109 protein-coding genes and 3 pseudogenes (2 of these 112 cut by a window edge) are annotated in these 110,495 nt (G+C 62.5%); 57 read left to right on the top strand and 55 right to left on the bottom strand.

Translation table 11 applies throughout. The features are described from left to right. The 3 genes in view from AB4Y85_RS09030 to AB4Y85_RS09020 are tightly spaced (at most 29 nt apart) and all read left to right on the top strand, a layout consistent with a single transcriptional unit that may run on beyond the window. Positions 1–716, top strand: partial view of an amidohydrolase gene (locus AB4Y85_RS09030; RefSeq protein ID WP_441984544.1) — the end only. 964 nt of this gene lie to the left of the window's left edge; only the last 716 of its 1,680 coding nucleotides appear in the window; its start codon lies off the left edge, out of view; it ends in the stop codon at positions 714–716. An 11-nt stretch (positions 717–727) separates the two neighbouring features. Further along, complete coding sequence (locus AB4Y85_RS09025; protein WP_441984543.1) at positions 728–1,645, top strand: DMT family transporter; 918 nt, start codon at positions 728–730, stop codon at positions 1,643–1,645. Positions 1,646–1,674: 29 nt separating this feature from the next. Continuing rightward, a complete protein-coding gene (locus AB4Y85_RS09020; protein WP_441984542.1) occupies positions 1,675–2,340 on the top strand; it encodes a DsbA family oxidoreductase in 666 nt (221 codons plus the stop codon). Between the two features lie 530 nt (positions 2,341–2,870). On the opposite strand, the gene AB4Y85_RS09015 is transcribed toward AB4Y85_RS09020, so the two are convergent. From AB4Y85_RS09015 to AB4Y85_RS09005, 3 genes are all read right to left on the bottom strand, one after another. Then, complete coding sequence (locus AB4Y85_RS09015) at positions 2,871–3,188, bottom strand: cupredoxin domain-containing protein (protein ID WP_441984541.1); 318 nt, start codon at positions 3,186–3,188, stop codon at positions 2,871–2,873. Between the two features lie 15 nt (positions 3,189–3,203). Further along, the gene (locus AB4Y85_RS09010) at positions 3,204–3,755 is read right to left on the bottom strand and encodes a DUF4142 domain-containing protein (protein ID WP_441984540.1); all 552 of its coding nucleotides are present in this window, start codon (positions 3,753–3,755) and stop codon (positions 3,204–3,206) included. A 102-nt stretch (positions 3,756–3,857) separates the two neighbouring features. Next, positions 3,858–4,547, bottom strand: coding sequence for an RNA polymerase sigma factor (locus AB4Y85_RS09005; protein WP_441984539.1), 690 nt, complete (start codon positions 4,545–4,547; stop codon positions 3,858–3,860). Between the two features lie 168 nt (positions 4,548–4,715). On the opposite strand from AB4Y85_RS09005, the gene AB4Y85_RS09000 reads away from it, so the two are divergent. From AB4Y85_RS09000 to AB4Y85_RS08990, 3 genes are all read left to right on the top strand, one after another. Next, positions 4,716–5,189, top strand: coding sequence for a VOC family protein (locus AB4Y85_RS09000; RefSeq protein WP_441984538.1), 474 nt, complete (start codon positions 4,716–4,718; stop codon positions 5,187–5,189). 189 nt (positions 5,190–5,378) lie between these two features. Beyond that, a complete protein-coding gene (locus AB4Y85_RS08995; protein WP_441984537.1) occupies positions 5,379–8,207 on the top strand; it encodes a PAS domain S-box protein in 2,829 nt (942 codons plus the stop codon). Continuing rightward, positions 8,204–8,569: a response regulator gene (locus AB4Y85_RS08990; protein WP_441984536.1), complete on the top strand. Its 366-nt coding sequence runs from the start codon at positions 8,204–8,206 to the stop codon at positions 8,567–8,569. Before AB4Y85_RS08995 ends, AB4Y85_RS08990 begins: the two co-directional genes overlap by 4 nt. A gap of 40 nt (positions 8,570–8,609) precedes the next feature. On the opposite strand, the gene AB4Y85_RS08985 is transcribed toward AB4Y85_RS08990, so the two are convergent. Further along, the gene (locus tag AB4Y85_RS08985) at positions 8,610–9,293 is read right to left on the bottom strand and encodes an HWE histidine kinase domain-containing protein (RefSeq protein ID WP_441984535.1); all 684 of its coding nucleotides are present in this window, start codon (positions 9,291–9,293) and stop codon (positions 8,610–8,612) included. Between the two features lie 11 nt (positions 9,294–9,304). Continuing rightward, complete coding sequence (locus AB4Y85_RS08980) at positions 9,305–10,063, bottom strand: Crp/Fnr family transcriptional regulator (RefSeq protein ID WP_441984534.1); 759 nt, start codon at positions 10,061–10,063, stop codon at positions 9,305–9,307. Positions 10,064–10,377: 314 nt separating this feature from the next. Between AB4Y85_RS08980 and AB4Y85_RS08975 the strand changes: the two genes are divergently transcribed. After that, complete coding sequence (locus tag AB4Y85_RS08975; protein WP_441984533.1) at positions 10,378–10,881, top strand: CopG family transcriptional regulator; 504 nt, start codon at positions 10,378–10,380, stop codon at positions 10,879–10,881. Positions 10,882–10,899: 18 nt separating this feature from the next. Here AB4Y85_RS08975 and AB4Y85_RS08970 read toward each other — a convergent pair whose 3' ends face one another. After that, entirely contained in the window at positions 10,900–11,307 is a 408-nt protein-coding gene (locus AB4Y85_RS08970; RefSeq protein ID WP_441984532.1) for a hypothetical protein, read from the bottom strand. Between the two features lie 95 nt (positions 11,308–11,402). Then, positions 11,403–12,683: an adenylate/guanylate cyclase domain-containing protein gene (locus AB4Y85_RS08965; protein ID WP_441984531.1), complete on the bottom strand. Its 1,281-nt coding sequence runs from the start codon at positions 12,681–12,683 to the stop codon at positions 11,403–11,405. Between the two features lie 411 nt (positions 12,684–13,094). On the opposite strand from AB4Y85_RS08965, the pseudogene AB4Y85_RS08960 reads away from it, so the two are divergent. Together AB4Y85_RS08960 and AB4Y85_RS08955 are read left to right on the top strand one after the other, a co-directional pair. Beyond that, positions 13,095–14,099 (top strand): annotated as a pseudogene (locus AB4Y85_RS08960) (efflux RND transporter periplasmic adaptor subunit); the annotation flags it as partial. Between the two features lie 48 nt (positions 14,100–14,147). Next, a pseudogene (locus tag AB4Y85_RS08955) lies at positions 14,148–14,792 on the top strand (efflux RND transporter permease subunit); the annotation flags it as partial. A gap of 43 nt (positions 14,793–14,835) precedes the next feature. Here the strand turns inward: AB4Y85_RS08955 and AB4Y85_RS08950 are convergent. Continuing rightward, positions 14,836–15,402: a TIGR00645 family protein gene (locus tag AB4Y85_RS08950; RefSeq protein WP_441984530.1), complete on the bottom strand. Its 567-nt coding sequence runs from the start codon at positions 15,400–15,402 to the stop codon at positions 14,836–14,838. A 305-nt stretch (positions 15,403–15,707) separates the two neighbouring features. Between AB4Y85_RS08950 and AB4Y85_RS08945 the strand changes: the two genes are divergently transcribed. From AB4Y85_RS08945 to AB4Y85_RS08920, 6 genes are all read left to right on the top strand, one after another. After that, positions 15,708–16,787, top strand: a complete 1,080-nt coding sequence (locus tag AB4Y85_RS08945; protein WP_441984529.1) for an ABC transporter ATP-binding protein — start codon at positions 15,708–15,710, stop codon at positions 16,785–16,787. A 70-nt stretch (positions 16,788–16,857) separates the two neighbouring features. Continuing rightward, positions 16,858–17,997 carry an ABC transporter substrate-binding protein gene (locus AB4Y85_RS08940; protein ID WP_441984528.1) on the top strand — a complete coding sequence of 380 codons (1,140 nt, stop codon included), beginning with the start codon at positions 16,858–16,860 and terminating at the stop codon, positions 17,995–17,997. A 105-nt stretch (positions 17,998–18,102) separates the two neighbouring features. Further along, complete coding sequence (locus tag AB4Y85_RS08935) at positions 18,103–18,927, top strand: ABC transporter permease (protein WP_441984527.1); 825 nt, start codon at positions 18,103–18,105, stop codon at positions 18,925–18,927. After that, positions 18,924–19,736, top strand: coding sequence for an ABC transporter permease (locus tag AB4Y85_RS08930; RefSeq protein ID WP_441984526.1), 813 nt, complete (start codon positions 18,924–18,926; stop codon positions 19,734–19,736). The genes AB4Y85_RS08935 and AB4Y85_RS08930 overlap by 4 nt, the downstream gene beginning before the upstream one ends. 7 nt (positions 19,737–19,743) lie before the next feature. After that, positions 19,744–20,775 carry a LacI family DNA-binding transcriptional regulator gene (locus tag AB4Y85_RS08925; protein WP_441984525.1) on the top strand — a complete coding sequence of 344 codons (1,032 nt, stop codon included), beginning with the start codon at positions 19,744–19,746 and terminating at the stop codon, positions 20,773–20,775. A gap of 30 nt (positions 20,776–20,805) precedes the next feature. Next, the gene (locus AB4Y85_RS08920; RefSeq protein ID WP_441984524.1) at positions 20,806–21,330 is read left to right on the top strand and encodes a 2'-5' RNA ligase family protein; all 525 of its coding nucleotides are present in this window, start codon (positions 20,806–20,808) and stop codon (positions 21,328–21,330) included. Positions 21,331–21,530: 200 nt separating this feature from the next. On the opposite strand, the gene AB4Y85_RS08915 is transcribed toward AB4Y85_RS08920, so the two are convergent. The 3 genes from AB4Y85_RS08915 to AB4Y85_RS08905 form a co-directional block, all read right to left on the bottom strand. Next, positions 21,531–21,794, bottom strand: coding sequence for a hypothetical protein (locus AB4Y85_RS08915; RefSeq protein ID WP_441984523.1), 264 nt, complete (start codon positions 21,792–21,794; stop codon positions 21,531–21,533). A 43-nt stretch (positions 21,795–21,837) separates the two neighbouring features. Next, complete coding sequence (gene infA / locus AB4Y85_RS08910; protein ID WP_091134704.1) at positions 21,838–22,116, bottom strand: translation initiation factor IF-1; 279 nt, start codon at positions 22,114–22,116, stop codon at positions 21,838–21,840. A 97-nt stretch (positions 22,117–22,213) separates the two neighbouring features. Continuing rightward, a complete protein-coding gene (locus AB4Y85_RS08905) occupies positions 22,214–22,423 on the bottom strand; it encodes a cold-shock protein (RefSeq protein WP_441984522.1) in 210 nt (69 codons plus the stop codon). A gap of 555 nt (positions 22,424–22,978) precedes the next feature. Here AB4Y85_RS08905 and AB4Y85_RS08900 point away from each other — a divergent pair. Continuing rightward, complete coding sequence (locus AB4Y85_RS08900; protein WP_441984521.1) at positions 22,979–23,125, top strand: hypothetical protein; 147 nt, start codon at positions 22,979–22,981, stop codon at positions 23,123–23,125. A gap of 11 nt (positions 23,126–23,136) precedes the next feature. On the opposite strand, the gene AB4Y85_RS08895 is transcribed toward AB4Y85_RS08900, so the two are convergent. The 3 genes and pseudogenes from AB4Y85_RS08895 to acnA all read right to left on the bottom strand — a co-directional run bounded on the left by AB4Y85_RS08895 (position 23,137) and on the right by acnA (position 28,054). After that, entirely contained in the window at positions 23,137–24,060 is a 924-nt protein-coding gene (locus tag AB4Y85_RS08895) for a GntR family transcriptional regulator (RefSeq protein WP_441984520.1), read from the bottom strand. 280 nt (positions 24,061–24,340) lie between these two features. After that, a complete protein-coding gene (locus AB4Y85_RS08890; RefSeq protein WP_441984519.1) occupies positions 24,341–25,306 on the bottom strand; it encodes a Bug family tripartite tricarboxylate transporter substrate binding protein in 966 nt (321 codons plus the stop codon). A 56-nt stretch (positions 25,307–25,362) separates the two neighbouring features. After that, positions 25,363–28,054: pseudogene (gene acnA / locus AB4Y85_RS08885) on the bottom strand (aconitate hydratase AcnA). Positions 28,055–28,417: 363 nt separating this feature from the next. Here acnA and AB4Y85_RS08880 point away from each other — a divergent pair. The 3 genes from AB4Y85_RS08880 (at position 28,418) to AB4Y85_RS08870 (ending at position 31,490) form a co-directional block, all read left to right on the top strand. Beyond that, positions 28,418–29,425 (top strand): NAD-dependent epimerase, encoded by a 1,008-nt coding sequence (locus AB4Y85_RS08880; RefSeq protein ID WP_441984518.1) that lies wholly within the window; start codon positions 28,418–28,420, stop codon positions 29,423–29,425. A gap of 104 nt (positions 29,426–29,529) precedes the next feature. Further along, complete coding sequence (locus tag AB4Y85_RS08875) at positions 29,530–30,552, top strand: MraY family glycosyltransferase (protein ID WP_441984656.1); 1,023 nt, start codon at positions 29,530–29,532, stop codon at positions 30,550–30,552. Continuing rightward, positions 30,549–31,490 (top strand): NAD-dependent epimerase/dehydratase family protein, encoded by a 942-nt coding sequence (locus AB4Y85_RS08870; protein ID WP_441984517.1) that lies wholly within the window; start codon positions 30,549–30,551, stop codon positions 31,488–31,490. Before AB4Y85_RS08875 ends, AB4Y85_RS08870 begins: the two co-directional genes overlap by 4 nt. Here the strand turns inward: AB4Y85_RS08870 and AB4Y85_RS08865 are convergent. From AB4Y85_RS08865 to AB4Y85_RS08855, 3 genes are all read right to left on the bottom strand, one after another. Further along, positions 31,423–33,387 (bottom strand): SDR family NAD(P)-dependent oxidoreductase, encoded by a 1,965-nt coding sequence (locus tag AB4Y85_RS08865; protein WP_441984516.1) that lies wholly within the window; start codon positions 33,385–33,387, stop codon positions 31,423–31,425. The two genes, AB4Y85_RS08870 and AB4Y85_RS08865, sit on opposite strands and share 68 nt — an antisense overlap. 338 nt (positions 33,388–33,725) lie before the next feature. Further along, positions 33,726–34,496: an ABC transporter ATP-binding protein gene (locus tag AB4Y85_RS08860; protein ID WP_441984515.1), complete on the bottom strand. Its 771-nt coding sequence runs from the start codon at positions 34,494–34,496 to the stop codon at positions 33,726–33,728. Further along, on the bottom strand, positions 34,493–35,497 hold the full coding sequence (locus tag AB4Y85_RS08855; protein ID WP_441984514.1) for a FecCD family ABC transporter permease: 1,005 nt from the start codon (positions 35,495–35,497) through the stop codon (positions 34,493–34,495). Before AB4Y85_RS08855 ends, AB4Y85_RS08860 begins: the two co-directional genes overlap by 4 nt. A gap of 493 nt (positions 35,498–35,990) precedes the next feature. Between AB4Y85_RS08855 and AB4Y85_RS08850 the strand changes: the two genes are divergently transcribed. From AB4Y85_RS08850 to AB4Y85_RS08840, 3 genes are all read left to right on the top strand, one after another. After that, positions 35,991–37,145 carry an aminotransferase gene (locus AB4Y85_RS08850; protein WP_441984513.1) on the top strand — a complete coding sequence of 385 codons (1,155 nt, stop codon included), beginning with the start codon at positions 35,991–35,993 and terminating at the stop codon, positions 37,143–37,145. 111 nt (positions 37,146–37,256) lie between these two features. Further along, a complete protein-coding gene (locus tag AB4Y85_RS08845) occupies positions 37,257–38,342 on the top strand; it encodes a polyamine ABC transporter substrate-binding protein (RefSeq protein ID WP_441984512.1) in 1,086 nt (361 codons plus the stop codon). Between the two features lie 90 nt (positions 38,343–38,432). Then, the gene (locus AB4Y85_RS08840) at positions 38,433–39,167 is read left to right on the top strand and encodes an SIMPL domain-containing protein (protein ID WP_441984511.1); all 735 of its coding nucleotides are present in this window, start codon (positions 38,433–38,435) and stop codon (positions 39,165–39,167) included. A gap of 89 nt (positions 39,168–39,256) precedes the next feature. On the opposite strand, the gene ptsN is transcribed toward AB4Y85_RS08840, so the two are convergent. The 9 genes from ptsN to AB4Y85_RS08795 all read right to left on the bottom strand — a co-directional run bounded on the left by ptsN (position 39,257) and on the right by AB4Y85_RS08795 (position 46,596). Then, a complete protein-coding gene (gene ptsN / locus AB4Y85_RS08835) occupies positions 39,257–39,715 on the bottom strand; it encodes a PTS IIA-like nitrogen regulatory protein PtsN (RefSeq protein WP_441984510.1) in 459 nt (152 codons plus the stop codon). A gap of 97 nt (positions 39,716–39,812) precedes the next feature. Then, a complete protein-coding gene (gene hpf / locus AB4Y85_RS08830) occupies positions 39,813–40,388 on the bottom strand; it encodes a ribosome hibernation-promoting factor, HPF/YfiA family (RefSeq protein ID WP_441984509.1) in 576 nt (191 codons plus the stop codon). 108 nt (positions 40,389–40,496) lie between these two features. Further along, complete coding sequence (gene rpoN / locus AB4Y85_RS08825) at positions 40,497–41,921, bottom strand: RNA polymerase factor sigma-54 (RefSeq protein ID WP_441984508.1); 1,425 nt, start codon at positions 41,919–41,921, stop codon at positions 40,497–40,499. 359 nt (positions 41,922–42,280) lie between these two features. Further along, complete coding sequence (lptB, locus tag AB4Y85_RS08820) at positions 42,281–43,072, bottom strand: LPS export ABC transporter ATP-binding protein (RefSeq protein WP_441984655.1); 792 nt, start codon at positions 43,070–43,072, stop codon at positions 42,281–42,283. A gap of 102 nt (positions 43,073–43,174) precedes the next feature. Beyond that, a complete protein-coding gene (locus tag AB4Y85_RS08815; RefSeq protein WP_441984507.1) occupies positions 43,175–43,792 on the bottom strand; it encodes an LptA/OstA family protein in 618 nt (205 codons plus the stop codon). Then, positions 43,789–44,478, bottom strand: a complete 690-nt coding sequence (gene lptC, locus AB4Y85_RS08810) for an LPS export ABC transporter periplasmic protein LptC (protein ID WP_441984506.1) — start codon at positions 44,476–44,478, stop codon at positions 43,789–43,791. The genes AB4Y85_RS08815 and lptC overlap by 4 nt, the downstream gene beginning before the upstream one ends. A 158-nt stretch (positions 44,479–44,636) precedes the next feature. Further along, positions 44,637–45,251: a ribonuclease D gene (locus tag AB4Y85_RS08805; protein WP_441984505.1), complete on the bottom strand. Its 615-nt coding sequence runs from the start codon at positions 45,249–45,251 to the stop codon at positions 44,637–44,639. Between the two features lie 224 nt (positions 45,252–45,475). Continuing rightward, positions 45,476–45,964 carry a hypothetical protein gene (locus AB4Y85_RS08800; protein ID WP_441984504.1) on the bottom strand — a complete coding sequence of 163 codons (489 nt, stop codon included), beginning with the start codon at positions 45,962–45,964 and terminating at the stop codon, positions 45,476–45,478. Positions 45,965–46,062: 98 nt separating this feature from the next. Then, on the bottom strand, positions 46,063–46,596 hold the full coding sequence (locus AB4Y85_RS08795; protein ID WP_441984503.1) for a response regulator: 534 nt from the start codon (positions 46,594–46,596) through the stop codon (positions 46,063–46,065). A 207-nt stretch (positions 46,597–46,803) separates the two neighbouring features. On the opposite strand from AB4Y85_RS08795, the gene AB4Y85_RS08790 reads away from it, so the two are divergent. After that, the gene (locus tag AB4Y85_RS08790) at positions 46,804–47,355 is read left to right on the top strand and encodes a sigma-70 family RNA polymerase sigma factor (RefSeq protein ID WP_441984502.1); all 552 of its coding nucleotides are present in this window, start codon (positions 46,804–46,806) and stop codon (positions 47,353–47,355) included. Between the two features lie 127 nt (positions 47,356–47,482). Here AB4Y85_RS08790 and AB4Y85_RS08785 read toward each other — a convergent pair whose 3' ends face one another. Both AB4Y85_RS08785 and AB4Y85_RS08780 read right to left on the bottom strand, forming a co-directional pair. Further along, positions 47,483–48,376 (bottom strand): YihY/virulence factor BrkB family protein, encoded by an 894-nt coding sequence (locus AB4Y85_RS08785; protein WP_441984501.1) that lies wholly within the window; start codon positions 48,374–48,376, stop codon positions 47,483–47,485. A gap of 182 nt (positions 48,377–48,558) precedes the next feature. After that, complete coding sequence (locus AB4Y85_RS08780) at positions 48,559–49,917, bottom strand: NAD(P)/FAD-dependent oxidoreductase (RefSeq protein WP_441984500.1); 1,359 nt, start codon at positions 49,915–49,917, stop codon at positions 48,559–48,561. A 353-nt stretch (positions 49,918–50,270) separates the two neighbouring features. Between AB4Y85_RS08780 and AB4Y85_RS08775 the strand changes: the two genes are divergently transcribed. Next, a complete protein-coding gene (locus tag AB4Y85_RS08775) occupies positions 50,271–50,735 on the top strand; it encodes a carboxymuconolactone decarboxylase family protein (RefSeq protein WP_441984499.1) in 465 nt (154 codons plus the stop codon). Next, positions 50,725–51,624 carry a sigma-70 family RNA polymerase sigma factor gene (locus AB4Y85_RS08770; protein ID WP_441984498.1) on the top strand — a complete coding sequence of 300 codons (900 nt, stop codon included), beginning with the start codon at positions 50,725–50,727 and terminating at the stop codon, positions 51,622–51,624. The genes AB4Y85_RS08775 and AB4Y85_RS08770 overlap by 11 nt, the downstream gene beginning before the upstream one ends. A gap of 20 nt (positions 51,625–51,644) precedes the next feature. Here AB4Y85_RS08770 and AB4Y85_RS08765 read toward each other — a convergent pair whose 3' ends face one another. After that, positions 51,645–52,073, bottom strand: a complete 429-nt coding sequence (locus AB4Y85_RS08765) for a translation initiation factor 2 (protein ID WP_441984497.1) — start codon at positions 52,071–52,073, stop codon at positions 51,645–51,647. 357 nt (positions 52,074–52,430) lie between these two features. Here AB4Y85_RS08765 and AB4Y85_RS08760 point away from each other — a divergent pair, with 357 nt between their 5' ends. Then, positions 52,431–54,182 carry a histidine kinase famiy protein gene (locus tag AB4Y85_RS08760; protein ID WP_441984496.1) on the top strand — a complete coding sequence of 584 codons (1,752 nt, stop codon included), beginning with the start codon at positions 52,431–52,433 and terminating at the stop codon, positions 54,180–54,182. Between the two features lie 2 nt (positions 54,183–54,184). After that, positions 54,185–54,436 (top strand): DUF6894 family protein, encoded by a 252-nt coding sequence (locus tag AB4Y85_RS08755; RefSeq protein ID WP_441984495.1) that lies wholly within the window; start codon positions 54,185–54,187, stop codon positions 54,434–54,436. Here AB4Y85_RS08755 and AB4Y85_RS08750 read toward each other — a convergent pair. From AB4Y85_RS08750 to AB4Y85_RS08735, 4 genes are all read right to left on the bottom strand, one after another. Further along, entirely contained in the window at positions 54,430–54,951 is a 522-nt protein-coding gene (locus AB4Y85_RS08750) for a hypothetical protein (protein ID WP_441984494.1), read from the bottom strand. The two genes, AB4Y85_RS08755 and AB4Y85_RS08750, sit on opposite strands and share 7 nt — an antisense overlap. Before the next feature lie 142 nt (positions 54,952–55,093). Continuing rightward, entirely contained in the window at positions 55,094–55,888 is a 795-nt protein-coding gene (locus AB4Y85_RS08745) for a heme ABC transporter ATP-binding protein (RefSeq protein WP_441984493.1), read from the bottom strand. Continuing rightward, positions 55,885–56,958 carry a FecCD family ABC transporter permease gene (locus AB4Y85_RS08740; RefSeq protein WP_441984492.1) on the bottom strand — a complete coding sequence of 358 codons (1,074 nt, stop codon included), beginning with the start codon at positions 56,956–56,958 and terminating at the stop codon, positions 55,885–55,887. Before AB4Y85_RS08740 ends, AB4Y85_RS08745 begins: the two co-directional genes overlap by 4 nt. After that, positions 56,955–57,806: a heme/hemin ABC transporter substrate-binding protein gene (locus AB4Y85_RS08735; protein ID WP_441984491.1), complete on the bottom strand. Its 852-nt coding sequence runs from the start codon at positions 57,804–57,806 to the stop codon at positions 56,955–56,957. The genes AB4Y85_RS08740 and AB4Y85_RS08735 overlap by 4 nt, the downstream gene beginning before the upstream one ends. 336 nt (positions 57,807–58,142) lie before the next feature. Between AB4Y85_RS08735 and AB4Y85_RS08730 the strand changes: the two genes are divergently transcribed. Continuing rightward, the gene (locus tag AB4Y85_RS08730; RefSeq protein WP_441984490.1) at positions 58,143–58,487 is read left to right on the top strand and encodes an antibiotic biosynthesis monooxygenase family protein; all 345 of its coding nucleotides are present in this window, start codon (positions 58,143–58,145) and stop codon (positions 58,485–58,487) included. A gap of 272 nt (positions 58,488–58,759) precedes the next feature. Further along, the gene (locus AB4Y85_RS08725; RefSeq protein WP_441984489.1) at positions 58,760–59,524 is read left to right on the top strand and encodes a HugZ family pyridoxamine 5'-phosphate oxidase; all 765 of its coding nucleotides are present in this window, start codon (positions 58,760–58,762) and stop codon (positions 59,522–59,524) included. Between the two features lie 160 nt (positions 59,525–59,684). Here the strand turns inward: AB4Y85_RS08725 and AB4Y85_RS08720 are convergent, their stop codons facing one another. Together AB4Y85_RS08720 and AB4Y85_RS08715 are read right to left on the bottom strand one after the other, a co-directional pair. Then, positions 59,685–60,617 carry an MBL fold metallo-hydrolase gene (locus AB4Y85_RS08720; protein ID WP_441984488.1) on the bottom strand — a complete coding sequence of 311 codons (933 nt, stop codon included), beginning with the start codon at positions 60,615–60,617 and terminating at the stop codon, positions 59,685–59,687. Between the two features lie 108 nt (positions 60,618–60,725). Then, entirely contained in the window at positions 60,726–63,236 is a 2,511-nt protein-coding gene (locus AB4Y85_RS08715; RefSeq protein ID WP_441984487.1) for an ABC transporter transmembrane domain-containing protein, read from the bottom strand. Between the two features lie 169 nt (positions 63,237–63,405). Between AB4Y85_RS08715 and AB4Y85_RS08710 the strand changes: the two genes are divergently transcribed. Together AB4Y85_RS08710 and AB4Y85_RS08705 are read left to right on the top strand one after the other, a co-directional pair. Continuing rightward, a complete protein-coding gene (locus AB4Y85_RS08710) occupies positions 63,406–63,960 on the top strand; it encodes a hypothetical protein (protein ID WP_441984486.1) in 555 nt (184 codons plus the stop codon). Positions 63,961–64,180: 220 nt separating this feature from the next. Continuing rightward, positions 64,181–64,678 carry an MmcB family DNA repair protein gene (locus AB4Y85_RS08705; protein ID WP_441984485.1) on the top strand — a complete coding sequence of 166 codons (498 nt, stop codon included), beginning with the start codon at positions 64,181–64,183 and terminating at the stop codon, positions 64,676–64,678. 7 nt (positions 64,679–64,685) lie between these two features. Here the strand turns inward: AB4Y85_RS08705 and AB4Y85_RS08700 are convergent, their stop codons facing one another. Together AB4Y85_RS08700 and AB4Y85_RS08695 are read right to left on the bottom strand one after the other, a co-directional pair. Further along, positions 64,686–65,243: an ActR/PrrA/RegA family redox response regulator transcription factor gene (locus AB4Y85_RS08700; RefSeq protein WP_441984484.1), complete on the bottom strand. Its 558-nt coding sequence runs from the start codon at positions 65,241–65,243 to the stop codon at positions 64,686–64,688. A 45-nt stretch (positions 65,244–65,288) separates the two neighbouring features. After that, complete coding sequence (locus tag AB4Y85_RS08695; RefSeq protein ID WP_441984483.1) at positions 65,289–66,683, bottom strand: ActS/PrrB/RegB family redox-sensitive histidine kinase; 1,395 nt, start codon at positions 66,681–66,683, stop codon at positions 65,289–65,291. A gap of 231 nt (positions 66,684–66,914) precedes the next feature. Between AB4Y85_RS08695 and AB4Y85_RS08690 the strand changes: the two genes are divergently transcribed. The 3 genes from AB4Y85_RS08690 to AB4Y85_RS08680 all read left to right on the top strand — a co-directional run bounded on the left by AB4Y85_RS08690 (position 66,915) and on the right by AB4Y85_RS08680 (position 70,284). Beyond that, positions 66,915–68,189 (top strand): polyhydroxyalkanoate depolymerase, encoded by a 1,275-nt coding sequence (locus AB4Y85_RS08690; protein WP_441984482.1) that lies wholly within the window; start codon positions 66,915–66,917, stop codon positions 68,187–68,189. 64 nt (positions 68,190–68,253) lie between these two features. Next, the gene (locus AB4Y85_RS08685) at positions 68,254–68,997 is read left to right on the top strand and encodes a M48 family metallopeptidase (RefSeq protein ID WP_441984481.1); all 744 of its coding nucleotides are present in this window, start codon (positions 68,254–68,256) and stop codon (positions 68,995–68,997) included. Between the two features lie 93 nt (positions 68,998–69,090). Continuing rightward, complete coding sequence (locus tag AB4Y85_RS08680; RefSeq protein ID WP_441984480.1) at positions 69,091–70,284, top strand: multidrug effflux MFS transporter; 1,194 nt, start codon at positions 69,091–69,093, stop codon at positions 70,282–70,284. A gap of 5 nt (positions 70,285–70,289) precedes the next feature. Here the strand turns inward: AB4Y85_RS08680 and AB4Y85_RS08675 are convergent, their stop codons facing one another. The 7 genes from AB4Y85_RS08675 to AB4Y85_RS08645 form a co-directional block, all read right to left on the bottom strand. Further along, a complete protein-coding gene (locus AB4Y85_RS08675; protein WP_441984479.1) occupies positions 70,290–70,610 on the bottom strand; it encodes a DUF1330 domain-containing protein in 321 nt (106 codons plus the stop codon). Between the two features lie 79 nt (positions 70,611–70,689). Beyond that, the gene (locus AB4Y85_RS08670) at positions 70,690–72,822 is read right to left on the bottom strand and encodes a transglycosylase domain-containing protein (protein ID WP_441984478.1); all 2,133 of its coding nucleotides are present in this window, start codon (positions 72,820–72,822) and stop codon (positions 70,690–70,692) included. 318 nt (positions 72,823–73,140) lie between these two features. Continuing rightward, positions 73,141–73,413 carry a DUF4242 domain-containing protein gene (locus tag AB4Y85_RS08665; RefSeq protein ID WP_441984477.1) on the bottom strand — a complete coding sequence of 91 codons (273 nt, stop codon included), beginning with the start codon at positions 73,411–73,413 and terminating at the stop codon, positions 73,141–73,143. A gap of 146 nt (positions 73,414–73,559) precedes the next feature. Further along, complete coding sequence (locus AB4Y85_RS08660) at positions 73,560–74,999, bottom strand: UdgX family uracil-DNA binding protein (RefSeq protein ID WP_441984476.1); 1,440 nt, start codon at positions 74,997–74,999, stop codon at positions 73,560–73,562. After that, a complete protein-coding gene (locus AB4Y85_RS08655) occupies positions 74,996–76,210 on the bottom strand; it encodes a putative DNA modification/repair radical SAM protein (RefSeq protein ID WP_441984475.1) in 1,215 nt (404 codons plus the stop codon). The genes AB4Y85_RS08660 and AB4Y85_RS08655 overlap by 4 nt, the downstream gene beginning before the upstream one ends. 327 nt (positions 76,211–76,537) lie before the next feature. Next, positions 76,538–78,085 carry a helicase HerA domain-containing protein gene (locus AB4Y85_RS08650; RefSeq protein ID WP_441984474.1) on the bottom strand — a complete coding sequence of 516 codons (1,548 nt, stop codon included), beginning with the start codon at positions 78,083–78,085 and terminating at the stop codon, positions 76,538–76,540. Positions 78,086–78,318: 233 nt separating this feature from the next. Then, the gene (locus AB4Y85_RS08645) at positions 78,319–79,815 is read right to left on the bottom strand and encodes an MDR family MFS transporter (RefSeq protein WP_441984473.1); all 1,497 of its coding nucleotides are present in this window, start codon (positions 79,813–79,815) and stop codon (positions 78,319–78,321) included. 1,166 nt (positions 79,816–80,981) lie between these two features. Between AB4Y85_RS08645 and AB4Y85_RS08640 the strand changes: the two genes are divergently transcribed. The 4 genes from AB4Y85_RS08640 to AB4Y85_RS08625 all read left to right on the top strand — a co-directional run bounded on the left by AB4Y85_RS08640 (position 80,982) and on the right by AB4Y85_RS08625 (position 84,170). Beyond that, on the top strand, positions 80,982–82,175 hold the full coding sequence (locus AB4Y85_RS08640) for a winged helix-turn-helix domain-containing protein (RefSeq protein ID WP_441984472.1): 1,194 nt from the start codon (positions 80,982–80,984) through the stop codon (positions 82,173–82,175). A 47-nt stretch (positions 82,176–82,222) separates the two neighbouring features. Continuing rightward, positions 82,223–82,978, top strand: coding sequence for a phosphatase PAP2 family protein (locus tag AB4Y85_RS08635; RefSeq protein WP_441984654.1), 756 nt, complete (start codon positions 82,223–82,225; stop codon positions 82,976–82,978). Continuing rightward, positions 82,975–83,517: a regulatory protein RecX gene (locus AB4Y85_RS08630; RefSeq protein WP_441984471.1), complete on the top strand. Its 543-nt coding sequence runs from the start codon at positions 82,975–82,977 to the stop codon at positions 83,515–83,517. Before AB4Y85_RS08635 ends, AB4Y85_RS08630 begins: the two co-directional genes overlap by 4 nt. A 68-nt stretch (positions 83,518–83,585) precedes the next feature. Further along, a complete protein-coding gene (locus AB4Y85_RS08625; RefSeq protein ID WP_441984470.1) occupies positions 83,586–84,170 on the top strand; it encodes a DUF2239 family protein in 585 nt (194 codons plus the stop codon). A gap of 7 nt (positions 84,171–84,177) precedes the next feature. On the opposite strand, the gene AB4Y85_RS08620 is transcribed toward AB4Y85_RS08625, so the two are convergent. Together AB4Y85_RS08620 and AB4Y85_RS08615 are read right to left on the bottom strand one after the other, a co-directional pair. Further along, entirely contained in the window at positions 84,178–84,705 is a 528-nt protein-coding gene (locus AB4Y85_RS08620; protein ID WP_441984469.1) for a GNAT family N-acetyltransferase, read from the bottom strand. 17 nt (positions 84,706–84,722) lie between these two features. Then, the gene (locus tag AB4Y85_RS08615; RefSeq protein ID WP_441984468.1) at positions 84,723–85,364 is read right to left on the bottom strand and encodes a DUF1345 domain-containing protein; all 642 of its coding nucleotides are present in this window, start codon (positions 85,362–85,364) and stop codon (positions 84,723–84,725) included. A 131-nt stretch (positions 85,365–85,495) separates the two neighbouring features. On the opposite strand from AB4Y85_RS08615, the gene AB4Y85_RS08610 reads away from it, so the two are divergent. Then, positions 85,496–85,918 carry an OsmC family protein gene (locus AB4Y85_RS08610; RefSeq protein WP_441984653.1) on the top strand — a complete coding sequence of 141 codons (423 nt, stop codon included), beginning with the start codon at positions 85,496–85,498 and terminating at the stop codon, positions 85,916–85,918. A gap of 190 nt (positions 85,919–86,108) precedes the next feature. Beyond that, positions 86,109–86,672, top strand: coding sequence for a PRC-barrel domain-containing protein (locus AB4Y85_RS08605; RefSeq protein ID WP_441984467.1), 564 nt, complete (start codon positions 86,109–86,111; stop codon positions 86,670–86,672). Between the two features lie 48 nt (positions 86,673–86,720). Here AB4Y85_RS08605 and AB4Y85_RS08600 read toward each other — a convergent pair whose 3' ends face one another. From AB4Y85_RS08600 to AB4Y85_RS08585, 4 genes are all read right to left on the bottom strand, one after another. Beyond that, positions 86,721–87,086: a ComEA family DNA-binding protein gene (locus AB4Y85_RS08600; protein WP_441984466.1), complete on the bottom strand. Its 366-nt coding sequence runs from the start codon at positions 87,084–87,086 to the stop codon at positions 86,721–86,723. 195 nt (positions 87,087–87,281) lie between these two features. Then, positions 87,282–88,265 carry a TRAP transporter substrate-binding protein gene (locus AB4Y85_RS08595; protein ID WP_441984465.1) on the bottom strand — a complete coding sequence of 328 codons (984 nt, stop codon included), beginning with the start codon at positions 88,263–88,265 and terminating at the stop codon, positions 87,282–87,284. Between the two features lie 26 nt (positions 88,266–88,291). Further along, entirely contained in the window at positions 88,292–89,602 is a 1,311-nt protein-coding gene (locus AB4Y85_RS08590) for a TRAP transporter large permease (protein ID WP_441984464.1), read from the bottom strand. 5 nt (positions 89,603–89,607) lie between these two features. Further along, a complete protein-coding gene (locus tag AB4Y85_RS08585) occupies positions 89,608–90,153 on the bottom strand; it encodes a TRAP transporter small permease (RefSeq protein WP_441984463.1) in 546 nt (181 codons plus the stop codon). A gap of 360 nt (positions 90,154–90,513) precedes the next feature. Between AB4Y85_RS08585 and AB4Y85_RS08580 the strand changes: the two genes are divergently transcribed. From AB4Y85_RS08580 to AB4Y85_RS08570, 3 genes are all read left to right on the top strand, one after another. After that, positions 90,514–92,367 (top strand): ABC transporter ATP-binding protein, encoded by a 1,854-nt coding sequence (locus AB4Y85_RS08580; RefSeq protein ID WP_441984462.1) that lies wholly within the window; start codon positions 90,514–90,516, stop codon positions 92,365–92,367. A 76-nt stretch (positions 92,368–92,443) separates the two neighbouring features. Beyond that, positions 92,444–93,880, top strand: coding sequence for a M20 family metallopeptidase (locus AB4Y85_RS08575; RefSeq protein WP_441984461.1), 1,437 nt, complete (start codon positions 92,444–92,446; stop codon positions 93,878–93,880). 233 nt (positions 93,881–94,113) lie between these two features. Further along, the gene (locus tag AB4Y85_RS08570; RefSeq protein WP_441984460.1) at positions 94,114–95,052 is read left to right on the top strand and encodes a ring-cleaving dioxygenase; all 939 of its coding nucleotides are present in this window, start codon (positions 94,114–94,116) and stop codon (positions 95,050–95,052) included. 67 nt (positions 95,053–95,119) lie between these two features. Here AB4Y85_RS08570 and AB4Y85_RS08565 read toward each other — a convergent pair whose 3' ends face one another. Further along, the gene (locus AB4Y85_RS08565) at positions 95,120–95,917 is read right to left on the bottom strand and encodes a TylF/MycF/NovP-related O-methyltransferase (RefSeq protein WP_441984459.1); all 798 of its coding nucleotides are present in this window, start codon (positions 95,915–95,917) and stop codon (positions 95,120–95,122) included. A gap of 412 nt (positions 95,918–96,329) precedes the next feature. Here AB4Y85_RS08565 and AB4Y85_RS08560 point away from each other — a divergent pair, with 412 nt between their 5' ends. From AB4Y85_RS08560 to AB4Y85_RS08550, 3 genes are read left to right on the top strand one after another with little or no spacing between them, the layout of a single operon-like run. Beyond that, positions 96,330–96,839: a molybdopterin-dependent oxidoreductase gene (locus tag AB4Y85_RS08560; RefSeq protein WP_441984458.1), complete on the top strand. Its 510-nt coding sequence runs from the start codon at positions 96,330–96,332 to the stop codon at positions 96,837–96,839. Positions 96,840–96,868: 29 nt separating this feature from the next. Beyond that, positions 96,869–99,289 (top strand): putative bifunctional diguanylate cyclase/phosphodiesterase, encoded by a 2,421-nt coding sequence (locus tag AB4Y85_RS08555; protein ID WP_441984457.1) that lies wholly within the window; start codon positions 96,869–96,871, stop codon positions 99,287–99,289. Positions 99,290–99,338: 49 nt separating this feature from the next. Beyond that, a complete protein-coding gene (locus tag AB4Y85_RS08550) occupies positions 99,339–99,725 on the top strand; it encodes a 6-carboxytetrahydropterin synthase (RefSeq protein WP_441984456.1) in 387 nt (128 codons plus the stop codon). Positions 99,726–99,803: 78 nt separating this feature from the next. Here AB4Y85_RS08550 and AB4Y85_RS08545 read toward each other — a convergent pair whose 3' ends face one another. After that, positions 99,804–100,646: a MipA/OmpV family protein gene (locus AB4Y85_RS08545; RefSeq protein WP_441984455.1), complete on the bottom strand. Its 843-nt coding sequence runs from the start codon at positions 100,644–100,646 to the stop codon at positions 99,804–99,806. Positions 100,647–100,826: 180 nt separating this feature from the next. Between AB4Y85_RS08545 and AB4Y85_RS08540 the strand changes: the two genes are divergently transcribed. After that, positions 100,827–101,030: a hypothetical protein gene (locus tag AB4Y85_RS08540; RefSeq protein WP_441984454.1), complete on the top strand. Its 204-nt coding sequence runs from the start codon at positions 100,827–100,829 to the stop codon at positions 101,028–101,030. Here AB4Y85_RS08540 and AB4Y85_RS08535 read toward each other — a convergent pair. Further along, entirely contained in the window at positions 101,027–101,875 is an 849-nt protein-coding gene (locus AB4Y85_RS08535; protein ID WP_441984453.1) for a sulfite exporter TauE/SafE family protein, read from the bottom strand. The two genes, AB4Y85_RS08540 and AB4Y85_RS08535, sit on opposite strands and share 4 nt — an antisense overlap. A gap of 124 nt (positions 101,876–101,999) precedes the next feature. Further along, on the bottom strand, positions 102,000–102,551 hold the full coding sequence (locus AB4Y85_RS08530) for a BON domain-containing protein (protein WP_441984452.1): 552 nt from the start codon (positions 102,549–102,551) through the stop codon (positions 102,000–102,002). 113 nt (positions 102,552–102,664) lie between these two features. Here AB4Y85_RS08530 and AB4Y85_RS08525 point away from each other — a divergent pair, with 113 nt between their 5' ends. Continuing rightward, on the top strand, positions 102,665–102,931 hold the full coding sequence (locus tag AB4Y85_RS08525; protein ID WP_441984451.1) for an HNH endonuclease: 267 nt from the start codon (positions 102,665–102,667) through the stop codon (positions 102,929–102,931). 29 nt (positions 102,932–102,960) lie between these two features. Here AB4Y85_RS08525 and AB4Y85_RS08520 read toward each other — a convergent pair whose 3' ends face one another. Further along, positions 102,961–103,671 carry a winged helix-turn-helix transcriptional regulator gene (locus tag AB4Y85_RS08520; RefSeq protein ID WP_441984450.1) on the bottom strand — a complete coding sequence of 237 codons (711 nt, stop codon included), beginning with the start codon at positions 103,669–103,671 and terminating at the stop codon, positions 102,961–102,963. Between the two features lie 57 nt (positions 103,672–103,728). Here AB4Y85_RS08520 and AB4Y85_RS08515 point away from each other — a divergent pair, with 57 nt between their 5' ends. From AB4Y85_RS08515 to AB4Y85_RS08475, 9 genes are all read left to right on the top strand, one after another. Continuing rightward, the gene (locus AB4Y85_RS08515) at positions 103,729–104,160 is read left to right on the top strand and encodes a VOC family protein (protein ID WP_441984449.1); all 432 of its coding nucleotides are present in this window, start codon (positions 103,729–103,731) and stop codon (positions 104,158–104,160) included. A 14-nt stretch (positions 104,161–104,174) separates the two neighbouring features. After that, positions 104,175–104,597, top strand: a complete 423-nt coding sequence (locus AB4Y85_RS08510; protein WP_441984448.1) for a YciI family protein — start codon at positions 104,175–104,177, stop codon at positions 104,595–104,597. A gap of 51 nt (positions 104,598–104,648) precedes the next feature. After that, complete coding sequence (locus AB4Y85_RS08505) at positions 104,649–105,011, top strand: DUF1428 domain-containing protein (protein ID WP_441984447.1); 363 nt, start codon at positions 104,649–104,651, stop codon at positions 105,009–105,011. A 56-nt stretch (positions 105,012–105,067) separates the two neighbouring features. Beyond that, complete coding sequence (locus AB4Y85_RS08500) at positions 105,068–105,838, top strand: VOC family protein (protein ID WP_441984446.1); 771 nt, start codon at positions 105,068–105,070, stop codon at positions 105,836–105,838. 124 nt (positions 105,839–105,962) lie between these two features. After that, positions 105,963–106,427, top strand: a complete 465-nt coding sequence (locus AB4Y85_RS08495; protein ID WP_441984445.1) for a DUF4126 domain-containing protein — start codon at positions 105,963–105,965, stop codon at positions 106,425–106,427. Next, complete coding sequence (locus tag AB4Y85_RS08490) at positions 106,424–107,803, top strand: FAD-containing oxidoreductase (protein ID WP_441984444.1); 1,380 nt, start codon at positions 106,424–106,426, stop codon at positions 107,801–107,803. The genes AB4Y85_RS08495 and AB4Y85_RS08490 overlap by 4 nt, the downstream gene beginning before the upstream one ends. Next, on the top strand, positions 107,728–108,840 hold the full coding sequence (locus AB4Y85_RS08485) for a LysR family transcriptional regulator (protein WP_441984443.1): 1,113 nt from the start codon (positions 107,728–107,730) through the stop codon (positions 108,838–108,840). Before AB4Y85_RS08490 ends, AB4Y85_RS08485 begins: the two co-directional genes overlap by 76 nt. Positions 108,841–109,050: 210 nt before the next feature. Continuing rightward, complete coding sequence (locus AB4Y85_RS08480; RefSeq protein WP_441984442.1) at positions 109,051–110,103, top strand: FAS1-like dehydratase domain-containing protein; 1,053 nt, start codon at positions 109,051–109,053, stop codon at positions 110,101–110,103. Between the two features lie 10 nt (positions 110,104–110,113). Continuing rightward, positions 110,114–110,495: the 5' portion of an adenosine deaminase gene (locus AB4Y85_RS08475; RefSeq protein ID WP_441984441.1), read on the top strand. Its footprint extends 656 nt past the window's final position; the window shows 382 of its 1,038 coding nt (coding positions 1–382); it begins with the start codon at positions 110,114–110,116; its stop codon lies beyond the right edge, outside the window.

Raw genomic sequence — 110,495 nt, 5'->3', positions numbered from 1 at the left:
TGCCGGTCTTCGATTCCATCGGTCAGCCGGGCTCTCCTCTTCCGGTCCATCTCGACGAATTCGAGAAAATTCTGCGCGCCCTGGCCAAAGCCGGATGGCCGATGCGCATCCATGCGGAAAGCGACGTCACGATCTCCCAGCACCTCGACCTCATCGAGAAGATCGCAAAGGACACCCCCGTTGCGCATCTGCGCTGGACCATCGAGCACGGCGATACGATTTCGGAAGCATCGCTCAAGCGCATGAAGCCGTTGGGCATGATGGTGGCGCTGCACAGCCGCCCTGTCGTTTTCGGGCTCCGCCGCCTTCGCGCCCTCGGCGAGGAATCGCTCGGCATGCCGCCTCTCGGCCTCGTTAACAAAAGTGGGATCCCATGGGGAATTGGTTCCGATTCCGTCATGGCGAATGTCTACAATCCGTTTGTGACGCTCTGGTGGGCTGTCACCGGAAAAGCTCTCGATGGTGCTCTCGTCACCCGGCCACCCCTGTCGCGCAAAGACGCATTGATCGCCCATACCCGTTCGAATGCTTACCTGCTCTTCTCCGAGAACGATCTCGGAACGCTTGAGAAAGGCAAGCTCGCCGATTTCGTGGTGCTGTCCGAGGATTACATGAGCGTGCCCGAAGACCGCATTCGTCACATCAAGCCAGTGATGACGGTGGTTGGGGGAAAGGTCGTTCATGACGCCCGTGTCCCTCAACAGGCCCAGCAGTGAAGGAACGCGCAATGACTGCCGTCGCCGCTCCCTTGTCGCCTTCCGCTTCTCGCAATTCCGGCGCCATTGCCCTGCTGATCGCCACGGGCTGTGTGTTCGGCGCGATGTTCCCACTCGGCCGGATGGCTGGGCAGGCAGGTGTCGCCCCGTTGGCGTGGACGCTTTCCATGATGCTGGGCGGAGGGCTGATTCTGTTTGTGACGACTCTGCTGCGTAGACAGATCGTCCCCCTGTCGCGGTCGCACCTCAGCTACTATGCCGGTGCGGGCCTGCTCTCGATGGGCCTTCCCAACTTTGTTCTCTTCAGTGTCATGCCGCATCTCGGCGTCGGTTTGTCATCGGTGGTCTATACCCTGCCGCCGATCCTCACATTGACCTTCGCGGCTGTTCTGGGAATAGAAAAACCGGGATTCCGTCGCAGCATCGGCATCGCGCTTGGCTTTGCCGGTGCTGTCATGATCGTCAGCCAGCGCAGCAGCCTGCCGTCGCCCGATCTTTACGGCTGGATGCTGTTGGCTCTCACCATTCCGGCATCGGTTGCGGCAGGCAATATCTTTCGCACGCGCTTCTGGCCCGTGGGCTCGTCGCCGCTTGCTCTGTCGGCGGGAACGATGCTGGCGGGCAGCGGGTGGGTTCTGCTCATTGTCATCTTTAAGGGCCGCGCGGAAGAAATCCTGAGTCTTGCTGCAACCCCGGTGTTGGCTCTTGTCCAGGCGGCGCTGAATGCGCTTCAGTTCCTCATGTTCATGCGCCTGCAGAAAGCTGCGGGGCCGGTCTATGTCAGCCAGATCGGCTATGTGGCGACGGCGGTCGGCCTTGCCTCCGGCGCACTCGTTTTTCGCGAAACCTATTCGATCTGGATCTGGGTCGCGAGCGCCACCATCGCGGCAGGCGTCATCATCGTCAATTCAGCGCAGAAACGCGCCTAATCATTCTCTCGACAATTCGGAGTTCGACCATGTCCAATCCCGTCATCAGAATCGATTTCTATCACGATGTCGTCTGCGGCTGGTGCTTCGTCATCGCACCGCGCCTGCGCAAGCTCAGCCAGGAACTGCCGCTCGAAATCCGCCACCGCAGCTTCGTGCTGCAGGATTCCCGCGAGGAAATGGTGCGCGCCTGGGGTTCGCTGGAGCGCGCGAAGCGGGAGATCCTTGGTCACTGGGAGCGTTGCCGAGAGGCGGATGACGACAAGAGCCGCATCAATGTCGAAGGCATGTGGAAGCAGACCTTCGAGTATCCGTCCGGCATGATCGGAACGCTCGGTTGCAAGGCTGCCGAGATCCAAGGCGGGCAGGCCGCGCATTGGGACATGTTCGATGCTGTGCAGCGGGCTCACCTGACCGAGAACCGCAATATCGGCGATGCAGGCGTGATCACCGACGTGGCCCGGGAGATCGGCCTCGACATGCCGCGCTTCGAATGCGATCTCCACAGCGCCTATACCCGCCAGAAGGTCGAGGAAGACAGAGCCAAGGCACGCAGCCTCGGCATTCGCTCCATTCCGTCCGTGGTGGTCGAGGAGGCGGGCGTCGTCCTGGGTACTGCGCCGACGGAGGTTCTGCGAAGCCAACTCCTGTCCATCCAGGAGCGTCTTCGTGCGGGCGGCTCCGCTTCGGCTTAGATATTCAGGAGGATCCGCTGATGATTCTGGCAAAAACACTTGCGCTAGGCACATTGCTGTTCCTGACAGCTTGTTCGGCTCCGCGCGAACGTCTTCAATATGATAGACCGGCGGGCCCTCGGATCGATCCGCCTGCGGCCATGCCGCCAGCCCAAACGCCTCGACGCTGGCCAGCTTATAGTGTCGATGAATATGGAAAGGTTCTTTGCTGATCCATGGAGGGGGGAGACCTTACCGACCATTGCCGCTTCCCATGACACAGCGGCGGTCCAAGGGAGTGTCGCAAACACTTCCAGTCGGGAGCTCGTAAGCTTTTTGATTTTACTTGTTAAAGGAGGGGATTGTATCAATCCGCTCCTGGTACCATCCCTTCTCTAAGGGATTGATGCACGAAGAATTCCAACAAAAAACAGCGACTTCAGGTTGCCCGAGCGGTGCGCACGGGGTCCGGATCGACTTTTCGATGTCGGTCCTTGGTTACTCTTGAGGCATTATCGTTCGATCTTGGTCCGGGGATCCGTCGATACCTATCAGGGTTCCACAATGATGGTGCCTGTCATGTTAGGGTGATAGCGGCAGATGTAGTCGATGCGCCCGATCGCGTTCATGGCCATTCGCCCGTTTTTCCCCGGCCGGATGTCGACCTCCCAACTCCTGTCCTTGGCGGTTGCAGTATGCGCCACGATATCCTGGTTGTCCCATTCCACGGTATCGCCGACATGCACCGTGACTTGCTTCGGCTCATAGGCGATTCCCTTCATGAGGATCGGCTGCGTGGTGCCGACCGGAAATGCCGGGCTGCCTGGCATTCCCAACGCAACCGCAACCAGAATGGCAAGTTTGCGCATCGGTCGTTCTCTTTTTTATTCAGTCAAAGCACCGGTCCGGGCGGGCAGGCTCTTGACGAGGTGTTCGGCGTGCTGCTCGTGGCCCTGGAAGATCTTGAGCCCGGTCGAAAGCAGGTCCTTCAAATCGCCATTGCTTGCGCCTGGAATCAGGGTGTTCTGAAGGGCGCCGTTGACCTGCTGATGGTAGGCAACCTCGTTCTGGGCATAGGCTTTGTCGAAGGCCGCTCCCTTCAGTGCGTTGAGCTCTTTGCGCTTCGCCTCGGCCTGCTGCATGAGCGAGCGGCTGGTGTCGTTGTCCTCCGGCTTGACGTTCAGCTTCTTCACCAGGGCGAGCGCTTTTTCATTCACCGCCTTGTGGTCGCGGACCATGTCGTTGGCGAAGGCCCGAACTTCCTTGTTCTTGGATTGCTTGAGAGCGAGTTCGGCCGCTTGGATGTCGATCTGTCCGGCCGTGTAGGCGATATGGGCGATCTGAGGGTCCGTGAGCTTGGCGGCTCCTTGAGCCATCGCGCCGTAAGGGACGAGGCAAAGGCAGGCACCCAACAGTGTCATGCGAAGCTTAGTCATCGTGATCTCCCTTGGTTGGTGACGGACATGCCGGTGCATTGGATGCAGCAACCCTCAGAAGGTTCCCGCTGCGCAGCAACAAAGATCCGGCGCGTGAATTTTTTAAAGCTCCAGCCTTTGCATGACGTGCTGCGTAACCCGGTTGCAGCGAAGTCCATCGAAGGGGAAGGCATCCTTCACCGTTGCCACGAAGCGGGCCTGAAGCGCCTTCTGCAACAGCCGCCGGGCGCGGTGGAGCCGTGTCTTCACCGTCTCAGGGCGGATGCCGAGATGCGAGGCGGTTTCCTCGACGCTCATGTCCTCGAGCTCGCGCATGATGAACACCGACCTGAAAGTTTCCGGCAATTCGTCGACCGCCTGCTCCACGATCCGGCGCAATTGTGCCCGGCCTGCCTCGGCTTCCGGGTCCTGCGAGGCGTGAGTCTGCGCGAACGGCAGGATCTGCGCTTGAGTGCCTTCCATCCGCTCCCACTGGCTCAGCTCGACGATATCCTTGCGGCGCCGCAACCGCCCCAAGGCTTCATTGAGAGCGATGCGCGTCAACCATGTCGACAGGCGGGCCTCGCCTCGAAAGGCATCGAGATGCGCGAATGCCTGCAGATAGCTCTCCTGGACCACATCTTCGGCTTCGATGTCATTGCCCGTGACCCCGCGGGCCACGCGATAGAGGCGGCGGTTATGGCGCTGCATGATGATCCTGAAGGCATCGGGATTGCCTCCCCTGGCCTGCGAGACGAGACCTTCGTCATCCAGAGCTGAGAGATCGGAAAGCGTTGCTGTTGTGCTCGGCATCGGGCACCTGCCATGTCCATTTTTGGATGCAGGGAGGCGCCGAAAGGTTCCCGACCTCACCGGATGAGCAGCATCCTGATCTTGACTATCGATGATATCAATCGAGGTCAGAGGCTGTATGGTGGGAAAGGAGTCCGCCTGCAGGTATCAAAGCAAAAGGGATGCACAATGGCAAAGAATACGATCTGCCTCTGGTACGACAAGGATGCCGAGGCTGCCGCACGGTTCTATTCCGAGACCTTTCCCGACAGCGCGGTTCTTGCCGTGCATCGTGCCCCCGGTGATTATCCGTCCGGCAAGCAAGGTGACGTCCTGACGGTCGAATTCACGGTTGCCGGAATTCCCTGTCTCGGCCTCAACGGAGGTCCCGCGTTCAAGCATGACGAAGCCTTCTCGTTCCAGATCGCCACCGACGATCAGGAGGAGACCGATCGCTACTGGAATGCCATCGTCGGCAATGGAGGCCAGGAAAGCGCGTGCGGCTGGTGCAAGGACAAGTGGGGTATATCTTGGCAAATCACGCCACGAGTCCTGACGGAGGCATTGGCAGCCGGCGGCGATCAAGCCAAGCGGGCCTTCGAGGCGATGATGGACATGAGGAAGATCGATGTCGCCGTGATCGAGGCAGCGCGGCGCGGTTGATGCTTTCGTGACCACGGGAGCGAAATCGCCTGCGGCACGACATTGCCGCGGCCCCGCAAGACAGGACACCCGATTGCAAGCACCTTAAGAGCGATCGGGCGTTATCTCCAAGGTCGAACGCTTGAGCGCGGTCTCATGAGGGATGAAGCGGTACCACAAGGGAGAGTATGGCCTGAGGGCGATGGCGAGATGGCCCGGCGCATCCGTGCGCATGACTGGACCGCGACGCCTCTCGGGCCAGTTGAGGCGTGGCCGCAATCGCTGCGGACGGCGATCGACATTCTCCTCTCGTCGGGCTTTCCCACCATCGCGCTCTGGGGGGAGGATCTCGTCCAGATCTACAATGACCGCTACCGCGACCTGATGGGCTTCAAGCATCCGGCGGGCCTGGGTCAACCGACGCGGGAATGTTGGCCGGAAGTCTGGCACATCAACAAGCCGATCTATGAGCGGGTCTGGGCCGGCGAGACGCTGACCTTCGAGGATGCACTCTTTCCCATCATCCGTTCCGGCCGGCTGGAGGATGCCTGGTTCACGCTGACCTACGGTGCTCTTCGGGATGATGGGGACCGGGTCGCCGGCGTGCTGGTCAGCGTATTCGAGACTACCGAGCGTGTCCGAACCGCTCTCCGGCTCCGCGAGAACGAGGAGCGGCAGGCCTTCCTGCTCAAGCTCTCGGATGCGCTGCGCGCAATCGCCGACCCGGTGCAGATCCAGGAAGAAGCCCTGCGGCTTCTCGGCGAAAACCTCGAAGCCGGCTGGGTGTATTACGGCGAATTCGACGCCGACGTTGCGCACATGATCGTGCGCGCGGATTACCGGCGTGGGGACGAACCAAGTCTGGTGGGCTCCTGTCCGGTTGCATCGTTCGGCATTCTCCAGGAGTTAAGCGCAGGGCGCACGACGGTCATTCACGACACCCTGAATTCCCCGATCTTCAGCGAGGCATCGCGCGCGCAGTGGGGTTCTCGCGGCATGCGCTCGGTCATCGCCGTCCCGATCATGAAAGACGGGACGTTGATTTCCGCGCTGGCCGTGGCCGACACAGAGCCGCGGGATTGGACCCGGGACATAGCCTCCATCGAGGAGACGGCTCAGCGCACCTGGGCCGCTGTCGAGCGCGCCCGGGCCGAGATGGCGCGGCGCGAGAGCGAGAGCCGGTTTCGTGCCCTCGCCACGGCCGGTGCCTACATGATGTATCGCATGAGCGCAGACTGGAGGCACATGCACCAGCTCGAAGGCCGTGATTTTCTGGCCGATACGACCAGTCCGGTCGAGAACTGGGCAGACACCTATCTCCTGCCGGAAGACCAGCCCGAGATCTTTGCCGCCATCGATCGGGCCATCCGAACCAAATCGCTGTTCGAACTGGAGCATCGCGTCCGGCTCGCCGATGGCGGGGTCGGTTGGGTTCTATCTCGCGCGGTGCCGATCCTCGGACCGGACGGAGAGATCGCCGAATGGTTCGGCGCCGGCAGCGATGTCACGGCGAAGCGAGAGGTCGAGGCCAAATTGCGCGAGGCGGAGGAACGGCATCGTGGCGAACTCGAGCGGCAGGTTAGGGAACGCACGGCGGAGCTGAAGGCGAACCGCGACCTGCTTCAGGCGACCATGGACGCCTCGACCGACATGATCCAGGTGTTCGAGGCGATCCGTAACGGTTCAGGCGAGATCGTCGATTTTCGCTGGGTTCTGAATAACCACACATCCGAAAGCAGGTACGGCAAAGTCGAGGGGGAAAGCCTGCTCACACGCAACCCTGGTGTCGTTCAGGAAGAAATATTCGATACGTTCAAGCGAGTGACTGAGACTGGCGAGCCGGGGCAGGCCGAGCGGTACTACATTCACGAGCAGTTCGACGGATGGTTCTATCAATCCGTCGTGAAGCTTGGCGATGGAGTGGCCACCACCACGAAGGACATCACCGAATGGAAGCAGGCACAGGACGAGGTCCTGCGATTGCAGGAGGAGATCGCCCAGGCCAAGCTGCGTGAGAGCGAGGAGCGGTTCCGTCTGATCGTCGAAAGCGCGCGCGACTACGCGATCTTCACCACGGACCTGAACGGCATCATCACGGAATGGCCGCCCGGCGCCCAGGCGGTGCTCGGCGGTACGCCCGACGAGATGGTGGGCCGCAGCATGGACATGACCTTTCTGCCTGAATACATCTCGAAAGGCGATCCGGAACATGAGCGGAGGGAGGCGCGCGAGAAAGGTCACGCCCCGAATGTGCGCTGGCATCGCCGGATCGACGGTGCGCGCGTCTTTATATCCGGTTCGACGCGGCTTCTGCGCGACGCCAAGGGCCTGCCGGTCGGATATCTGAAGATCGGTCAGGACATCACGGAGCGCAAGCGTTCCGAGGAGGCCTTGCGGGAGAGCGAGGAGCGGCTGAAGGTTATGGTGGCGGAGCTCCAGCACCGCACCCGCAACCTGATCGCGGTGGTCCGCTCCATCGCACAGCAGACGATGGCGATGACCGGTCCGAGCGAGGAATTCCGGGAGCAGTTCTATGATCGCCTAGCGGCCCTCGCCCGCGTGCAGGGATTGTTCTCACACTCCGACGAGGGGCCGATCACGATCGAGACGCTGGTGCGCATGGAACTCGACGCCCTCGGTGTCTTGCAAGAGGCCGGGGACCGGATCGAGATTGTCGGACCGCCGGTACCCATCCGCCCTTCGGTCGTTCAAACCCTGGCCCTGGCGCTGCACGAGCTTGCCACGAATGCACGCAAGCACGGCGCACTGGCGACCAAGCGCGGGCGGCTTCGGGTTGCCTGGCTGGTCGAGGATGGAAACGGTGAAGGTTGCCGCCTCCGGCTGGAATGGGTGGAAAGCGGCACCGCATTGACGAGCGAAGCCGATTCTGCCCGGCGTGGATATGGCCGTGAGCTGATAGAGCGGGCGCTGCCCCACACGCTCGGCGCCAGGACCTCGTATGAACTGAATGCGGATGGGGTGCGTTGCTCGATTGATATGCCTTTGGATAAGCGTGAACGGCAACACAGGAGACAGTGATGACCGGATCCGAGATCCTGGCGAGACGAAAGGTTCTTATTGTCGAGGACGAGTATTTCATTGCGGACGATCTGGTTCGGGCTTTCGAGGCACAGGATGCGCAGGTCGTAGGGCCGGCGGCGAGCATCGACGATGCCCTCGGCCTGATCGGTGAGACCGAAGATCTCGATGGGGCGATTCTCGACGTGAATCTGCAGGGCGAGATGGCCTATCCCGTGGCGGATGCGCTGCTGGCCCGAGGCGTCCCTTTCGTCTTCGCGACAGGCTACGACAGAGCTTCGGTTCCGGAGCGATACAGGCACATCACGCGCTGCGAAAAGCCGGTCGATCCGTGCAAGGTTGCACGGACACTTTTCGCCTGAGGCGAAAGACCATTGCAGGAAGGCCTAGGATGAAAAAAGCCTAGGATTCTGCAGCTGTCCCGATCCGCTCCGAAAGGGGGAAGCGGATCGTGCAGCGCAGCCCATCGGTCTCGAATGTCAGCGACGTGTCGGCCTTGAGTTCGTAAAGAAGCGTCCGCGTGAGCACTTCCGTCCCGAACCCATGGCGGGATGGCTCGGCAATGGCCGCCACGTCCCATTCCTTCCAGACAAGCGACAGTGAAGCATTGGGGGCTTCGCCTGAAATGCTCCAGCTGATTTCGATCCGTCCGGTGCTGCTGCCGAGAGCCCCGTGCTCGATCGCATTCACGGCAAGCTCATGCACCGCCAGCGCAAGAATCTGCCCCGCCTTGGGCTGCAGATTCACGTCGGGTCCGGAGAGCAGCACGCGGTCCCCTTCCGATGCCCCATAGTGGAAGAGTTCGTCGGAGAGAAGCGTGTGAAGCTCGACAAACCCGCGCGCGTCTGCGGTGGCCTGGATGCGCACGAGGGTATCGAGGCGGTCCTCCAGATGGCCCACATAGGCATCGAGATCGCGGTTGGTCGCGGCGGACCTGCGGATGATCGTGCGCAGCATCGCCACCGTGTTGCGCAGCCGATGCCGGAGTTCCCCCGGTGCGTCCCGCTGGTCAAGGAGATGACGCAGACGCCGGTTGTCTGCTTCAAGCTCGGCGATGCGGGCCACCGCAGTGATGTCTTCTGCCATAAGTTGCCTCGTCACTCGCGCGGATCAACGATCCGCCCTGCCATCGGTTCAGAATGAAACAGAATACTCGTGTGAAGGTAGTCCGCGTCGAAGAACGAGAGTTCCCGCAATCCCTCTAGGTTCTGAAGAGTTAAGCTGCGGCCTCGCAGCGAGATCAAGCCCGTCAATCTCAGCTCCTGAAGGGAGCGGTTGACATGCACCGTCGACAGCCCGAGCACATCGCCGAGATCGGCCTGCGTGACGGGCATATCGAAGCTGAGCCCGTTGACGAGGCCAACCATTTCCAGGCGAAGATGCAGCTCGCAGAACAGGTATCCCAATCGCTCGGTCGCCGTCCGCCGTCCCAGGCTGACCACATGTTCGCGCTCGATTGTCGATGCAACCAGCAAGTCCCACCAGAAGGCCTCGTTGATGCGCGGGTTGTGCCGCACGAGGCTGCCGATAGCGCTCAGGGGCACAAGGGCAGCAGTGACGGGTGTGAGTGCCGCAAGCGGTTGGTCCATGAAGCGCGGCAGCACGCCGAAGGGCTCGCAAAGATCGCCTGGAATGAAGAGCGAGATGATCTGCCGTTTGCCGTTCGGCAGAAGCCTGTAGCGGCAGGCCCAGCCTTCGACGATCAATGGCAGGAAGCGCGACGAGCTGCCCTCCGGAATGATGTCTCCCCGTGCACTGACGGTGCGAACCGGCTGGGCCAGACGCGTCAGGATCACCTCGTCCTCACGGGTCAGCCGCGCGCCATGGCGGAGTTTGCGCACGAAGGGATGATCCATACTCTCCGTCCTCCTCCCTACAGAACTCGGAAGGACGATGGTTTGCTCCGGATGGCGTTTGCCGATGCATGGAATCTGATCGGTCCGGCAAAGCTGCGACCCGGCCCAAAATCGGGCTTGGCAGTTGAAAGGAGCCGCTATCGTCCAAGGCCGGCCCTGTTCAAGCCAGCCTGTCTTGACGATGGAGGAGACACCGCTCACCCGGCGTACCTCTCCGGTTCCTGAGCAGGCGCTTTTGAAGAGCAAAAGCTCTTAGGGTTTGACCCATCTCGGCTTTCCTGTGAACGTTCTGCCGTACGCTGTCGGAGGGTATGATGACCATCAGACAGGCCTTGCTCTTCGCCTTGATCTGCGGAACCGGAGGCGCGTTCATGCCGCCCGCTCATGCCGCAGCCTTCACCTGTCCAGATACATCTACGGTGACCACGACTGGCAAGACTCAGGCGATCGACGGCCTTTATGCCGGCGCTACGGATGCCGATGCGGGCAAGCGGCTTGGAGAGCTCATGACGGACCTGCGCAAGAGCGGCCTGAAGCCTTCCATGATCGTCGATCATCTGGTCGGCGCTTATTGCCCGCTTGTCGCAGCCGATACTTCACTCTCGGATGCGCAGAAGACGAACCGGGTCCGACGATTCGCGCAGCAGGTGACAGGCTTGGCCTATATGCCGTCGGAAACGGATGAGGTGGACGTTCTCGTGCAGACCACCCTGGCGCCGGAACTGCTGACCCAGATCGATCAGGCCGCAAAGCGGGGCGGCGTTTCCCGCGATGAATGGATTACGCAGGCGATCAAGCGGCAACTGACGGCGCCATGACAGGGCGAGGTCGCCGCCTTATTCGGCGCCGGGATCCATCGGCTGACCATGAATACGAACCCGGCCGTGAGGAATCTCATCGGCTCGGTCGACGCCGGCCATCTTGGCCCCCTCCCATCCTTCCGCGCGCCACAAGCCCTGCTGCTCGTTGAGATCGAGCACGCCCTCCTGGTCCAGGATGCTTACGACCTCATCGATATGCGGTGCGCCGCACTTTACGATGACAACGGTGCCGCCACGGATCACGCCCTCGGTGTAGGCGTAGGCATCGGCCCGCGACAGACCATCGTCCTCCAGGAGAGGAGCCAGATTGTGCGGCGTTGACCAGATGTCGATTTGAGCTCTCGGGATGCCGGCCTGTTCCAGGCGCTGCGCGGCGGTTATGGCATGGAGCTCGCTACGGAAGAGGGAAGTGACAGTCTTCATTGAGCCGATCTCCTGCAAAGCTGGGCGGTGTCGAACTCGTGGCGAAAACAAGCCTGAAGTTTATCACGGTGGACATTGCTCCACCATAGCGCCGGTCAGGGCTCGATCCTCTCAACCGCGAGGGAAGCCGTAGGGGCGAAGATCGCGATCGGTTCCTTGCGTCCGGCCAGAGGCTCGCGCCCGATCTCCCGCCATGCTGCGCGCTCCAGTGAGCCCTCGACCACGGGGCCGGAGGCCAGGATCACCTCGCCATAGCGCTTCGTGGCCTGTTCGAGCCGCGAGGCGACATTGACCGCGTCGCCAAGCACCGTGAATTCCATGCGCTCCTCGTCGCCAACGATGCCGCAGAAGACATCGCCGACATGGATGCCGATTCCGATCCGCACGGTATGAGGCAGCTCCCGTGTGGCATTCCAGGCCTCGACGATCCGCACGAGGTCATGGGCGAATGCGAGGGCGCGTCCTGAATCATCGCTTCCCTCGTCCGGCACCCCGAACAGAATCAGCGCACCGTCGCCGATGAACTTGTCGACGAAGCCGTGATGCGCCCGCACGCAAGCCAGGATGCGGGTTCGGAAAGCGGTGAAGAATTGCGACAGGCGTTCGGGGTCCATACCCTCGGCCATGCCGGTCGAGTCGCGGATATCGACGAAGACGATGACGGCTCTCTGGCGGCGTCCCCGGCGCAGATCCGCGTCGCCCGCCGCCACGCGAGGCGCGATCTCGGCGGGGAGGAAGCGTGCAAGGCTGGCGCGGCCGACCGCATCCTTGACCGCGGACGACAGGAGCCGCCGCGAGCGGACGATGCCGAAGGCCGTGGCGGCACCGGCCAGGATCAGCAGTTCGAACCGCATCACGTTGATCGGCATCGAGAAGAGCCTGTGCCACTCGGGAAATTCCCCGGTGTCATCCATGACAAGGCGGTGGCCGAGATCGACGGCGATCCCGATCAAACCGAATGCCAGGAGGCCGATGGCGCAGAGCTGCACCTTGACGTCATAGCGCAGTGCACCGACGGCCAGGATCAGCGGAATGGCCCAGGCAATCGGAGCGGAGGGCAGGGCATTGCCCGGCAATCCGCGCTCGCTGGTGGCGAGATATGCGATGACGAGCACGAGCCCGACATCCAGGACCATGAAGAGATAAGCGAAACCATGGCGCCAGCGTTGAGGATCGGCGAGCACGATGCTGGCCGCGCCGACAATCAGGAAGCCGAGCGAGGCGATCCAGGCATTATGCTCGAACAGGCCGAGCGACACATCGGTCAGGTAAAGCAGAATGCGGTCGGCCGCGATGACCGTCACAAAGACACAGAGGCCGATGGCCACGCGCAGCCATCCGATCAGCCGCTCCGCAGCAACTTCGTGACGGCGCATCAATGCGGCGACAAGGTCGCCTTCCAGAAGGCGGCTGGGGATGTTGATGAGGGGCTCCGTCTCTCGGAACGGGTTATCCGCGCGCAGGTTCGACCGAATGACGGCCTCCTGTCAGCTCGGCTCGGCAGAATGGGCCACGCGCGGATTAGAACACAGCGGCGTCCTATCGGCTAGGGCATGCGAGTAGAATATCTTCCTCGCTTGCCTGACCGACAGGGCTAGTGACGGGCCGTGCATTGCTCACTATGATGACCCGAACGGAATGAAGAACCGGCGCGCGGTTAGTGTTTCATCGAAAGATTCGGCCAAGGCATCTGGCTTCGTCGAAGCGTACGGACCTGTGTCGTTTCCTGACCTTTTCGACAGCCGTCCAGAACATCACAACAATGCGGACAAAACTCGCAGAGGGGCATGAGTAGAAACCGGTCGTTCCCGACCGATCCTGCCGATTGGGAGTTTCGCATGCGCCTTCTCCTGTTCGCGTTCGCCCTCAGCGCCATTCTGTGGCCGGCCGCTATTCCTGCGAGCCTTGCGCAGGGCGGTCCTCCGCAGGGGCCTCCGCCGGTGACCGTCGCGAAGCCCGTGGTCAAGGACATCATCGAGCGCACCGACTTCATCGGGCGCTTCGAGGCGATCAACCAGGTCGATATCCGATCCCGCGTCTCTGGCTATCTCGACAAGGTCCATTTCCAGGATGGCGCCTTCGTCAAGGCAGGCGATCTGCTCTTTACCATCGACCCGCGTCCCTACAAGAATGCACTCGAACAGGCGCAGGCCGCCGTCACATCCTCACAGGTGGCGCTGGAATTCGCGCAGAGCGATCTGGGCCGCGCCGAGCAATTGCGCCGCACGGGCAACATCACCGATCAGCTCTTCGACCAGCGGCGCCAATCGTTCCTGACGGCGAAGGCCGAGCTGGACCGGGCCCAGGCCGCGCTGCGGCAGGCGCAGCTCGATGTGGAATTTACCGAGATCAGGTCACCCCTGGCGGGCAAGATTTCCCGCAAGCTCGTCTCGGAGGGCAATCTGGTCAACGCGAACCAGACCATCCTCACGAATGTGCTCTCCCTCGATCCGATCCAGTTCTATTTCGACGTGGATGAGCGCTCCTTCCTGGCCTTCTCGCGCCAGTCGCAGGGCGGAACGAGAACCACGGTCGAAGGCGAATCCAACGAGGTCACGCTTACCTTGACGGAAGAGCGCCTCGGGCAGCGGAAGGGACAGCTCGATTTCGTGGACAACAGGCTCGATGCGGCAAGCGGCACCATCCGCCTGCGCGCCGTGTTCGACAACAAGGACCTTTTTCTCACGCCCGGCCTGTTCGGCCGCGTCACGGTCGGCGCATCCGATTCCTACAAGGGCATTCTTCTCCCTAACGAGGCAATCGGCAGCGATCAGGACCGGCGTGTGGTCTACGTGGTCGATGAGAAGAACATAGTTCATTTCAAGCCCGTGCGAATCGGGCCATTGCAGGGGAGTGCAGCTCCCGGCGTGTCGTTGGGCACAGCTCTCGACACGATGGAGCAGCTGATCCGGGAGGCCCAGTCTCCCGGCGTCGGATTCGAATGAACGGAAATCGCTTTTCAGGAGCGGCAGACCGGCAACACGGCGGTGTTCATCTTCGCGCTGTCCGTGCTCTTCGTGTTTCTCGTGCTCGCGGCACAATATGAGAGCTGGTCCCTGCCCATCGCCATCATTCTCATCGTGCCCATGGGTGTACTGTCCGCCCTGATCGGCGTGATGCTGCGCGGGCAGGACAACAACATCCTGACCCAGATCGGCCTTGTGGTCCTTGTCGGCTTGGCGGCGAAGAACGCCATTCTCATTGTCGAGTTCGCCAAGCAGGCGGAGATGGAGGGCAAGACGCCCATCGAGGCCGTGGTGGAGGCGTGTCGCTTACGTCTGGTGATCGCGACCGGCCCCGGCGCGGAGATGAGGCAGGCCCTGGGCAAGGCGGTCTTCGCCGGCATGATCGGCGTGACCTTTTTCGGATTGTTCCTGACGCCTGTCTTCTACGTGACGCTGAGAGCCATCGTCCTGCGGTTCTCGCGGAAGCGGACCATGAAGCAGCACGGCCCGGTTGAGGCTCGGTCCTCGGCTGCCGAATAGAGGCTGGCAGGATGAGAGCCGATCTCATCCTGCTTATTGATGATCAATGGTGATGTTCGGCCTGTGAAGACATGCGATCCACATAGGCGATGCCAATCGCCGATAGGATAAAGACCGAGTGGATCACCGTCTGGAGAATGATTCCCGTCTCCGTGTAGGTGCTTCTCGCGGTGCCAACGTAACCGGCTTCGATGAATGTCCGCAGCAGATGGATCGACGAGATGCCGATGATCGCCATTGCCAGCTTCACCTTGAGAATGCCGGCATTGACGTGGCTCAGCCATTCCGGCTGGTCCGGGTGGCCTTGCAGGTTGAGGCGCGACACGAAGGTCTCGTAGCCGCCGACGATGACCATGACGAGCAGGTTTGAGATCATCACCACGTCGATGAGGCCGAGGACCACCAGCATGATCTGCATCTCGCTGAACTCACCGGCATGCATGACGAGATGCACCAGCTCCTTCAGGAACAGGAAGACATAGACGCACTGGGCAACGATCAGTCCGAGATAGAGCGGCAGCTGCAGCCAGCGGGAGCTGAAGATGAGGGCCGGTAGCGGCCTGAGGACGGCCGACCGGGCCGCCGAGGGCTTTTCAGGATTGTGGTCCATTGATGATCTGGAAGCTTCGTAAGGGAAGGAATCGGGTGGCAAGCGGGGCAATAACCCGCCGTCCCTAGATGGGATGACCCCTGTCGGCACACAAGGCTGTCTGTCGTTGGGGACGGAACTCGCCCTCAAATCTGTTTCTCAGACTTGAGGCCTTGCGGTGCTCTCCGCATCGGCACTTTCACAAAACCTACGTCATCAGACCTTAGTCTAGCCCCGCTTGCGTGGCGCATTGGAAGCTGATCATAATCTTTGCACGCCTGTGCAACCACGCCCCGAAGAGGGTCCAGGCTGAGGAGCAGGAAACATTGAGCGCCTTTCTCGAAGTGGCAGATGCCCGTGTTCGCTATGGACAGCAAGAAGTCCTTAAAGGGGTGAACCTCGCCGTCAAGAAAGGTGAGTTCGTCGCTCTTCTCGGCTCTTCGGGCTGCGGGAAGACGACTCTTTTGCGCAGCATTGCAGGGTTCAACATTCCGACCTCCGGTGCGATTCGCGTCGATGGGCGGGACGTGACCCGGCTGCCGCCGGACAAGCGCGGCATGGCCCTGGTGTTCCAGTCCTACGCGCTCTGGCCGCATATGAATGTCGACCAGAATATCGGCTATGGCCTCAAGCTGAGGAAGTTCCCCAAGGCGGAGATCGAAACGCGCGTCACGGAGATCAAGAAGCTTCTGGGCCTCGATGCGTTCGGCGCGCGCAAGCCCGCCAATCTCTCCGGTGGACAGCGTCAGCGCGTGGCGCTGGGAAGAGCTCTGGCGATCCAGCCCGACATCCTTCTTCTCGACGAGCCTCTATCCAATCTCGATGCGCGCATCCGTCTGACAGTGCGGCACGAAATCAGCGCACTGCAGCGGCGTCTCGGCATCACGGCGGTTCATGTCACGCACGACCGTGAAGAGGCCATGGTGATGGCCGACCGGATCGTCATTCTCAACAACGGCTCCATCGAGCAGGTCGGTACGCCCGAGGAGGCCTATAACCGGCCCGGCTCCGATTTCGTGGCCGCCTTCATGGGTGCCGAAAATCTGCTCGAACTTTCCGGATCGACGAGTGGCGAGCGCATCGAGATCGCGGCAAGTCTGTTCAATTCCGCAGCGATCGTGTCCGCGCAAGGGCACAAGCTCTCCGGCACTATCAATGCCCGCTTCCGGGGAGAATCGGTTGAGCTGAGTGAGGCGAAGGACAACGCTCCCTTCCTGCGCGACGAAGGCGGGCTGACCCTGGTCGGCACCGTCGAGCAGACGAGTTATCCGGGCGGTCTCTGGCGTCATGTAATCGTCGTGGGCACGTCGCATATCATCGTCGACGCGCCGCGCAATTTCGAGATTGGCAAGCGCGTTACGATCCGCATTCCCGAGGCGGCTTTGTTCCTGTTCCCAAAACAATAGACCGGTGGGCAAAACCACCGGCGATCATTGTCTGGGCGCAGCCAGCAAGGCGCGCCCCAAGGAGGAAAACATGAAGGCTAAATTCATCGCAGCCACGCTCGCAACGGGCCTGCTCTGCACGCCGCTCACTGCGGCGGAACTCACCGTCCTTACGGCGGGCGACCAGAACATGGTCGACTACGTGAATGAATATCTCGGACCTCTCTTCGAGAAGGAAAATCCGGGCACGAAGGTGCGCGTAGTCGGCACGGGCCCTGGCGATGCGGGCTCGCAGAAAATCCTCGAGCGCTTCGAGGCACAGAGCAAAGCCGGTGTCGCCAAGTGGGACGCGGACGTTGCCGTGGTGCACGAGAAGTTCGCCGGACCCATGGTCGAGCAGAAATTCCTCGAATCCTATCGCAGCAAGATCCCGAGCGGCTCCATGGTCACGCGCGAGAACGCCAAGATGGCTCTCGGCACGAACGTGGACGGTTTCGTCATGCCCATGTTCAACAGCCAGACGGCTTTGGCCTACAACCCGGCTCTCGTTCCCAATCCGCCCAAGAGCTATGACGAGCTCGTCGCGTTCGCGAAGAAGAACCCGAAGCAATTCGGCTATAACGGCATCAAGGGCGGCGCTTCCGGCGTCAGCTTCGTCATGGGCTGGATTTATGCCTATGGCGGCGGCGATGCGCAGAAGCTCATGAACGGCCCCTTCGAAGAGGGCCAGGAAAAGAACTGGGACAAGGCTTTCGCTTCGCTGAAGGAATTCAGCCGCAACGCCACGATGACCCCGGGCAATGCCGGTACGCTCGACATGCTCAGCCGCGGCGAGATCGCCATCGGGCCGGTCTGGGTGGACATGTTCTATTCCTGGAAGGCCAAGGGCCAGCTGCCGCCCGAGATGAAGCTCGTTCTTCCCTCGCCCGGCATGCCCGGCCAGCCGATGCATTACGTGATCCCGGCCAAGAGCGCGAACACGGATCTAGCCCAGAAGTTCGTGGCGCTCGCCACAAGCCCGAAGGTGCAGGCCGAAGGCATCGTCAAGCGCTTCAACTGGTATCCCGGCATCGATGCGCAGCACGTCCAGGCCAATCTCGACAAGGATACCTGGCAGCAGCTCTTCACCGACATTTCGCCTGAAGAACTCGCCAAGTACGGCAAGCCTTTTCCGATCGCTCCCTACAACAAGGCGATTCTCGAGGCTTACGAGCGCCAAGTCAGCAACTAAGCAATTGCACCATGGCCTGGAGGGAATGCTCTCCCGGCCAACCTTGCCTGTCAGGATCAAGCGTCACCGGCCTAAAGCCGCCGGTTTCATGGAAGTTCTTCCGCCATGCCGATTCCGTTGATTGGATTCTTGCTCGTCGCTCCGGCGCTGGCGATCGTCCTTCTTCTCTTCATCGTTCCGCTCATCAGCTCCATCACCGGCGCTTTCGATGTCGGCGGCACATTCGGCTTCGGCAATTTCATCAAGTCGTTCGAGCTCTACAGCAGCGACATGGTGTTCACGCTCGTCATCGTGCTGCTGTCGTCTGCGCTCATCGGCCTGTTCTCGATCATGATCGGCGGCTATCTCACGCTCGGATCGAACCCGAAGGCCGTCGCGATCCTGCGCTGGATCTATCGCTGGCCGCTTTTCATTCCGTTCATCGTCGTCGGCCAGGTTCTGCGCACGTTCCTCGCCAAGAACGGGTTGATGAACAACATCTTCATCGAAGCCGGCATCATGACGCCGTTGGCCGCCGTGAGCTTTCTCGATTGGCGCGGCATCGTCACCGCCTTCGTGTGGAAGCAGACGCCGTTCGTGACGCTGCTGCTCGCCGGCGCCATGGCCTCCATCGACCGCAGCACTATCGAGGCGGCGCGAAACCTGGGCGCGAAGCGCGTCCGCATCCTCATCGAGATCGTTCTGCCGCAGGTCCGTCAGACGCTTCTCGTCGGCCTCATCCTCAGTTTCGTCACCATGATGTCGGTGCTCTCCGTCCCGCTCATGATCAACGCCCAGTCGCCCACCATGATCACCGCCAACATGGCGTTCCGCATCAATGCGCACGGCGATTACGGCGTCGCCAATGCGCTGGGTCTGATCTCGCTCCTCATGACGAGCGTGGCCGCCATCATCTATCTGCGCCAGACCATGAGGGAGCACGCCCGATGAGCATCCAACTCGATTGGAAGTGGATCCCGCGCGGCATCGGGCTTGGGCTTTTGGCCTTCATCATCTTCGGGCCTCTGGTGAACCTGCTTCTCTGGGCCGTCGCGGAGCGCTGGTACTTCCCCCATGTGCTGCCGCTGAAATACGGCTTCTCGTTCTGGGCCAGCGTCTTCTCGCCTCGCGGCAACGCCATGGGCTCGCTCGCCACAAGCGTTCTGATCGCGGTTCTGACGGTCATCATGTCGCTCGGCCTCGCCATTCCGGCAGGCTATGCACTGGCGCGTCTGCGCCTGCCGTTCCGTGGCCTGATCCTGCTGGCGCTGCTGATTCCGCAGGCTTTTCCGAATCTGCCGGTTTACGTGAACATCGCCCGCATCTTCTATCAATACGGTCTCAACGGCACGATTCTCGGCGTCGTTCTCGTCCACGTCACCCATGGCCTGGTCTACGCGGTCTGGATCGCGACGGCGGCGTTTTCCGCCATCGACAGGGAGCTTGAGGAAGCGGCGCGCTCCATGGGCGCCAGCGCCCTGCGCGGGTTCTGGGATGTGACCCTGCCCATCGCAGCACCGGGATTGCTAGCAAGCGCGATCTTCGTCTTCCTGGAATCCCTCGACGAGTTCACCGGCACCTATTTCGTCGGAGCGCCCGACGTGACGACCCTGCCGCTGCTGCTCTATACGGCGAGTTCCGGCGGCAATTACCAGATCGCTTCGATCACCGCTCTGATCCTGCTCGTTCCGTCCATTGCCTTCATGTTCGTGGTCGAAAGATTCCTCAGGTCGGATGTGCTCTCCAAGGTCGGGCATTAGTCGCGCCATGCGGGAGATCGATACCGAGCTCGTGGAAGCCCAGCCGGGTTTCATCAGCGCCCACAAGGTGGCGGAGCGCGCAGGCGTATCCCGTTCCGCCGTATCGCGCGCCTTCACGCCGGGGGCGAGCATCGCCCCCGAAACCCGTAAAAAGGTGATGCAGGCGGCAGCGGAGCTCGGGTACGAAGTCAACGATCTGGCGCGCGGTCTTCTCGCCAATCGCAGCCGGCTTGTGGGGCTCGTCGCATCCGATCCCGCAAGCCCGTTCCGCACGCAGCAAATCGCGGCCTTGTCGCGGCGCCTCGTGGAGCGCGGCAGCGTGCCCGTTCTCATTCCGACCGGCTCCGAAGAGGATGAGGTCAGGGCTGCGCATTCGACTCTTCTGCGCTATCGGGCCGAGGCGACCATCGTGCTGTCGGGCATGCCGTCCTCGTCCCTCGTCGAGCTGGCGCAGCGCAACGGCCAGCCGCTCATCGTGGTCGGACGAACTGAGCACGGTCCGGATCACATCCGCATCGACAATGCCCGCGCGGCGCAGATTGCCGTCGAGGTTTTCGTCGCACGGGGCATGCGCCATCTCGGCCTCGTCACGTCGGCGGTGGGCAGTCCCAACCTGGTCGAACGCGAGGAAGCCTTCGTCGCCGCTGCCGCGAAGCACGGCATCGCGGTCAAGGTGCAGCGGGCGGGCTATACCGACTACGATGGCGGCCAGGCCGCGGCCTCGCTGCTGCTGGGAACCGGGGATGATGTCGAGGCGGTGTTCTGCGTCAACGATCTTATGGCCTTCGGCTTGATGGACTATGCCCGGGACGTGCTGAACCTGTCGATTCCCGAGGATCTCTCGGTCATCGGCTTCGACGGCATTCCAGCCACGCGCTGGGGCGCCTACAGACTTACGACCTTTCATCAGGATGAAGCGATCCTGGCGAACGAGATCGTCAAGGTGCTGGACCAGCGTCAGGCCGATCCCAAGGCCCCACCCATCGTCTCCGTCATAGAGGCGCCCCTCGTGTACCGGGGCAGCGTCCGCTCTCTCTAGAGCGATGATTGAATTTTAACGAGGCAGGACATGAGCGGCGTTTATCATTCCATCTGGCTGATGCCTCCCGCCGATCAGGAGGAGGCTTTCTCAACAATCGCCCGCGATCTCGCCAAGCGCTTCGGCAGCCCGGTTTTCCAACCGCATCTCACGCTCGTGGAGGATATGCCGAGAAGTTGCGAGGAGTTGAAGCCGCTTGCTGAGCAGGTGGCGAGCGGAATAGCGCCGTTCGAGGCGCCGGTTGAGACCGTTGAGGAAAGCGAGCTTTATTATCGCTCGTTCTATGCGCGTTTTCCCGTGACAGTGCAGCTCAGGATGCTGAAGGAAAGGGCCGTCGATCTTTTCAAGGTGGGAAGCGTCGAGGCTTTCATGCCCCATATCTCCCTGGCCTACGGAGTCGCGAAAAGCCCGGAGAAAACGGATGCCATCGCTGTTTTGCGGAATGGATGGCAAGGCAGGAGCGTAAGGTTCGACAGGATCTGCATCGTGGCGTCTTCACAGCAGACGCCTATCGAGGAGTGGCGGATCAGATATGAGGCTCGTCTATCCGCCTAGAGCATCGTGCGCAAAAGTGGACCCAGTTTTGCGGGCGAACGATGCTCTCATTCAGAGAGCGAAAGCATCGGCTCAACCCAAAAAGTGCAAATCCACTTTTTGGTCCGATGCTGTAGGGCATCGTGCGGACCCAGCGGGCGACCAGGATTAGAGGTGATTTCACGCAAGCGAAAGCAGCTCTAATCCTCGATGGGAATGGGTCAATTGAGAGACATCGACCGGGGAGCGGTGTGAGCCTTGATCGGCATGGTGTGCTCGATCTCGGCATCGATGTCCTGATCGATGATCTCGGCCAGGACCATCGTATCGTCCGCATCCATGGCACTGGCCGGGTAGATCTGGAACTCGTTGTTGCTCTCGACGACGATGGCGTCCCGGCCAAACCGCAAGACGCAGTTGGTCTGGCGCATGAGCCAGTCCGGCACCAGATCGCCGGCCTCGAACGTCCAGGTTTTTTCAGGCATTTCGAACCTTCTCTCGGCTGAGATCACTCAGCCGTAACGCCTGTTAGCGGCGCCGGAACTGCGGGCGGCGCGCGCCTGCCGGACGGGGAGCACCCGAACCGCTGTCCTTGTGACGGAAGATGAGCCGGCCCTTGTCGAGATCGTAGGGCGACATCTCGACGGTCACGCGGTCGCCGGCGAGCGTCTTGATGCGGTTCTTCTTCATCTTGCCGGCCGTATAGGCGACGATCTCATGGCCGCTTTCCAGCTTCACGCGGTAGCGGGCGTCAGGCAGGATCTCGACGACTTCGCCTTCGAATGTGATCAGTTCTTCTTTGGCCATTGAGAGATTCCTTTCGCGGAAAACAAAAAAGCCGCTCCCGAAGGGCGGCTTTGACAAGCGGCGCAGGTTCCTGCGCCGCTTGATGAGAGACGGTGAATTAGGCCGTCTGGATGTTGTTCACGGCAACCTTGCCGGAGCGGCGGTCTTCCGCCGTGTCGAAGGTGACCTTCTGGCCTTCGCGGAGGCCGCGGATGCCAGCGCGCTCGAGAGCGGTCGCGTGGACGAACACGTCCTTGTCGCCGTTATCGGGCTGGATGAAGCCGAAGCCCTTTTGGTCGTTGTAGAATTTCACGGTGCCCGTAATCATGGGAATATCCTTGTAGTCTGTCAGTGCACGTGAGCCCGAAGGCGTGCGTAAGCACGACCTCAGTCTCGGGTTCGTCGATGTTTGGGAGAAGTCTGAACGTGCGCCTGGCATGCCAAGGCGTAACGGCCCGATTGTCCGGCCAAATGTCGATGGAAAAACATCTAGTGCCCTATTGGGGCGAATACAAGGCACTTTGATAAAATAGTTTCAAGGCCGTTCGGAGGTTCAATCCAAGATCCGACCGGGGTCAGGCAAATCCTTTGAAATGAATGATCTATTTCGGCTCTATTGAGCTGCGGGTCGGAGGTGATTTCTTCGGCAATTCTGGAATGTTCTTGCAATTCATGGTGCCATGATCCATATAGGATCTATCCAATCCGACATGTTCGGCCTGCTCTCCTTAGCTCCAGATCGAGCGCCGAGCCTGCTTTCCGTCACATCGATTGTCATATGGCGTCCGCATAGCGGGCGTATTCACGTCGTTGCGTGGCTTCGACGTTTTCAACCTCATTCATGTTGCTTGACCGAGAATCGGTGCAACTAAAGGAATTACCTATGTCTACCTCTATCAGCTCCGCTCATATCCATAAGAAGGCTGTGCCTTCTAAACTCATGCCTCAGGCCAAGACCGCACCCAAGTCCCAACCGACCGGCCTCTCCCGCGAAGAGCTCCGCCAGATCGTTCTCGAGATCCTTGGCTGATTGAATGCGCATCAGCGCTCGAGGATCGGCCTAATCTGTTGCAGGTTCTCGATCATGTGTTCCAGATGGCGGCGTAGAGCCTGAGAGGCCTCTCCGTTCCTGCCTTGCTCCAAGAGGTCCAAAATCTCGAGGTGCTCCTCGCATTGCTGGCGATAGCGCTTGCGGTCGACCATCGAGCGGTAGGAGAGGAGGCGGCGGACGCGGTTGATGCGCCGCACGGCTTCCAGAAAGAACGGATTGCCCGACGCCCCGATGATAGCCTCGTGAAAGCGCACACCGCGCTCGTGGAGCGCATCGGCGCTGTCGGTCTCGATGGCGCCGCCAAGCAATCGGAGCTCCGCCTCGCGGCAGCGCGCAGCAATATCCGAATCGAGGTGATAGGTCGGCTCCAGCAGCGCCGCCGGTTCGAGCACCAAGCGGACCCGGTAGGTCTGCTCCAGGCTCTCGGGCGTCGTGAGCATGGGGGAAAACGACCAGCCGTAGCCGGGCCGGCGTTCGGCCCAGCCTTCCTGCGCAATCCGGCTCAACACCGCGTTCAGCTGTGCTTTCGTCGCCCCATAAGCATCCTTGAGATAGGCTTCGGAGGCCGGGTCCGGCAGGCGGCCATGGAGATGGTCCTCGGCGATCCTGAAATAGATTGCGGATGCATCGTCCCTGACTACGAGACCAAGGATTTCGGGTGAGGCATCCTTGGCCGACGAGACGAAGTAGCCGCGATTGCGCTCGTGCGTGAGAACGCCTTTCGAAGCAAGCAATTGCAGGGCCTGATTGACGGGAAAGCGCGAGACGCTGAAACGCTCGGCCAGTTCCTGCGCTGTGACATGGGTGCCCTCAGCGAGGCCCGATCCACGGATATGGTCGAGAATCCGCGCGGCAAGCCCCTCGGTCATTTCCCGCTTGCTGCCGGGGGCGCGTTCACTGACGGAAGCACTCATTGAAAAACCTGACCTCGCCCTTGCATGAGCGTTCTTGCGATTCTGAAGTCAGGTATAGCATCGCATGACGCGTTGCGCAGGGGTCGGCTGGAAGATCGCTGACCTCCCAGCCGCTATAGCATTGGACCAAAAAGCGGATCTGCACTTTTTGGATTGATCCGATGCTTTCTCTCTGAGTGAGAGCATCGGTCGTCCGCAAAATCGGGTCCGCTTCACCGTGAAAAATGCGACTAAGCAAAGACGAGAGCTGATTCCACGGAAGCGGAAACAGCTCTAGGCATCAGGCCTTCACGAGGCCAATGGATTTCAGGATGTCGCCGACGCGGGCCTGTTCTTCCTTGAGGAAGGCGGTGAAGGCATCGCCTGCGAGATAGAAATCCTCCCAGCCGCGCTGCTTCAAGGTTTCCGCCCATTCCTTGGACTTCACCAGCTTCTCGGCCGTGTCGGTAAGCGCCTTCTTCTGCTCAGGGTTAATGCCGGGAGCGGCCATGATCGCGCGCCAGTTCACGACCTCCACATCCATGCCCTGCTCCTTGAGGGTGGGCACATCGGCACCCGCAAGGCGCTTGCCGGAGGAGACCGCAAGAGCGCGCAGCTTGCTCGCCTTGATCTGGCTTTCGAACTCGCCATAGCCGGACACGCCTGCCGTCACGCGTCCGCCGAGCATGGCCGCCAGGGCCTCGCCGCCGCCGGAGAAGGCAATATAGTTGACCTTCGATGGGTCGGAGCCCGCAGCCTTGGTGAAGAGAGCCGCGAGAATGTGATCCGAGCCACCGGCGGAGCCGCCGGCCCAGGTGACCTTCGCAGGATCGGCCTTCGCCGCATCGGCCAGCTCCTTCACCGACTTGATCGGCGAATTGGCGGGCACGACGATCACGAGCGGATCGCCGGTCAGGCGGGCAATCGGCGTGACCTGATCAAGACCGACGGGTGCCTTGTTGGTGAGGATCGCGCCGAGCATGGTGATGCCGTTGACCATGAGTTGGTTCGGGTCGCCCTTCGTCGTGTTGACGAACTGGGCCAAGCCCACGGTGCCGCCCGCGCCGGTGACATTGGTCACCTGCACGCTTTTCGCGAGGCCCGTTTGCGTGAGCACCTGCTGAATGGACCGGGCCGCCGAATCCCAGCCGCCGCCGGGGCCTGCCGGCGCCATGATCTTCAATTCCTGCTGCGCGAAGGCAGAGGAGGCGACGAGGGTGAGAGCCGCAACGGCGACGCCGCGGATGGTCTTGGTGAAATGGCTCACGATTTCCTCCCTTTAAGGTTGCGTAAGATGGTGAGCGCTGAAGCGGGCGTTGCCGCTCAGCGCCGGATATGCGGCGAGGCTTTTCGCCGTGTGCTTTCACCGTTGCCGGTGAAGTCCGATGCAGGCGTCTCGCGGCTTGTGGCCTCCGCGTTGACGGCGCGCTGCAGAATGTGAGGAATGATGCCGCCGCCGCCGCGCAGGATCTCGACTTCGAGCCCGGTCTCGATGGCGGCGGTGGCGTGGAACGTTTCGCCCTCGCCCGATACGCGCTGGATCGCGACAGGAACGGTGCAGCGTGGCGCGATGCGGCTGGGATCGGCATCGATGAGAATCCGATCGCCGGGATGAAGATGAAGGCTGCTGGGATGCCGGTCAGCCGGCAGGCGCAGGGGCAGGATGCCCATGCCGATCAGGTTCGAGCGGTGAATGCGCTCGAAGCTCGTTGCCAGCACGGCTCGGGCGCCGAGAAGCGACACGCCTTTCGCGGCCCAATCCCGCGACGAACCCATGCCATAGCGCTCACCCGCCACAACGACGACGGAAGTGCCCTCCTGGGCATAGCGGTCGGCGGCCTTCCAGAGCGGCAGATGCTCGCCCGATCCCACATGAATCGTGAAGCCCGGTGCGATCTGCGGATCGAGGAGATTGCGCACGGATTTGTTGGTGAACAGCCCGCGCACCATCGCTTCCCAATTACCGCGCCGTGACGCGAACACATTCAGGTCGCGGCGATTCTCACCGCGCTCGACGAGGTATTCGGCGGCCTCACCGACTGACGGAATTTGTCCGGCTGGAGAGATGTGATCGGTCGTGATGTCGTCGCCGAGCACGAGCAGCGGATGCGCAGCGTAGGAACCGAGCAGCGTGCCCTTGCCGAAGCCTGCGAAAGGCGGGCGGCGGATATAGGTTGAACCGGGATTCCACGGAAACAGATCGGTCGCGGGTGCATCGAGAACGCGCCAGGTTTCACTGGCCTCGGCCTGCTCGTAGGCGATCTCGTAATCGCCAGCATTCATGGCGGTTGCGAGAGCCGCATCGATCTCGTCGCCGGTCGGCCAGAGATCCGCGAGCCTGACCTCCTCGCCTGTAGGTGAGCGGGTGATCGGGTCTTTCAGGATGTCACGGTTCACGTCGCCTGCCAGCGCAAAGGCGACGACGAGCGGTGGTGACGCGAGGAAGCCCGCTTCCAGCTGCGGATGAACGCGGCCCGGGAAATTGCGGTTACCGGACAGAACGGCGACGGGAACGATGCCGCGCTCCGTCATGGCCTGTTCGATGATCGCGGGCATGGGGCCAGAATTGCCGATGCAGGTCGTGCAGCCATAGCCGACGATGCCGAAGCCGACCGCTTCGAGATCTTCCAGCAATCCGGCGCGGCGAAGATAGCGTTCCGCCGTGGGCGACCCCGGTGCGAGCGACGTCTTCACCCAGGGGGGAGGCGTGAGGCCGAACTGACGCGCCTTGCGGGCCACGAGACCCGCGGCGACGAGAAGTCTCGGATCGGATGTGTTGGTGCAGCTGGTGATAGCCGCAATCGCCACGGAGCCGTCGCCAGGCTGGCCCTCTTGAGTCGTGCGGCCCGCCAGCATCGGCGCAAACGCTTCGACGGTTTGACCCGCCGAAATGCGATCCTGCGGACGGCGCGGTCCTGCAAGGCTGACCTCGACCTCGCCGAGATCGATCTCGACAATGTCCGTGTAGCGGGGGGCTGCTTTCGGATCGAACCACAGGCCCTGCCGCTTGGCGTATTCCTCCACGAGGCGGACATGCTCTTTTGTGCGGCCCGTCTCGCTCAGGTAGCGCAGCGTGTGATCGTCGATGGGGAAAAAACCGGAATTGGCGCCGAATTCCGGTGTCATGTTGGCGATGACGGCGCGGTCGCCTGCCGAGAGCGTCGACACGCCCTCGCCATAGAATTCGACGAAGCGATCCGCCAGATCGATGCGCCTCAAGCGCTCCGTGACGGTGAGTGCGAGATCGGTGGCGAGCACGCCTTGCTTCAGGTGGCCGGTGAGACGAACGCCGATCACATCCGGCACGCGGATCATCACCGGCATGCCGAAGAACACGCTTTCCGCTTCAAGCCCGCCGACGCCCCAGCCGAGCACGCCGATTCCGTTGATCATCGGCGTGTGGCTGTCGGTGCCGATGAGCGTATCGGGCATGGCCCACGACACGCCGTCGCGCTCCGCGGTCGTGACGACGCTCGCCAGCCGCTCGAGATTGAGCGTGTGCATGATGCCGGTGCCGGGCGGATGGATGCGCATTCCGGTCAGCGCATGCGTGGCCCCATTTCATGAAGCGGTAGCGCTCGGCGTTGAGCCCATACTCGCGTTCCATGTTGCGCCGCAGAGCATCGGGCGTGCCGAAGACATCGACGCCCAGGGAATGATCCGTCGACACATCGACCGGGAGGACGGGATTGAGGAGGCTCGGGTCATGCCCCGCTTCAGCCAGCGAAGCGCGCATGCCGGCGATATCCACCAGGGCAGGGCCGCATGTGGTGTCGTGCATCAGCACCCGGCCCGGCAGAAACGGGATCTCCTCTTCGCTCCGTCCCGTCTCCAGCCAATTCAGGATCGCCGCCTTGGCACGGGGCGCATCGTCCCCCGCATTGCGGAGCACGTTCTCCAACATGATGCGCAGAATATGCGGCAGGCGATGAAGGGCCTCTCCAGCGGAAGCCGGCAGGTCGACGATGCGGTGCCGCCGACGGTTGATGGTCATCGTCGCGAGAGCGGCTTGCATGTCTGGAGCATTGGACATGGCCAGAGATTGCATAATGAATTATTTAAATGCAAATCTAATTTTGCATTTCAGGATTGTAATATACTAAAGCGGGTTATGCTTGGCGGTTACGGCCAAGCTGGTGTGAGATGGTGAGCGGCTGATGAATCGGGCGTTGCCTCACCACTCCTTGAGGGAAAGGTTGGGCGGTGCTTCACTTCAAAACGCTCACCCGGCCATAGCCCCCAACCCTGCCTTTCCCCCTGGCGGGGAGGGAACCCGCGCCCTCTTCCGGGCCGTCCGAGTCCGGGAAGCGGAAAACCGGGTCCACATTTTTTTGCAATGCGTTATGGTGCCCGCCGTCTGATCCTACGGGCCATCTTTATGTCGTCTCCCATCCTCGTGACCGGCGCCGCCGGGTTCATCGGCTATCATGTGACTCAGCGCCTGCTGGCGCAGGGGCAGCATGTGGTGGGCGTGGACAGCTTCACCCCGTATTACGACGTCGCCCTGAAAGAGGCCCGCTTCGCGCGGCTTACCCCGCACAATATCTTCACGCCCGAGCGCATCGATCTCGCCGACGCGGAGGCGACGCGCGATCTCTTTCAGCGCCACCGCTTCACTCGCGTGATCCACCTTGCAGCCCAGCCCGGCGTGCGCTTCGTCGATCCCCGGCCCTATGCCGCCTCGAACCTCATCGGGTTCATGAACATGCTCGAGGCCTGCCGCCACGGTGGGATCGAGCACCTGGTCTATGCCTCCTCCAGCTCCGTCTATGGTGCGAACCGCAAGCTGCCCTTCTCCGAGCATGACGGCACCGAGCACCCGATCAGCCTCTATGCGGCCACCAAGAAGGCCAACGAGATGATGGCGCATTCCTACGCCTCTCTATTCGGCCTCCCATGCACGGGCCTGCGTTTCTTCACGGTCTACGGCCCCTGGGGACGCCCAGACATGGCGGTATACAAGTTCACGCACGCCATCGCCGAGGGCCGCGAGATCCAGGTGGCCAATGCGGGTAAGGTCTGGCGCGATTTCACCTATGTGGACGACATCGTGGAAGGCATCCTGCGGCTGGTGGAACATGCGCCCAAGGCCAATCCCGATTGGAACGCCGAATATCCCGATCCCGCAACGAGCGCCGCGCCGCACCGGGTCTACAACATCGGCAACGACAACCCGGAAGAAGTGAACCACCTCGTCGCGATCATCGAGAATGCGCTCGGCAAAAAAGCCAACCGCGTGGACGTACCCCTGCCGCCGGGCGATGTTCTCGAAACCCGTGCGAACGTGACGGACCTGCGCCGCGACGTGGGCTTCGCGCCTTCGACATCACTCGAAGACGGCGTGAAGCGCTTCGTCGAATGGTACAAAGAATATCACGGGGCTTGAGAGATATGATCCCGGTTTATTTTACGCTGCTGGGCCTATGGCTTGCCATTTATATACCAGCCTTTCTGCTCTCGGCCGGCCCTGATCCATATGCAGGTTTGGGGATCGTATTCGCGCTGGCATTTTTGATCCCTGCGAGTTTATTTTCGATCATCCTCATCGCTCTCCTGCGGCCATTTCTTGTGCGCTATGCCTTGGCTCGTCCCAACGCCCGCTCAAGCCACAAGGATCCGACACCGCAAGGTGGAGGCATTGCGATTATCGGCGCGGTAGTGATGGCGGTAGCGCTGCCATTGCTTGTTTTGGGTTGGCCGGACAAATGGTCCATCCTGTTCGTTCTCGCAGGCGTATCCATCGCTCTGGCGGCAATTGGTGCTATCGATGATATTCGTCCATTGCCTGCAAGCTTTCGCATTCTTCTGCAAACAGGAGCCGTCGCGGCGGTTATCCTGCCGAGCGATCTCAGGATTCTTCCAGAAGAGTTTCCGTTATGGCTCGAACAGCTTCTTCTGGTTTTCGCTGGCGTCTGGTTCGTTAACCTCGTCAATTTCATGGATGGCCTCGACTGGATGACCGTCGCCGAGATGGTGCCAGTGACGGCAGCTATCGCGATCCTTGCCAGTATGGCTCATATATCGTCACCTGTTGGCGTGGTGGCCATCGCGCTCTCTGGCGCCCTCCTTGGCTTCGCCCCGTTCAACAAGCCCGTCGCGCGCCTCTTCCTCGGCGATGTGGGCTCGCTCCCCATCGGCCTGCTCGTCGGCTGGATGCTGCTGGAGTTGGCGGGCACAGGCGCGCTCGCCGCAGCGCTCCTGCTGCCGCTCTACTACCTGATGGACGCCACCATCACCCTGCTGCGCCGTCTCGCGCGGCGCGAGAAGGTGTGGGAGGCGCATCGCAGTCATTTCTACCAGCAGGCGACGACCAACGGCTTCTCCGTCATGTCCGTCGTCACGCATGTGTTCGGGCTCAACCTTGTCCTGGCCGCTCTCGCCGCTATGACACTCGCATGGCCGTCCGGCATCGTGCAGGCTGGCGCTCTCGTTGTGGGAATCGTTCTCGTAAGCCTGGTTCTCCGGCGCTTTTCCCAGCCGCGCCCTGTTTCGTCCCTGGAGGTTTCCCGATGAGTACACCCCTGATTGCCCTGACCGGCGCCACGGGTTTCATCGGCCGTCACCTTCTGAACGAGTTGCCCAGGCGCGGCTACCGCGTGCGGGTGCTGCTGCGCCGGCCCGATCAGGTGCCCGAGGGCGCATCGAGCGCGGTGATCGGCGATATCGCCTCGCCCCAGAACATGGCGGCGGCTTTGCGCGATGTGGATATGGTGATCCATTCGGCGGGCCTGGCGCACGCCATGTCGGGCCAGCCCGAAAACGACTATCGCACCATCAACACGGAAGCCACGATCAAACTCGCTCAGGCCGCCGAGCGCGCAGGCGTGAAACGCTTCATCTTCCTCTCCTCCATCCGCGCGCAGAGCGGGCCGGTGGCGAAGGGCGTTCTGACCGAAGAGATGGAGCCGCAGCCGACCGACGCCTATGGCCGCTCGAAGTTGGAAGCCGAAAGGGGCTTAAGCCAACTCGGCCTGGACTGGGCGGCGCTTCGCCCGGTGCTGGTCTATGGACCGGGCGTGAAGGGCAACATGGCGGCGCTTCTGGCGCTTTCGCAATCGCCCTGGCCGCTGCCGCTCGGCGGCTTGAAGGGCAAGCGCTCGCTTCTCTCCCTCGACAACCTCACGGCGGCTCTGGACATTCTGCTCAAAGCGCCCGGTCCCTTGAGGCGCGCCTTCATCGCGGCAGATCCGGAGCCAGTGACAGTGCCTGAGATCGTGGCGGCGTTTCGCAAAGGCTTCGGACGCGGGCCGGGGCTGATCCCCGTGCCGTCCTTCATGCTCGGCGCCGCCGCTTCGCTCACGGGGAAGGCCGAGGCCTATGAGCGCCTGTCGGGCTCACTCGTGGCGAGCCCGGAGGCGTTGAGGCGGCTCGGCTGGCAGCCCGTCAATTCGACGCGAGACGGGCTTGCTGAACTGGCGCGGCAGGCTGCGGCGGAGCAGAGCGGCGCTTGAATTCGGGGATCGCGTCCTCGAACACCTTCTCCGCCGCCGCGCGGTCACCGGCCTTGAGGGCACGGTCGAGCGCATCCAGCCATTGATCGACCTTGGTGCGGTCGGCGAAGATGGGCTTCGCCGCCATGACGCCGTCGATGCCGATTTCGGTGCGCGGTTCCTCGCGGGCAAAGAGGATCTCATGGAGACGCTCACCCGGCCGCGTGCCGGTGACAGAGATCTCGATATCCTCGCCGGGCTCATAGCCGGCCAGACGAATCATGCGCTCGGCGAGTTCGTAGATGCGCACGGGCTGGCCCATCTTCAGCACGTAGACCGAAGCGCGCTCATCGCTGTTCGTGGTCTGCATGCGGATGCTGCCCTGGTCCGCATGAGAGGCGGAGGTGAGCACGAGATCGGCGGCTTCGCGTGTCGTCATGAAGTAGCGCACCATGTCGGGATGCGTGACCGTGATCGGCCCGCCCCGCGCGATCTGCGCCTTGAACTTGGGAACCACCGAACCAACCGAGCCGAGCACGTTGCCGAAGCGCACGGCGATGATGCGCGTGGCGCCGTTGCGGCCCATGAATTCGGCATCGAGAGCCTGCCCGTACATCTCGGCGAACCGCTTGGTTGCACCGAGCATCGAGACGGGATCGATGGCTTTGTCGGTGGAGATCACCACCACCTGATTGGCGCCGGCCTCCACCGCCGCATCGGCCACGTTCACCGAGCCGAACACATTGGTCTTGATGCCTTCGGTCCAGTTTTTCTCGAGATAGGGAACATGCTTGAGGGCGGCGGCGTGGAACACCACGTCGGGGCGGAACGCGTTCATGACCTCGCGAACACGCTCCCGGTCACGCACGTCGGCAATGACGCCGTCCACATTCGTATCGCTGGAGAGAAGCGTCGGGTTTTCGAGAATGTGATGCAGCGACGGCTCGGAGCTTTCCACGATCATCAGATCGCTCGCCCCGAAGGCGACGACGCGGCCGCAGATTTCCGAGCCGATGGAGCCGCCGCCGCCGGTCACCAGCACGCGCTTGCCGCGAATGAAGTTCTCCAGCCGCTGCCGGTCGATCTGCACCGTGGGGCGCAGCAGCAGGTCCTCGATTTCGAGGGGCGCCAATTCCGCATCGCGCATGCCTTCGCCCAGGCTCGTGACGCGCACGAGCGGCAGACCGAGGCGGCGGGCGCGGGCAAGCAGCATGTCCGGATTGGCCTCAGGCGCGAGCGCGCCGGGGGTTGCCACGAGACGGCGGATCGCCTCGCCGCGCTCCTGGAAATCCTGGATGACCTGCTCGATGTCGGTGAAGGTGCCCAGCACCGGCACGCCGCGGATCGACTGGCCGAGATCGTCCGAGCGGTAGGACAGGATGCCCTTGGGCCGCATCTTCTTGACGGTGCCCGTCTCGATGGCCCGCAGCACCACCTCCACATCGCTGCCGCGCCCGAGCAGCAGGGTCGGCGTGTTGGAATCGCGCTGGATGGTCTGGCGCGAGCGGGCGTATTTCACATAGCGGAAAGCAAGGCGCGGGCCGCCCAGCAGGAACATCTGGATCAGCCAGTAGAGGGCGATGGTGATCTTGCCGAAAAAGAAGAAGCCGAAGAATTGCGGCGAGAGCAGCACGTAATCGACCACGAGCAGAGTCAGCGCCAGCACCGTGGAGGCCCGGAAGATATTGAAGAGATCGGGCAGGGAGGCGAAGCGCCACTTGGACCGGTAGAGGTGGAAGATCCAGTAGACGACGCCCGCATAAAGCACGAAGGGCGGCAGGAACAGCGGCAGATGACTCAGGCGCTCATTCAGGAGGCCGCCTTCGAAGCGCACGTAGAACGTCGCGACGACGGCGGCAGCCGTCATCCCGAGATCGTGGACGACGATGAGCGCTTTCTTGAGACTCTGACGATTCATGTGCGTGCCAACTCTAGAGCATCGGGCGGAAAAGTGGACCTGGTTTTCGCGAGCGCGGACCGCTAGTTCCACACGAACGATGCTCCCATCCAAGGAGAAAGCATCGCGCGGAACCCGGTCCGCGTCGGCGACTCGAAGGGCCACGCCCGTGAAGAGTGGTCCCGGGTTGCCCAAACCCACGATGCGCCGCTTCATAAAAGGGGCATGGAATGTAAAGAAAAGGGCTAATTCCCTTAACCTTTGCTTTCTACGCCTTGGCTCGCGGTATCGACCGCGCCTCCCCCTTTGTCAATGCAATAATATGACCGCTTTGCCCGCTTGCAGTGCCGCTGCTCGGCCTAAGGCAAGGGCCGTTCCGCCACCACGATGAGCCGGCCCTCTTCGTGGGAAACATGTGCCGCGATGCCGAAGCTCGCGGCAAGCTGGGCTTGCGTCAAGACGGCCTCAGGGTTTCCGGACGCCGCCACTTGCCCCCGGTCGAGCAGGACGATCCGGTCGGCGAAGCGGGCGGCGAGCGTCAGGTCGTGCATGATGACCGCGACCGTGCGGCCCATGCGGGCCTGGGTTTTCAGCACGTCGAGCACGGTGAGCTGATGGCGCGGGTCAAGGGCGGCGACGGGCTCGTCGGCCAGGAGGATCGGCGCCTGCGTCGCCAGGGCCCGCGCCAGCAGCACCCGAGCCCGCTCGCCGCCCGAAAGTTCCAGGGCCGAGCGGGCTTCATAGTCCTGGAGCCCGACGGAGCGGATCGCCGCCGCCACGGCCTCACGGCCAAGCGGAGGCAGCGCGTCGGGCTTCTCGCCATGGGGCAGGCGGCCGAGCGCCACGACGTCGGCCACGGGGATCGGCCAGGCAATGCCGCCGCTCTGGGGCAGATAGGCGACGGCGCGCGCGCGCTCGGCTGCGCGCAGATGGCTGACGGGATTGCCGTCGAGCGTCACCTGGCCCTGGGACGGCTCGATCAATCCGGCCAGGGTCTTGAGGAGCGTGGTCTTGCCCGCGCCGTTCGGGCCGACGATCACGGTGAGCCGGCCGGGCTCCAGATCGAGATCGATGCCAAACAGCGCGCGGCGGGCGCCGAGATCGACCGAGAGGGCGTGAGCCTGCATCATACCGGAATCTCCGCGAGCTCGGCCTTGCGGCGGGCGATGACCCAGAGAAAGAACGGCACCCCGAGAATGGCGGTAAGCACGCCGATCTTCACCTCGGTCTGCGAGGGGATGAGGCGCACCGCGCAATCGGCGGCGAGCAGCAGGGCCGCGCCCGCAAGTCCCGAGGGCACGAGGGTACGAGCCGGATCGTAGCCCGCGAAGGAGCGCACGAGATGGGGCGCGACGAGGCCCACGAAGCCGATGGAGCCCGCCACGGCCACCGATGCGCCCGTACCGATGGCGGCGCCTGCGACGATGAGAAGGCGCAGGCGCGTCACATTCGTGCCGAGGCTGCGCGCGGTCTCCTCGCCCAGGGCCAGGGCCCGCAGGCCCGTGGAGGTGGAAAGCACCAGGGCCGATGCCGCGAGGATGAAGGGCAGGGCCAGCCACACATGCAGGCCCGATCGGTCCTCGAAGGAGCCGAGGAGCCAGAACACGATCTCGGTGACGGCAAAGGGATTGGGCGAGAGGCTGATGGCGAGCGATGTGCCCGCCCCCGCGAGGCTGCCGATGGCGAGGCCCGCAAGAACGAGCACCACCACGGTCGCCCGCCGCCCCGCCACCGCCACCACGAGGGCGATGGACAGAAGCGCGCCCGCAATCGCCGCCATGGGCAAAGCCCAGGAGAGAGCGCCGACGAGCCCCGAATAAAGCACGAGCACGGCCCCGAACGCCGCCGCCTGAGGCGCCCCGAACACCGCCGTATCGGCCAGAGGATTGCGCAGGAGACCCTGCAACGCTGCCCCAGTCAGCCCGAAGATCCAGCCGACGAGGAGCGCCAGGAGCGTGCGCGGCAGGCGGATCTCCCGCACCACGATGCTGGCGCTGCCCTGATCCGACACGAGCGCCACCAGCGCCCGCCACGGCCCGATGGGTGCGGGACCGATGGCGAGCGAGGCGAGGCTTAAACCGCCGATGAGGAGGATCAGGCCGGAAATGAGGGATAGACGGGAGCGGAGCATGAACGGGTTCGATGTTGTCCCATCCGCGATAGCAACAGCAGTACCGGGTGTCACTATTCCAGTTGCTCACGCGTCATCCCCGACGGCGCAGCCGATCCGGGGTCGTCGATATGGCGCTGTTCCCTCCCCTGCGGGGAGGGATCAAGGGTGGAGGTCGGAAAGTCAGAGAGCTTCGCTTCATCCAGCATGCCGAGCAAGCTCTACCGGCATCCCCTCTCCCGGGTGGGAGAGGGGCAGGGGTGAGGGCCCGCCCTTTCCGGATAAGGTATTCCCTCACCCGCCGCGCTGACGCGCGTCGACCCCTCCCACACGGGAGAGGTTAGTCCCGCGCTTTATTCTGAAAGCACTCACCCAGCCGGACCACCCTCACCCTAACCCTCCCCGCAAGGAGGAGGGAACATACGCGGCGCGCATGAATGCATGTTCGATCTCGCTCAACTCCATGCTACGAAGCGGTTTCGCGCCACCGCACAAGCAAGATCGAGGAATCGGCATGAACCGTTTGTTCTCCAGCCTGCCCACCACCGTCTTCGAGGTCATGTCGAGTCTTGCCCGCGAAACCGGCGCGATCAATCTCGGCCAGGGCTTTCCCGACGATCCGGGGCCGGAGGATGTGCGGCGCGCCGCAGCGGACGCGGTGCTGAACGGCTATAACCAATATCCGTCGATGATGGGCCTGCCCGAACTGCGCTCAGGAATCGCCGCCCATTACAAGCATTGGCAGGGCGTCGATCTCGATGCGAACACGGAAGTGATGGTGACGTCCGGTGCGACGGAAGCGCTCGCCGGCGCGATCCTCGGCATCGTGGAGCCGGGCGACGAGGTGGTTTTGTTCGAGCCCATGTACGACGCCTATCTGCCGCTGGTGCGGCTCGCCGGCGGCATTCCGAAATTCGTAACCCTTCAGCCGCCGCATTTCCGGCTCACCGAAGAGGCTTTGGCGAAGGCCTTCTCGCCGAAGACCAAGGCCGTGGTGTTCAACAACCCGCTCAACCCGACGGCAACCGTGTTCTCGAATGAGGACCTCGCTCTGCTCGCCGAGTTCTGCCGCAAGTTCGACGCCATCGCCATCTCCGACGAGGTCTGGGAGCACGTCGTGTTCGATGGCGTCACACATCAGCCGGTGCTGGGCTTGGACGGCATGCGCGACCGCTCGGTGAAGATCGGCTCGGCGGGCAAGATCTTCAGCCTCACGGGCTGGAAGGTCGGCTTCGTCTGCGCCGCGCCGCACATCGTGAAGGTGCTGGCGAAATCCCACCAGTTCCTCACCTTCACCACGCCCCCGAACCTGCAAACCGCCGTGGCTTACGGATTGGCCAAGGATGACAGCTACTTCCTGGACATGCGCAAAAACTTCGCCCGCAGCCGCGACCGCTTAACGGACGGTTTGCGAACGCTCGGCTTCGATGTGATTCCGAGCCAGGGCACCTACTTCCTCAACATCGACATCACGCCGCTGGGCGAGCCCGACGACGTCGCGTTCTGCCGCCGCCTCGTCATGGAACACGGCGTCGCCGGGATCCCGGTCTCGGCCTTCTACGCGGAAGGCGCGGTGAAGAACGTGGTGCGCTTCTGCTTCGCCAAGAAGGACGCAACCCTCGATGCCGGCCTGGAGCGGCTGGCGGATGTGGTGAAGCGGGCGGCGTGATGCGAAGGGGATAGGCTTAAAGCAGCCTTGACGGGGCGGCTAAGAGGATTTCAACTAAGCGCCTAGCCGGTCACGGCTTTTTCTTGCTTTCTTGAGGAGTTCCCACCCCTGATGATCCGTCTTCTCGCTTCGGTTGCTTTGGGCCTCGGCCTTGTTACCGCCGCCGCCGCTCAAGAGCGTGTGGTCAACGTCTATAACTGGTCCGATTACGTGGACCCCAAGGCGCTCGACGAGTTTACGAAACAGACCGGCATCAAGGTCGTCTACGATACCTACGACAACAACGAGATCGTCGAGACGAAGCTTCTGGCCGGCAAGTCCGGCTATGACATCGTGGTGCCCTCAGGCCCCTTCGTGCAGCGCCTGATCGGCGCAAAAATCTTCCAGAAGCTCGACAAGTCGAAGCTTCCGAACCTCTCGAACCAATGGCCCGAGGTCTCGCAGCGCCTCGCCGTGTTCGATCCGGGCAACCAATATGCCGTCAACTACATGTGGGGCACCACCGGCATCGGCATCAACACCAAGAAGGTGAAGGAAGCCTTGGGCGACATGCCGCTCAACACCTGGGACCTGGTGCTGAAGCCGGAAATCGCCTCCAAGCTCAAGGCCTGCGGCATCTACATGCTCGACTCACCTGAGGATCTCTTCCCCGGCGTGCTGGCCTATCTCGGCCTCAACCCGGATTCCAAGCGCCAGGAAGATCTGAACAAGGCGGGTGACGCGCTCTACCGCATCCGCGGCAACATTCAGAAGTTCCACTCCTCTGAGTACATCAATGCGCTCGCCAACGGCGATATCTGCGTCGCGGTGGGCTATTCGGGCGACATGGTTCAAGCGAAGAACCGCGCAGAGGAAGCCAAGAACGGCGTCGAGGTGGGCTACGTGATCCCGCGCGAGGGCGCGCTCATGTGGTTCGACAGCTTCGCGATTCCGGCGGATGCCAAGAACGTGACCGAGGCGCATGAGTTCATCAACTTCATGATGAAACCTGAGATCGCCGCCATGAACACGAACTTCGTGTCCTATGCGTCGGGCAATCTCGCCGCCAAGCAGCATATCGACAAGGCGATCCTCGACAATCCGGGCATCTACCCGGACGAGGCCACCATGAAGCGCCTCTTCACCAACACGGCCTATGACGAGCGCTCCCAGCGCGCCGTCACGCGCCTCTGGACCCGCGTGAAGACGGGCCGTTAATCACCCGCTCAGGTTTCTCCTGACAAGATGTAACGCCCTTGCAGCTCCGCCTTCGGGCGGAGCTGTTGTCTTTTGAAGGACGTTACGACCATGCGCCTTGTCCACACTCTCGCCTTCGCCGCCGCTCTCGGCCTTGCCGCCCCGGCACTCGCCCAGCCGACACCGGCTCCCCGCCAGCCCACCATCAGCGTCATGGGAACGGGCGAAGCCGAGCTGAAGCCGGACTTCGCCACCATCGTCGTCATGGTGGAGACGGAAGGCGATACGGTGCCGAAGGTGGTCGCCGACAACAAGAAATCGTCCGACGACGCCATCGCCCGCATCGGGGCCCTCGGCGTGAAAAAGGACGATGTGCGTACCCAGAACTTCCAGGTCTTCGAGACGCCGATCCGCACGGACAAGGATGGCAAGGAGATCAAGGTGCCGAAATTCACCGCCCAGCACCGCCTGCGAATCAAGATCACCGATCTCGACGGCGTCGGGCGCATCGCGGGCGAGATCCTGTCCGGCAGCAACATGCTGTTCCAGTCCGTCTCCTTCGGCCTCAACCGGCAGGAAGAGGGTGGCGATGCCGCCCGCCGCGCAGCCGTGAAGGATGCCCGCCGTCAGGCGGAGCTCTATGCGGACGCCGCGGGCGTGGGCCTGGGCAAGCTTCTGACCATCAGTGACGGCTCGGCTCAGCCCTATGCGGCGGAGTTCAATGATGGCGTGCAGATGCGGTCCATGGCGAAAGCCGCCCCTATGGAAGCGCCCATCGTGCCGCCCGCGACCCTGCGCTACACGGCCAATGTCCAGATGGTGTGGGAAATCGCCGAGCGCCCGTAGAGCATCGGACCCAAAAGTGGACCCGCTTTTGGGGTCAGATCCGATGCTCCACTCTATAAAGAGCGTATCTTCGATGCACCAGTGGGCGCTCAGGCTGCCTTGGGCATCTCGGTCATGATGGCGTAGAGGGCCGTCGCGTCCTTGGTGGCGCGCACCCGCTCGATGAGGCCGGGCTCGCGCAGCACCCGCGCGACCCGCGCCAGGGCCTTGAGATGGTCGGCGCCGGCCCCTTCGGGCGCGAGCAGCAGGAAGAGAACATCCGTCTGCTGGCCGTCCAGGGCCTCGAAATCGATGGGCTTCTCCAGCCGGGCGACGAGGCCGAAGATGCGGGTGAGGCCCGCAATCTTCCCATGGGGAATGGCGATTCCCTCGCCGATCCCGGTCGAACCGAGGCGTTCGCGCTGAAGCAGCGCTTCGTAGATGGCGTTCTCGGGCAGGGCCGTCAGGCGGGCCGCATGCGCAGCCAGCTCCTGAAGGGCCTGCTTCTTGCCGCTCACGCGCAAGGCGGGGAGAACGGCCTGGGGGTCTAGAAAATCCAGCAAGGGCATCGATCACGCTGCATTATGGTGTGAAGCTTATTCAGCCTCCAACCGTTCCAGGCAAAAACCGGGCCAAGAGGGTTACCCTTCAATATCGGGCTATCCTTCAAGGCTGAGCTGGCGGCGGGTCGACCCAACCGATCGCTCCGTCGCCGCGGCGGTATACGACGTTAACGCGTCCGGTGCTAGCGTGGATGAACACAAGGGCGGGAGCGCCGGTGAAATCGAGATTCATCACCGCATCGCTGACCGAAAGGCGATGCAGCGGCTTCGTGGTCTCCGCGATGACGATCGGGTGATAAGCCTCTTCCTCGACCGCTTCGTCGGTGGGAGATTCCAGCACCGCATAAGGCGCTTCCAGGCCGCTCTCGCGGCCGCCATTGGGTACGGCATGGCCTTTCAGGCGCTGCTTGTACTTGCGCAGGCGCTTTTCGATTCGCATTGCCGACTGGTCGAAGCTGGAATAGGCGTCCTGGGCCGCGCCGGAGGCTTCGAGCGTCATGCCAGAGGTCAGGTGGAGCACGCAATCGGTACGAAAGCCGGTGCCGTCGCGGGCGACTGTCACATGGCCGGAATAGCCGCCATCGAAATATTTCGACATGGCCCCCGCCACGCGGTCCCTGACCTGGCCTTGAAGAGCCTCGCCTATATCGAGATTCTTGCCGGATATTCTCAATGTCATGGCGTTTCCTTCTTCCCTGCCCCGGTTAGTGGGGTCTTGAGCCGATGATGACCGTCCCCATCGGCAATGCAAGCTTTTCGGCGAGCTTTCCGGCAAGCGTTTCGCGGCTCATGAGGCCCTGTACCTGTTCCGCCTCCTGCGTTCGGCGGAGGACGGGATGCGCAAGGCCTCCCGGTATTTGGCGACCGTGCGGCGGGCCACGTCGATGCCTTCCGCTTTCATTTTCTGGGCAAGTGCCTCATCCGAGAGCACATCGCTTGGCTCCTCGGCGTCGATCAGCTGCTTGATCCGGTGGCGCACGGCTTTCGCGGAGTGCTCGCCCTCGCCGGTCGCGGCACTGAAGAAGAACTTCATGGGGTAGGTCATGCCCGCATGGCCGATAGCCTTGTTGGCGGCAACGCGGGAGATGGTCGATTCGTGCATGCCGATGACTTCCGCCACGCTCTTCAGGGTCATGGGACGCAGCGACCCGATGCCCTCGCTGAAGAAGCTCTGCTGCTGGCTCACGATCTCGGTCGCGACCTTCAGGATGGTCTTGGCCCGCTGGTCCAGGCTGCGGGTAAGCCAGCTCGCGGCTTGGAAGCAATCGGACAGGAAGCTCTTATCCTCCTCCTGCCGTACTGCTTTGGCCACCTCGGCATAATAGGAGCGGTTGAGCAGGATGCGCGGCAGGGTCTCGGGGTTCAGCTCCACGATGAAGCTGCCCTCGGTCGAGGACCGCACCAGGGCATCGGGCACGAGAACGTGAATCGGGGCGGAGACGAAGGCGAGGCCGGGCTTGGGCTCCAGGCGGCGGATCTCGGCGATCATGTCCGCCAGATTCTCCCGGTCGACGCCGCAGTGCCTTTGGAGGGCCGCGAAATCCTGCCGGGCGAGGAGATCGAGGCGGGAGAGCAGGGCCTGCATGGCCGGATCGAACCGGTCGCGCTCCTTGAGCTGGATTTCCAGACATTCCCTTAAATTTCGCGCGCCCACGCCCGCGGGCTCGAAGGTCTGGATCAGGTGTAAAGCCGCCTCGGCCTCGGCCAGCGGCACGCCGAGCCGGGCAGCGACCTCGGCGAGGTCATCGGTGAGGTATCCGGCCTCGTCGAGACTGTGAATGAGGTCCCGGCCGATGGCCCGTAGCCGTGAATCGGCGGATGCAAGGTCCAGCTGGCCCTCGAGATGTCCGGTCAGGCTCACTGAGCCCGCAATCGAGGCCTCCAGCTCCGGCTTCAGCTCCGTATGGCCGGCAGGAGCCTGGCCGGAGGCGCCCGCTACCGCTTCGCCCCTGAGCGGCGCGGGACCGGGCACCATGCGAGAGCCGGCCTCCGTATATTTCTGCTTGGCGCGCAGGAAATCGGCGAGGCTCGGCGGAGGCGCATCGCCATTGACATCGCCTTCCTGGAGCAGAGGATTGCGCTCGAGCTCGGCCTCCACATAGGCCGCGAGTTCGGCGTGCGAGAGCTGCAGCAGCTTGATGGATTGAACGAGCTGGGGAGTCATGACCAGGGATTGGCCCTGGCGCAGCTCAAGCCGTTGCATGGAACTCATCACGGCACCCAGCGACGTTTCCGGCACGCTCCTTGCATGCCTTCCTTCTTTTTACGCCGATGCCTGCCGGTCCGTCAAAAGGTACGTCGTCCTAGAAACAGCACGCTCATTCCCTCCCCTTGCGGGGAGGGCTAGGCTGGGTGAGCGATCAAACCAGTCCATACTGACGTCATCACCGGCCTTGTGCCGGTGATCTCGATTGTTTGAAGCGCCGCGCTTTTCCAACCGGGATGGCCGGCACAAGGCCTTCCATGACATGGTAGGGCTGTTGTGCTGGCTGGATTGGTCGAAGCACTCTGACTTTGCGACCCCACCCTTGATCCCTCCCCGTAAGGAGGGAAAGAGCCCGCGTCATATCTTCAGAGACGGAAATCCTCGCCGAGATAGAGACGCCGCACTTCCTCGTTAGACACGATGGCATCCGGCGAGCCCTCGGTGAGCACGCGGCCGGAATGGATGATATAGGCGCGGTCGATGAGGCCCAGGGTCTCGCGGACGTTATGGTCCGTGATCAGCACGCCGAGGCCGCGCCGGGTGAGGTGGCGGACCAGGTTCTGAATGTCGCCCACGGCAATGGGGTCGATGCCGGCGAAGGGCTCGTCGAGGAGCATGAAGGTCGGCTCGCCCGCAAGCGCGCGGGCGATTTCGCAGCGGCGGCGCTCACCGCCCGACAGGGCAATGGAGGGAGCTTTGCGCAGGCGCGAAATGTTGAACTCTTCGAGAAGCGCGTCGAGCTTGCGCTCGCGCTCCTTGCGGCTCGGCTCCACGATTTCGAGCACGGCGCGGATGTTGTCTTCCACGCTCAGGCCACGGAAGATCGAGGCTTCCTGCGGCAGGTAGCCGATGCCGAGGCGCGCGCGGCGGTACATGGGAAGGCCCGTCACATCGTGCCCATCGAGGCTGATGACGCCGCGATCCGCCGAGACGAGGCCGGTGATCATGTAGAAGATCGTGGTCTTGCCCGCGCCGTTGGGGCCGAGCAGGCCCACCGCCTCGCCCGCACGCACGTTGAGGCCCGCATCCTGCACCACGGTGCGGCCGCGATAGCTCTTCTGCAGGCCCTTCACGGCCAGGATGCCCGGGCCGCCGAAAACGGATCCGTCATGGCTGAGGAAGGACGCAGGCGCGGAGCTCGCCGGAACGCGGTCCAGAAGGCTCGTGGTCGAGGCGCCGGGTTGGGTGCGGTTGAAAAAGGGCTTCACTGGCACAATCGCGAAAGAGGGAAAGGACGGACGGACTCGAAGTCGGTCCTTTTAGTTCGTTGCCGGCTTCTTCGGCTTGGCGTTGCCGGCGCCCGTGGGGGCCGGTCCGCCCTGGCCGGGTACGAACAGGGCCCGGACGCGTCCGCCGGGCTTGGTATCGATATTGGCGACGCCCGTATCGATGTCGTAGGTCACACGCTCGCCCTTGGTCACGTTGGGGCCGTCGCTCAAGGTCGCGTTCCCCATGAGCAGGATCTTGTTGGCGCCTCGGTCGAAGGTGGCGTTGTCGCCGGTGGCGACCTGGGTCTTCGACACGATGGTGACGGGCCCGGTGCAGTCGATCTTCTTGATCGCGCTCTCGCTGGGGCCCTGCTGCGCGGCGGGGGCCGGCTGGGCGCCGCCCTGCTGGTCGCGGTTCTGCTCATAGAACACGGTCATGAGCGAGCATTTCATGGTGCTTTCGCCCTGCACCGCCACTACGTCGCCCGTAAAGACGGCGCGGCCTTCCTTGTCGTAGACGTCGAGCTTGTTGGCATCGATCTTGATCGGCTCTTTGCTGGAACCGAAATTGCCGAAGCCCACGGCACGCTCTTTCGAGGCCTGGGAGAAAGCGGCGGTGGCCGGAAGGGCAAGCGCAAGCACGAGCGCGGCGCGGGTGAAGCTCATCATGGACGGACACTTGGAGGTTGGGCCGCAGGCGCCGCAGCGGGAGACGCGGCGGTGCCAGTGCTGGCTGAATTGGGAGAATCGGCGGGCTGGAACGTGGTGCGCACCCGGCCCTTGAAGGACATCTGCTTGCCGTTGTCGATGACGCGAAGGCCCTCGGCCTGAATCTGGCCATTTGTGCCGAGCAGCACGGTGACGGGCTCGTTCGACACGACGGAGCCGGTCTTGAAGTCCACGAAAGCGGAGCGGAGCATGACCTGCTGGCCGGAATCGGTGCGCACCTTCACGTCCTTGCGCAGGTTCATCTGCTCTTTCTGGGTGTTGAGAATGCCGATAGCGGCCTCGAGATTGGCCACACTGCCCTTGTCGTCCGTGACGATGCGGGCGCGCAGGTCCTTCAGCTCCACGAAGTTCGGCTTGCGCACGTCCTGCGTGGCGGCGCTGGCGGTCACCTCGTAGGGGCGGTTGTCGTTCTTGAACCCGGTGAGCTTGGGGGCTTCCATGGTCACGTTGGTGCCGCTGACCCCGACCGCGTTGAAGCTCAGGTTCTCGATCTTGCGGAACGGGTCGAGATAGGCCACGAGCCCGACGGCGCCGATGCCGATCACGGAGCCCAGGGGAATGGCGAACTTGGCAAACCGCACCCAGCGCGAATGGCGCTTCGCCTTCTTGAAGGCGCGCGTGCGCACAACCGGCCTCGATGCCGGGCCACCTTGAAATGTGGTGCCCTGAAGTCCCGCCACTGCTGTTCCAACCTCTTCCGTCTCTTAAGGTACGGCGCCATGCAGGAATGTGATGGCGATGTCATGACGGATATAAGGTTTATGCTGGAAAGTTTAAGCCTGCGTCAACTGTGGGCGAAAATATCGGTCTCGGCCCAGCCCAGAAGGTCGAGCTGAGCACGGGTCGGCAGGAACGAAAAGCATTGGTGGGCAATGCCTAGGCGGTTTTCCCGCTCCAGCATGCGGTCGAGCTTGTCCTTCAGCGCGTGCAGATGGAGCACGTCGGAGGCCGCATAATCGAGCTGGGCTTGCGTCAGCGTATCGGCGCCCCAGTCGGAGGATTGCTGCTGCTTGGAGATTTCGACGCTCAAAAGCTCCCGCGTGAGATCCTTCAGGCCGTGCCGGTCCGTATAGGTGCGCACGAGGCGCGAGGCGACCTTGGTGCAATAGACCGGGCGGGGCATGCTCGCGAAAGCGTGAAAGAGCGCCGCCAGGTCGAACCGGGCATAGTGGAAGATCTTGAGCACGCTCTCATCCGCGAGCACCTTGATCAGGTTTTCGGGCCTGGGGCCGTCCTTCAGGATCTGCACCACATCCGCATCGCCGTCACCCTTCGAGATCTGCACCACGCAGAGCCTGTCGCGATGGGGATTGAGGCCGAGCGTCTCGGTATCGACGGCAATCGCCGGGCCGGGCTTGTAGTTCGCGGGCAGGTCGCCGCGATGAAAGCGCGTGGTCATGAGGGTTCCGGTACTGGCCGCATCTTGAGCCAGAGCATTTTTAGGCGATGTGAATCCGGTTCGCCGCAAAAAAATGCGGCAAACCAAGACGAGAGCTGTTTTCACTTTCATGGAAGCAGCTCTCGAACGATGGCACGGGCTGTAGCCGTCTTCAAGATGACATCAACCAACGAGAAAGCCCCGCGCGGGGCGGGGCTTGTTCGAGTCTTGTCGCGTCAAGGCCATCAATAGCAGGTGCGGACCCGCTGGAAGACCACGCGCCCGTAGCGGTTCACGACCCGGCGGCGCTCCACGACGCAATGGCCGGGAGCATAATAAGCCGGGCGGTAATAACCGGAGCCATGATAGTAGGGATTGCTTGCGGCACCCGCGATCGCGCCCAGCGCTAGCCCGCCGACGAGACCGGCTGCCGCCGCGCCGCCATTGTAATACCTGTAGCCGCCCCTGTAGCCATAATAGGGATATCCACCGTAGCGGCGTCCGTAATAACCAGACCGATAGCCATAAGCGGGACGATAGCCGTAACCGCCACGGTATCTGTAATATGCGCCCGGCGGACCATAGGCGCGGCCCCCGAATCGAGGTGCATAGGTATCACCTGCGGGAGCGCGGGCTCCCCAACGGGGCTGAGCGGAGGCATCGGTGGTCTCAAGCGCGGTAGCGCCACCGAAAATCAGGGCCGCAGCCAGCAGGGTCTTCAAGGAAGTACGCATTGTGCCCTCCAGGACAATCTGGACGACAACGGCATGTCATATCCCGATGTTCCGCCCTTGTCTGGCAGGCAAGGCCCGGCTTTCAGGCGCTTTGCCCGTCAGCCCCTTGAGATCTTCGCGGGCGCTGAAGCGGCGTTGCACATTGCAATCTCTCCCAGCATGGCCGCGATCATTTCGCGGCTTGCGGGTTTTTCCAGCCATGGCACGCCGCGCAATTCCAGCGGACAATCCACCCTCGGCGAAAGACCTGAATAGATGGCGAAAGGAATGCCGCGGCTCTTCAGGGCCCGCGCCACCTCGAGGGATGTTCCGTCCTTGATCATGAAATCCAGAAGCGCGACGTCCGGTGTTTCGCTTTCAAGCCAGCGCAGGGCCTGCGCATTGCTCATGAACGGACCTTCGATCCGAAAACCCATTTCCTCGAGAGAGGCTTCCAGCGACATTCCGATGAGAGCCTGGTCTTCCACGATCATGCAGCAAGGCTGGATGATTGAGTCTGTCATGCAATCCACCAACTCGTATTGTCGTGAAACGCTCCATGCAAATTCACGATAGGCATTCTTAAGTCGACGAATAAGCGAATCGATTACCGATAGATTCTCTCGCAAATCTGCGGACGCACATTCACTCATGTGAATAACAGCCGGAAGAAGTAAACCCCGCTCGTCCGTCAATCTCTGCGCGCAACGAGTCGATAAGACATTTGCCGGAAGGCGATTGGGCTATCATTCCCACCACCTGAAAGTGATCCTCAATCGCGGCCTGGGTTCACATAGGTTAATGCACCAGCGCTCTAACGGAAGTCTGCTTCCATGTTCTGAAGTCGGAAGGGAGGCACCATGGCGGCTGAAACAGCCTTGAAGCAGCAGATGCTTGCTGCCATCCCGCATCTGCGTGCTTTCGCGATTTCGCTTTCGGGCAGCGTGGACCGAGCCGACGACCTGGTTCAGGGCGCGTTGCTGAAGGGCCTGAGCAATCTCGATAAGTTCACTCCCGGCACTAGCATGCAGGCTTGGCTTTTCACGATCCTGCGCAACGATTTTCTGACCTTGGCGCGCCGCAGAAAACGCGAGGTCGAGGATCCCGAAGGGGCTCGGGCCGAGAAAGTGGCGGTGCTGCCGGAGCAGGGAGCGCACCTTGATTTCAGCGACATGCTGAAAGCTCTCGGCAAGCTCCCCATCGATCAACGCGAGGCGCTTCTGCTCGTCACCGCGGAAGGGCTTACTTACGAAGATGCGGCGCGGATCTGCGGCACCAATATCGGCACCATCAAGAGCCGCATCAATCGTGCGCGGCGGCGCCTGGCGGAACTGATGCATCTCGACACCCGTGACGACCTCGGCCCCGACAAGCTCGTCCAGGCCGCGCTTTACATGCATTCTTCCATGTAGGGATGAGGGAACGTCACTGCCCATGACAAACAGTGACGTTCGGTTGTTCAGAGGATGAAGCTTTCGGCCGAGAGGGTGTAAACGCCCTAAGGAGGGGGACGAAGGCGTAAGCTGAGCGGACAGCCCGTCAGACCGGTGCAGCCTGGATCGCGGGCGGAAGCGGCGCCTCGTCGCGCGCCCCGTTCACCCTGCGCAAAGCCGCGTTCAGCTCGGCCCCGAAGATGAAGATGGCGGCGGAAATCTGCAGGAAGATGAGCGCCGTGAGGATGCCTGCCAGGCCCGCATAGGTGGCCTTTACATGGGTGACGTTCGCCAGGAACTCGCCATAGAGCGTGGCGCCCGCAAGCCACAGGACGAGAGTGGCGGCGATGCCGGGCATCACGTCCCGCAGGCGCGGACGGGTATCGGGCAGGCCGATATGCGTGGCGGCAAGGCCCAGCACGAGCACGATCGTGGCCAGCACGTAGCGCACCACGTCATAGGTGAGGCGCAAGGAACCGAGGTCCGGCATATAGGCCACGAGGGTACGCCAGAAGGAAGGCCACAGCACCACGAGCACCGAGGCGGCCACGAGCGCGCCCGCGCCCACCAGGATGAAGCCCACGCCGATGAGCCGTGCCAGCCACCAGGGCCGGAACCGCTCGACCCCATAGGCGCGGCACAGGGCGACGCGGATGCTCTCGACGCCGTTGGTCGCCACCAGAACGGTCACGAGAATGCTGATCGTCAGCACGTCGCGGCGGGGCACGAGAACCTTGTCGGCCTCCTTCGCGAGCGGACCAGCCACGCCCTCCGGCCAGAAATCGAACAGCAAATGGACGATATGGGTGGAGATGCGCCCCGCCCCGAGAAAAGCCGCCAGCGCCGCCACGCAGATCAGGAACGGGAACAGCGCGATGACGAGGGAGAGCGCCACATGGCTCGCCATCGCCAAACCGTCATTGCGCGAAAAGCGCGAGGCCGCGTCGGCGATGGGCGCCAGAACGGAGCAGGCACGGGTGTGGAGGGCGGCGAGCAGCATGAAGCGTAGGGTGGGCCTTGGTGACAATGTGACCTTGATGCGATCAAGCGCGCATCCTGGCAAGGCCCAATATGGTCTCACCTCGATGTCTGGGTCGTAAAGCGCTGCGCGGGTTCTCTCCCCCTTGCGGGGAGGGTGAGGGTGGGGGCCGTAAAGTCAGAGTGCTTCGACCTGACGGCTTGTCAGCCCCAATCCGCTCCAGCGGAGCGTTTCGCGCTTGGTTCCGACTTCCGCCTCACATCAACGGCTGCGGCTTCCCGCTGAACCCGATCCTTGTTCGCTTCCTTCTGCGACGCTTTGCTGTCCACGATCAGGCGGGCGCCGCGCTGGTAGGTCAGATAGTTCCAGAACCAGGTGAAGGCGACGATGGCCCGGTTGCGCAGGCCGATGAGGAAATAGACGTGGGCGAAACCCCAGAACAGCCATCCGATGAAGCCTCGGAGGTGAAGGCGGTCGAGCTTCACCACGGCGGCTTTGCGGCCAATCGTGGCGAGATCGCCTTGATGCCGATAGCGGAAGGGGTCGGGGGCCGGGCGGCCCTCGACCCGCGCGGCGATCACATCCGCCACGTATTTCCCCATCTGCTTGGCGGCAGGGGCGATGCCGGGCACCGTCTTTCCCTCCGCATCGACAACCGCCGCCGTGTCGCCGATGGCGAAGATCTCAGGATGACCCGGGACCGTCAGATCCGGCCCGACCTTGATCCGCCCCGCCTTGTCCTTCTCCACGCCGAGCCATTCCGCGGCCGGCGAGGCGACGACGCCTGCGGCCCAGATGATCGTGTCGGCTTCGATCCGCGTGTCGCCGAGATCGACCCCGCCCTCATCGCAATTCGTAACCGGTGCCGAGGTCATCACCTCGACACCCATCTTCTCGAGGGCCTGCTCGGCATAGGATGAAAGATCCTCCGGGAATACGGGCAGCAAACGGGGCCCCGCCTCGATGAGGATGACGCGCGCCGCATGGGGATCGATGCGCCGGAACTCGGCGGGCAGGGCATGATGCGCCACTTCCGCGATGGCGCCCGCCATCTCGACGCCGGTCGGGCCGCCTCCGATCACCACGAAGGTGAGCAGGCGCCGCTGCTCTTCGATGTCCCCCGTCAGCTCCGCATGCTCGAAGGCCATCAGCACCTTGCGGCGGATGGCGGTGGCGTCCTCGATCTGCTTGAGCCCCGGAGCGACCGAGGCCCATTCGGGATGCCCGAAATAGGAATGGGTCGCCCCCGTCGCGAGGACGAGATAATCATATGGAACGGTGACAGGCCCGGCATGAACGACGCGCGCATCCGCATCGACCGCCGTCACATCGGCCATGAGCACGGATGCGTTCTTCTGGCGCTTGAGAATGCTGCGGATCGGCCAGGCGATATCCGCAGGCGACAGAGCGGCGGTGGCGACCTGATAGAGCAGGGGCTGGAAGGCGTGGAAGTTGTTGCGGTCGATCACCGTCACATCGGCAGGCGCCCGCGCCAGGGACTGAGCCAATGTCAATCCGCCGAAGCCCGCCCCGACGATCACGACCCTTGGTGTATCGGCCATCTTGAGCTCTCGCTGTTGCCGCGCGAAGAGAGCCCCTTCCGACGAGGCCTCCCCGACGTGAAAGTAGAGCGGCATCACGGATGTTCCCAGGGCTTGGATTTCCCGTAGATACTACGGCTTGGCGATAGACCGTGCATTCTTCTGAGATAGCATGCAAAGGCGCGCTCTTTCGCACATCTCGAAGGATTTTCCGATTTTTCATGGCGCCATGTCACACCGCCGAATCGTCAATCGTCTTTGCGGTGAGGCACGGTCGGATGAGTGAGCAATTCATCTCATCACCGTGTCCGATGTCACATTCGGCACCGCCATCTCGTCATGAGGGCATGCCCAGATCAAGAACGGAGACGACGATGACACAGCGCGTGGCAAACCCCTTTAAGGTCGCCCCCGAGCCCATCAAGGCCATGATGGCGCTCGAAACGACTCTCGCCGGCAGCGGCCTGGACCACAACCTCATGGAACTTGTGAGGTTGCGCGCCTCTCAGATCAACGGCTGTGCCTATTGCATTCACATGCATGTGACCGACTTGCGCAAGCACGGCGAAAGCGACATGCGGCTCCACCTTCTCAGTGCATGGCGGGAATCGTCGTTCTTTACCCTGCGCGAGCGCGCAGCCCTGGGCTGGACAGAGGCTCTTACCCGGCTTGCGGAAACCGGCGCGTCGGATGCAGATTATGAAGCCCTGAAGGCCGAGTTCACCGAGGTCGAGCAGGTCAACCTGACCCTTGCCATCGGCACCATCAATGTGTGGAACCGGCTGCAGGTCGGGTTCAGGGTCGAGCATCCGAGGGATGAAGCACGCCATGCTGCCTGACCAGGCCACCGAACTCTTCGAGGCGCACCGCCAAAGGCTGGTGCGCCTCGCCTATCGCATGCTCGGATCGCAGGCGGCGGCCGAGGATGTGGCGCAGGAGGCGTGGCTGCGCTGGCGGAAGGCGGATCATGCCGAGATCCGCGAGCCCGGCGCCTTCCTATCCCGCATCGTCACGCGCATGTGCCTGGACGAGATGAAATCGGCCAAAGCGAAACGCGAGATTTATGTGGGCGAGTGGCTGCCCGAACCGCTTGTCGAGATCGAGGACGACATTGTCGATCCCGACGATCTCACGATGACATTGATGATGGCGCTGGAGCGCCTTTCACCCCTGGAGCGCGCGGCCTTTCTGCTGCACGACGTGTTCGGCCTGCCGTTGAACGAGATCGCCACGACCCTGGATCGGGAAGCCCCGGCGGTGCGTCAGCTCGCCTCCCGGGCGCGCAAGCATGTGCAGGATGCCCGTCCGCGCTTTCCCGTATCCCGCGACGAGGGCGAGAACATCGCCAAGGCTTTCTTCGCGGCGGTGAACAACGGCGATATCAGCACGCTCAAGTCCATGCTGGCCTCGAACGTCGTCGTGCAGTCCGATGGCGGCGGCAAGGTGCTTGCCTTCATTAATCCAATCACGGGCGTTGATCGCGTGCTGCGGCTCTATAGGAGCCTTCATCGCAAGCTCGGGAGCGATTGGGTGAGGATGGTCAGGCCGGTCTGGATCGATGGGCTGCCGGGCTATATCAGCCATGAGCGAAGCGGTGTTCTCCAAACGACGGCCTTCGCCATCGAGGATGGACGCATCACGAACATCTACGTCACGCGCAATCCCGACAAGCTCCAACACGTGCTGGAGCTTGTGGCGGATCAGGATGGCATGAGCCGTAGGCAGTGACTCTTAGGGACCGGCTCCCGTCACACGCCAGGGCCACGGACGCGCCGGGCGCGTGACCGGCTCATCGGCGTAAGTTCGATATGGGCGGGGTTGGGCGTATGATCGAGCATGGCGCCATTGGCGGCATCGATGACAAGGCCCACGGAACCGCCGGGAAGGACCGCGTTGCCGATCACGCCGGGAGCGGCCTTCTCGGTAAGCGCCGTTTTCACGAGCACGGAACCCTGGCGATATCCTCTGGCCTGGGCATGGGCGGTGAATTCCGTCCTCCGGTTGACGGTGACGACGCAGGGCGATTTCGGGCATTCATGTCCAAGGGACGTCCAGATGCGCGCCGTGGCCGGCGTGGAGGTGATCGTCACGGGTTCTTCCGTGCCGCGCGTCACTGTATTGCACGCCGTCAGAGACAGAAGTACTCCGACCGCACATCCCACAACCCTGATCTTCATGAATGCTCCCTGTTCGCAGACATATGATGACGAGACTCATCAGCAGGTAGCGCTCGCAGCTACGCTTGCCAGTAGGCTCGTGCATCGATCGCATCGGAACCGCGATTTGGATCATGTGTTCTGATCTTAGCAGGCCCGCCTCATAAGCACGCCCCTCTCACGGCTTCCGGCAGGAAGCGTCTCCTCTCGCCGGCGATCCTGTTCGATCGAAGGCGCAAGCCGCTGGAGAAGTTGTTCTCCTTCGCTGCACGCGAAGGAGGTGGTCCTGCGTGGGTCATAAAAAGCCCGGGTTTCACATGTCGGTACCTGTGAGGTGCCGTTCGATAGCGCCGCAAGGCAGATAGAGTAGTTCCGTCTATGCTTCCGGATGACAATTCCGACGACAAAGATCTGAGTAAGCCGGACATCCAGGGAGGTGGGCAGAGCGCGGGCATTCCGGCTGCCGGGAAGCAGGAGCATGACAGCTTCAATCCCACCGGAGGTCCGGGCGTCATGCATTGGCAGGAAGCCACGATCACGAGACCGGGGCTTAGCGAGCGCGGAAACGTCTTCTTCGCCGCCATTGAGATGACCCGCATGCCCATGGTCCTCACGGATCCGAACTTGCCGGACAATCCGATCGTCTTCGCCAACCGGGCCTTCCAGGATCTCACGGGCTATGAAGAATCGGAGGTGCTGGGCCGCAATTGCCGATTCCTCCAAGGCGCCCACACAGACCCCGAGACGCTGACCGAGCTGCGCGAGGCCGTGAAGGAGCGTCGTGCCGTCTCGGTCGAGATCATGAACTATAAACGGGATGGAACCCCGTTCTGGAACGCCTGCTTCCTGGGACCTGTCTTCGACGATCGGGGCAAGCTTCTCTACTTCTTCGCCTCGCAGCTCGATGTGACGCGGCGACGAAGCTCGGAGGCGGCGTTCCGCCAAGCGCAGAAGATGGAAAGCATCGGCCAGCTCACCGCGGGGCTCGCGCACGATTTCAATAATCTGCTCCAGGTGGTCGCGGGCAATCTGGAGCTGGCCCTTTCGCGCACGGATCAGGAATCCTTACGTCGTCCGTTGATGAATGCGAGCCGCGCCGCCGAGCGCGGCTCGAAGCTCACGAAGCAGCTCCTGGCTTTCGCGCGTAAGACCCGCCTCGAACCGAAGCCCACCAATCTCAACACCCTCGTCGTGGCGTTCGGCGAGATGCTGGAGAATTCGGCCGGTCCCAACATCGATATCCAGCTCAATCTCCGGCCACGGATTCCTCTGGCACTTCTCGATCCGGTGCATATGGAGATGGCCGTTCTCAACGTGCTCATCAACGCGCGAGATGCGATGCCCCAGGGCGGCACCGTGACCATCTCGACAGAGAAGGTCTCTCTCAACGGAGATGCGCCGGCCCACCAACTGCCGCCGGGCGATTATGTGGCGCTCTCGATCAGCGACACCGGCGCCGGCATGGTGCCGCATGTGGCGGAGCGGGCCATCGAGCCCTTCTTCACCACCAAGGGGCAGGGCAAGGGCACGGGGCTCGGCCTCGCCATGGTTCATGGCTTCGTGCAGCAATCCCTCGGGCGGCTCGAAATCAAGAGTGAGCGCGGCGCGGGCACGACCCTGCGCATGCTGTTCCCGGCGACCGAAGAGAGCGGAGAATTGCGGCCGATGCGGCGTGAGCCGTCTCATGACGAGCCGAAGGGGAAGGCGGAAACGATTCTCGTCGTGGAAGACAGCGCCGATGTTCTCGAACTCGCCCGCGAGCATCTGACGGCGCTCGGATATACCGTTCTGACGGCAGTCAACGCGGATGATGCGCTTGCGGTATTCGAGCGTTCTCAGGGCAAGATCGACCTGCTCTTCACGGATCTGGTGATGCCGGGAAGCATGGACGGTCTCGCGTTGACCGAAGTCATCCGTGAGCGCGCGCCCAGCATTGGCGTGCTGCTGACCACCGGCTACAATGAAGACCTTCTGGTCGAAGGCCAGCCGGCCAAGGATGCGGATGTGCTGGGCAAGCCATATCGCCGTAAGGAACTCGCGGATCGGGTGCGCGCGGCCCTGAGCAATCGGGGTCGGCAGCGACGCCCGCCCAATCCGAATCCGCCCAAAGGACCCGGCCACGAGGGGTGATCATGCCACGCTATTTCTTCAACCTGCATCTGAGTGGAAACGTACTCGCCGACCCGGAGGGCCAGGAGCTTCGCGATGCGGATCAGGCCTGGGAGCTATCGCAGGCCATGGCTCGCGGCCTTCTGGAAACCCCGTTCGAGAAGCCCGTGAACTGGGCTGCCTCCCATATCGAGGTGAAGGACGATCAAGGTGAGATCGTCCTGGAATTTCCTTTCCTCGAAGCGATCCAGCTCAAGCCGCCGCCGCATCATTGACCGGCGGTTTCATCGCTCTCCAGGCTACCCGCCCCGTCATAGATGCTGCGCAGAAGGAAGCCCATGTCCTGCCGGTCTACGTGGCCGATGCCGGGCAGATGCCCCTCGTCGAAGCGCAAACTTCCGGTCTCGGGTTTATACTCGACGGAGAGGGACATCCTGTCCCCCTGTCCCGGTTCCTCGCATTCGATGATCTGGAGGCCCTTGTCTCGTGGCGTGGCATCGAACCGACAGGACAGTTTGCCCTCTTCGATCCAGCGATAGAGCGGCCCGATGGGGCCGAGCGCCAGCGGCTCGCTCTGCCAGGGGGCGAACACCACGACCTGCGTGTCGGGCGGAAAGTTCAATGCAATCCATTCAACAGCGGCCCGCTCGGGCGAGAGGAAGGCCGTCGCATCGCTGACGGGCGTCATGCGCCGGCGGTCGAGGGCGGCGGGCGTATCCGCGAAAGCGGGCCATGCCGCAAGCCACCCGGCCGCGAGGCCGCAGAGCCATGATCTTGAGAATGTCCGCAACGGTGCCCCCACCGCCCGGCCGGTCTGTTGCGCTCGTTCATGGCGCAATCTTTGGCCTGGGATGACGGGAAGCTTAGGCTTGAGTTGACGTAGCGGCAATCTCTCCGGCGAGCCGGAACCCTGTGATTCCTGGGAATAAGAGTTACAATTCCGCCTGCACTAGGCGCCAGGGCACGGGCGGGAGCTGGCCTGCATTCACCGCCACGCCGAACACCTCCGCGAGGCGCGAAGGCGTCAGCACCGTATGGGGCGCTCCCCGCGCGACGAGGCGGCCCTGGTTCATGAGGACCACGCCATCGCCGATCCCGGCTGCGAGCTGGAGATCATGCAGCACGGCGACCACCGTTAGCCCGTCTTGGGTGAGATCGCGTGCGGTCTCCAGCAGGGCGAGCTGATGCTTCAGGTCGAGGCTGGCAATCGGCTCGTCGAGAAACAGGATCTGACGGTCCTCGACCGTGCGCCCCGCCGCGAGCTGCGCGAGTACGCGGGCGAAATGCACGCGCTGGCGCTCGCCGCCGGACAGGGTCTGGTAATTGCGGCTTGCCAGATGCGCCACATCGGCCCGGTCGAGGGCATGAAGGGTCAGGCGCTGCCGCTCGCTGCGGGAAAGGCCGCGTCCGAGGCCTTCGACACCGAGGCTCGCCACCTCGAAGGCGGTGAAGGGGAAGCTCAGTTCCGAAGCCTGGGGCATGACGGCCCGCGCATGGGCCAGGCGCCAGGCGGGAATGGAGGTGAGGGGTTGGTCCCTCAGCAGGACCGCGCCGTTGCTTGGGGTGAGTTCCCCGCACAGCAAGCGCATCAGGGTCGATTTTCCGGCGCCGTTGGGTCCGACCACGATGGTGAAGGAGCCCTGCGCAATGGCGAGGTCGATCTCCTGCACCAGGGCCCTCCCGTTGCTGCGATAGGAAACGCCCTTTGCCTCGATGATCGGGCTCACAGGACCAGCCCTCCCTTGCGGCGCATCAGAAGCCACAGGAAGAACGGCGCTCCGATGGCAGCGGTCAGGATGCCGATGGGCAGTTCCGCCGGAGCGGCAACGGTGCGTGCCACGGTGTCGGCGGCAACCAGCAGCGATGCGCCGAGGAGCGCGGAGGCGGGCAGGAGCATACGATGATCCGCTCCTACGATAAGGCGCAGCACATGCGGCACCACGATGCCCACGAACCCGATCATGCCCGCGCAGGCAACGGATGCGCCGACCGATACGGCGACAAGCAGGATCGCGATGGCCTTCACCCGCTGCACCGGCACGCCGAGGTGAAAGGCTTCCGCCTCGCCGAGTGACAGGGCGTTGAGGCCGCGCGCAAGGAAAGGCGTTGCGAGAAGCGTCGGCAGGATGAGCGGCGTTGCGGCGGACACCTTCGTCCAGGTCGCGCCGCTGAGAGAGCCGAGCGACCAGAACGACAGATCGCGCAATTGCCGGTCGTCGCTGATATAGGCGAGCACACCCATGAGCGCGCCCGATAGCGCACTGAGAGCCACGCCCGCCAGCAGCATGGTCGCAATCGCGGTGCGACCGCTGCGGGTCGAGATGGCATAGAGCGCGAGCGTGGTGAGCAAGCCGCCGAAGAACGCGCCGATGGGAAGCATGCTGAACGGCAGGGGGCCGACGAGCGGCGCGAGAAGCGCATCGCCCAACGTGATCGTCGCCGCCGCCGCGAGAGCCGCGCCGGCTGACACGCCGACGAGGCCGGGATCGGCGAGGGGATTGCGGAACAGGCCCTGCATCAGCGCGCCGGAGGAGGCGAGCGCCGCACCGATGAGCAGGCCGAGCAGAAGGCGCGGCAGCCGCACCTGCAGGATGATGAGCGCATCGCCGCCTACCGGGGTGCCCTGTCCTGCGAGTGTATCGGTGAGAACGGCGAGAACGCGCGAGGCGGGCACGCCAGTCGCGCCGAGGCTCAGCGCGCCGAGGCTGACGATCACGACCAGAACGACGAGCACAGGCAGCAGCGCGCTCTTACGGTTGCGGGGCAGCGCCGCGGCATCGAAGGCCATGGATGTCATGGCATCTGGTCGGGATGGAGTGCTGCCATCAGGTCACGCGCCGCATCGGGCGTGCGCGGCCCGAAGCCCAGGAGATAGAGCGCATCCATCACCACAAGGCGGCGCTTCGCGGCGGCAGGCGTTCCGGCAAAGGCGGGCAGCGCGAACGGATCGGGCGCCGCGCCGCCGGGGCCGCGATCCATCATCACGATGGCATCGGGCGCCGCCCCGATGATGCCTTCGTCCGAGAGAGGTTTCCAGCCAACGAGCGAAGAGGCGACATTCGTGGCGCCGGCAAGGCCCAGCATCGCATCCGCCGTGGTGCCCTGGCCGCCGACGAGCGGCCTTCCGTTCTGGAGCGAGAGCACGAAGAGCGCGCGGACGCTCAGGTCGACCTTCTTCTTCTGCTCGGACAGGCGCGCGAAGCCCTGCTCGATCTCACCAGTAAGCGCTTTTCCACGCTCGGCAGCGCCCACGGCCTGCGCCACGAGCTCGACACGGCGCAGGATTCCCGCCGCGCTCGGCTCATCGGGAATGCGGATGATCGGCACGCCCGCCTGTTCGACGAGGCGCAGGGCGTCCGGTGGGCCTGAGCCCTCGGTGGCGAGGACGAGGGTGGGGTTGAGCGAGAGGATGCCCTCGGCACCCAGCGCCCGCATATAGCCCACATCCTTCTTCGTCTTGAGGGCGTCCGCCGGAAACTGGCTGGTGGAATCCACGCCCACGATCTCCTGGTCGAGGCCGAGGCGGTAGAGGATTTCGGTGACCGCGCCGCCGATGCTCACGATCCGGCGCGGCGCCTCTGCGCGGGCCATGCGCGGCAGAATGAGGAGGGACGGCGTTAGGAGAAGAGAGCGTCGCGACAGCATCTGAAGGCTCCGACCTGATGAGAATGGGCTTGCCCTTCGCCGGTTCCGCCGGCGAAAGCAAATTCCCACATCATCATCAGTTTTTACATGTTCTAAACTGGGTTCGACTTACAGGCTGCATGTATTCGCAGTTTAGAAAAATGTAAAACTGCGAATTGAAGAGCCGATATTGACGCAATTACTTGATTTGGATAGCGGATGCAAACTCATCCTATGGAGAATGCGGCTCACCAATCGGTCGCCTGAAGATCGACATGAAAGACCCGCACTAAGCCTTGCCTGCCTTTGTTCCTCTCGCATCCCAGTCCCCTAACCATTCGAGGAAAGAAAACATCCATGTTCATCGCCATGAACCGCTTCAAGGTGCTGAAGGAAGCTACAGAGGAATTCGAGCAGCGCTGGCTTGGCCGGGACAGCCACCTGAACGAGCTGGAAGGGTTCGTCGAGTTTCACATGTTGCGCGGTCCCGAGCGCGAGGACCACATCCTCTATTCCTCGCACACGGTCTGGCAGTCGCGGGCGCATTTCGAAGCCTGGACGCGCTCGGAACAGTTCCGTGCCTCGCATACCCGCGCCAGCACCGGCTCCAACAAGCCGCTCACCCTCGGCCATCCGGAATTCGAGGGCTTCGACGTCTTCCAGACCATCCGCAACACGCCGAGGGGCGGCAGCCATGAATGACGTGCTCGACTGCCTCGCCGGAATCGGCGGTGCGCATGGGCGGGCACTTGCAGGCCGAGAGCTGCCGCTTCATTTATTTCCATCGACCGTCCCTTCTGCGGCAAGCGCTTCTGCTCGCTGCAATCCGTGAACGAAGAGGGTGGTGTGATGTTAACGATCTCGTGGGCCGCAACGAGGATCGAAGTCCGAAGGCTGACCGGATCGTCCGGTTCGAGTCACTGCGCGAGCGATTTGGCCGACAAGGCTGAAAACGGAGAAAGGTGAGGACCGTCATGGAAAAAGCACCCGCACAGGACCCGATCCTTCCGGTCGATGACGAGGCCCGTCACCTCGCGAAGCGCCTGATGCGCACCGCGCGTTCCGGCGCGCTCGCCACCAACGATGCGGCGAGCGGCATGCCCTTCTCTAGCCTCGTGGCTGTGGGCACCGATCTCGACGGCTCGCCCATCATCCTGACATCGAAGCTCTCCGTGCATACGCACCTGCTCGAGACCGATCCGCGGTGCTCGCTCCTCCTCTCGGCCATCGGCAAGGGCGACCCGCTCGCCCATCCGCGCCTGACCCTGCTCGCGAAGGCGCGGCGGCTGGAGGGCTCCGCCGACGAGACCCGGAAAATCCGCCGCCGCTACCTGACGCAGCATCCGAAAGCCGAGCTCTATGTGGACTTCCCTGATTTCGCCTTCTGGCGTCTCGATGTGAAAGGGGGCAGCCTCAATGGCGGCTTCGGTCGCGCCTACCGCATGGAACGCAAGGACCTTCTCACCGAAACCTCCGGCTTCTTCGATTTCTACGATTTCGAGGCCGGCGCCATCGAGCACATGAACACCGATCATGCCGATGCGGTGGCGCTTTATGCCGAGAAGCTCTGCGGTGCCCGGGCGGGCGCCTGGCACATCATCGGCATCGATCCGGAAGGGCTGCAGCTGGCGCTCGGCGACGAAATCCTGCGGCTGCCGTTCCCGAAGCCGCTCACGGGGCCGCATGAATTACGTCCGGTGCTCATGGTCCTGGCGCAGGAGGCGCGGGCGAAGGGCTGAGTGCCTGATAAGGAAAGCGCAGCATCTGTTCTCTCCCCTTGCGTGGAGGGGATACCGGCAGACCGGTTGCGACGGTAGGGGCTTGTCCTGCACCGGCCTTCCCTCACCCTCCGCGCAAGGCGGAGAGAACAGGCGCGGTGCTTGATCAGAGGTGCAGTCCTCAGCGGGAAGCGACCACCACGACGCATTCGGCCTTCGCGTCGGCGTTCCGGGTCATGGCGGGCCGGCCCGCAACGGCCTCGCCTGCGGGGCGTAAGATGATGGACTGGCGCTCGCGGGCCACGAAGGCCTTGGGCATGATGGTCTGGATATCGGCCTCGGCGGCGCGCATGGTGGCGTCGTCATGGCCGGGATAGAGGTGGAAGATCGCAAGCCTGCCGACATTGGCGGCTTTTGCGAGCTCGACGCCCTTCTGCCAGGTGGAATGGCCCCAGCCCCGGCAATACGGATACTCTTCCTCCGAGAACATCCCGTCATAGATCATCAGATCCGCATCGCGCACGAAATCGGCGAGGCCCTGATTGGGCCAGGGGTCGCTGTGCTCGAGATCGCTGATATAGCAGACGCTCAAGCTTCCGTGGCGGAAGCGATAGCCCGTAGCGCCGCCGGGATGGCTTAAGGGATGCGTCTCGATCTGGATGCCGCCGTCCAGGGTCAGGGTCTCGCCGGAGCGGAAACCCACATGCTCGAAGCGGGCGGGAAGCTGGCCGAGGCGGATGGGGAACAGGGGCGGGGCGAAGAGCCGGTCCAGGGCGGCCATGGCGCTGTCGCCGTCGAGATTGCCGCAATAGGTGCGCACCAGGCGCTCCTTGGCGAGAGCAGGCTTGAAGAAGGGCAGGCCGCTCACATGGTCGAGGTGCAGGTGGCTGAAGAGGATGTCGATGGTCTCGGGCGCGTCGTTGCCGAGATGGCTGCCGAGGGCGGATATGCCGGTTCCGGCATCGACGATGAACATGCGCTCGCCGCAGCGGATCTCGACGCAGGCGGTGTGGCTGCCGAATTCCACAAACTGAGGACCCGATGCGCAGGTGGAGCCACGTGTGCCCCAGAAGCGGACCTCAAGCTCGTCAGAAGATGCAACTCGCCTTACCATGATTGGATCATGCCCGACCGTAAATGTCGTCAATGTGCGATAGCGCACATGGTGAGATGACCCCAGGCGGCGCCGGAACGCAAGCAAGAACCGTTATCGGGATCAGCTTCATGCGCTCAGCGCCTCCGGGACTTGTGTGCGGGGAACCATCACCGGCTCGCCGCGCTCGAAATGAATAACGGCGTCGAATGGCGGATGATCCATGGCGGGCGAGATTGCCGGCGTGACCAGAACCAAACCCCTTCCGACGAGCGAGCGCCGCAAGGACGCCACGAGCTTGTCGGCCGCCGGACCCGGAAGCCCGTCGAGCGCGCGCTGCACCACGAGGACGCTGGGCCTGCGCACGAGGCAGCGCACGAGATCGATGGCTGCGATTTCGCTCAGGCTCAGGTCGTCGCCTTGCATGTCCACAGGCAGTCCAAGACCAATCCGTGACACTTCGCCGTCGAGGCCGCGCGCGGTCAGCACGCGGCGGATGACGCCTTGCACGGATTCCGCCGCGCCGGCCTGATCGGCGGCGATGCGACCGAAGAGAAGGTTGTCCTGCACGCTCGCCGCCGAGCAGAACGAGGCTTCGCTGTAGAACTCGATGGCCGGCCGCAGGCTCACGGGCAGCATGCGCGCGAAATCCGCGCGGGCCACGAGGATTTTCGCCTCCAGCGCTTCGTCGAGGAAACCGAGACGGTGGCGGCTCTCGTTGTAGCGCAGAGCGAGGCCGATGAGGCGTTCCTGGTCGCGTCCAGGACGGCGCTGGACGCTCTGGCGTTCCACGAGATCCTGGAAATAGGCGCGGTCGGAGGCGGAGAAGAAGGCGAAGCGCTCGAAGAGCGGGTGGCCGTCCGGAATCTCGGCGAAGATCTCGACCATGCTGGTCGCGATCGACAGGCCGATCTGCGCCATGAGCTTAGTGAGGTCGTTCGCTTCCAGGATCGCACGCACGAAGGGATGATCGGCGAGCCTGTCCTCGCGGAACGTGTCGCCCACGGGTTTGCCGAACAAAAGGTTCTCGCCGATCGTGGCGTAGCGGTTGTAGCGCTCGACGCTGAAGGGATCGACGAAACGGTCGAGGTTTTCCTCCGCCAGCGCGGCCTGCACCGCGCGGCGGGCCTCCACGATGGCGGAGGCGAGCGCAGGCTCGCGGCGCGGATCGATGGTGCCGGAGAGGCCGCGCGCATGGGTGAGCCGCTCGAGGCCCGCCACCGCGATGGCATCGGACAGGCGATGTTCGGCCTCGTCGCCCGTGGCGTTGCAGCCATAAAGCAGATTGTCGCGCAGGCTTCCTTCGATGAGCACCGTGTCGCCCGCGAATGCAATGCGGCGGCTGAGCTCGACCGGGTCGGCATCCATCAGGTCCACGCCGCCATAGGTGATGCGCCCCAGCGACGGATGGATCTGGCCGGCCATCAGCGCCGCCAGCAGGCGCGGACCGGAATCGCCATCGCCCACCAGGGCCACATGGGAGGGAAAGGCGAGGTTCAGGTTGACCGAAGTCACGCGCGCGCCGCTGGCGGGGTCGTAGGCCGAGAGCCCTTGCGCCATGAGAGCGCCGTTCTCCGGCAGGATGAGCTTGCCCTTTTTCTCGCGCGGCTTCAGGGACGCCTGGCTACGCGCCACATCGGCGAGAAGGGCGCGTGCCCTGATAGTGAGGCGGTGCCATTGCACCATCTCGCGCACCCCATAGGCGGCGAGCGCCGAGGCGAGGGCGCTGGCGGCGACCGTGCCGGCGGTCAGCGGGCGGGATTGCGAGAACCAGGCGCCCAGGGCCAGCACCGCGATGGGCGCGAGCATGAGCGCGACGGCTGCCGTCGAATCGACGAGGGCGAGGCGATATTCGCGCCTCGTGACAGGGCGGTGCACGTCGAGAAGGAGATGGCGCACCCGCCCGCGCTCATAGGAACCCGTGCCGTGAGCGCGCATGGCGGGAATGCGATGTTCGAGGCCGGCGAGCACGCCCTCGGCTCGCTCGCCCTCCTTATGGCGGGCGGCGGTGGCGTCGAAGCGCAGAAGCGCGCGCCGTGCGTTGAGGATCGCGCCCAGAACCAGCACGGCTGCCAGGGCGGCGCCGAGATACCAGTCCATCACGAGAACATAGGCGAAGGCCAAGCCGATCATGCCGCCGAGCTTGACCGGCATGAGCAGGCTCGCGGCCAGCACATTGTTCTCGCGGGCAAGCCCCTGCGCGGCGAGCGCGGTGGTGGTGGAAACCTCGTCCTGGACAGAAGGCGGGGCCTTGAGGATCGCGTTGATCGTGGAGGAGCGAAGCCTCGTCAGAATGGCCGATCCGATTCCGACCATGACCCAGTCGAGCAGGATCAGGAGAAACCCGACGATGACGGGGATGAGCAGCACACCGAAGACGGAAACGAGAGTGAGCGCATCGGGGTGCGGCGTGTACCCGGAAAAGAGCACGATGGACTCGTGCCAGAGGCGCGCAGGCGGCGTGAGCACGATCCTGAACAAGGTGCCCTGCGTCGCCCCGGTCACGGCGCGGTCGACCACGTGGCGGATCAGATCGAGGCCTGCGACGAGCAGCGATCCCGCCGCGACGAGCAGCAGAAATCCAAGAATGTGGCGCAGCGGAGAGGCCTTCCACGCCAGGCGCAGCGGGTCGCGCTCCATGACATCTCCCCCATGATGGTGTCTGGATCGGTTGAGCTTTGGAATGCAAACTAGCGAAGGGTTATGTGTACGACCAGTCCAAAGAGTTCGATTGGCCCTCGTCCATGGCACTTTCGCCCCTATGTCCACCCTTCAAGTCTCCATTCACGAGGGGTGATTGAGCCCGCCCATGTTATCTTCATTGCCAGTCGATCCGGTTTTCCAGATGATCCTCGAAGCCCCGGAGCGTATTCCTGCCGATGCGATGCCGAGCCGTCTCGCAGGCCTGTTCCGCGAGCTTTCGGCGCAGGAGCCGATCAGGCCCGTGGAAGACATCGAGGACCAGATCTGGGCTTTGTGGTTCTCCCACGAGGACAGGCTGGCGGAGGAGACCATGGCGGCAGCCGTGGACGCGCTCTCCTCCGGCGAGCTGCAGAAGGCCAAGCCCCTGCTCGATCATCTCGTGGCGAAGCATCCCGATTGGGCGGAAGCCTGGAACAAGCGCGCGACGCTGGCCTTCATCGAACAGCGCGACGCGGACAGCCTTCTCGACATCGCTCAGACCCTGCGTCTGGAGCCGCGCCATTTCGGAGCCATCTCGGGCTTCGGCAATATTTGCCTGCGCAACGGCCACCTCAACGAAGCCCGCGCCGCCTTCCAGATCGCGCTCGCCATCAATCCGCATATGGAAGAGTTGCGGGACATGCTGGAGGACCTGTCTCCGCATAATCTCATGCTGCATTGAGATGTGCTGCTAATCCGAAGAAGGGATCTCGCTCGAACTTCTCCACGTCATGGCCGGGCTTGTCCCGGCCATCCCGATTGGAAGAGCGCCGCGCCTCACAGCATCGGGATCACCGGCACGAGGCCGGTGATGACGTGAGCGAGGTTGCCGGGCCGCGAAGCCATTCCAAGCGCGACAAACGCGACGTTGCGAGTGTTGCCCGAGAAGCTAGTCTGTCCGCATGTCCGATTCGTCCGTAGCCATCCGCTCCACCATCGTCCTGCCCGTTGATGGGCGCCAATCCGCCGTCGCCGCCGGCGTCCAACGAGGCGTGCGCCGCCTGTTCGCCCAGCTCGGCCATGTGACGCTGCCCGAATTCACGCTGGCCAATGGCCGTCGCGCGGATTTGATCGCGCTGGCACCTGATGGCGCGCTCACGATTATCGAGATCAAGTCATGCGTGGCGGATTTCCGGGCCGACAGGAAATGGCCCGACTACGAGGATTTCTGCGACCGATTCTATTTCGCGGTGCCGGAGACGATGTCCTTCGACATCCTGCCCGATGATCGCGGTCTCATCATCGCCGACAGCTTCGGCGCCGCCGTGATGCGCGAAGCCGCGCATCATCCGTTGGCCGGCGCGCGCCGCAAGGCCGTGACCTTGCGTTTCGCGCATGCGGCGGCATCCCTGCTTCACAGCTTGGCCGATCCGGACAGGATTGCCGACGGGCGGTTGTAGGCATCCGTCAGCGCGGTGCGCGCTTGGCGAGGATCCGCTGTAGGGTCCGGCGGTGCATGTTGAGGCGCCGGGCCGTTTCCGAGACGTTGCGGCCGCACAATTCATACACGCGCTGAATGTGCTCCCACCGCACGCGGTCCGCCGACATGGGGTTTTCCGGCGGCAGCGCCCGCTCCCCAGGCTGCGCCATGAGGGTCGCATGGATCTCGTCGGCATCGGCGGGCTTCGCGAGATAGTCGAAAGCGCCCATCTTCACGGCCGTGACCGCGGTCGCGATGTTGCCGTAGCCCGTGAGAATGACGCCGCGCGCATCGGGGCGGCGATGTTTCAGGCGTTCGATCACGTCGAGGCCGTTGCCGTCGCCGAGACGCATGTCGATCACGGCGAAAGCTGGAGGTTCGGTCTCGATAGCTGCAATGCCATCGGCCACGCTTTCAGCAACGCGTACCTCATAGCCGCGTGTTTCCATGGCACGGGCGAGACGGGTCGAGAAGGGCCGGTCGTCATCCACGATCAAGAGGCTCTTGTCGGCGCGATCCTCGAACGCAACGGGCGCGTCGGCCATTAGAAAGTCTCCTTTTCTTCCGGAAGAATTCCGTCAGGAACGGGCTTAGGAAGGCCCGAACTCCATATGGGAATTCTTCCCCTCGTCTTTGAGAGATTCGTGAAAATCTCCCTGCGGCGAAATTGCCGCACCCTGTTCAAACGCATGACGGGGCCAAACGATCCGCGCGATAGCTCCCGTGCCCGGCGGAGCGGCGTTCGTGAGGGTGATTTCCGCGCCCGATCGCTCGATCAAAGTCTTGGCAATGAACAATCCGAGGCCCAGACCTCCACCTTCGTCTAAGTTGGCCTCCGTGCGCTCCGATGCGCTGCGTGTGGTGACATAAGGCTCGCCTACCCGAAGCAGGATATCGGGGGCGTAACCAGGACCGTCGTCGCGGATTTCGATGGAGACTTCGTGAGGTGTCCAGCAGGCCTCGATCACCACATGGCTGTCGGCGAAATCCGTTGCATTGTCGAGAATGTTGGACAGACCGTAGACGACGCCCGGATTGCGCCGCCCGACCGGTTCCGGCCCCTCGCCCCAGGCGTTCATCCGCACGTCGTAGCCCACAGTCCGTTGCGGCTCGACGATTTCCTCGACGAGATGGCTCAAGGTGACGGTTTCGAGGAAGCCTTCGTCGTCCTCCTCTCCCATGGATGTGAGCTTGGTCAGGATCGAACGGCAGCGCTGCACCTGTTCTTGGAGCAGCTTCAGGTCCTCGCCCACCGAACCGTCCTTGGGCAGGGCATGGGCCAGCTCCTTCGAGACCAGGGCGATGGTGGCGAGCGGCGTTCCCAGCTCATGGGCGGCGGCGGCGGCCAGGCCATCGAGCTGGGAGAGGTGCTGCTCGCGGGCGAGCACAAGTTCCGTCGCGGCGAGTGCCTGGGCGAGCTGGCGCGCTTCCTCGGCCACGCGCCAGGCATAGATGCCGGTGAACACCGTGCCGAGCAGGATTGCCGTCCAGATGCCGCTTACATAGAGGAACGGCAGGCTCAAATCCTGCCCGGGGAACCAGGGCAGAGGCCGATGGGCGAGCACGAGAACGGTGGCGCAGCCGACCGCCAGGAGCCCGAGACCCAGCGTCCGCTCCGGTGTGAGCGCCGTCGCCGAGATCAGCACCGGCGCGAGGAAGAGCATGGCGAAAGGGTTTTCGAGCCCGCCCGTCAGGTAGAGCAGGGCCGCGAGCTGGAGGATGTCGAAGCCGAGAAGCGCCGTGGCGGCATTGTCGCTAAGCCGGTGGCTCGCCGGATACTGGATACGCAGGAGCAGATTGGTCCAGACCGACGCGGCGATGACCAGGAAGCACAGCTCGAAGGGCAAGGGGAAGCCGAGACCGAAACGGACCCCCGCGACGGCGGAAGCCTGACCGGCGACGGCAAGCCAGCGCAGGCGGACCAGAGTATCCAGGCGCAGCTGGCGCGGATTGGGCGGGGCGTTCTTCGGGAGTGTATCGGCCATGAACGAACAGAATAGGGTTCGTCCAGCATTCGCCAAGCAATCGAGGTAAGCCCTTAATCCTATTTCAGGACGGAAGCCTACTTTGCTAAGGTTCAACAGGTCGTGATCTGGATTCTGCTGCAACAATGTAGTTGCAATGGCGCCAAGGAACCTTAAATTAAATGTTATGGTTGAGGATAAGCCTGCTCCGCATTGTGGGATTAAAGGGCGCCCGGCCTTTGGGGACATAATATGAATTTTGCTTATTACTGGTATGACACGGCGCATTGGCTCCTGAGCCCTGCCCGTGCTGCGTCCGATATTACCAAGTTGATCTTTGATAATCCTGGTAACCCACTGACAAATACTCCCTATGGCCGCACGGTTTCGGCAGCCTGCGAACTTTTCGAGCGCACCACCCGCCGCTACGCCAAGCCCGAATTCGGCTTCGTCACCACGCGGATCGGCAACGAAGACGTCGCCGTTACCGAAAAGATCCTTTGGGAGCGGCCTTTCTGCCGCATCGTCTCTTTCGAGCGCGACCACCGCGCCGCTAAAGATCAGCCGAAGCTCATCATCGTGGCGCCCATGTCCGGCCATTACGCGACGCTTCTGCGCGGCACGGTCGAGGCATTTCTGCCCACCCACCAGGTGATGATCACCGACTGGGCGGATGCCAGCATGGTGCCGCTCTCGGAAGGGCGCTTCGATCTCGATGATTACATCGACTACCTGAAGGACCTGTTCCGCGATCTTGGCCCGGACCTGCACGTCATGGCCGTATGTCAGCCGGCGGTTCCCGTGGTCGCCGCCATCGCTCGGCTCGAAGCCGAGAACGATCCCCGCATTCCCCGCTCCATGATCCTCATGGGCGGCCCCATCGATACGCGCCGCTCGCCTACCGCCGTGAACCGGGTTGCGGAAGAGCGCGGCATCGAGTGGTTCAAGCAGCATTGCATCGCCAAGGTGCCCCCGTCCCATCCGGGCTTCTGGCGCGACGTCTATCCGGGCTTCCTGCAGCTCTCCGGCTTCATGGCCATGAACATGGACCGCCACCTCTCGGCCCATTGGGAGATGTTCAACCACCTTGTGGAAGGCGACGGCGACTCGGCCGAGAAGCACCGCGATTTCTATGACGAGTACCTTGCCGTCATGGACCTGACCGCCGAATATTACCTCCAGACGGTCGAGACGGTGTTCGTGAATCACGACCTGCCGAAGGGCGACATGATGCACCGGGACCAGCCGGTGGACCTCATGGACATCCGGCGTTGCGCCATTATGGCCATCGAAGGCGAGCGGGACGACATTTCCGGCGTCGGCCAGACCCTGGCCGCCCTGGACTTGACCCCCAACCTGTCCTCCGACAAGAAGCTCTATCACCTGCAGGCCGGGGTCGGTCACTATGGCGTCTTCAACGGCTCTCGTTTCCGGGCTGAAATCGCTCCTCGAATCGCTGAATTCATTGAGAATCACAGCGGAGAACCAGTCCGAAAAGCCCCGTCAAGGGCCTCAGAACGTTCTTGATGCGTTCTTAGCAGCGGCAAACGGCTGCGCTGACAGAATCGACGTAAGCGGGCAGATTGCGGACATGAAATCCGCTCTGTTCCGCCGCGTTCCTGCGGACCCGCCATATTTAAAAGTTTCTCATGAGGGCCAATGCTTTAAGGTAGCTCTCAAACGGCGCCCAACCGCCAAACGAATCACGCTGCGCGTTTCCAACGCCACCGGCGAGGTCGTGCTGTCCATCCCTGAGCGCACCGATGTGGGCCTGGCTCAGAAATTCGCCGACAGCCACAGCCAGTGGGTCGCCTCCCGCCTCGCCAAGGTGCCGGAGAGGGTGTCCTTCGAGCCGGGTTCCGTCGTGCCCCTGCGCGGCGTGCTGCACCGGATCGTCCATTGGTCGACGATTCGCGGCGTCACGCAGGCCACGCATGACAGCGCGGGCGAGCCGATCATCGCTGTGACCGGTGAGGCCAGCCATGTGGCCCGCCGGGTGCGCGATTACCTGGAGGCCGAGGCCCGCCGGGACTTCGCGGCGGCCGTCCGCAAGCATACGGCCCAGCTCGGCGTGCCCGCCAAGCGGATCACCGTGCGCGACACCAAGAGCCGTTGGGGCTCCTGCTCGGCCAACGGAGCGCTCAACTTCTCCTGGCGCCTGATCATGGCCCCGCCCTTCGTGCTGGATTACCTCGCCGCCCACGAGGTCGCGCACCTGCGCGAGCTCAACCATTCCCAGCGCTTCTGGAAGATCACCTACCAGCTCTGCCCCCGCACCGACGACGCGGAAGCCTGGCTCAAAACCTACGGCAGCGCCCTTCACCGCATCGGGTAAGGGGCGGCTGAGGGTCGAGTATCATGGCAGCGTGACAGAGGCGTCGTTTCGGCTTAGTGCGGGGCAACGCCCTTCATCGAAACAAGCCGCCCCATGCTCAAGCCCGACACCCTGGCCCTTACCGCCGTTCTCGCGCTGCTCACAGCAATCGGGCCGCTCGCCACGGATATGTATCTGCCCTCGCTGCCAGCGATCGCTGCGGGATTGCAGGCGACGACCGGGCAGGCGCAGCTCACGCTCTCCGCGTTTCTTCTCGGCTTTGCTGCGGGGCAATTCTTTTATGGGCCGATCTCGGACCGGGTCGGACGAAAGCCCGTGCTGCTGTTCGGGCTGGGACTATTCTCGGTGGCGAGCTTGATCTGTGCGCTCGCTCCCAATATCGAGGTGCTGATCTCCGCGCGCTTCCTGCAAGCCCTTGGAGCGTCCGGTCCCATCGTGCTCGGGCGCGCCATCGTGCGCGATTTCTACGAGGGGCCGCGCGCAGGCAAGGAATTGTCGCGCATGGGCACGATCATGGGTGTGGTGCCCGCCATCGCGCCCGTGCTTGGGGGAATCATCGCGCAGTTCACAATATGGCGCATGACCTTCGGCGTGATGCTGTTCTGCGGTCTTGCGCTCGCCGCGACGGTGTTGCTGCGTCTCCCTGAAAGCATTCGCCACAAATCGGATGTGCCGATCTCGTTCGCCTCCATCATCCGAGGCTTCGGCACGCTGCTGAAACATTCGGGCTATCGGACCTATGTGAGCCTTTCCATGCTCACCTATGGCGGGCTCTTCGCCTTCATCTCCGGATCGTCCTTCGTGCTCCAGGGCATCTATGGCCTCGACGAACTTTCCTACGCCTTCTCGTTCGCCTTCATGGTCGTGGGATACATCATCGGCACCCTGATCGCGCAGCGCATCGTGAGCCGCCGTGGACTCGACGGCACGATCCAGGCCGGCGTGGTGAGTCTCGCGTTCGGCGGCGTACTCATGCTGGTGCTCGTGGCTTTCGGCGTACCGTCGTCATTCGCCATCACAGGCCCTATGGCGATTTATGGATTCGGCGTGGGGCTCACCATGCCGCAATCCATGGCCTCCGCGCTCATGCCTTTTCCCGAGCGGGCGGGCGCGGCATCGTCCTTTCTCGGCATCTGCCAGATGAGTTTCGCCGCCGTGCTCGGCATCGTGCTCGGCCAGAACCTCGGCGCTTCCGCCCTGCCGCTGCCGATTGCGATTGCTGCAACCGGCGTCGGGGCGCTGATCGTCTTCTCGGTAACGGGACGGGCGCGCGGAAAGACGGCTTAGGGAAGTCAGCCCAGGATGTCGGGGGCTTTATGGTCCCGTGAAACGCCTTCGATCAGGATCACGTCGCCTTTGGAGTTCCCCGTCCTCAAAGGCAGGATCTCCCGGTAGGCCGGGGATTCATACCATTTGCGCGCGTGGTCCTTGTCCGGAAACGCGATCATGATCAGGTCTCCCGACCACGCGCCTTCAAGCCGTTCCACCGGATCTCCGTGAATCAGGAAATGCCCATCGAAGGGTGCCAGCGTCGCGTCTATCTTTCGGAGATACTCGACGATCTCCGGCCCCATTTTCACTTCGTAGAGGCGAGCGACGGCATAGGCGGACATGGCATGCTCCTTGGCTTGAATGTGAAGCCAAGATGCATGCCTGATTGTGCCGTGGCGATTACGTCCGAGGTAATAGCTCTCAGAGCCCGAACAGCTTCTCGAAGAAGTTCTTCTCGCGGCTGTTGCGCCGTTGTTGCGGCGCGGGCGGGATCCACGCGCTTTCGCCATTGCCGGCAGCGGCATAGCGCGGGTCCTGGCCGGCCTCGGCCACCGGTACCGAGTCGCGGAAACGCTCCTGGCCGGGAATGCCCACGGGCTGCTTGTCCTTGAGGGCGATCTGCATGAAGCTGTGCCAGACTTCCCTCGGCAGATTGCCGCCGCTGACCTTTTTCGTGAGCGCGCCGTCGTCGTTGCCGAGCCACACGCCGGCCACGAGATTGCCCGTGAAGCCCATGAACCACGCATCCTTGTAGTCGTTGGTGGTGCCGGTCTTGCCAGCCATGGGCCAGCCGGGAATCTGTGCTGCTCTCGCCGTGCCGATGACGAAGGTATTGTGCATCATCTCGTTCATCATCGCGACGACGCCCGGATCGATGACGCGGCCGAGGCCGCCGCCGTTGGGACGCTTGTAGACGAGCTTGCCGTCAGCGGTTTTCACTTGGGCAATCACATAAGGCGTCACGCCGATGCCGCCATTGGCGAAGGCCGCATAAGCCGAGACGAGTTCGAGCGGCGTCACTTCGGACGTGCCGAGGGCGAGCGAGCCGTTCGCCTGCATCGGCGAGGAGATGCCGAGGCGCTGAGCCGTCTGCACCACGGCCTTCGGGCCCACATCCATGTTGAGTTTTACCGCGACGGTGTTGAGCGAGAGCGCCAGCGCATCGCGCAGCGTGATCGGCCCGCGATATTTGCGGTCGTAGTTCTCCGGCGTCCAACCCTTGATGTTGACGGGGCCGTCCTCATACACGGTGTCCGGCGTCAGGCCGCGCTCCATGGCGGTGAGATAGACGAAGGGCTTGAAGGCCGAGCCCGGCTGACGGCGCGCGGTCGTCGCCCGGTTGAACTGGCTCTGCTCGTAATTGCGTCCGCCCACCAGGGCCTTCACCGCGCCGTCGGGTTCCATCGCCACTACGGCACCCTGGCCGACGTTGAACTTCTGGCCCTTGGCGTTGAGCTCATCCACCAGTACGCGTTCGGCGGCAGCCTGAAGCGGCGGCTCGATGGTGGTCGAGACTACGATGTCGGATTCGATGGTGCCGACGAAATCGTCGAGCACGTCCATCACGTAATCGGCGGCGTAATTGGCGGAGCCCGCACCGTTGGGGCGCACCGCTTCGGCGGGCGTGCCGAGCGCGGTCTTGGTCATGCCGGGCGTGATGAAGCCGAGCTCGTTCATGGCCGCGATCACCAGCTCCGCGCGGGCCTGGGCGCGCTCCGGGTTCCGGTTGGGCGCCAAGCGCGAGGGCGATTGGACGAGGCCTGCCAGCACGGCGGCCTCGGAGAGCGAGACGGCGCGGGCGGACTTGCCGTAATAACGCTGGGCCGCAGCCTCCACGCCATAGGCGCCGGCGCCAAAATAGACGCGGTTCAGATAAAGCTCGAGGAGCTGGTCCTTGGAATAGTTGCGCTCGAGCCAGAGCGCGAGGATCGCTTCCTGGATCTTACGGGAAGCGGTGCGCTCCTGGGTGAGGAACAGGTTTTTCGCGAGCTGCTGCGTCAGGGTCGAGCCGCCCTGCAGGCCGCCGCTATGCGCCACGTTGCGATAGATCGCGCGGCCGATGCCGATGGGGTCGATGCCGAAATGGTCGTAGAAGCGCCGGTCCTCGATGGCCACGAACGCCTTGGGAAGGTAGGGCGGCAGCTCCTTGAGCGTCACCGTGCGCCCGCCCGTCTCGCCGCGGTTGGCGAGAAGCGAGCCGTCGCTGGCCATGATGGCGATGTTCGGAGGCCGTTTCGGAACCGTCAGCTGGTCGATGGGGGGTAGCTGCGAGGCGTAATAGGCCACCACGCCGCCCACGCCGATGATGCCCCAGAGGCAGAGCACGAGACCGGCATAGACCAGCTTGCTGATGAAGGAACGGCCGCCCTTGCGCTTGGCTTTCCGAGGCTTGGACGGACGCCGTGAAGGTCTGTCGTCATCCTGCCTGGAAGCTCGCCTGCGTGCCATGTTTCCCCCTGCCCGGTCTTCGGGCGAGAGGCGAAAATCCAGCTCCCCCGCTTCCGTAGCGGGCGCATCGAAAACCGGCTCCCGCCGGCCACGTCCGTTCGCCACGTTTCTTATAACCCCGCAATTACTTGAGAGCATCGTCCGAAAAGTGGTCCCGGTTTTTCGGGCGCACGATGCTCTCGCTCTTAGTCGAAGGCATCGGATTGACCCAAAAGTGCAAATCCACTTTTGGGTCCGATGCTGCCGGATTGGTCCGGCTTTCATGCTGTGGAGCACTCTAATTGTGGCGGTTTAAGGGGCGGTTAACCCGCGCAACAATGGAACTGCCGCGAAGGATGCTCGCCGTTGCCTTTTGGACACGCAAGACTGCGATTCTATCGTTTGGGGAGCCGCTCCCGAGGCCTGGGAGCGGCCTGATAAGGGTCATTCCGCGGTGGTCGGGTCGATCACAGTGCGCACCCTTGAAATGGAATCCGCCGGAAGACCGGCCTGGCGCGCATGCTCCTTGATCATCGCTTCATCCGGCGCGCGGTAGAGGCAGTAAATCTTGTTGTCGGTGACGTAGCTGTGAACCCATTGGATTTCCGGGCCCATTCCACGCAGGACATCGCAGGAGTTCCCTGAGGCCTGTTTCAGCTCGGCAGCAGACAAATTGCCGACATTCGGCATGTTTCGCTCGATCACGAATTGCGGCATGGCTTTCCACCGGTTGCCCGGCGCCTCTCATCGCCGGGCCGTTTGTCCGGCGATAATCAGACTCTGCCTGCGCCGCTGAACTGGCAACGGCTCCGAATGGGTATCGCCACCGCTGGAGTGCGGTTCATCACATGACTTCGCGCACATCACTCCGCCGCCAGCGGCAGCTCGCCCGTGTCGAGATCGGCCTGCGAGAGATCGTGAATGCGGCGCAGGTCGTTGAGAAAAGCCTCATAGGCCTCGCGCTTCGTCGCCTCGTCGGGCAGGCGCAGCAGATAGGAGGGATGCACCGTGATGTAGCCCTCATAGGTGCCGAAGCGCGCGCGTCCCCGCGAGCGGGTGATCGGCGTCGCCTTGCCGGTGAGCGCGAGAAGCGCGGTTGCGCCGAGCGCCACCACGAGCTTAGGTCTGACCAGCTCCAGCTCCTTCATCAGCCAAGGCCGGTAATGCTTCACCTCGCCTGCGGTGGGCTTGGAGTGAATGCGCCTGTGGCCGCGCTGCTCGAATTTGAAGTGCTTCACCGCATTGGTGAGATAGGCCTGTTCCCGACTGATCCCGACCTCGTTCATCGCCTTCGTCAGGAGCTTGCCCGCGGGCCCCACGAAAGGCCTACCCTGCAGATCCTCCTGATCGCCCGGCTGCTCGCCGACGAACATGATGTCGGCATGAACAGGTCCTTCGCCGAATACGGCCTGCGTCGCGCCGGGCACGAGTGGGCCGGCCTTCGCGATGATCGCGTTGAGTTCCTTGAGTGTCTTCGGTTCCTGATCGCGCATGGCTTCGAGGGCACGTTCAGGAGTGCGTTTCAAAGGCATCGTCGCCTCCTGTTCGATCATGGCGTCAACGCGCTGGGTGGCGCTTTGGATCAGGCCGGGAATTGCCGCAGCCTCCGGCAGATTGCGCCAGTATTTCTTCGGCATTTCGGCGCGCATGGCGGTGGGGTTCACGCGGGCGGGGTTGAACACGCTCTCGTAATAGCCGCGCCAGCCTTCCTCGAACTCGTCCGATGCTGGCGCGTCCTCGCGGTTTCCGGGTGGGCCGAAGGTAAGATTCTTGCGGTTCCAGCGCATGGAGCCGATGGGCGTGATGATCGTCCAGTCGAGGGAGTGGAAGCGGTCGATGAAGAAGGGCGCCGCCGCTTCCAGAATATAATGATCCGGCTCGAACCACGCCGCGAAACGCTCAAGCTCGCCATGCATCCGCCGGAAGCGCACGAAGGCGTGCATCTTGTGAAGATCGCGCCGGATCGCGCGGGCCATCATGTCGATGCGGTGCACCAGCGGATCGCTTGCGATTTCGAGAAGATCGCGCTCGCCGTTCAGCACACGCCAGATCAGCTGGTAGAGCAGGGCATAACGCTCCTCGTCCCGGTGACACACGCAAGCCTCGATCAGCCGCGCCACGCCTTTCGGCAGAGAGATCGGCGAGGCCGCGCCGTGCTCGTCCTCGCCGAATAGGCTCGGTGAATCGTCGGAGGACCAGAGCACGTGCTGAGGCGCCATCTCCTCGGCGATCAGCCAGCGCACGGCCCGGCGAAAGCCATCGAGATCGGCACCGGGTTTCAGAGTGATGCGATGCAGGCTCATCCGAACAAGCTCAGCTGCTGGGGTTTCTCGATCAGGCGCTCCCGCAAATCGAGGCGGTCCAGCCTCGCTTTCGGGTGGAAATCGGCGGCAATCAGAAAGGGCTTGGCCCGCTTCAGTCCCGAGGTGAGGCGCGCAACATCGTCGAGACGCAAGGTCGTATGACGGCGCGCAGTGACGATCTTGTCCACGGCCCGCGCGCCAAGCCCCGGCACGCGCAGCAGCATCTCGCGCGGCGCCTTGTTCGCATCGACAGGGAAGAGATGGCGGTTCTTGAGTGCCCAGGCGAGCTTGGGATCGATATCGAGATCGAGCATGCCCTTTTCGCCCCCCGCCGCGATCTCCTCCACGTTGAAGCCGTAAAAGCGCAGCAGCCAATCGGCTTGATAAAGCCGGTTTTCGCGCATGAGAGGCGGCGGCTTCAGCGGAAGAATCGCGCTGGAATCGGGGATCGGGCTGAAGGCGGAATAATAGACGCGCTTCAGATCGTAGTGACCGTAGAGCTTGGCCGAGGTGCGTAAGACATCCGCATCCGTGGTCTCATCCGCGCCGATGATCATCTGCGTCGTCTGGCCGGCGGGCGAGTAATGGCGGCGCTCCTCGCGCGCTTCCTCGATGCGCTCGGACATCTGCGACATGGCGGTCTCGATGGAGGCGCCGTCCTTCTCGGGCGCCAGCAGTTCAAGGCTTTTCTCGGTCGGCAATTCGAGATTGATCGACAGCCGATCCGCCCATAGCCCCGCTTCCTCGATCAGCCAGGGACTCGCCTCAGGGATCGTCTTCAGGTGGATATAGCCGCGAAAGCCGTGGTCGCGGCGCAGCTTCTTCGCGACCAGCAGCATCTGCTCCATCGTGTAATCGGGCGAGCGGATGATGCCCGAGGACAGGAACAAGCCCTCGATATAGTTGCGCTTGTAGAACTCGATGGTGAGCGTCACCACCTCGTCCACGGAGAACTTGGCGCGCTTCACGTTGGACGAGCGCCGGTTCACGCAATAGGCGCAATCGAACAGGCAGTAATTCGTCAGCAGGATCTTGAGCAGCGACACGCAGCGCCCATCCGGCGTGTAAGCGTGGCAGATGCCGGAGACCGTGGTCGAGCCCAGGCTGTTCACATCCGCCTTGCGCTTGGGTGCGCCCGAGGAGGAGCAGGAGGCATCGTATTTCGCCGCGTCAGCCAGGATGCGCAGCTTCTTGGAAAGCTTTTCGTCCATGGTTCCCCGCTTGATTGTTCGTGATTTGTTCTAGCATGAAGATGGAGCAAAGGCGAGGCATGAACACGGGGCGGTAGGTCGCACGGAGGGGAGCCTCGGTATTGGAGGCTCCGGTTTGGTCCTAGGCAGCGGAGCCGATCCGGGAGCCAGTGCAAAAAGTGGCACGGATAGGTCCCTCGCGTAGCGGAGAAGGATTGAAGGCGGGACCGGGGAGTCGGCTCATCCATTCAGCGCAATCGCTGCGACAGGCATGACCTCCACCCTGGCTCCCCACGCAAGAGGAGGAAACAAGCACAGCACTTCAGGAGCTGCGTTGCGAGCAAAGATTCACCCTGCCGCGAACAGATCCTGCGCGTCCGAAATCGCCTGCGGTTCCTCGAACGCGTTCGGGTCGCCCGGTGCAGTTTCCCAGCCGAGATCCGGCAGGGCGATGATGCGCAGGCCTCTCGGGTCGTTGCGGGTGACGACGATGTTGCGGGTTTCCATGTAGGCGACGAGGCGGCGGGCGCGGCCGGGGGAGCGGCTGCCGCAGGCGCGGGCAATCTCGCCGTCGGGCGGGCAGGCGGAGCCTTCCATGGCGGCGCGGGCGATGAGCAGGAAGACGCCTTGCAGGTCTTCCTCGAGATCCGCCGCGAACGCCACCGCGCGGTCCCATTCGGAGCTATCAGTGGTGGCGGTATTGACGCCCGCGCGCGCGACCGCGAGGCGGCGGCGGAAAGCGTTGAGGTTCAAGGGTTCGCCCGCGACGCGACGGATGCGGCAGCGCACGAGGAAATCCTGATAGAGCACCGCCACGGAGCGGAAGGCGGCCTCGGGATCATCGAGAATTTCGCGCAGGATCGAATCGAGCACTGCGTCGCGCTCGGCTTTCGTCTCCTCGGTCGGCTCGGCCTCTGGCTCCGGCGCGGCGGCGGGCCGGGTGCGGGCGAGCTGGGCTAAAAGATCGTTGGTCGAGGGGGCCGGCGGCGGAGGCGGCGCGCGGCGAGGCATGACGGGGCGGGCGGCAAGCTCGGCCTCGCCCGCCTTGAAGATGAGATCGCGCGCATCCTCCTTGGGCTGCTCGGGCAGCGGCATCAGCTTGAAGCTGCCGGACCGGGCCGAGGTCTCCACATCGCCGATGCGGATCGGCAGCGGGCGGCGCGAGAGCGCCGGGCCGAGCGCCACGAAATGCCCACGCTCCAGGTCGCGGAACATCTCGGCCTGGCGGCGCTCCATGCCCAAAAGGTCGGCGGCGCGGGCCATGTCGATGTCGAGGAAGGTGCGGCCCATGAGGAAGTTCGAGGCTTCGGCCGCCACGTTCTTGGCGAGCTTGGCGAGGCGCTGCGTAGCGATAATGCCGGCAAGCCCGCGTTTACGGCCACGGCACATGAGGTTGGTCATGGCGCCGAGCGAGACTTTTCGCGCCTCGTCGGAGACCTCGCCCGCGGCGGCGGGGGCGAAAAGCTGCGCCTCGTCCACCACGACGAGCATCGGGTACCAGAAATCGCGCTCCGCATCGAAAAGGCCGCCGAGGAAAGCCGCCGCGCAGCGCATCTGCGCCTCGGTGTCGAGGCCTTCCAGGCTGAGCACGACGGAAACCCGGTGCTGGCGCACGCGGGCGGCGACGCGCTGAAGGTCGCCCTCGCTGCGGGAGGCATCCACCACCACATGGCCGAACTTGTCGGCCATGGTGACGAAGTCGCCTTCGGGGTCGATGATGGCCTGCTGGACGAGGTTGGCGCTCTGCTCCAGGAGGCGGCGCAGCAGATGCGACTTGCCGGAGCCGGAATTGCCCTGGACGAGCAGACGCGTCGCCAGAAGCTCCTCCAGATCGAGCAGAGCCGATTGTCCCCCGGGTGCGGAGGATGCCACTCCCATGTCGATGCCGACCTTCATCAGCCTCCCTCATCAGGTTTTAAAAGCGCTCGTGGTCCTAACACGGCCAAGCCGGGGCGGGTGCCATGGAGTCTGGAATCCTCCACAGCCTTGCATGCCTATCCCCAGGCATGACGCCGCAGAAGTACGAAACCGGAGAATGGCCGGGTTCATTAACCATGGAGCGATGCTCTTTCGGGAGATTCGATAGCTCTTCCTGCCTCTGAGAGCCGAATCGGCCGCGAGGCCCTGGATCAATCGGCGATGGCCGCCTCCGCCGCCTTCACCGCCGAGCCGCGCAAGGGCAGCTCCTTCATGGCGATCAGGAAGACCAGCGCCAGCCCGAAGCCGGCGGCGGCGGCCCAGAAGATGTAGCCGAACACATGGGAGAGATCGACGCCGCTGCGGGCCGCGACCTCGCCCAGGCTCTCGAAACTGCCGGCGCCCTGCAGGCCCGACATGCCCAGAAGGATGGCCCCGAACACCGCCACGATGAGCGCGCCCCCGAGCGAGCGGAAGAAATTGGCGGCCCCGGTCGCCGTGCCGAGATCGTGCAGCGCCACCGCGTTCTGGATCGACACGGTGGTCACGGGCAGGATCGTCCCGAGGCCGATGCTCAGCACGCCGAGGATGACCTCGACGGCCCAGATGGGAAGCCCTGGCACAGCCGCTAGAATGATGCTTCCCACGACCGCGACGGCGATGCCCGCTACGGGAAGCCGCTTGTAATGGCGGACCTTGGCCATGGAGCGGCCCGACAGCGTGGCGCCCACCACCGTGCCCGCCATGAGCGGAATCAGCCCCAGTCCCGACAGGCTCGCGGAAATGCCGCGCACGGATTCGAAATAAACCGGCAGATAAATGGTCAACCCGATATAGGTGCCCATGGCGAAACAGGCGGCCAGCGTTCCCATGCGCACCACCGGATTGCGCATCACGCCCGGCGGAATCAGGGGCTCGCTCGCCAGCCTCATGCGGAAGGCGAACGCGACCCAGAGCACCAGCGAAAGGGCGATGAGTCCCCCGATCGGCGCCGAGAGCCACGGATAGCGCAGGCCGCCCCAGCTGAGCGCGAGCAGCAGGGAAACGGTGGCCGACACCATGATGACCGCGCCGAGAATATCGAGCTTGTGCGGACGATCGTGACGGGGAAGCTTTCTGAGGCCGCGATAAGCGATCACTAGGGCGATCAGGCCCAGGGGCAGATTGATCCAGAAGATCACGGACCAATGCAGGTGTTCCGCGAAGAACCCGCCGAGCACCGGCCCGAGCAGGCTCGACGACATGAACACGCTGGCGAAATAAACCTGATACCTGCCGCGCTCCTTGGGCGGCACCAGATCGCCCACGATGGTCTGGGCCATGGCGATCAGACCGCCGCCGCCGATTCCCTGAAGGCCGCGCGCCAGAACGAGAATGATCATGCTGGGCGCGAGCGCGCATGCAATGGAGCCGATGATGAAGATTACGATGCCGATCAGCAGCGTGATGCGCCGTCCGTGAATATCGCTGAACTTGCCGTAGAGCGGCGTCACCGCCGTGGAGGCGAGGAGATAGGACGTCACCACCCAGGGCAGATGCTCGAAATCGCCGAGCTCATGGCCGATGGTCGGAAGCGCCGTCGCGATGATCGTCTGGTCGAGGGCCGCCAGAAGCATGGCGATCATCACGCCGATGATGATCGTGCGGATCTCCGCGTGGCTCAAAGGCGCCTGCTGGCTGCGGAGACTCTCGTTGGTGGCCTGGTCCATTTTTTATCCATCGCTCGGCACGGCGCTCGGACGGAACGCGGTTGGCGTATGCCTCTCTATAGGGATTTGCACCATCATGGCCCGACGTCCAGCGCAGAACAGATATGCAATCGGGATCGATTCGGTTCCTCTCGAGCGGTGAGGGAGATTAAGGGTCAGAGCCCAAGCCATACCGTTCCGCCTTATTTAGCCAGCATGCCAGCCCTACGATGTCATGGCCGGGCTTGTCCCGGCCATCCCGATGCGAAGAGCGGAGCGCTCACCATGATCGGGATCACCGGCACAAGGCCGGTGATGACGGGCGGAGGGCGCCGAGCGGTCATCCCGGACGGCGTGAGCCGATCCGGGATCGGGTGCAGAACCGAGCATGCCTCTCTGTCATTCCGGGGCGAGCATGAGCGAGAGCCCGGAACCCATAACCACCGCAGGTATAGGATAAGGCTGTGCAGATCGAAGCGCCTTTCTCTTGCAACGCCGTGGTTCTGGGTTTCCACGCCTACGGCGCGGCCCTTCGGGTCGGGCTCGCCTGCGGCGCCCCGGAATGACAGCGCTCTTTTCTGATGACGATCCCGGATCTGCGCTGCGCTCCGTTTGGGATGACGACTTGAGGGCAGGGTCGGCGCACCGTCATGTTCTGCATTTGTTCTTGACAATCCTCCTAACCTTGGCTATGGTTGGCACAGCCTGATCCACCGAGGGGCGCGCTCGCGAGGCGTCGTGATTGTGGGATCGGGCACGGTCCTGCTGTGGGCTTCGCAAGCCCGCTGCCAGGAGGCCCTCCGCTGAAAGACGCGGTGTACGCCTAAAAAAACCGTGCGCGGGGAGCCGTCAGGTTCTCAACACAAACACACACACGAGCCGGACGCCTCCTCGCGCCCTCCCTCGATCCAACACCCTCGGGCGAACCACGCCGCGAGGATATCTACGCTTGTTCTTTGACAGACAAACCCATGTCATCCTTAGGCCCTGCGAAGCGAGAGAAGGGGACCCACCCACAAGCACAGCGCTCTGGATTCCCGTCCCATCAGCTGCGCGTTCATTCCCGGAATGACACTGCGAGGGACGCTCTCATCCGTCACAGCCCGTCAGGATGCTTCTGCTCGTCCCCCTCTTGCGGGAAGCGCTTCGATGACGCTAGCTCTTCACGATCCATCTCCGAAGGTCTCATGGCCCCTCGCACACAGCTCTCCCTTCCCCAGGCCCGCCGCGTGGCCCTGGCCGCCCAAGGTTTTCACGAAGGCCGGCCGGACCTTGCAGTCAGCCGGCATCTGCGGCGCCACATCCAGCGGTCGCATCTGCTCCAGATCGATTCCGTCAATGTGCTCGTGCGGGCCCATTACATGCCGTTGTTCTCCCGGCTCGGCGCCTATGACCGGGACCTCCTGGAGCGGGCCGCCTATCATCCGAAAAAGCGCGAGACGTTCGAGTATTGGGGCCACGAGGCCTCGCTGATCTCTCTCGATCTCCATCCCCATTTCCGCTGGCGCATGGCCCGCGCCGCGCGGGGCGAGGGCATCTATGGTGGGCTCGCCCGGTTCGGCAAAGAGAAGCGTGCCTTCATCGAGGAGGTCCGACGCGAGATCGCCGCGCGCGGCCCCATCGCTGCCGGCGAACTATCGGGCGGCGGCAAGGGCCAGGGCTCCTGGTGGGGCTGGAGCGACGGCAAGCGCGCGCTCGAATGGCTGTTCTGGGCCGGAGAGGTGACGACCGCGACGCGGCGCGGGTTCGAGCGCGTCTACGACCTGCCCGAGCGCGTCCTGCCCTCCGCGGTTCTCAATACTCCGACACCGAGCGAAGACGAGGCGCAGCGCGAATTGCTGCGCCGCTCCATCCGCGCGCTCGGCATCGCCTCCGAGCGCTGCCTGCGCGATTATTTCCGTCTCGAAGTTTCAGATGCGAAAGCCCGAATCGCGGAGCTGGTCGAAGCGGGAGACCTGCTTCCCGTTATCGTCGATGGCTGGAACGGGCCGGTCTATCTCGACCCTGAAGCGAAGTTTCCGCGCCGCGTGGAGGCGCACGCCCTCGTCTCGCCCTTCGATCCCATCGTCTGGGAGCGCACGCGCACGGAGCGCCTGTTCGATTTCCGCTACCGCATCGAGATCTATGTGCCCGCCGAGAAGCGCGAGTTCGGCTATTACTGCCTGCCCTTCCTCATGGGCGAGAAGATCGTGGCCCGGGTCGATCTCAAGGCCGACCGGAGCAATGGCCGCCTCATCGTCCACTCGATCCACCCGGAGGCCTCCGCGCCTCCGGCGGAGATCGGTCCCGCGCTTGGTGACGAACTTCGCCTGATGGCGGGTTGGCTCAACCTCACCGACATCGCCGCGCCGAAGGAGTGGCGCAAGATGCTGGGGGTATGATGCGAAACCCTCGCAACCTCGGCAAGAACGCCTATTTCCCTCCTGCCATGAACAATCTCCTCTCTCCCGTCACCCAGCTTTGGGCCCGCCTGCGCCTCAATGAAATCGGGCCGCTCCTGTCCCTTGCCGCGTGCGGATTTTTCGCCTGGGCCTTCATCTCGCTCGCCGATGAAGTCGTCGAAGGGGAGACCCATGCTCTCGACAGCGCAATCTTGCTTTCGCTGCGCGATCCTCAGGATCTCGCCAATCCGTTGGGTCCGAGCTGGCTGGAGGAGGCCGCACGAGATTTCACAGGTCTCGGCGGCTATGCGATCCTCACGCTTCTGACGTCGGCGGCCGTCATCTATCTGCTGATGGCAGGGAAGCGGAGCGCTGCCCTGCTCGTCCTTGTTTCCATCGTCGGTGGAGCGCTTCTCTCCACGGGTCTGAAAATGGGATTCGAGCGGCCACGGCCCGATCTCGTGCCCCATGCCGCGCGCGTCTATACGGCCAGTTTCCCGAGCGGCCATGCCATGCTGTCGGCCATCACCTACCTGACGCTCGGCGCGTTGCTCGCCCGCGTGGAGAAGAGCCGCCGCATCAGCGCCTTCATCATGAGCCTTGCCATCATCACGACCCTCATGGTCGGCGTGAGCCGCGTCTATCTCGGCGTTCACTGGCCGAGCGATGTGCTGGCCGGCTGGTCCGTCGGCGCGGCCTGGGCTTCGCTCTGCTGGTTCGTGGCCTTGCAGCTGCAGCGGCGCGGGCAGGTGGAGAAGCCCGGCGAAACCTCGACGCCGCCCGTCGATGCGGAACCCCCATGAGCGAAGCGCCCGACCCGAAGGCGAAAAAGCCTCCACGAAAGGTCACGCCCGCCTACCTCCAGCGCGCGGCGCTCGCCTATCTGGAGCGCTATTCCTCCTCGGCCGAGAACCTGCGGCGGGTGCTGCGCCGGAAGGTGGACAATCGCTGCCGCCTGCGCGGAGAGGACCCGTCCGAGTTCCAGGAGGCGATCGACGAGGTGGTGGCGAAAAGCCTGCGGATCGGCCTCATCGACGATGCCCGCTACACGGAAGCCCGCGTCGCCACGCTGCGCCGGCGCGGAGGCTCGGCCCGCGCCATCCAGGCCAAGCTCTCGGCCAAGGGCGTGGACCGGGGCACCATCGCGGCGGTGCTTGAAGGTGGCGAGGAGGACGATGAGGAGAAGGCTGCTCATGCGCTGGCCCGGCGCCGCAAGCTCGGCCCCTATCGCCCCGGCGAACGTGCGCCCTACCGCGACAAGGATCTGGCCTCGCTCGCGCGCGCCGGTTTCCGCTTCGACGTGGCGCGCGCGGTCATCGACGGCGATCGCGAGGAGGTATAATTTTACCCGGATGATATTGACGGAATAATTTTATACGGGTAAAACCTGTTTCCATACAGGAGCAGGACATGAGTCACGACACCATCGCCCCCTACACAGCCTTTGCAGGCTCGCGGCACATCGCATCCGGAGACCTGCGCCACGTGGCGCTCAAGGTAAAGGAAACCATGGACAGCAGCGCGCAGGAGCCGGTCATCCTCGACAACACGACCTGCCGCCTCGTGGAAGTCGATCTTCGCGGAACAGCCGACGACATCGTAATGCGCCTTCATGTTCCGCAAGGTGAGCAGGAAGATGCGGCGCCGCGCGGCCCTGGGCGGCCGAAGCTCGGCGTCGTCGCAAGGGAGGTCACGCTGCTTCCACGCCATTGGGATTGGCTCAACAGCCAGCCGGGCGGCGCATCGGTCGCCCTGCGCAAGCTCGTGGAGGATGCAAGGCGCATGCATCAGGCCGCGGATCGCCAGCGCGAAAGCCGGGATGCGCTCTATCGCTTCATGTCGATGCTGGCGGGTGATCAACCGGGCTTCGAGGAAGCGTCTCGCGCCCTGTTCGCCGGCGACAAGGCAGCCTTCCTCGCGCGGATTGCCTCATGGCCTCAGGATCTGCACGATCATGCAAGGCTATTGTCAGGTGCCGCGTTCGCTGAACCGTAAGCGATGCTCACCGCACATACATGATGGTCGGGTTGTCCTTGTATGCCGTGCGCTGGAGCTCGCGATAACCGCATTTCTCGGCCACGCGAATCGAGGGCACATTCTCGGGTGAAATAATGCAGGCCGTGCGAATGGGGCCGAAATGGCCGTCACCCCAGGCAAGAACCGCCTTCAGAGCCTCCGTCGCATAGCCTTTGCCATGGACCTCGGGAGAGAGAGCCCAGCCGCTCTCGGGAATGCCATCGAGCGGAGGCTCGATCTGGCGCTTAAAATCGGCGAATCCCAGTTCGCCGACGAAACGCCCGGTGGCTCTCTCCTCAGCCGCCCAATAGCCGAAGCCGAGCAGCGACCAATGGCCGATATAGCGCAGAAGCCGAGACCAGACCTCCTCCTGTGTCGAGGGCCTGCCGCCGATGAAGCGGGTCACCTGCGGATCAGACCAGAGGGCCAGGCAATCTGCGAAATCCTGGGCCCTGTGGCCGCGAAGAACGAGACGCTCGGTCTCAATTACAGGGACGATGGAGGAGGAAGGCATATCGTTGAACCGAATCGTTAGAGGAGCCCTGCGCCGACATTTACGGCCAGCGCCAGGATGGTGGTGTTGAACAGAAAGGCCATGATCGTATGAGCCAGGGCCAGCCGCCGCATACGCTTGGAGAGGATGACCACGTCGGATGTCTGCGCCGCTGCACCGAGATTGAACGAGAAGTAGAGGAAATCCCAATAATCGGGCTGTTCATTGTGCGGGAAGGCAAGGCCCCGACGCTCGCCCTCGTCGCCATAATATTCATGGGCGTAATGGACGGCATAGATCGTATGCACGAAGAACCAGGAAAAGAGGATGGTAATGCCTGCGATGCCGAGGCGAAAAGCTTGCTGCTCACTCGGACCGGCATGGATGCCGCTCAGCTCGGCCCCGATTGCCACGAGGCTGACGATGGCTGCCACAACAGTGAGCGAGAGAACCACGACGGCCGCCTCATCTTCCTTGGCTGCCCGATCCTGCATCGCCTTGGTGGAGGACCGCGCGGCCATGGCCCAGGTCAGGACAAGGTAGCTCGCAACCCCGATATCCCAACCCACCAAGAACCGCGAGTTCGCGCCCCAGGCTTCAGGCAACAGGAGGAACACCACGAGGCTGACGAGTACGGAACCGAGAAGCCGTGGGTGCAGACGGGCCTGATTGAAGGTCATGGACGAAGGTGAATCCCTTGAAAAACAGACCCGAGCCCGGAATGCCGGCAAACCGATTTTGCATTGTCCTGCTCTGGAGGCTGCAGCATCATGTCCTAATTCCCCAAGCCCAATCGTAAAAGGAGAGCATGATGAACCGTAAGGCAAGAGCCGTTTGGCAAGGCACCGGCAAGGACGGCAGCGGACACCTCACCTCGGATTCCGGCGTCCTGTCCTCGACGCCCTATTCCTTCAAGACCCGTTTCGAGAACGAGAAGGGCACGAACCCGGAAGAGCTGATCGCCGCCGCGCATGCGGGCTGCTTCACCATGGCGCTCGCCTTCCAGCTTCAGGGCGCGGGCTTCACTCCGACGGAACTCGCCACGGAAGCGGTCGTCTCTCTAGAGCAGGAAGGCAGCGGATTCACGATCAAGAAATCGGCCCTCACCCTGACCGCGAACGTACCGGGCATCGATCGGGCCAAGTTCGAGGAACTGGCCCGCGCCGCCGAGAAGAACTGCCCCGTCTCACGCGTGCTCAATGCCGAGATCACGATGAATTTTACGCTGGACTGAGAGGCTCTCCATCACCTCCACGTCATGGCCGGGCTTGTTCCGGCCATGTTTGTTTCGCGGTTCTTCACAAGAAACCTTAGCCGAGGCTCTGCGGATTTCTCGGCCGGCAATCAGAGAACCAATTGCGCCGCTCGCCGTTAAGCCGAAGAGGCGCATTCATGCGCTGAAGCAAAACAATTGGAGGATGATCATGCTCTCGAAGCATATTGCTTTGGCTCTTCTCGGCTCGACCCTGGCCTTTACGCCGGCACTCGCCCAGACTCAGCCTTCCACGACGACCGCCAATCCGACGGCCAGCTCTTCTACGATGAGCAGCGGCAACTGGATGACGCAGGAAAAGGCCGGCCAGTGGCGCGCCTCGAAGATCGAAGGCCTGAACGTCTATAACAACAACAACGAGAAGATTGGCGATATCAGCGAGTTGCTCGTCGATCAGAATGGCAAGATCGAAGCCGTTGTCATCGGCGTTGGCGGCTTCCTCGGCATGGGTGAGCACGACGTGGCTGTTCCCTTCGACCAGATCAAGTTTGTGAACGAAGCGCGTGCCAATACCACCGCCGCGAACACGACCACCGGAACGGCTGCTCCCGGCGGCACGATGGGCACGACAACGACGAGCCCTGCGCCGAACGCCACCGGTTCCGTGGCGCAAAACAACGCCAACACCATGAATCGCGCAGCTCCGGATCACGCCATGCTGAACATGACCAAGGATCAGCTGAAGGCCGCTCCGGAATTCAAGTACAGCCGCTAAGGCTTAAAAAAGCGGTTTAATGAAAGGGGCCCGATGGGCCCCTTTTTATCATGATTTCTGGTGCGCGATGATGCGATCCTTGATCGCATCATATGCATTTTGCGGAATGATCTTTTTGTCCACCAGTTCATTCTTGGCCTTGTAGGGACGCCCTTTGACGATCGCATCAGCGCGGGCCGAGCCGATCTGAGGCAATTTGTCGAGTTCATCCTTCGGAGCCATGTTGATGTCGATGAGCTTGCTCACGGAAGCCGTAGAGCCGGGCATAGGCTTGGTTGCGGAGGGCGCGGGCGACGTGGTGGTCATTGGAGGCTTGGCCGGGACCGTAGTGCCGGGAGCGGCGGTCTGCGCGTAGGCAGGATAGGCGAGCAGGAGACCAAGAGCGGTCAGTGCTCCAAATTGGAATCGACGCATAGGAACCTCCTTTGGCTCACAGACCCATCACGGAAAGCAGGGCCTGTTTTCATTTAAAGAACAGGATCAGGGCGAAGCGATGTCTGAATGACCCATTTTGTCCTATTCAGGTTCCCGTCTCTGATGATCTCGACGCATAAAAAATCCCGGAACGGCTTTCACCGCCCGGGATCGAGCTTGGAAGACTGATATGTTTTACATCGCGGCTTTCTTGTAGCTGTCGACGATGGCTTGACCGTCCGAGCCTGATTTCTTCAGCCAATCCTGCGTCAGCTGCTCGCCGACCTTCTGCAGGCCGGACTTCAGTTCAGCGCTCGGCGGCTGGATCTTCATACCCTTCGCGGCCATCTGGTCCGTGTACCACTTGGTCTTTTCCTGAGCGGTCTTCCATCCGCGCTCCTCGGCCGTCTTGGCAGCTTTCAGCATGGCCTCCTGCGTCGGCTTGTCGAGGGCATCGAAGGCTACCTTGTTCACGAAGGTGATGTTCTTCGGAATCCAGGCCTGCGTATCGTAGAAGTGCGTGAGTGATTCCCACACCTTCGAATCATAACCCGTGGCCCCCGAGGTCATGAAGGTGTTGACCACGCCGGTCGCCAGTGCCTGCGGCAGGTCGGCTGCCTGCACCGTCACCGGTTGCGCGCCGACAAGCTCCGCGATGCGGGCCGTGCCGGCATTGTAGGAGCGCCACTTTACGCCTTTGAGATCCTCGACATTGTTGATGTCCTTCTTGGCGAAGATACCTTGAGGCGGCCACGGCACCGCATAGAGCAGCATCAGGCCCTGGCTTGCGAGCTTCTTCTCGATGGCGGGCTTCTGCACGTCCCACAGCTTCTTCGACTGGTCGAAGGAAGTGGCGAGGAAAGGCACCACGTCGAGACCGTAGATCGGATCCTCATTCTCGTGCAGCGACATCAGCACTTCGCCGGCTTGCGCCTGCCCGGTCTGCACCGCGCGCTTGATCTCCGGCGCCTTGAAGAGCGAGGCGTTGCCGTGAACCGTGATCTGCAGCTTGCCGCCTGTCGCGTCGGCAACATCCTTGGCGAAGGCGTTGAGGTTTTCGGTGTGGAAATTGTCCGGCGGATAGGCGGCAGGCAGGTTCCATTTGGTCTGAGCCATCGCAGGCGCGCTCAGCAGAAGGGCGCCGGCAAGGCTCAAGGAAAGGCAGGTCCAGGTCTTCATGGTGGTTCTCCTCTGGAGTTTTGATTTTATGAATCCGGGAAGGCGATTTGCGGCAGCAGCATTACGATTTCCGGAAACACCGTGATGATCGCGACCGCGACGACGAGCAGGAAGAAGAACGGCAAGGCAGCAAGCGCCACCGTGTTCGAATCCTTGCCCGACATGGTTTGAAGCACGAAGAGATTGAAGCCGACGGGCGGCGAGACCTCCGCCATCTCGACCACGAGAATGAGGAAGATGCCGAACCAGATGAGATCGAATCCCGCCGTCTTCACCATGGGGATCACCACCGCTGTGGTGAGCACGATCATCGAGATGCCGTCGAGGGCCGTGCCGAGTAGGATATACATGATCGTGAGCGCGGCGATGAGTGCATAAGGAGACAGGTGCAGCCCATCGACCCAGGTCGCTAGGGCCTGCGGAATGCCCGTATAGGCCATGGATGTGGACATGAAGGACGCGCCTGCAAGGATCAGCATGATCATGCAGGTGATGCGCGTGGTGCCCATTACGCTGGCCCAGAACGATTCCCATGACAGCGAGCCCGACCACCATGCGATGGCGAGCGAGCCGAGCACGCCCCAGGCAGCGCATTCCGTTGCTGTGGCCCAGCCGAGCAGCAGCGTGAGGAACACGAGCAGGATGAGCAGCGCTACGGGAATGAGATTCGTCGATTCCCGCAATTTCTCGCGAAACGACATCTTCGGCTCGGGCGGCGGAGACTTCGACGGATTGAGCATCGACCACACGGCGATGTAGCCGGAATAGAGCGCCATCACGAGAAGGCCGGGCAGAAAGCCCGCCAGAAAAATCTGGATGATCGAGACGTTCGCCGCAACCGCATAGACCACCATGGTGATCGAGGGCGGAATGAGGATGCCGAGGGTGCCGGCGCCCGCGAGCGAACCTAGGCTCACCGTATCGTCGTAGCCGCGCTTCTTCAGTTCCGGCAGCGCGATCTTCGCCACAGTCGCGCAGGTGGCGGCGGATGAGCCGGATACGGAACCGAAGATGCCGCAGGCCAGCACGTTCACATGCATCAAGCGGCCCGGAAGCCAGTTGAGCCAGGGCGCGAGGCCGCGAAACATCTCTTCCGACAATCGCGTGCGGAACAGGATCTCGCCCATCCAGATGAAGAGTGGCAAGCCAGCAAGCGTCCATGATGCGGAATTGCCCCAGATCGTGGTGGCCAGCACGGAGCCCGCCGGAATACCACCGCCCACGAATTGCATGCCGACGAAGCCGCAGGCCATGAGGGCAATCGCGATCCATACGCCGCCCGCAAGCAGCACCGCGAGCAACAGGAGCAGCAGGCCCGAAATCTCGATGAGTTCCATGGGCCTCAGACTCCGCTCTGGATCGCGCGTTCCACCACCTCTTCGGCGGTGGTGGCAGGGGGCTTCTCGTAACGCGGATCGCCCCCACGCAACACATGAATGAATTCGTCGACGAAGGCGATGAAGAGAATCACGAGGCCTGTCGCATAGCCGATCTGCGGGATCCATAGGGGCACCGCTAGGACGCCCTGCGCCATGTCGTTGAAGCGATAGCTGTCATAGGTGAGCTGCACCGCATGCCAGGCGAAGAACCCGACGAAGCCAAGGCCGATCACGAGAGAGAACATCTCGAACCACCAGCGGGCTCTGCCATGCAACCGGTCGGTGATGAGACCGACCCTGATCATCTCGCCGGAGCGGAAGGTGTAGGCTAGCCCTAAGAAGGCCATCGCCGCCATGGACCAGGATGCGAAATCATCGCCCGCAGGAATGTTGAACCCCACGCCACGCCCCAGGGAAAGACCCATCATGAGCAGGAAGATCACGAGAAGAAAAAGGCCCGCGAGGTAGCCGGCGAAAAGGTAGAGACCGTCGAGAACGGAACGGATCATGCAGGGCTGTTTTCTTTCAACACAAGAAGAGCGTTATGAAATTACCGCAGGCAAAGTGTAGGACAAGGGTCCGGTTGATTTCCAGTGCAAAAGCTTAAGGCTTTAGTGCATGTCCATTCGGCAATTGCCTGCGGGAAAAGCGGGCTGGCTGCGGTGTCATTCTGGGCGGAGCGCCGCTGAGATCTGGGGTCTTGGCAGAATAGAGTGCATGTCCTCTCTCCCTTCGGGGAGGGAAGAAACCGCGCAAGACTTCCATCGGCCATACCGGGCCAGGACAATTGTCACGCCCCGGCCAAAGATTGTTGCATCATTGCGGCCTGTTGCCCGTTGATTCGGGTTCACGCATGATGATCGAGGCCGATGTTTCGCTTTTTCGAGAACCGTATCGATTTCACGAAGCGCCCGCCGGAGGCGTCTCCGCCGGATAATCTGTGGGGCTTCTACTGGCACTTCATCGCCCAGGCCAAGGGGCTGTTCGTGGCCCTGTTCGCGCTCGGCTTCGTGCTGGCAGTGATCGAGGCGCTGGTGCCTTATCTCATAGGCCAGCTCGTCAACGCGCTCTCGAAGACATCGCCCGAGGGAATCTTGGAGGAGGCAGGGCTGCTGTTGGCTGCCATGGCGGGCATCATCCTGGTGGTGCGGCCGCTCGGCACGATTCTGTTCCGCCTCCTGGTCAACCATTCGCTCGCCGTATCCTTCACCAACATGGTGCATTGGCAGAATTACTGGCACGTGGTGCGACAGCCGCTCGGCTTCTTTCAGGAGGATTTCGCGGGCCGCATCGCCAACCGCGTGCTGCAGACTGGGCGGCCTTTGCGCGAGACCGTTCTGTCGGTGGCGCGCGCAGTCTGGCAGATCCTGATCTTCGGTGCTGCCTCCATCGGGTTGCTCGCCACGCAGGATGTCCGCCTCGCGCTGCCCATGGCCGGGTGGTTCGTGATCTATGCGGGCCTGCTTGTTTATTTCCTGCCGCGCATCAAGGTCCGCTCCCGTGAATCGAGCGAGGTGCGCTCCGCCGTGACGGGCAAGGTGGTGGACAGCTTCACCAACATCATGACCGTCAAACTCTTTGGGCGCCGCACGGACGAGGATGACTATATCAGCGAAGGCTATCGCCGCCTGACCGACGTGTTCCTGCGCCAGCAGCGGCTCAACACGTTCTACAGCGCGGGCCTCGTTATCCTCAACGGCCTCTTCCTCGTGGCGATGGGCGGCGTCGCCGTGTGGCTGTTCAGCATGAACCGCTTGGACGCGGGCATGATGACCACGGCGATTTTGCTCTCAAGCCAGATCGTCTCCATGTCGGGCTGGGTCGCCTTCGAGGTCATGGGCATCTTCGAGAATGTCGGCACGGTGCAGGAGGGCATGAAGACCATCTCGCGCCCGCTAACCATGCAGGACAAGCCGGATGCTCTGCCGCTGACGGTGACGCGCGGCGAGATCCGTTTGGAGAACGTCTCCTTCTCCTACGGCGATGGCGACAAGGTGCTCGATGATTTGAGCCTCACCATCAAACCCGGCGAGAAGATCGGCCTCGTCGGCCGCTCGGGCGTGGGCAAGACGACGCTCGTCAACCTCGCCTTGCGCTTCTTCGAGCCGCAGCAGGGCCGCATCCTCATCGACGGGCAGGACATTGCGGATGTGCGCGAGGAAAGCCTGCGCGGGCAGATCTCCGTGGTGACGCAGGATACGTCGCTGCTGCATCGCTCGATTGCCGAAAACATTCTCTACGGGCGGCCCGATGCGGGCGAGGAGGCGGTGCATGACGCCGCCCGGCAGGCGCATGCGACGGATTTCATCGAGCGCCTCGTCGATGGAAAAGGAAGACGCGGTTATGACGCCCATGTGGGCGAGCGCGGCGTGAAGCTCTCCGGCGGCCAGCGCCAGCGCATCGCCATTGCCCGGGTGATCTTGAAAGATGCACCGATCCTGGTGCTGGACGAGGCGACTTCCGCGCTCGATTCCGAAGTAGAAGCCGCGATCCAGGAATCGCTCGCCAGGCTGATGGAAGGCAAGACCGTGATCGCCATCGCTCACCGCCTCTCCACCCTGCAACTCATGGACCGCCTCATCGTCATGGATGAAGGCCAGATCATCGAGGAGGGATCGCATGCGGAGCTGTTAGCGCATGGCGGCATCTATGCCGGTCTATGGAGCCGCCAATCGGGTGGATTCCTTCAGGATCGTAAGAGCAGACGCGGAGCGGTCGGCTGAACGTCGCACGGCCTTCCATCCGCCGCGGAACGGGTTTAGGTTGCGCAAACTTTTAAAACCGTGAGTGTTCCCAATCATGCAGAACGACCGTCTCAGCCTCGATGAAGTTGTGCGCCGTGTTGAGGCGAAGGCTTCCGCCTATTGCGATTTGAGCGACCGCATCTGGGCTACGCCCGAACTTGCGTTTGAAGAGTATCGCTCGGTTGTTGCGCAGATCGCGATGCTGGAAGCTGAGGGCTTCCGGATCACTCAGAAGGTCGGCGGCATGGCGACGGCCTTTATCGCGGAATACGGCAGCGGCGGTCCCATCGTTGGCATTTTGGGCGAATTCGATGCTCTGCCCGATCTCGCGCAGGTCTCGGGCGTGACGGGGCATCAGCCGACGGTTGCCGGATCGCCCGGCCATGGCTGCGGCCACAACCTACTCGGCGCCGGTTCGGCGCTTGCCGCCGTTGCGCTGAAAGATGCGCTGGAAGCGGAGGGCATTGCCGGTACCGTGCGCTATTACGGCTGTCCGGCTGAGGAGAGCGGATCGGGCAAGACCTTCATGGCGCGCGCAGGCCTGTTCGACGATCTCGATGCGGCCTTCTGCTGGCATCCGAGCATCGTCAACGAGGTGCAGACCACCTCGTCGCTCGCCTGCATCCAGGCCTATTTCCGCTTCAAGGGCCGCGCCGCGCACGCGGCCGCAGCGCCTCATGTGGGGCGCAGCGCGCTCGATGCGGTGGAACTCATGAATGTGGGCGTGAACTACATGCGCGAGCACATGCCGTCCGATGCGCGCGTGCATTACGCTATCACCAATACAGGCGGAGATGCGCCGAACGTGGTGCAGGCTTATGCGGAATCGCTCTATCTCGTGCGGTCGCCGCATCTGCCGGATGCGGAGCGTTTGTTCGAGCGCGTGAAGAAGATCGCGGAGGGCGCGGGCCTCATGACGGAAACGTCGGTTTCCGTGCAGATTACGGACGCCACCTCCAATGTCGTGCCGAACAAGGTGCTGCAGGAGGTGATGTACGAGAACATGAAGCGGCTCGGCGGGCCGGGCTTCGACAAGGCGGATTACGATTTTGCCGGAAAGCTGCAGAAGGATGCGCTCACCGACGAGGATATCCTCGCCAGCGTGAAGCCGCACGACCTGTCGCTAAAGACGCAAGTGCTCCACGACGGCCTGCTCTCCATTCCGACACGCGAGGAAGTAATGATGGGCACCACCGATGTGGGCGATGTGAGCTGGATCGTGCCGACGGTTCAGTGCCACACCGCGTGCTTCGCCATCGGCACCCCTTTCCATACCTGGCAGCTCGTCACCCAGGGCAACCTGCCCGCCGCCCACAAAGGCATGGTACTCGCCGCCAAGGCCATGGCCACCACGGCGGCGGATGTCTTGCGCAATCCCGACATCATCGCCCGCGCCAAGGCGGAGCTGAAGGAGCGCACCGGCGGCCGGGCCTATCTCTGCCCGATCCCGCCGGAAGTGACGCCTGACGATCTGCGCAAGAAGGTGGCATAGTTAAAGGAACGAAGGACGCCAACACTCTCCACGTCATGGCCGGGCTTGTCCCGGCCATCCCGATTGGAAAGGCGCGTCACTTCAATGCATCGGGATCACCGGCACAAGGCCGGTGATGACAGGAGAGCATTAAGAGCCTCAGCTTGCATCCAAGCAATCCCACTTTGGCATTCGCGGCTATCGCTCTTGCAGGTGTGCAGACTTATCTTCCGGTCAACGAATGGAGCGATCCCATGAACCTGACCGGAATTCATCATCTCACGGCCATCACCGCCGATGCAAAGCGCAATCATGACTTCTACACCCAGGCGCTCGGCATGCGCCTCGTGAAGAAGACGGTGAACCAGGATGATGTGAGCGCCTATCACCTGTTCTACGCCGACGGGCAGGCGACGCCCGGCACCGACATCACCTTCTTCGACTGGCCGGTGGGGCGCGAGCGGCGCGGGACGCACAGCATCTCGCAGACGGGCCTGCGCGTGAACGGCGAGAAGGCTCTCGCCTGGTGGAAGGATCGGTTCGACTCCCTGAAGATCGAGCATCAGGGCATCACGGAGCGCAACGGACGCCTCGTTCTCGATTTCGAGGATTTCGAGGGTCAGCGGCTGAGCCTCGTCGATGACGGCGGTAAGGGCGATGCCTATCCGTGGGATCGAAGCCCCGTGCCTGCCGAGTATCAGATCCGGGGCCTTGGGCCGATCACGATCAGCGTGCCGAAGCTCGACCGCACCGCCGTCGTTCTGACGGCAGCCATGGATATGCGCGCCGGCAACGAATACCGCATCGGCGATACGCCGGTTCATGTGTTCGAGATGGGCGAGGGCGGGCCTGCCGCCGAGTTGCATGTCGCCGTCGAGCCGGATCTGCCCTTCGCGCAACAGGGCGCGGGCGGCGTGCACCACGTCGCATTCCGCACGCCGGACGAGAAGAGCTACCAGGAATGCTGGGAGCGCCTGCAGACGCTGCGCGCGCCGTCGAGCGGCCCGGTGGATCGCTACTACTTCCGCAGCCTCTATTTCCGCGAGCCCAACGGCATTCTCTTCGAGATCGCCACCGACGGCCCCGGCTTTGCCACCGACGAGCCGATGGACAAGCTCGGCGAGTCCCTGGCGCTGCCGCCCTTCCTGGAGCCGCGCCGTGACGAGATCGAGGCAGGTCTCAAGCCGCTTTAATCCCAATCTTCTGAGCCGCTTCGCTTGTACAAGCGAAGCGGCTCAGAAGCCGTTTGGAAGCATAAGCTTATTCGCCGAACACGCCCCAGGCGCAGTAGCTTTGAAGCGGATGGCGCTTGAGCCTGATGTTGTTCAGACCCAGTACTTCTTGAACGGCAAGCGTTTCACCGGGGAGTTGCGGGCAGTTCAGTTCGTCGAAGACGAGAAGGGAGCCTTTCACAAGTCTTGGCATGATCTTTTCAAGAACGTCCTTGGTCGGCTTGTAGACGTCCATATCGAAGATCGCCATCGACACGATCGCATGCGGATTCCTCTCGAGCCATCCGTCGATGGTCTTCGAGGCATCGCCTTTTATAAGCTCGAACTTTTTGATGTGGCTGATCGCGTGCAGGCCTTCGTGAATGCTCAATATCTCTTCAAGGATGTTCTCATAGTTCGGCAGCGATCTGTAATCGCCGATTTCGGCAAAGTCGCCATCTTTGCCGTCGACCGTTGAAAAGCCTTCGAAGGTGTCGAAACCAAATATTGTTCTTGAAACATTGTTGGGCTCGTACATTCCGCGGAAGTTCTGCAAGAGCGCGAGGCTGGCGCCCCATTGGACCCCGAATTCGCAGATCACGCCTGGTACGTCGAGGATCTTCTGATAAAGTTCGTGATAATAGATGATACGGCTCAAGGCCTTTTGCTTGAGCGTAACCATGTTGTGAAAATTCCAGTTTCCTCCATATTGAGGAAGCAAATCCTTTGAAATCGATAGAAGACGTGTATCCAACAGCATATCGTTCTCGGTACGGCTCGATAATTCGCCATTTTGAATCTTATAAGTTTGCTGGTTTATATCTTTTTGCGTGTATGTATTCTTCATTTTTTCTCTCACCGGCTTTGGGCGCGTGCATCGTTTCCATGTCTTAGGCTTGTGAGGGCAGGACAGGAAAGGCGAAGGAGCTGTGAGGGTAGATAACGAGCAATAGGGGCACGCTACAAGACAAGTTTATGGTCGTTAACAGTATGACATTACGTAAATTTGCTGCCCACCTTAAATAAGGACCTCGACCGATGCCGTCTGGTGCCGTGAAGATGCTCAAAAATATTTTTGCTATGCCGTGATATCCAAGAACAGAGGCATTAGAGAGTCTAGGAAAATAATGACTTTATATAACGTGATAAAGTTTCATAAGAAAAAATATTTAATACTCTCTGTAAATATAATTTTACCCGCACCCAACTCTAAGAGTAACTACAGTTTGCTAAAAGGGGGCGGGCTTGCCTGATTTAAGATGCGAAACTTTGTTCTAGCTGCAATCATTGCGTTTCTTGGCTTGTCGGGGATAGGCGCTGCGGAAGCGCAAACGCTACCGGCCCCGAAAGACAGGCCGATCCTGACGGTCTCGGGAAACATCTCGGTTACGAACCAGGGCGGTACGGCGGTGTTCGACCGCGCCATGCTCGAAGCCGTGGGCACGATCTCTTATGAGACAGGAACACCCTGGTATCCTGAGCCGGTGAAGTTCGAAGGGGTACCTTTGGCCAAGCTCATGCAGTATCTCGGCGCCAAGGGTGGGCACATCGTGGTCACGGCGCTGAACGACTACAGTAGCGACATCCCTTTCACCGACATCATGAAATACAACGTCATTCTCGCAACGAAGCAGAATGGCCAGTACATGTCCGTTCGCGACAAAGGGCCTCTGTTCATCGTCTATCCTTTTGACAGCGACCCTGAGCTGAAACACCAGACTTATTATGGCCGATCGGTGTGGCAGGTCTCCAAGATCACAGTGAAGTAATCGGGCATCGTGCATCGGAGAAAAATGGTTTGTCGCTTCGCGCGCTCAAAATTGTTCTTGCTGTCGTCATAGCGGGCTTCATCCTCTCCGCCGCTTACATTTCGATTCTGATTGTCGAGCGTCAGGAAGTCCTCAAACAAGTCGCGCGGTACAACATGCCTTGGCATGCCAGCGCAGCGATGTATGAGTTCGCGCGTCTGGAACAGCGCCTCAGCGCCTATGCGGCGCAGGATCCGACTGTGAACAAGGATGAGGTCGGCCTGCGCTATGATATCATGGTTAGCAGGTCAGACCTTCTTCGGTCAGGTGAATTCAGGGAATTTCTCCGCGCCGCGCCCGAATGGCAGGAGGCTGTCGAAGAGCTGGGGAAAACGCTGGCGGAGATCCAGCCTTTCATCGAGAACCTGGACACGCCCGAAGCCGCACTGAGCATTGTCAGGACGCTGGAGAGGTTGGATCTCAAGCTCGCAGGTCTGGCTGCGGCCGCTCTTCACTTTGGTGGCCAAAGAGTCGAACAGGACCAGCAGGAGCTGATCCGCCTGCATTGGCTGTTCTCGAGCTTGGCGGCAGGGCTCATCGCGCTGGGTCTCGTTCTGCTGGCGCTTCTCGGTTGGCACAACAGGCTTCTGGAAAAGGCGCAACGGGAGCTGCGGCTTCTCGCCGACAATTTCCAGAACATGTCGGTGAAGCTGGAGCGCACCAACAAGGCGCTCGGCAGCGCCTATGAGGAGTTGCAGCTGCGGAATGAAGCATTGCAGCGCCAGGAGCACGAGCTCAGGACGCAGAACGACCGCTTCGATGCCGCGCTCAACAATATGTCCCATGGCCTGTGCATGGTGGACAACAACGAACGCATCATCGTGTTCAATGCACGTTTCGCGCATCTCTTCGGCCTCGACGGCTCGGTGCAACCCGGCGCGACTCTGGGTGGATTGCTGGAGCAGGCGACCGCGCGTCCGTGGCGGAACGCCGAGGCCCTGCGGCAGATTTTGATCGAGCAGCAGGAGCTCATGCGCAACCGGCAGCAATTCACGTTCATTCAGGAGCAGTCCGACGGCCAGACTTTCGCGATCTCGCACCAGCCCATGTCGAATGGCGGTTGGGTGGCCACCTACGAAGACATCACGGAACGCCGGCAGGCGGAATCGCAGATTGCCTACATGGCGCATCACGATGCGCTCACCGATCTCGCCAACCGTGTTCTCTTCCGTCAGCAGCTGGAGCATGCGCTCGTCGATGCCGAGCGCCAGAACAAGCTCGTGGCCGTGCTCTGCCTCGACCTCGACCGCTTCAAGGATGTGAACGATTCGCTCGGGCACGAGACCGGCGACATCCTGCTCCAGGCGGTGGCGGCGCGCCTGCGCAGCTGCATCCGGAACCAGGACGTGGTGGCGCGTCTCGGCGGCGATGAGTTCGCGATTCTACAGATCGTCTCGGAGCCGCAGGAATGCGCGACGCTGTCCACGCGCATCTGCGAAGCCATCGGCATGCCCTACGATCTCGAAGGCCAGGAGATCGTGATCGGCACCAGCATCGGCATCGCGCTCGCATCCGGGGACAATCCCTCGCCCGACCATCTCCTGAAGCAGGCGGACCTCGCGCTCTACCGGGCCAAGGCGGAAGGACGCGGCATCTATCGCTTCTTCGAGCCAGAGATGGACGCGCAGCTGCAGGCACGCCGCGCGTTGGAAATGGATCTACGCAAGGCGCTGCCCAACAAGGAGTTCGAGCTCTTCTTCCAGCCGCAGATCAACATCCGCGCCAACGAGATCAGCGGCTTCGAGGCGCTGCTGCGCTGGCGTCATCCCGAGCGCGGCCTCGTATCGCCTGGCGAGTTCATCCCGGTCGCCGAGGATATCGGTCTCATCGCCAGCGTCGGCGATTGGGTTCTCGAACAGGCCTGCATGGTGGCGACGCAGTGGCCGAAGAACATCAAGGTGGCCGTCAACCTGTCGCCGGTACAGTTCCGCAATCGCACCCTCGTACAGAGCGTCGGCCGCGCCCTCGCGCGATCCGGCCTTGCGCCCGAGCGGGTCGAGCTGGAGATCACGGAATCCGTATTGTTGCAGGACAACGAGATGACCGTCGCGACCCTGCATCAGTTGCGTCGTCTCGGCGTGCGCATCGCAATGGACGATTTCGGGACCGGCTATTCCAGCTTGAGCTACTTGCGCAGCTTCCCGTTCGACAAGATCAAGATCGACCAGTCCTTCGTGCGGGAAATGTCGTCGCGGGCGGATTGCCTGGCCATCGTGCGCTCCATCGCGAGCCTCGGCGCGAGCCTTGGAATGACCACCGTCGCGGAAGGCGTGGAGACAGAGGATCAGTTCCTCCAGATCAGCGCCGCCGGATGCACTGAGGTGCAGGGCTATTACTTCGGAAAGCCAAAGCCCGCCCGTGAACTCAGCCACTCCCTCGCTGCGCTCAAGCGCACGGCGGAGGTGGCCTGAAGCCCCCTCGATTTTTCAGACCTGCGGACCAATCTTTGGAGACCCGATCATGAAGACTTACTGCGAATTTACGTTCGAGGCGGCCCATTCGGTGCAACCCTATTCCGGGCTGCACGGGCACACCTTCATCGTCAAGCTCACCTTCGGCGGCGATGTCGATGAGGTCTATGGTTGGCCGGTCAATCTTTATGACGTCGAGAACTACATCGCGGAGATCAAGGGCAATCACGGCTCGGGCCTCGATCACGGCAATCTCGATCTCAATCCCGAGATCGGCATCGCCTCGCTCGAGAACGTCACCACCTATATCTGGCGGCTCGTGAAGCAGCGTTTCCCAGGGCTGGAAGAAGTCGAGCTGAAGCGCGGCATGCCGGGTTCGACGGAAGGTTGCATCTATCGCGGCGGCAACGAAGAGCGCACTCCACTCGCGGCCTGATCCAGATCCCATTGCACGAAATAAAAAACCCGGGGCATCGGACGCCCCGGGTTTTTGTTTGAGCCGTCGAATTCTAAATCAGCCGCCGGTGCTGAAGGAGTAGGAGAGGGTCAGGCCGACGCCGACCTGATTCTCCGAGCCGAACTGCTTCACGATCGGGCTGTCGGCCGCGTCACCCACGAGGTGCTTGTAGGTCACGAAGGCCGTCGTGGACCATTGCTCCGACCAATTGTAGCTCGCACCCAGGGTCGCACCCACGGAGGTGATGCCGCCTGACGGGTCGTAGGGTGTCACCTGACCGTTAAGGGCCGCCTCGACGGGCGTCACGCCGAAATAGGTCTCCATGAACTCGTCGTCGCCGAGCGCTAGGCGTGGGCCGAGAGAGACGGTGAGAGCGCCGAAGCGCTGCACATAATCGAGGCCGAGATCGGCGACGAAGCCCTCATGGCCGTTGAAGCCGCGGCGTATCTCGGCGCGGGCGCGCAGGAATTCCACCGGCCAATATTCCACGAAGAGACCGGGCTCGACGGCCCAATCGATCTTCTTCAGGCCAAAAAGCTCTCTGTTGTCCTCATAATAGCGGCCGCCCTGGAAGCGCCCCACCACACCGAAGCGCAGAGCGGAATCGTCGAGGAAGGAGAAGCTCAGGCCGTCATCGGGCGCGCTGAAGCGCTCCACCGTTCCGGCGCGACGGAAGCTGACAGACGGGAAGCCGATGAAGTCCCAGTCGTCGGCGCCGGGATAGGCAGGTCCTACCTTCAGGTTGGCCTTCAACGTCACGATCCAGCCCGTGGGCAGGTTCGGCACCAACGGAGAATAGGCGGGATCGGCAGCATGGGCCGGTAACGCCGCGCTCGTCATCAGCAGGGTGGCGAGAGCGAGGGACTTCGGAAACCGCATGGTGCAGGACCTCATGAGCATGATCGATCTCATCCGTGGTGACCTCAATCGCCGGTGAGGTCAAGCATTCACGCGAAATCCTGGCAGGTTCATGCGACTTTCGTAAACGGATTGCATCTCGGCAACAGCACGCCGCTGCGCGCCGGTTCAATCCGCGAACCTTCTTGCACCGGAGCGGTTGTCGATAAAAGGAGCTTTGCCTTGTCCCTGATCGCCAGCTCTCGCCCGCAGCCGGACGAGTTCTACCCCACGCCTCCGCCGACTGACCCTGTGCCAGTGATGCCGACACCGACCGAAACGCCGCCGGCGCCGCTGTCGCCGAGCGCTCCCTCATCCCTGCCCGAACAATCGCCGGAGCCGGAAAGGCCCGTCATCTATCCGACCCCGCAGCCTGAAGTGCCTTAAAGCAGGCTTGCGGCAAACCTTGCGCAGACGAGCAGCAGGAAGATGCCGAAGGCCACCTCCAGGCGCCTCTTCGACAGGCGGTGCGCCAGACGCGCACCGATCGGCGCCATCCATACGCTTGTCGGAATGAACAGGATGAAGCCGAGCACCGACACGTAGCCCAGAGCCAGAGGCAGCTGGAAGGCGGTGACATTCGGGTAATCGGCCATATGCGGCCAGCCGGCATAGATGTAGCCCAGCGCGCCGGGGATCGAGATCAGGATGCCCAGGCCCGAGGAAGTGGCGATCGCCTGATGGATCGGGCGGTTGTAGAAGGTCATGAACAGGTTCGACAGCTGGCCGCCGCCGATCCCCATCAGTGCCGAGAGAATGCCGATGAGCCAACCATAGGCCACCATGATCGGCTTGGAGGGCATGTCGAGACCCAGCCGCCAAGTGTCCTTGCCGAAGAGCAGGCGGATGGCCGAGAAGCCGGCCACCACCACGAAGACGCCCTTGAACAGATCGGCCGGAGCATAGCGGGCAATGACGCTGCCTACGGCGACGCCGAGCACGACGGGAGTGGCCCATACCTTGAGGATCGACATGTCGACCGCGCCCTTGGCGTGGTGAGCCTTGAAGGAGCGGATGGAGGTGGGCACGATGATGGCGAGCGAGGTGCCCACACACAGGGGCATACGAATTTCGTCGGGCACTTCGAGGATGCGGAAAAGCTCGTAGAGAATGGGTACGGCCACGGCACCGCCGCCGACCCCGAACACGCCGGCGAGCAAGCCGGTGATCGCTCCCGCCGCGAGAAGCGCAACGATAAGCCAAGCGAGATCGAAAAGGGGAATGCCAAACATGAGGAAACCACCGGAGAGAAGGGAGGGGCACCGATGGAAGCGTCATGGAACCTTTGACGCATGAATGCAAGGCATGCCTTCGTGGGGTCTTGAGCCTGATCCCACGCATCGGGCGCGTTAGGCGTCACACACCCTCGACCCGTAGATTGTTCTGTACGTGCGTCACGCCCGAGGCCATTTCGGCGAGATCCTCCGCCCGCCGTTTGAGACCACGGCTGGAGACGGTGCCAGAGAGTGTGACCTCGCCCTTCGACACGTTCACTTCCACATCGGATGCATCGATGAAGCGGTCATGCGTGAGACGTTCGCACACATCCTCATGAATGCGGTCGTCAGTGCGCTTGTAGCCCTTAGGTCCACGCCCCCGGTGCAGGCCCGACGGCCCTGACCCGGCGTCGTCATCCGAGCGCAGGTCCGGATCGTTGGGATCGCGGTCACCGAAAGCGCCAAGCCCGGAGCGACGCCTGTCGTAAGAAGGTGCGAAGCCTTCATCGTCAGGTGGCCCGCGATGCCCATCCTCGATCACGCCGCCTGCGAAACCTTCGCGCGGACGTCCATAGCCACTGGGATATTCCCGGCTGTCGCCGCGCAGGCCGACTGCGCCGCCCTGAGGCACGTCGCCATAACCGTTGTCATCGCGAGAGGGGTTTCGATTCCTGCGGCGGGGGTCTACCATGGCGTCCTCCAACCATGGCATCGGACCCAAAAGTGGATTTACGCTTTTGGGATCGATCTGATGCCATCTTTCCTGTCAGAGCAACAATCCCGCCCTTCCCTGGTTCCCGCTTCATGAAAGCCCAGCAACGCATCAAGCTGTTCGAGGCCATCTTCGCGCGCGATGGCGGCGCTTGCGTCTATTGCGGCGTGCAGACTCATCGGTTGCAGAAAGGCTTGAGCCGCTCGCCGCATCTCGCCACGCTTGACCATGTGTTACCCCGCTCGATGGGCGGGCCGCTCAATCAGGCCAATCTCGTGCTCGCCTGCCAAGCCTGCAACAACGAGCGCGGTATCATGGATGCGCAGGAGTTCCGCGCGCTGAAGACGCGCAAGGTTTAAGAGTTCCAGTCGCTGAAAGCATTCGGGCCTTAAGCTGCCCCGTCCGGATGCGCAGCCTTTGCCGGCAGGGGGAACAGCGTCACGAAGCGCTTCGCCAACCCGCGGTCACCTTCGATGCCCAGCACACCGGCCTGTTCGAGAGCGTCCAGCGACTGGCCGCCATAGATGGCTGCAGCGAGAATGGGTGGTGTTCCCGTCATGACCAGATCGGCATCGTCGATGGGGGCGCGCGCGATCTCGATGCCGCCGTTGGTCAGGTGTGCAAGATAAGTCTCGTCGGCCAATTGAAAGCCGATCTTGGCGTCGATGCCTTCTGCATTTTTAGGCTCGATCATCGTGCGTAGCGACAGGCAGAAGGAAGCCGCGCTGAAGGGCAGCGTCGGATCGTGCATGGGCGAGCGCGCGGCCCAGCGGCCCAGCGCCTGGAAGATCGGTTCGGCCTCATAGCCCCATTCGGTCAGCTCATAGACCTGGATCGCCGCCGGCGGGGGTAGCTTGCGCTTTATGAGAACGCCCGCCGCCTCCAGCCCTTCGAGACGCTGGGTGAGGACGTTCGCGCTGATGCCGGGAAGGCTTAGCCTCAGGTCGCTGAATCGCTTCGGCCCCAACATGAGCTCACGGATGACAAGAAGGGCCCAGCGCTCGCCCACGAGGTCGAGGGCATGGGCCGCCGCGCAGGCGTCCTCATAATATCTACGGGACTTCGCTTCGGCCTTTTCAGTTATTTTTTCTAACTTCATAGTTGCTTTTTATAACTTTATGAGGAATCAATGTCAAACCAAAGAGAGGAACGCCCAATGCCCAAGATGATTTTCGTCAATCTGCCGGTTTCGGATTTGGCACGCGCGACCGCGTTCTACGAGGCTGTCGGAGCCGTCAAGAACCCGCAATTCAGTGATCACACCGCCAGCGGCATGGTCATCTCCGAGACTATTCACGTGATGCTGCTGACCCATGAGAAGTTCAGCCAGTTCACGACGAAGAAGATTGCCGATTCGCGCACCACCACCGAAGTGCTGATCTGCCTGTCCGCCGACAGTCGTGAGGAGGTGGATGGCACCGTCGCAAAGGCGACCGCCGCCGGCGGACGCGCCGATCCTGGTCCCACGCAGGATTACGGCTTCATGTATGGCCGCAGCTTCGAGGATCCGGATGGTCATATTTGGGAGATCATGTGGATGGATCTTGAGGCGGCGAAGGCTGCGATGAGCGAAGCGGCGAACGCTTGATGGGGGACACGGCAATGCGTGTGATGGTTCTCGTGAAGGCGACGAAGGACAGCGAAGCGGGCCTCATGCCCTCGAGCGAGCTCTTTGAGGCCATGGGCAAGTTCAATGAAGAGCTCGTCAATGCCGGCATCATGCAGGCGGGTGATGGATTGAAGCCGTCGTCTGAAGGCAAGCGCGTGGCCTTCGACGGCGCGAGCCGCACCGTTATCGACGGGCCGTTCGCCGCCACCAACGAACTGGTCGCCGGTTTTTGGCTCTGGCAGGTCAAGGATCTGACTGAAGCGGTCGAATGGGTAAAGCGCTGTCCCAACCCGATGCCAGGGCCTAGCGAGATCGAGATCCGACCGCTCTACGAGATGGCGGATTTTGCTGAGGTCATGAGCCCGGAAATCTCCGAGTTGCACGACCGCAACCGCGAGCAAATGGCCGGCCATTGAGGCAGATTGTTGCTGTGTGAAAGCTGAAGCGGAATCAGTGAGGAAATGACGATGAGCTATGTCGATGGTTTCGTGATCGCCGTGCCGAACGAGAACCGGGAGGCCTATCGCAAGGTTGCGGCCATCGCCGCGCCGGTCTTCAAGGAATTCGGTGCGCTGCATATCGTCGAATGCTGGGGCGACGACATTCCGGATGGCGAAGTCACCGATTTCAAAAAAGCAGTGAAGGCCGAGGCTGGCGAGAACGTGGTGTTCTCCTGGATCGTCTGGCCCTCGAAGGCAGTGCGCGACGAGGCTAACCAGAAGATCATGACAGATCCCAGGCTGAGCATGACCGACATGCCGTTCGACACCAAGCGCATGTTCTGGGGCGGCTTCACGCCCCTTATCGACACCAACGAGAAGCAGGGCTGAGCCTGAGCATCGAGCCCGCAACAGCTTCCTCGCTCGCAATCCGAAAGATCATGACAATGTCGAACTCTCCCAATCCCTTTGTCTGGTACGAACTCGTGACGACGGATGGGGAAGCCGCCGAGGCTTTCTACCGCGCCGTCATCGGGTGGACGTCGCAGGATTCCGGCCACCCCGAAATGCGCTACACAATCATGAATGCGGGTGACCGAAGCGTTGCGGGCGTGATGACGGTGCCTCCCGAAGTGTGCGATCTCGGCGGCGGCCCGGGATGGGTCGGATATGTCGGCGTCGGCGACGTGGATGCGGCCACGCTCAGGCTCAAGGAAGCAGGTGGCGCCATTCACCGGCAGCCCGACGACATTCCCAATGTCGGCCGCTTCTCCGTCGTCGCCGATCCGCAGGGGGCGGTCTTCGTGCTCTTTCAGCCTCATGGTACGGACGCCCCACCGGCTCCCATGGGAGCGCCAGGCCATATCGGTTGGCGCGAGCTTTATGCAGCTGATGGAGCGAGCGCCTTCGATTTCTATGCCGGCCAGTTCGGATGGACGAAGGCAGAGACCATGGATATGGGTCCCATGGGGATCTACCAGCTGTTCGCAGCGGGCAACGATACCATTGGCGGCATGATGACCAAGCCGGAACACGTGCCCGCGCCGTTCTGGCTCTATTACATCAACGTACCCGAGCTCGATGCCGCGGTCTCGCGCGTGACCGCCAATGGAGGCCGGATCCTGTTCGGCCCCGAAGAGGTTCCGGGCGGCGCCTGGATCGCGCACGGTATGGATCCGCAAGGCGCGATGTTCGCGCTCACTTCTCTGCGTCGCTGAGGTTATTGGCAGCGCAAGCCGTCATTTCATGAAGGGCGTCCTCATCAAGGGTGCCCTTTTCCGTGGAGGATTGAGAAGCGCGCTCCATATGCTCAACCTGAGCAGGACTCATGGAGATGGCGGGATGACCCTTTACCTCTTGGCGCTTCTGATCGGAGCGGTCGCCGGACTGCGCGCTATGACGGCGCCTGCCGCCGTCAGCTGGGCGGCCTATCTTGGCATCCTCAATCTCGGCGATACCTGGCTCGCGTTTCTGGGGTACCGCGTCACGCCCTGGATCATGACGGTTCTCGCCATCGGGGAACTGATCGGCGACAAGCTTCCCACAACGCCGAGCCGTAAGCTTCTGCTCCCCTTCGCAACCCGAATTATCGTCGGTACGCTGTGTGGCGCGGCCATCACGGTGCAGGGCGGCTTGTTCATCGGAGGGCTGGTGGCCGGCGCCGTTGGCGGCATCATCGGCACGCTTGGCGGAGCGGCCGGCAGGGCGCGTCTGGCGGCAGCCCTCGGCAAGGATTTTCCCGCCGCCTTGATCGAGGATGCCATCGCGCTTATTGGGGCGGTCCTGATTGTGGGAGCTGTGTCATGACCCAGACCTTCGATGCCATCATCATCGGTGCCGGACAGGCGGGGCCGCCTTTGGCCGGCCGCCTGACGGCGGCGGGCATGAAAACTGCCCTGATCGAGCGCAAGCTCTTCGGCGGGACCTGCGTCAACACCGGATGCATGCCGACCAAGACGCTGGTTGCGAGCGCCTATGCCGCTCATCTTGCTCGCAGAGGCGCGGATTACGGCGTTCTGATCGACAACCCCATCAGGGTCGATATGAAACGGGTCAAAGCCCGTGCCGACAATGTCTCGACCAAGGCTCGCACGAATGTCGAAACATGGCTGCGCAACATGAGTGGTCTCACCGTCGTTGAAGGCCATGCACGTTTCGAAGGGCCTGATACCATTCGTGTCGGCGACACGCTTCTGAAAGCGCCGCGGATCTTCATCAATGTCGGCGGGCGCGCTAGCATTCCGGATATGCCCGGTGTCGGCACGGTGGATTATCTCACGAACACCTCGATCCTGAAGCTCGACACGCTCCCGCGCCATCTGGTCGTGGTCGGCGGAAGCTATATCGGGCTTGAATTCGCGCAGATGTATCGCCGCTTCGGCGCTGAGGTCACCGTGGTCGAGAAAGGCCCGCGTCTCGTCGCCCGCGAGGATGAGGATGTGTCGGAAGCCATCCGCGATATTCTCACCGACGAAGGAATTGCTGTTCGCACCAACGCCACCTGCATCGGGTTCAAGCCGCATGCGGATGGCGTGGCCGTCGATGTGGATTGCGCCTCGGGTGATCCGGTCGTCGTGGGATCGCATGTTCTGCTTGCCGTGGGACGGCGCCCCAATACGGATGATCTCGGCCTCGACAAGGCCGGCATTGCCGTTGATGCGCGCGGCACGATCGGCGTCGATGATACGCTTGCGACGAATGTGCCGGGTATCTGGGCCTTGGGTGATTGCAATGGTCGAGGTGCTTTCACCCACACCGCCTACAACGATTACGAGATCGTTGCGGCCAATCTGCTCGACGGTGCGTCCCGGCGCGTGAGCGAACGGATTTCCGGCTATGCTCTTTATGTCGATCCGCCACTCGGTCGTGTCGGCCTGTCGGAGACGGAAGCACACAAATCCGGTCGCAAAATTTTGGTCTCGAAACGGCCCATGACGCGGGTGGGCCGCGCGATCGAAAAGGACGAGACCAAGGGCTTCATCAAAATCATTGCCGATGCCGAGACGAAGCTTATTCTCGGCGCCACTATTCTGGGAACAAGTGGCGACGAGGCCATTCACGGCATCCTGGACATGATGAATGCCGGAGCAGATTACGCGACTCTGCAATGGGCCGTCCCAATCCATCCGACGGTCTCGGAACTGATCCCGACAGTCCTGGGAGACTTGAAGCCGGTCGATTAAGATTCTTTCACAACGCCAAATTTTATTCGCAGCTTGCCTCCTCTGCGGTCACGACACCACTTGCCCAGGAGCATCAGGCATGTGCCATAGTGCATGTCCCGGATCGGCCTGACACACCGGAGCCATGCATGCCTGTCTTTTCTAGATTTGGGCGATATATCGAAGAGGTTGCGCGCCGCGGTTCACTCCGCAGCGCAGCAGAATGGTTGAACATCGCGCCGTCCGCGATCAACCGGCAGATCATCATGGCCGAGGAGGAACTCGGCACGCCGCTCTTCGATCGGTTGCCGCAGGGCCTACGGCTTACGCCGGCGGGCGAGCACCTGATCTACAATCTCAAGCGCTGGAAGCGCGAATTCGAGAACGTCCAGTCCGAGATCAAGAACATTCAGGGTCTCGCCAGCGGCAGGATCACACTTGCTGTGGCGGAGGCGATTGCCGGTGATCTCCTGGCAGGCATTCTCGCCGACTTTCATGCCGACTATCCTCACGTGATGATTTCCACCCACGTAGTCGGCGGTGGCGGCGTGCGGGAAATGGTGCTCAACGGAAATGCCGATGTCGGCTTGACCTTCATGTCGACCTCCTATCGGGTCATGCGCGTCGAACATTCGGTTTCGTTGACGCCGGGCCTGGCGATGCTGCCGGATCATCCGTTGACGCATCGGACGAGCATCGAGTTGTCGGAATGCCGCGATCTGCCTTTAATCCTGCCTGAGGAAGGTCTGCTCATCCGCAACAGCATCGAGTCCGCTCTGGCATCGTGCGGAGTAACTCTCAATCCGGTTGCGGCGTGCAACAACTTCGCTTTCATGAAGGCCATGGTCTTCAGACGAATAGGCGTTGCTCTCTTGACCCGCGCCGAGATCCTCTCGGAAATCAGAAGCCGACAGCTCGCCTTTGTTCCGCTGTCCGACAGTCAGGTAGAACCCTCTTCTCTGTCGCTTGTTACTTCGGCACATCCATCATCCGCCGCTTTGCGGCTGGCCGGCGTGATCGTGAAAGCGATGGATGATATGACAGAAAGAGCGATCTAATTTATAGAGCACGCCTTCCGAAAAATAATATTTGTCATTGGGAAATTTCGCGGTCTATCCTGCAATCATAATAAACGGGAACAAAAATTAGGCCGTCACCGCTTCAAGCTCCGATAGAGAGCGTTGGTCGCGGCCCACTGGGAGTCTTCCAATTTTCGCAGGCTGAACGCGTCCGGCATGGCTGGGTCGCGCATGGAGAACTGTTGCCTCATGCAGGACACATCTCTCGACATTTCGGAATTCATGGCGTTCGTCGGCAAGGACGTGCCACAGCCAGAGCAATACAACTACGGCGTCACGCGTGACGGCATTCGCCACTTCGCCTATGCAGTGCCTGACATCAATGCGCTCTACCTCGAAGATGATTACGCGGCGGGCACGCGCTGGCGCAGCATCATCGCACCGCCCGGATATCTCTACGCACATGGCTCGCCCGCATGGCTGAGCAAATTCCCAGGGATCCTGGATGCTTCGGGCAAAGAACTCAGCAATGCCGACAATGCAACTGAAGAATGGGAATTCTACAAGCCTGTCCGCCCCGGCGACACGATCCTGTCCTACGGCAAGATCGAGGATGCCACGATCAAGAAGTCGCGCAAGCTCGGCGATTGCGTGCTGGTCAAGGAAGGCATGCGCTTCACGAACCAGCGCGGCGAGATTGTTGCAAAGCTCAACTCCTACAGCTTCAGGTTCAGCGGTTCCGACGTCGCCTCCAACGGCGGAGTCGGCCAAGCCTATCCTCCGCTGCCGAAGGGACAGTTCACGCGCAATGTTCCCACGCCGCCGCTTCTTCCCGGAACCCAGCCCACGCCCGTCAGGCGTTACGACGAGCCGCGCTTCTTCGAGGATGTGAACGAAGGCGACGAGCTTCCGTCGTGGGAGCTTGGTCCGTTGATGGCGTTCGATATCGGCCGTTTCAATGCCGCGACCATCGGCACCGGCTATGACCGGATCGGTCGGACCGGGCATATTCCGGATGCCTTCGCGCCGGGTGTCCTGCGCGTTCAATGGTTCGGAGCCATGCTGAGCCGTTGGGGCGGCCCCAATAGCTGGATCACCAGGATCTCCCAGCGCAACGAAGAATGGGTGCTGGTCGGCTACAAGATCATCTGCGGCGCCCGCGTGAAGCGGAAATACATGCTTGAGGGCCGCTGCCTCGTCGAACTCGATATCTGGTGCAACAGCGAACTCGGTTTCCGCACGAACAGCGGCACGGCCGAGATCGAGCTCGAGAGCCGATCAGGCCCGGCGCCGGCGCGATAGGAGAGAGTGAATGACCCTGTCCGAAGAGGCGTTGATCGCGCGGTTGCCCAAGGCCGAACTGCACCTGCATATCGAGGGCTCCATCGAGCCGGAGATGGTGCTCGCATTCGCGGAGAGGAACGGGATCGACTTTCCCCACAAGACCATCGAGACCCTGCGCGCCACTTACGAGTTCGACAATCTCGCCGGTTTCGGCGCCGTATACCGCAGCAATTCGCAGGTCCTGCGCACGGGGCGCGACTTTCATGACATGACCTATGCCTACATGCGCCGCGTCAGGCAGGACGAGGTCATGCATGCGGAAGTGGCGTTCGCGCCGCAGGGGGCGTCGAAACGCGGTGTCGACGCAATCGAAGCCCTGGAAGCGGTCCTGGATGCGGTGGAACTTGCCA

The organism is Microvirga sp. 2YAF29 (assembly GCF_052114605.1).
Classification (GTDB): Bacteria; Pseudomonadota; Alphaproteobacteria; order Rhizobiales; family Beijerinckiaceae; genus Microvirga.
This window is presented reverse-complemented; position numbering and strand designations above follow the sequence as displayed.

Bases quoted from the DNA above. Each gene is read 5' to 3' on its own strand.
- AB4Y85_RS08620 (WP_441984469.1), bottom strand. From the start codon at position 84,705: ATGCCTTCCTCCTCCATCGTCCCTGTAATTGAGACCGAGCGTCTCGTT.
- AB4Y85_RS08645 (WP_441984473.1), bottom strand. From the start codon at position 79,815: ATGGACCAGGCCACCAACGAGAGTCTCCGCAGCCAGCAGGCGCCTTTG.
- AB4Y85_RS08785 (WP_441984501.1), bottom strand. From the start codon at position 48,376: ATGCTGCTCGCCGCCCTCCACACCCGTGCCTGCTCCGTTCTGGCGCCC.
- AB4Y85_RS08650 (WP_441984474.1), bottom strand. From the start codon at position 78,085: ATGAAGGTCGGCATCGACATGGGAGTGGCATCCTCCGCACCCGGGGGA.
- AB4Y85_RS08930 (WP_441984526.1), top strand. From the start codon at position 18,924: ATGAGCATCCAACTCGATTGGAAGTGGATCCCGCGCGGCATCGGGCTT.
- AB4Y85_RS08495 (WP_441984445.1), top strand. From the start codon at position 105,963: ATGACCCTTTACCTCTTGGCGCTTCTGATCGGAGCGGTCGCCGGACTG.
- AB4Y85_RS09015 (WP_441984541.1), bottom strand. From the start codon at position 3,188: ATGCGCAAACTTGCCATTCTGGTTGCGGTTGCGTTGGGAATGCCAGGC.
- AB4Y85_RS08715 (WP_441984487.1), bottom strand. From the start codon at position 63,236: ATGGAGCGCGACCCGCTGCGCCTGGCGTGGAAGGCCTCTCCGCTGCGC.
- AB4Y85_RS08590 (WP_441984464.1), bottom strand. From the start codon at position 89,602: ATGGAACTCATCGAGATTTCGGGCCTGCTGCTCCTGTTGCTCGCGGTG.
- AB4Y85_RS08585 (WP_441984463.1), bottom strand. From the start codon at position 90,153: ATGATCCGTTCCGTTCTCGACGGTCTCTACCTTTTCGCCGGCTACCTC.
- AB4Y85_RS09020 (WP_441984542.1), top strand. From the start codon at position 1,675: ATGTCCAATCCCGTCATCAGAATCGATTTCTATCACGATGTCGTCTGC.
- AB4Y85_RS09025 (WP_441984543.1), top strand. From the start codon at position 728: ATGACTGCCGTCGCCGCTCCCTTGTCGCCTTCCGCTTCTCGCAATTCC.
- AB4Y85_RS08570 (WP_441984460.1), top strand. From the start codon at position 94,114: ATGAACCTGACCGGAATTCATCATCTCACGGCCATCACCGCCGATGCA.
- rpoN (WP_441984508.1), bottom strand. From the start codon at position 41,921: ATGAGTTCCATGCAACGGCTTGAGCTGCGCCAGGGCCAATCCCTGGTC.
- AB4Y85_RS08685 (WP_441984481.1), top strand. From the start codon at position 68,254: ATGAAATCCGCTCTGTTCCGCCGCGTTCCTGCGGACCCGCCATATTTA.
- AB4Y85_RS08565 (WP_441984459.1), bottom strand. From the start codon at position 95,917: ATGAAGAATACATACACGCAAAAAGATATAAACCAGCAAACTTATAAG.
- AB4Y85_RS08610 (WP_441984653.1), top strand. From the start codon at position 85,496: ATGAACCGTAAGGCAAGAGCCGTTTGGCAAGGCACCGGCAAGGACGGC.
- AB4Y85_RS08725 (WP_441984489.1), top strand. From the start codon at position 58,760: ATGGAAAAAGCACCCGCACAGGACCCGATCCTTCCGGTCGATGACGAG.
- AB4Y85_RS08490 (WP_441984444.1), top strand. From the start codon at position 106,424: ATGACCCAGACCTTCGATGCCATCATCATCGGTGCCGGACAGGCGGGG.
- AB4Y85_RS08855 (WP_441984514.1), bottom strand. From the start codon at position 35,497: ATGCTCCGCTCCCGTCTATCCCTCATTTCCGGCCTGATCCTCCTCATC.
- AB4Y85_RS08840 (WP_441984511.1), top strand. From the start codon at position 38,433: ATGCGCCTTGTCCACACTCTCGCCTTCGCCGCCGCTCTCGGCCTTGCC.
- AB4Y85_RS08705 (WP_441984485.1), top strand. From the start codon at position 64,181: ATGTCCGATTCGTCCGTAGCCATCCGCTCCACCATCGTCCTGCCCGTT.
- AB4Y85_RS09005 (WP_441984539.1), bottom strand. From the start codon at position 4,547: ATGCCGAGCACAACAGCAACGCTTTCCGATCTCTCAGCTCTGGATGAC.
- AB4Y85_RS08690 (WP_441984482.1), top strand. From the start codon at position 66,915: ATGAATTTTGCTTATTACTGGTATGACACGGCGCATTGGCTCCTGAGC.
- AB4Y85_RS08545 (WP_441984455.1), bottom strand. From the start codon at position 100,646: ATGCTCATGAGGTCCTGCACCATGCGGTTTCCGAAGTCCCTCGCTCTC.
- AB4Y85_RS08770 (WP_441984498.1), top strand. From the start codon at position 50,725: ATGCTGCCTGACCAGGCCACCGAACTCTTCGAGGCGCACCGCCAAAGG.
- AB4Y85_RS08965 (WP_441984531.1), bottom strand. From the start codon at position 12,683: ATGCGCCGTCACGAAGTTGCTGCGGAGCGGCTGATCGGATGGCTGCGC.
- AB4Y85_RS08680 (WP_441984480.1), top strand. From the start codon at position 69,091: ATGCTCAAGCCCGACACCCTGGCCCTTACCGCCGTTCTCGCGCTGCTC.
- AB4Y85_RS08695 (WP_441984483.1), bottom strand. From the start codon at position 66,683: ATGGCCGATACACTCCCGAAGAACGCCCCGCCCAATCCGCGCCAGCTG.
- AB4Y85_RS08815 (WP_441984507.1), bottom strand. From the start codon at position 43,792: ATGATGAGCTTCACCCGCGCCGCGCTCGTGCTTGCGCTTGCCCTTCCG.
- AB4Y85_RS08515 (WP_441984449.1), top strand. From the start codon at position 103,729: ATGCCCAAGATGATTTTCGTCAATCTGCCGGTTTCGGATTTGGCACGC.
- ptsN (WP_441984510.1), bottom strand. From the start codon at position 39,715: ATGCCCTTGCTGGATTTTCTAGACCCCCAGGCCGTTCTCCCCGCCTTG.
- AB4Y85_RS08550 (WP_441984456.1), top strand. From the start codon at position 99,339: ATGAAGACTTACTGCGAATTTACGTTCGAGGCGGCCCATTCGGTGCAA.
- AB4Y85_RS08660 (WP_441984476.1), bottom strand. From the start codon at position 74,999: ATGAGCCTGCATCGCATCACTCTGAAACCCGGTGCCGATCTCGATGGC.
- AB4Y85_RS08970 (WP_441984532.1), bottom strand. From the start codon at position 11,307: ATGAAGACTGTCACTTCCCTCTTCCGTAGCGAGCTCCATGCCATAACC.
- AB4Y85_RS08895 (WP_441984520.1), bottom strand. From the start codon at position 24,060: ATGAGTGCTTCCGTCAGTGAACGCGCCCCCGGCAGCAAGCGGGAAATG.
- AB4Y85_RS08665 (WP_441984477.1), bottom strand. From the start codon at position 73,413: ATGCCGCAATTCGTGATCGAGCGAAACATGCCGAATGTCGGCAATTTG.
- AB4Y85_RS08925 (WP_441984525.1), top strand. From the start codon at position 19,744: ATGCGGGAGATCGATACCGAGCTCGTGGAAGCCCAGCCGGGTTTCATC.
- AB4Y85_RS08655 (WP_441984475.1), bottom strand. From the start codon at position 76,210: ATGGACGAAAAGCTTTCCAAGAAGCTGCGCATCCTGGCTGACGCGGCG.
- AB4Y85_RS08920 (WP_441984524.1), top strand. From the start codon at position 20,806: ATGAGCGGCGTTTATCATTCCATCTGGCTGATGCCTCCCGCCGATCAG.
- AB4Y85_RS08500 (WP_441984446.1), top strand. From the start codon at position 105,068: ATGTCGAACTCTCCCAATCCCTTTGTCTGGTACGAACTCGTGACGACG.
- AB4Y85_RS08865 (WP_441984516.1), bottom strand. From the start codon at position 33,387: ATGAATCGTCAGAGTCTCAAGAAAGCGCTCATCGTCGTCCACGATCTC.
- AB4Y85_RS08615 (WP_441984468.1), bottom strand. From the start codon at position 85,364: ATGACCTTCAATCAGGCCCGTCTGCACCCACGGCTTCTCGGTTCCGTA.
- AB4Y85_RS08505 (WP_441984447.1), top strand. From the start codon at position 104,649: ATGAGCTATGTCGATGGTTTCGTGATCGCCGTGCCGAACGAGAACCGG.
- AB4Y85_RS08640 (WP_441984472.1), top strand. From the start codon at position 80,982: ATGGCCCCTCGCACACAGCTCTCCCTTCCCCAGGCCCGCCGCGTGGCC.
- AB4Y85_RS08995 (WP_441984537.1), top strand. From the start codon at position 5,379: ATGGCCCGGCGCATCCGTGCGCATGACTGGACCGCGACGCCTCTCGGG.
- AB4Y85_RS08710 (WP_441984486.1), top strand. From the start codon at position 63,406: ATGTTATCTTCATTGCCAGTCGATCCGGTTTTCCAGATGATCCTCGAA.
- AB4Y85_RS08775 (WP_441984499.1), top strand. From the start codon at position 50,271: ATGACACAGCGCGTGGCAAACCCCTTTAAGGTCGCCCCCGAGCCCATC.
- AB4Y85_RS08720 (WP_441984488.1), bottom strand. From the start codon at position 60,617: ATGGTAAGGCGAGTTGCATCTTCTGACGAGCTTGAGGTCCGCTTCTGG.
- AB4Y85_RS08850 (WP_441984513.1), top strand. From the start codon at position 35,991: ATGAACCGTTTGTTCTCCAGCCTGCCCACCACCGTCTTCGAGGTCATG.
- AB4Y85_RS08730 (WP_441984490.1), top strand. From the start codon at position 58,143: ATGTTCATCGCCATGAACCGCTTCAAGGTGCTGAAGGAAGCTACAGAG.
- AB4Y85_RS08630 (WP_441984471.1), top strand. From the start codon at position 82,975: ATGAGCGAAGCGCCCGACCCGAAGGCGAAAAAGCCTCCACGAAAGGTC.
- AB4Y85_RS08575 (WP_441984461.1), top strand. From the start codon at position 92,444: ATGCAGAACGACCGTCTCAGCCTCGATGAAGTTGTGCGCCGTGTTGAG.
- AB4Y85_RS08765 (WP_441984497.1), bottom strand. From the start codon at position 52,073: ATGAAGATCAGGGTTGTGGGATGTGCGGTCGGAGTACTTCTGTCTCTG.
- AB4Y85_RS08485 (WP_441984443.1), top strand. From the start codon at position 107,728: ATGGGCCGTCCCAATCCATCCGACGGTCTCGGAACTGATCCCGACAGT.
- AB4Y85_RS08795 (WP_441984503.1), bottom strand. From the start codon at position 46,596: ATGAGTGAATGTGCGTCCGCAGATTTGCGAGAGAATCTATCGGTAATC.
- AB4Y85_RS08845 (WP_441984512.1), top strand. From the start codon at position 37,257: ATGATCCGTCTTCTCGCTTCGGTTGCTTTGGGCCTCGGCCTTGTTACC.
- AB4Y85_RS08980 (WP_441984534.1), bottom strand. From the start codon at position 10,063: ATGGATCATCCCTTCGTGCGCAAACTCCGCCATGGCGCGCGGCTGACC.
- AB4Y85_RS08915 (WP_441984523.1), bottom strand. From the start codon at position 21,794: ATGCCTGAAAAAACCTGGACGTTCGAGGCCGGCGATCTGGTGCCGGAC.
- hpf (WP_441984509.1), bottom strand. From the start codon at position 40,388: ATGACATTGAGAATATCCGGCAAGAATCTCGATATAGGCGAGGCTCTT.
- AB4Y85_RS08780 (WP_441984500.1), bottom strand. From the start codon at position 49,917: ATGGCCGATACACCAAGGGTCGTGATCGTCGGGGCGGGCTTCGGCGGA.
- AB4Y85_RS08870 (WP_441984517.1), top strand. From the start codon at position 30,549: ATGAGTACACCCCTGATTGCCCTGACCGGCGCCACGGGTTTCATCGGC.
- AB4Y85_RS08755 (WP_441984495.1), top strand. From the start codon at position 54,185: ATGCCACGCTATTTCTTCAACCTGCATCTGAGTGGAAACGTACTCGCC.
- AB4Y85_RS08625 (WP_441984470.1), top strand. From the start codon at position 83,586: ATGAGTCACGACACCATCGCCCCCTACACAGCCTTTGCAGGCTCGCGG.
- AB4Y85_RS08600 (WP_441984466.1), bottom strand. From the start codon at position 87,086: ATGCGTCGATTCCAATTTGGAGCACTGACCGCTCTTGGTCTCCTGCTC.
- AB4Y85_RS08530 (WP_441984452.1), bottom strand. From the start codon at position 102,551: ATGGTAGACCCCCGCCGCAGGAATCGAAACCCCTCTCGCGATGACAAC.
- AB4Y85_RS08860 (WP_441984515.1), bottom strand. From the start codon at position 34,496: ATGATGCAGGCTCACGCCCTCTCGGTCGATCTCGGCGCCCGCCGCGCG.
- AB4Y85_RS08520 (WP_441984450.1), bottom strand. From the start codon at position 103,671: ATGAAGTTAGAAAAAATAACTGAAAAGGCCGAAGCGAAGTCCCGTAGA.
- AB4Y85_RS08700 (WP_441984484.1), bottom strand. From the start codon at position 65,243: ATGGCCGACGCGCCCGTTGCGTTCGAGGATCGCGCCGACAAGAGCCTC.
- AB4Y85_RS08760 (WP_441984496.1), top strand. From the start codon at position 52,431: ATGCTTCCGGATGACAATTCCGACGACAAAGATCTGAGTAAGCCGGAC.
- AB4Y85_RS08535 (WP_441984453.1), bottom strand. From the start codon at position 101,875: ATGTTTGGCATTCCCCTTTTCGATCTCGCTTGGCTTATCGTTGCGCTT.
- AB4Y85_RS08880 (WP_441984518.1), top strand. From the start codon at position 28,418: ATGTCGTCTCCCATCCTCGTGACCGGCGCCGCCGGGTTCATCGGCTAT.
- AB4Y85_RS08635 (WP_441984654.1), top strand. From the start codon at position 82,223: ATGAACAATCTCCTCTCTCCCGTCACCCAGCTTTGGGCCCGCCTGCGC.
- AB4Y85_RS08735 (WP_441984491.1), bottom strand. From the start codon at position 57,806: ATGCTGTCGCGACGCTCTCTTCTCCTAACGCCGTCCCTCCTCATTCTG.
- AB4Y85_RS08905 (WP_441984522.1), bottom strand. From the start codon at position 22,423: ATGATTACGGGCACCGTGAAATTCTACAACGACCAAAAGGGCTTCGGC.
- AB4Y85_RS08975 (WP_441984533.1), top strand. From the start codon at position 10,378: ATGACCATCAGACAGGCCTTGCTCTTCGCCTTGATCTGCGGAACCGGA.
- AB4Y85_RS08900 (WP_441984521.1), top strand. From the start codon at position 22,979: ATGTCTACCTCTATCAGCTCCGCTCATATCCATAAGAAGGCTGTGCCT.
- AB4Y85_RS09000 (WP_441984538.1), top strand. From the start codon at position 4,716: ATGGCAAAGAATACGATCTGCCTCTGGTACGACAAGGATGCCGAGGCT.
- AB4Y85_RS08595 (WP_441984465.1), bottom strand. From the start codon at position 88,265: ATGAAGACCTGGACCTGCCTTTCCTTGAGCCTTGCCGGCGCCCTTCTG.
- AB4Y85_RS08950 (WP_441984530.1), bottom strand. From the start codon at position 15,402: ATGGACCACAATCCTGAAAAGCCCTCGGCGGCCCGGTCGGCCGTCCTC.
- AB4Y85_RS08985 (WP_441984535.1), bottom strand. From the start codon at position 9,293: ATGGCAGAAGACATCACTGCGGTGGCCCGCATCGCCGAGCTTGAAGCA.
- AB4Y85_RS08805 (WP_441984505.1), bottom strand. From the start codon at position 45,251: ATGACCACGCGCTTTCATCGCGGCGACCTGCCCGCGAACTACAAGCCC.
- AB4Y85_RS08675 (WP_441984479.1), bottom strand. From the start codon at position 70,610: ATGTCCGCCTATGCCGTCGCTCGCCTCTACGAAGTGAAAATGGGGCCG.
- AB4Y85_RS08740 (WP_441984492.1), bottom strand. From the start codon at position 56,958: ATGACATCCATGGCCTTCGATGCCGCGGCGCTGCCCCGCAACCGTAAG.
- AB4Y85_RS08605 (WP_441984467.1), top strand. From the start codon at position 86,109: ATGCTCTCGAAGCATATTGCTTTGGCTCTTCTCGGCTCGACCCTGGCC.
- AB4Y85_RS08580 (WP_441984462.1), top strand. From the start codon at position 90,514: ATGTTTCGCTTTTTCGAGAACCGTATCGATTTCACGAAGCGCCCGCCG.
- AB4Y85_RS09010 (WP_441984540.1), bottom strand. From the start codon at position 3,755: ATGACTAAGCTTCGCATGACACTGTTGGGTGCCTGCCTTTGCCTCGTC.
- AB4Y85_RS08525 (WP_441984451.1), top strand. From the start codon at position 102,665: ATGAAAGCCCAGCAACGCATCAAGCTGTTCGAGGCCATCTTCGCGCGC.
- AB4Y85_RS08560 (WP_441984458.1), top strand. From the start codon at position 96,330: ATGCGAAACTTTGTTCTAGCTGCAATCATTGCGTTTCTTGGCTTGTCG.
- AB4Y85_RS08480 (WP_441984442.1), top strand. From the start codon at position 109,051: ATGCAGGACACATCTCTCGACATTTCGGAATTCATGGCGTTCGTCGGC.
- AB4Y85_RS08800 (WP_441984504.1), bottom strand. From the start codon at position 45,964: ATGCGTACTTCCTTGAAGACCCTGCTGGCTGCGGCCCTGATTTTCGGT.
- AB4Y85_RS08790 (WP_441984502.1), top strand. From the start codon at position 46,804: ATGGCGGCTGAAACAGCCTTGAAGCAGCAGATGCTTGCTGCCATCCCG.
- AB4Y85_RS08940 (WP_441984528.1), top strand. From the start codon at position 16,858: ATGAAGGCTAAATTCATCGCAGCCACGCTCGCAACGGGCCTGCTCTGC.
- infA (WP_091134704.1), bottom strand. From the start codon at position 22,116: ATGGCCAAAGAAGAACTGATCACATTCGAAGGCGAAGTCGTCGAGATC.
- AB4Y85_RS08935 (WP_441984527.1), top strand. From the start codon at position 18,103: ATGCCGATTCCGTTGATTGGATTCTTGCTCGTCGCTCCGGCGCTGGCG.
- AB4Y85_RS08510 (WP_441984448.1), top strand. From the start codon at position 104,175: ATGCGTGTGATGGTTCTCGTGAAGGCGACGAAGGACAGCGAAGCGGGC.